At 41.1% G+C, this 96,026-nt stretch carries 80 protein-coding genes and 5 pseudogenes; 62 read left to right on the top strand and 23 right to left on the bottom strand.

From position 1 onward, the window contains the following. Positions 1–211: 211 nt before the first annotated feature. From OXPF_RS09505 to OXPF_RS09530, 6 genes are all read left to right on the top strand, one after another. A complete protein-coding gene (locus OXPF_RS09505) occupies positions 212–715 on the top strand; it encodes a GNAT family N-acetyltransferase (protein WP_054874979.1) in 504 nt (167 codons plus the stop codon). 96 nt (positions 716–811) lie between these two features. Continuing rightward, on the top strand, positions 812–1,222 hold the full coding sequence (locus OXPF_RS09510; protein WP_054874980.1) for an iron chaperone: 411 nt from the start codon (positions 812–814) through the stop codon (positions 1,220–1,222). A gap of 62 nt (positions 1,223–1,284) precedes the next feature. Then, entirely contained in the window at positions 1,285–2,514 is a 1,230-nt protein-coding gene (locus OXPF_RS09515) for an MFS transporter (RefSeq protein WP_054874981.1), read from the top strand. A 213-nt stretch (positions 2,515–2,727) separates the two neighbouring features. Next, positions 2,728–3,201 carry an Lrp/AsnC family transcriptional regulator gene (locus OXPF_RS09520; protein ID WP_054875048.1) on the top strand — a complete coding sequence of 158 codons (474 nt, stop codon included), beginning with the start codon at positions 2,728–2,730 and terminating at the stop codon, positions 3,199–3,201. Between the two features lie 13 nt (positions 3,202–3,214). Beyond that, positions 3,215–3,931, top strand: coding sequence for an AzlC family ABC transporter permease (locus OXPF_RS09525; RefSeq protein ID WP_152967738.1), 717 nt, complete (start codon positions 3,215–3,217; stop codon positions 3,929–3,931). Further along, entirely contained in the window at positions 3,928–4,263 is a 336-nt protein-coding gene (locus OXPF_RS09530; protein WP_054874983.1) for a branched-chain amino acid transporter permease, read from the top strand. The genes OXPF_RS09525 and OXPF_RS09530 overlap by 4 nt, the downstream gene beginning before the upstream one ends. Positions 4,264–4,343: 80 nt before the next feature. Here OXPF_RS09530 and OXPF_RS09535 read toward each other — a convergent pair whose 3' ends face one another. Next, positions 4,344–4,931, bottom strand: coding sequence for a hypothetical protein (locus OXPF_RS09535; RefSeq protein WP_160317192.1), 588 nt, complete (start codon positions 4,929–4,931; stop codon positions 4,344–4,346). 335 nt (positions 4,932–5,266) lie between these two features. Here OXPF_RS09535 and OXPF_RS09540 point away from each other — a divergent pair, with 335 nt between their 5' ends. Then, positions 5,267–5,788 (top strand): GNAT family N-acetyltransferase, encoded by a 522-nt coding sequence (locus OXPF_RS09540; protein WP_054874985.1) that lies wholly within the window; start codon positions 5,267–5,269, stop codon positions 5,786–5,788. Between the two features lie 37 nt (positions 5,789–5,825). On the opposite strand, the gene OXPF_RS09545 is transcribed toward OXPF_RS09540, so the two are convergent. Genes OXPF_RS09545 through OXPF_RS09560 form a run of 4 tightly spaced genes read right to left on the bottom strand, consistent with a single transcriptional unit; the run spans position 5,826 to position 8,674 of the window. Further along, positions 5,826–6,536 (bottom strand): ABC transporter permease, encoded by a 711-nt coding sequence (locus OXPF_RS09545; RefSeq protein ID WP_054874986.1) that lies wholly within the window; start codon positions 6,534–6,536, stop codon positions 5,826–5,828. Beyond that, the gene (locus tag OXPF_RS09550) at positions 6,533–7,234 is read right to left on the bottom strand and encodes a fluoroquinolone export ABC transporter permease subunit (RefSeq protein WP_054874987.1); all 702 of its coding nucleotides are present in this window, start codon (positions 7,232–7,234) and stop codon (positions 6,533–6,535) included. The genes OXPF_RS09545 and OXPF_RS09550 overlap by 4 nt, the downstream gene beginning before the upstream one ends. Next, positions 7,231–8,085, bottom strand: a complete 855-nt coding sequence (locus OXPF_RS09555) for an ABC transporter ATP-binding protein (protein WP_054875049.1) — start codon at positions 8,083–8,085, stop codon at positions 7,231–7,233. Before OXPF_RS09555 ends, OXPF_RS09550 begins: the two co-directional genes overlap by 4 nt. Beyond that, positions 8,078–8,674: a TetR/AcrR family transcriptional regulator gene (locus OXPF_RS09560; protein ID WP_054874988.1), complete on the bottom strand. Its 597-nt coding sequence runs from the start codon at positions 8,672–8,674 to the stop codon at positions 8,078–8,080. Before OXPF_RS09560 ends, OXPF_RS09555 begins: the two co-directional genes overlap by 8 nt. A gap of 151 nt (positions 8,675–8,825) precedes the next feature. Here OXPF_RS09560 and OXPF_RS21725 point away from each other — a divergent pair. From OXPF_RS21725 to OXPF_RS09575, 4 genes and pseudogenes are all read left to right on the top strand, one after another. Next, positions 8,826–9,245 (top strand): annotated as a pseudogene (locus OXPF_RS21725) (YoaP domain-containing protein); the annotation flags it as partial. Between the two features lie 78 nt (positions 9,246–9,323). Further along, positions 9,324–9,920, top strand: a complete 597-nt coding sequence (locus tag OXPF_RS09565; protein WP_054874989.1) for a MarR family winged helix-turn-helix transcriptional regulator — start codon at positions 9,324–9,326, stop codon at positions 9,918–9,920. Between the two features lie 80 nt (positions 9,921–10,000). Further along, positions 10,001–11,242 (top strand): MFS transporter, encoded by a 1,242-nt coding sequence (locus OXPF_RS09570; protein WP_054874990.1) that lies wholly within the window; start codon positions 10,001–10,003, stop codon positions 11,240–11,242. 498 nt (positions 11,243–11,740) lie between these two features. Continuing rightward, complete coding sequence (locus tag OXPF_RS09575; protein ID WP_054874991.1) at positions 11,741–12,169, top strand: EamA family transporter; 429 nt, start codon at positions 11,741–11,743, stop codon at positions 12,167–12,169. A gap of 89 nt (positions 12,170–12,258) precedes the next feature. Here the strand turns inward: OXPF_RS09575 and OXPF_RS09580 are convergent, their stop codons facing one another. Next, positions 12,259–12,495: a hypothetical protein gene (locus tag OXPF_RS09580; RefSeq protein ID WP_242854377.1), complete on the bottom strand. Its 237-nt coding sequence runs from the start codon at positions 12,493–12,495 to the stop codon at positions 12,259–12,261. Between the two features lie 151 nt (positions 12,496–12,646). Here OXPF_RS09580 and OXPF_RS09585 point away from each other — a divergent pair, with 151 nt between their 5' ends. Then, positions 12,647–13,093, top strand: a complete 447-nt coding sequence (locus OXPF_RS09585; protein ID WP_054874992.1) for a uroporphyrinogen decarboxylase/cobalamine-independent methonine synthase family protein — start codon at positions 12,647–12,649, stop codon at positions 13,091–13,093. 198 nt (positions 13,094–13,291) lie between these two features. After that, complete coding sequence (locus OXPF_RS09590; RefSeq protein ID WP_054874993.1) at positions 13,292–13,936, top strand: GNAT family N-acetyltransferase; 645 nt, start codon at positions 13,292–13,294, stop codon at positions 13,934–13,936. Positions 13,937–14,092: 156 nt separating this feature from the next. Here the strand turns inward: OXPF_RS09590 and ytaF are convergent, their stop codons facing one another. Beyond that, positions 14,093–14,722 (bottom strand): sporulation membrane protein YtaF, encoded by a 630-nt coding sequence (gene ytaF, locus OXPF_RS09595; protein ID WP_054874994.1) that lies wholly within the window; start codon positions 14,720–14,722, stop codon positions 14,093–14,095. A gap of 394 nt (positions 14,723–15,116) precedes the next feature. Here ytaF and OXPF_RS09600 point away from each other — a divergent pair, with 394 nt between their 5' ends. The 8 genes from OXPF_RS09600 (at position 15,117) to OXPF_RS09635 (ending at position 25,126) form a co-directional block, all read left to right on the top strand. Next, positions 15,117–16,229: an MFS transporter gene (locus OXPF_RS09600; RefSeq protein ID WP_242854383.1), complete on the top strand. Its 1,113-nt coding sequence runs from the start codon at positions 15,117–15,119 to the stop codon at positions 16,227–16,229. A 422-nt stretch (positions 16,230–16,651) separates the two neighbouring features. Next, a complete protein-coding gene (locus tag OXPF_RS09605; protein WP_054874996.1) occupies positions 16,652–18,688 on the top strand; it encodes a HelD family protein in 2,037 nt (678 codons plus the stop codon). Between the two features lie 454 nt (positions 18,689–19,142). Further along, positions 19,143–20,000 (top strand): helix-turn-helix domain-containing protein, encoded by an 858-nt coding sequence (locus tag OXPF_RS09610; RefSeq protein ID WP_242854378.1) that lies wholly within the window; start codon positions 19,143–19,145, stop codon positions 19,998–20,000. Positions 20,001–20,181: 181 nt separating this feature from the next. Further along, positions 20,182–21,132: an ABC transporter permease gene (locus OXPF_RS09615; protein ID WP_201779701.1), complete on the top strand. Its 951-nt coding sequence runs from the start codon at positions 20,182–20,184 to the stop codon at positions 21,130–21,132. Next, a complete protein-coding gene (locus tag OXPF_RS09620) occupies positions 21,129–21,947 on the top strand; it encodes an ABC transporter permease (RefSeq protein WP_054874998.1) in 819 nt (272 codons plus the stop codon). Before OXPF_RS09615 ends, OXPF_RS09620 begins: the two co-directional genes overlap by 4 nt. Beyond that, on the top strand, positions 21,937–22,716 hold the full coding sequence (locus tag OXPF_RS09625) for an ATP-binding cassette domain-containing protein (protein ID WP_054874999.1): 780 nt from the start codon (positions 21,937–21,939) through the stop codon (positions 22,714–22,716). Before OXPF_RS09620 ends, OXPF_RS09625 begins: the two co-directional genes overlap by 11 nt. Continuing rightward, a complete protein-coding gene (locus OXPF_RS09630; RefSeq protein ID WP_054875000.1) occupies positions 22,713–23,465 on the top strand; it encodes an ABC transporter ATP-binding protein in 753 nt (250 codons plus the stop codon). Before OXPF_RS09625 ends, OXPF_RS09630 begins: the two co-directional genes overlap by 4 nt. Positions 23,466–23,494: 29 nt before the next feature. Further along, the gene (locus tag OXPF_RS09635) at positions 23,495–25,126 is read left to right on the top strand and encodes a nickel ABC transporter substrate-binding protein (protein ID WP_479724482.1); all 1,632 of its coding nucleotides are present in this window, start codon (positions 23,495–23,497) and stop codon (positions 25,124–25,126) included. A 292-nt stretch (positions 25,127–25,418) separates the two neighbouring features. Here the strand turns inward: OXPF_RS09635 and OXPF_RS09640 are convergent, their stop codons facing one another. Together OXPF_RS09640 and OXPF_RS09645 are read right to left on the bottom strand one after the other, a co-directional pair. After that, complete coding sequence (locus tag OXPF_RS09640) at positions 25,419–26,057, bottom strand: alpha/beta fold hydrolase (protein WP_054875002.1); 639 nt, start codon at positions 26,055–26,057, stop codon at positions 25,419–25,421. 443 nt (positions 26,058–26,500) lie between these two features. Beyond that, positions 26,501–28,951, bottom strand: coding sequence for an ATP-binding cassette domain-containing protein (locus OXPF_RS09645; protein ID WP_054875003.1), 2,451 nt, complete (start codon positions 28,949–28,951; stop codon positions 26,501–26,503). Between the two features lie 155 nt (positions 28,952–29,106). Between OXPF_RS09645 and OXPF_RS09650 the strand changes: the two genes are divergently transcribed. Beyond that, positions 29,107–29,832: a MerR family DNA-binding transcriptional regulator gene (locus OXPF_RS09650; RefSeq protein ID WP_054875004.1), complete on the top strand. Its 726-nt coding sequence runs from the start codon at positions 29,107–29,109 to the stop codon at positions 29,830–29,832. 47 nt (positions 29,833–29,879) lie between these two features. On the opposite strand, the gene OXPF_RS09655 is transcribed toward OXPF_RS09650, so the two are convergent. Continuing rightward, complete coding sequence (locus OXPF_RS09655; protein WP_054875005.1) at positions 29,880–30,818, bottom strand: helix-turn-helix transcriptional regulator; 939 nt, start codon at positions 30,816–30,818, stop codon at positions 29,880–29,882. A gap of 89 nt (positions 30,819–30,907) precedes the next feature. Between OXPF_RS09655 and OXPF_RS09660 the strand changes: the two genes are divergently transcribed. The 3 genes and pseudogenes from OXPF_RS09660 to OXPF_RS23630 form a co-directional block, all read left to right on the top strand. After that, entirely contained in the window at positions 30,908–33,175 is a 2,268-nt protein-coding gene (locus tag OXPF_RS09660) for an ATP-binding cassette domain-containing protein (protein ID WP_423230578.1), read from the top strand. Positions 33,176–33,414: 239 nt separating this feature from the next. After that, positions 33,415–33,612, top strand: a pseudogene (locus OXPF_RS21730) (integrase core domain-containing protein); the annotation flags it as partial. A gap of 55 nt (positions 33,613–33,667) precedes the next feature. After that, positions 33,668–33,751 (top strand): annotated as a pseudogene (locus OXPF_RS23630) (hypothetical protein); the annotation flags it as partial. A 14-nt stretch (positions 33,752–33,765) separates the two neighbouring features. Here OXPF_RS23630 and OXPF_RS23635 read toward each other — a convergent pair. Next, positions 33,766–33,915, bottom strand: a complete 150-nt coding sequence (locus OXPF_RS23635; protein ID WP_423230579.1) for a hypothetical protein — start codon at positions 33,913–33,915, stop codon at positions 33,766–33,768. Between the two features lie 151 nt (positions 33,916–34,066). Continuing rightward, positions 34,067–34,321, bottom strand: a complete 255-nt coding sequence (locus tag OXPF_RS09665; protein WP_054875007.1) for a hypothetical protein — start codon at positions 34,319–34,321, stop codon at positions 34,067–34,069. Positions 34,322–34,817: 496 nt separating this feature from the next. On the opposite strand from OXPF_RS09665, the gene OXPF_RS09670 reads away from it, so the two are divergent. The 4 genes from OXPF_RS09670 (at position 34,818) to OXPF_RS09685 (ending at position 45,913) form a co-directional block, all read left to right on the top strand. Further along, positions 34,818–37,961: a cell wall-binding repeat-containing protein gene (locus OXPF_RS09670; RefSeq protein ID WP_054875008.1), complete on the top strand. Its 3,144-nt coding sequence runs from the start codon at positions 34,818–34,820 to the stop codon at positions 37,959–37,961. 21 nt (positions 37,962–37,982) lie between these two features. Beyond that, a complete protein-coding gene (locus OXPF_RS09675) occupies positions 37,983–43,211 on the top strand; it encodes an RCC1 domain-containing protein (protein ID WP_054875009.1) in 5,229 nt (1,742 codons plus the stop codon). 520 nt (positions 43,212–43,731) lie between these two features. Then, the gene (locus OXPF_RS22870; RefSeq protein ID WP_054875010.1) at positions 43,732–44,859 is read left to right on the top strand and encodes an SEC-C metal-binding domain-containing protein; all 1,128 of its coding nucleotides are present in this window, start codon (positions 43,732–43,734) and stop codon (positions 44,857–44,859) included. Between the two features lie 367 nt (positions 44,860–45,226). Further along, on the top strand, positions 45,227–45,913 hold the full coding sequence (locus OXPF_RS09685) for a DUF1847 domain-containing protein (RefSeq protein ID WP_054875011.1): 687 nt from the start codon (positions 45,227–45,229) through the stop codon (positions 45,911–45,913). Positions 45,914–46,038: 125 nt separating this feature from the next. On the opposite strand, the gene OXPF_RS23075 is transcribed toward OXPF_RS09685, so the two are convergent. Next, positions 46,039–46,503, bottom strand: a complete 465-nt coding sequence (locus OXPF_RS23075) for a glycine zipper domain-containing protein (RefSeq protein WP_054875012.1) — start codon at positions 46,501–46,503, stop codon at positions 46,039–46,041. Positions 46,504–47,450: 947 nt separating this feature from the next. Here OXPF_RS23075 and OXPF_RS09695 point away from each other — a divergent pair. From OXPF_RS09695 to OXPF_RS09715, 5 genes are all read left to right on the top strand, one after another. Beyond that, complete coding sequence (locus tag OXPF_RS09695) at positions 47,451–48,824, top strand: uroporphyrinogen decarboxylase/cobalamine-independent methonine synthase family protein (RefSeq protein WP_054875013.1); 1,374 nt, start codon at positions 47,451–47,453, stop codon at positions 48,822–48,824. A 635-nt stretch (positions 48,825–49,459) separates the two neighbouring features. Then, positions 49,460–50,233 carry an EFR1 family ferrodoxin gene (locus tag OXPF_RS09700; protein WP_054875014.1) on the top strand — a complete coding sequence of 258 codons (774 nt, stop codon included), beginning with the start codon at positions 49,460–49,462 and terminating at the stop codon, positions 50,231–50,233. A 229-nt stretch (positions 50,234–50,462) separates the two neighbouring features. Beyond that, positions 50,463–50,675 (top strand): hypothetical protein, encoded by a 213-nt coding sequence (locus OXPF_RS09705; RefSeq protein WP_054875015.1) that lies wholly within the window; start codon positions 50,463–50,465, stop codon positions 50,673–50,675. Beyond that, positions 50,668–52,662: a site-specific DNA-methyltransferase gene (locus OXPF_RS09710; RefSeq protein WP_054875016.1), complete on the top strand. Its 1,995-nt coding sequence runs from the start codon at positions 50,668–50,670 to the stop codon at positions 52,660–52,662. The genes OXPF_RS09705 and OXPF_RS09710 overlap by 8 nt, the downstream gene beginning before the upstream one ends. Further along, positions 52,662–55,232, top strand: coding sequence for a DEAD/DEAH box helicase (locus OXPF_RS09715; RefSeq protein WP_054875017.1), 2,571 nt, complete (start codon positions 52,662–52,664; stop codon positions 55,230–55,232). Before OXPF_RS09710 ends, OXPF_RS09715 begins: the two co-directional genes overlap by 1 nt. 96 nt (positions 55,233–55,328) lie before the next feature. On the opposite strand, the gene OXPF_RS23375 is transcribed toward OXPF_RS09715, so the two are convergent. Further along, positions 55,329–55,451, bottom strand: coding sequence for a hypothetical protein (locus OXPF_RS23375; RefSeq protein WP_278308377.1), 123 nt, complete (start codon positions 55,449–55,451; stop codon positions 55,329–55,331). A 734-nt stretch (positions 55,452–56,185) separates the two neighbouring features. Between OXPF_RS23375 and OXPF_RS09725 the strand changes: the two genes are divergently transcribed. The 4 genes from OXPF_RS09725 (at position 56,186) to OXPF_RS09740 (ending at position 58,303) form a co-directional block, all read left to right on the top strand. Further along, entirely contained in the window at positions 56,186–56,701 is a 516-nt protein-coding gene (locus OXPF_RS09725; protein WP_054875019.1) for a YkgJ family cysteine cluster protein, read from the top strand. Between the two features lie 17 nt (positions 56,702–56,718). Beyond that, complete coding sequence (locus OXPF_RS09730) at positions 56,719–57,087, top strand: IS1096 element passenger TnpR family protein (protein WP_054875020.1); 369 nt, start codon at positions 56,719–56,721, stop codon at positions 57,085–57,087. Between the two features lie 4 nt (positions 57,088–57,091). Beyond that, positions 57,092–57,292, top strand: coding sequence for a plasmid pRiA4b ORF-3 family protein (locus OXPF_RS09735; protein WP_242854379.1), 201 nt, complete (start codon positions 57,092–57,094; stop codon positions 57,290–57,292). 576 nt (positions 57,293–57,868) lie between these two features. Then, complete coding sequence (locus OXPF_RS09740) at positions 57,869–58,303, top strand: hypothetical protein (RefSeq protein WP_054875022.1); 435 nt, start codon at positions 57,869–57,871, stop codon at positions 58,301–58,303. A gap of 36 nt (positions 58,304–58,339) precedes the next feature. On the opposite strand, the gene OXPF_RS09745 is transcribed toward OXPF_RS09740, so the two are convergent. The 3 genes from OXPF_RS09745 to OXPF_RS09755 are packed head-to-tail and all read right to left on the bottom strand — an operon-like array spanning position 58,340 to position 61,475. Beyond that, the gene (locus OXPF_RS09745) at positions 58,340–58,936 is read right to left on the bottom strand and encodes a helix-turn-helix domain-containing protein (RefSeq protein ID WP_054875023.1); all 597 of its coding nucleotides are present in this window, start codon (positions 58,934–58,936) and stop codon (positions 58,340–58,342) included. Between the two features lie 30 nt (positions 58,937–58,966). Then, positions 58,967–61,009, bottom strand: coding sequence for an AAA family ATPase (locus OXPF_RS09750; protein ID WP_054875024.1), 2,043 nt, complete (start codon positions 61,007–61,009; stop codon positions 58,967–58,969). 1 nt (position 61,010) lies between these two features. Then, complete coding sequence (locus tag OXPF_RS09755; protein ID WP_054875025.1) at positions 61,011–61,475, bottom strand: DUF6530 family protein; 465 nt, start codon at positions 61,473–61,475, stop codon at positions 61,011–61,013. A 238-nt stretch (positions 61,476–61,713) separates the two neighbouring features. Between OXPF_RS09755 and OXPF_RS23080 the strand changes: the two genes are divergently transcribed. The 4 genes from OXPF_RS23080 to OXPF_RS09770 all read left to right on the top strand — a co-directional run bounded on the left by OXPF_RS23080 (position 61,714) and on the right by OXPF_RS09770 (position 63,260). Then, a complete protein-coding gene (locus OXPF_RS23080; RefSeq protein WP_242854380.1) occupies positions 61,714–61,878 on the top strand; it encodes a recombinase zinc ribbon domain-containing protein in 165 nt (54 codons plus the stop codon). A gap of 286 nt (positions 61,879–62,164) precedes the next feature. Then, a complete protein-coding gene (locus OXPF_RS23520; protein WP_341442303.1) occupies positions 62,165–62,629 on the top strand; it encodes an alpha/beta fold hydrolase in 465 nt (154 codons plus the stop codon). Beyond that, positions 62,623–62,940: an alpha/beta fold hydrolase gene (locus OXPF_RS23525; protein ID WP_341442304.1), complete on the top strand. Its 318-nt coding sequence runs from the start codon at positions 62,623–62,625 to the stop codon at positions 62,938–62,940. Before OXPF_RS23520 ends, OXPF_RS23525 begins: the two co-directional genes overlap by 7 nt. A gap of 68 nt (positions 62,941–63,008) precedes the next feature. Then, positions 63,009–63,260: an alpha/beta fold hydrolase gene (locus OXPF_RS09770; protein WP_054875027.1), complete on the top strand. Its 252-nt coding sequence runs from the start codon at positions 63,009–63,011 to the stop codon at positions 63,258–63,260. Positions 63,261–64,098: 838 nt separating this feature from the next. Here the strand turns inward: OXPF_RS09770 and OXPF_RS09775 are convergent. Together OXPF_RS09775 and OXPF_RS09780 are read right to left on the bottom strand one after the other, a co-directional pair. Next, a complete protein-coding gene (locus tag OXPF_RS09775) occupies positions 64,099–64,665 on the bottom strand; it encodes a CBO0543 family protein (protein ID WP_242854381.1) in 567 nt (188 codons plus the stop codon). A gap of 4 nt (positions 64,666–64,669) precedes the next feature. Further along, positions 64,670–65,239 carry a CBO0543 family protein gene (locus tag OXPF_RS09780; RefSeq protein ID WP_054875028.1) on the bottom strand — a complete coding sequence of 190 codons (570 nt, stop codon included), beginning with the start codon at positions 65,237–65,239 and terminating at the stop codon, positions 64,670–64,672. 400 nt (positions 65,240–65,639) lie between these two features. Here OXPF_RS09780 and OXPF_RS09785 point away from each other — a divergent pair, with 400 nt between their 5' ends. The 9 genes and pseudogenes from OXPF_RS09785 (at position 65,640) to OXPF_RS09825 (ending at position 73,380) form a co-directional block, all read left to right on the top strand. Continuing rightward, on the top strand, positions 65,640–66,047 hold the full coding sequence (locus tag OXPF_RS09785; RefSeq protein ID WP_160317193.1) for a GbsR/MarR family transcriptional regulator: 408 nt from the start codon (positions 65,640–65,642) through the stop codon (positions 66,045–66,047). 5 nt (positions 66,048–66,052) lie between these two features. Then, a complete protein-coding gene (locus OXPF_RS09790; RefSeq protein WP_054875030.1) occupies positions 66,053–66,853 on the top strand; it encodes an alpha/beta fold hydrolase in 801 nt (266 codons plus the stop codon). Between the two features lie 141 nt (positions 66,854–66,994). After that, positions 66,995–67,270 (top strand): hypothetical protein, encoded by a 276-nt coding sequence (locus tag OXPF_RS09795; RefSeq protein WP_054875031.1) that lies wholly within the window; start codon positions 66,995–66,997, stop codon positions 67,268–67,270. A gap of 389 nt (positions 67,271–67,659) precedes the next feature. After that, positions 67,660–68,787, top strand: coding sequence for a betaine/proline/choline family ABC transporter ATP-binding protein (locus OXPF_RS09800; protein ID WP_054875032.1), 1,128 nt, complete (start codon positions 67,660–67,662; stop codon positions 68,785–68,787). Further along, entirely contained in the window at positions 68,787–70,370 is a 1,584-nt protein-coding gene (locus OXPF_RS09805) for an ABC transporter permease/substrate-binding protein (protein WP_054875033.1), read from the top strand. Before OXPF_RS09800 ends, OXPF_RS09805 begins: the two co-directional genes overlap by 1 nt. 22 nt (positions 70,371–70,392) lie before the next feature. Continuing rightward, a pseudogene (locus OXPF_RS09810) lies at positions 70,393–70,587 on the top strand (hypothetical protein); the annotation flags it as partial. Between the two features lie 317 nt (positions 70,588–70,904). Further along, positions 70,905–71,099: pseudogene (locus OXPF_RS09815) on the top strand (sensor histidine kinase); the annotation flags it as partial. A gap of 173 nt (positions 71,100–71,272) precedes the next feature. Then, on the top strand, positions 71,273–72,733 hold the full coding sequence (locus OXPF_RS09820) for an AlkA N-terminal domain-containing protein (protein ID WP_054875035.1): 1,461 nt from the start codon (positions 71,273–71,275) through the stop codon (positions 72,731–72,733). 26 nt (positions 72,734–72,759) lie between these two features. Further along, the gene (locus tag OXPF_RS09825) at positions 72,760–73,380 is read left to right on the top strand and encodes a methylated-DNA--[protein]-cysteine S-methyltransferase (RefSeq protein WP_083479813.1); all 621 of its coding nucleotides are present in this window, start codon (positions 72,760–72,762) and stop codon (positions 73,378–73,380) included. Positions 73,381–73,522: 142 nt separating this feature from the next. Here OXPF_RS09825 and OXPF_RS09830 read toward each other — a convergent pair whose 3' ends face one another. Genes OXPF_RS09830 through OXPF_RS09840 form a run of 3 tightly spaced genes read right to left on the bottom strand, consistent with a single transcriptional unit; the run spans position 73,523 to position 76,794 of the window. Then, on the bottom strand, positions 73,523–75,355 hold the full coding sequence (locus tag OXPF_RS09830; protein ID WP_083479815.1) for a DUF2326 domain-containing protein: 1,833 nt from the start codon (positions 75,353–75,355) through the stop codon (positions 73,523–73,525). Beyond that, positions 75,333–75,572 carry an ABC-three component system middle component 7 gene (locus OXPF_RS09835; protein ID WP_054875036.1) on the bottom strand — a complete coding sequence of 80 codons (240 nt, stop codon included), beginning with the start codon at positions 75,570–75,572 and terminating at the stop codon, positions 75,333–75,335. Before OXPF_RS09835 ends, OXPF_RS09830 begins: the two co-directional genes overlap by 23 nt. Further along, positions 75,556–76,794 (bottom strand): ABC-three component system protein, encoded by a 1,239-nt coding sequence (locus OXPF_RS09840; protein ID WP_054875037.1) that lies wholly within the window; start codon positions 76,792–76,794, stop codon positions 75,556–75,558. Before OXPF_RS09840 ends, OXPF_RS09835 begins: the two co-directional genes overlap by 17 nt. Before the next feature lie 500 nt (positions 76,795–77,294). On the opposite strand from OXPF_RS09840, the gene OXPF_RS09845 reads away from it, so the two are divergent. From OXPF_RS09845 to OXPF_RS09875, 8 genes are all read left to right on the top strand, one after another. Next, entirely contained in the window at positions 77,295–77,504 is a 210-nt protein-coding gene (locus tag OXPF_RS09845; RefSeq protein ID WP_054875038.1) for a hypothetical protein, read from the top strand. A 161-nt stretch (positions 77,505–77,665) separates the two neighbouring features. Continuing rightward, complete coding sequence (locus OXPF_RS09850) at positions 77,666–78,160, top strand: sigma-70 family RNA polymerase sigma factor (RefSeq protein ID WP_054875039.1); 495 nt, start codon at positions 77,666–77,668, stop codon at positions 78,158–78,160. Positions 78,161–78,243: 83 nt separating this feature from the next. Then, the gene (locus OXPF_RS09855) at positions 78,244–79,080 is read left to right on the top strand and encodes a phage antirepressor (RefSeq protein WP_054875040.1); all 837 of its coding nucleotides are present in this window, start codon (positions 78,244–78,246) and stop codon (positions 79,078–79,080) included. 395 nt (positions 79,081–79,475) lie between these two features. Next, complete coding sequence (locus OXPF_RS09860) at positions 79,476–80,249, top strand: IclR family transcriptional regulator (RefSeq protein WP_054875041.1); 774 nt, start codon at positions 79,476–79,478, stop codon at positions 80,247–80,249. A 694-nt stretch (positions 80,250–80,943) separates the two neighbouring features. Then, positions 80,944–82,119: a uroporphyrinogen decarboxylase/cobalamine-independent methonine synthase family protein gene (locus tag OXPF_RS09865; protein ID WP_054875042.1), complete on the top strand. Its 1,176-nt coding sequence runs from the start codon at positions 80,944–80,946 to the stop codon at positions 82,117–82,119. Between the two features lie 18 nt (positions 82,120–82,137). After that, entirely contained in the window at positions 82,138–82,266 is a 129-nt protein-coding gene (locus OXPF_RS23380; protein WP_278308378.1) for a hypothetical protein, read from the top strand. A gap of 73 nt (positions 82,267–82,339) precedes the next feature. Next, positions 82,340–83,725, top strand: coding sequence for an MFS transporter (locus OXPF_RS09870; protein WP_054875043.1), 1,386 nt, complete (start codon positions 82,340–82,342; stop codon positions 83,723–83,725). 187 nt (positions 83,726–83,912) lie between these two features. Then, positions 83,913–85,295, top strand: coding sequence for a uroporphyrinogen decarboxylase/cobalamine-independent methonine synthase family protein (locus OXPF_RS09875; RefSeq protein WP_054875044.1), 1,383 nt, complete (start codon positions 83,913–83,915; stop codon positions 85,293–85,295). Between the two features lie 304 nt (positions 85,296–85,599). Here OXPF_RS09875 and OXPF_RS09880 read toward each other — a convergent pair whose 3' ends face one another. Then, positions 85,600–86,280: a DUF6198 family protein gene (locus tag OXPF_RS09880; protein WP_054875045.1), complete on the bottom strand. Its 681-nt coding sequence runs from the start codon at positions 86,278–86,280 to the stop codon at positions 85,600–85,602. A gap of 373 nt (positions 86,281–86,653) precedes the next feature. Between OXPF_RS09880 and OXPF_RS09885 the strand changes: the two genes are divergently transcribed. The 3 genes from OXPF_RS09885 to OXPF_RS23085 all read left to right on the top strand — a co-directional run. Continuing rightward, positions 86,654–89,761, top strand: a complete 3,108-nt coding sequence (locus OXPF_RS09885) for an ATP-binding protein (protein WP_242854382.1) — start codon at positions 86,654–86,656, stop codon at positions 89,759–89,761. Continuing rightward, on the top strand, positions 89,758–90,624 hold the full coding sequence (locus OXPF_RS09890) for a response regulator (RefSeq protein ID WP_054875046.1): 867 nt from the start codon (positions 89,758–89,760) through the stop codon (positions 90,622–90,624). The genes OXPF_RS09885 and OXPF_RS09890 overlap by 4 nt, the downstream gene beginning before the upstream one ends. Before the next feature lie 198 nt (positions 90,625–90,822). Then, positions 90,823–96,026, top strand: a 5,204-nt coding sequence (locus OXPF_RS23085; protein WP_242854384.1) for an InlB B-repeat-containing protein, incomplete at its 3' end; no start/stop codon positions are given.

Here is a 96,026-nt window from a genome sequence, read left to right on the forward strand (position 1 = left end):
CAAGTTTATCTTCGGGCGTGTTGTCCCAATAGGAAATTACGTCAGCCAATCAAACTCATCATAACAAAAAATAGAGAGTAAAGATTATTGAAAATCTCTACTCTTATATAGTACGAATTGGAATTTGAAGGTCAGATAAAGCACAATGTAATTTATCTTAGATAAGACCCATTATAGAGTTGACAAAATCCCCTTGAAGAGGTGAATTAATATGGATTTAAGATTGGCTAAGAAGAATGATTTGCCGCGGCTTAAAACGATGTATGAAAAAATAATCGACAATATGAATAAAAACAACATGCGGATTTGGGATGAAATTTATCCCTGTGAATTTTTTCAAGATGATATCGATAATAAAAGCCTTTATATATTAACTGAGGATAATGACATAGCAGCCGCATTTGCTTTATGCGAATCAAATGCCGGCGAAGATCATTTAAAATGGAAAAATGTCAAAGAAAAGGCATTATATATAGATCGTTTTGGGGTTAATGTGGATTATTTAAGACAAGGAATAGGCGGGTTAATGCTCAAAAATGCTTTGAAACTAGCAAAACAGAAGGGTGCTAAATATTTGAGATTATTTGTTGTAGATATAAATAAACCGGCAATAAATTTATATTTAAAAAATGGATTTAAGCGTGTTGATGGAATCTATGAAGAAAGAATTGATGATTTTGTATTGCGTGAATATGGATTTGAAATAGAAATATAGAACAATTATAATCTGTGATATTTATGAATTACAATTTATTGGGTGGACACTAACATCAAAAGCACCTATTATTATTGAAAGCGGGGTAAATACACTATGTGGCAATGTCCTGAATGCGGACGGGAGTTCAAGAACACAAATCAAGACCATTACTGCGGCGAGCCGCCGAAAACGGTTGATGCCTATATTGCCGCGCAGCCGGAGGATGTCCGGCCGCTGTTAAGTCAGGTGCGGGATACGCTCCATGCCGCACTCCCTGATGCAGAAGAGCGTATCTCGTGGAGTATGCCAACTTACTGGCATAAACAGAATATAATCCACTTTGCGGCATTCAAAAAGCATATCGGGCTGTATCCAGGCGATAAGGCTGTTGATCATTTCAGCGAGAAGCTCGCGGAATATAAAACAAGCAAAGGCGCGGTTCAGTTTCCGTACAGCAAGCCGTTACCGCTACTACTTATCGCCGAAATAGCGAAATGGTGTTACCATACCGGAAATCATCACTAATGTATTATCGCATAAAGTTTAAATTCTAAAAATACTATAACCTTAAACCTGGAGAAAATGCTATGAAGAAAAACAAAAATCAACAGAATAAGTGGAAGCGTGATTTCCTCACCATAGCCGGCGGCCAGACGGTATCCCTCATAGGCAGCGCCGCCGTGCAGTTTTCCCTGATCTGGTGGCTGGCCAGTGAAACGGCATCGCCTATCATGATGTCAATTGCGGGCGTATTCGCCTTTTTGCCACAGCTGGTTCTCGGCCCCTTTGCAGGCGTGTGGGTCGACCGCATCAACCGAAAAACCGTCATTATAGCAGCAGACCTTTTCATTGGACTGGTGGCCCTTGTTTTCGCCTTTTTCTTCCTGTTCGGCAATCCGCCCTACTGGTCGGTCTGCATGGTGCTGGGCATCAGGGCGGTGGGAACTGTGTTTCACACTCCGGCTATTCAAGCAGCGGTACCAATGCTGGTGCCGCAGCAGGAATTGGTGCGTGCCAACGGGTGGAGCCAGTTCATGCAATCGGGCGCCTTTTTGCTGGGGCCGGTATTGGGTGCGGCCATGTATACAGCATTGCCCCTTTGGATCATATTGCTGTCCGATTTGGTAGGCGCGCTCATAGCCAGCGCCACGGTGGCAGTTGTCAAAATACCCGACCCGGAGCGGCAGGTAAAACAAAGGCCGCAGCTTTTCCATGAAATGAAGGAGGGAGCGGCAGCTATCTGCCAGGACAGAAAGCTGTTTATCGTAACGGCGGCCACGCTTGTTGGCATGGTATTTTACGCGCCTCTGTCCACTTTTTATCCTCTCATGACCAGCGGCTATTTCCGGGCCGACGCCTGGCATGCCAGCATGGTCAACCTTGGATATGCAACGGGTATGATGCTCTGTGCTCTAATCCTGGGAAAGTTCGGCACCATCAAAAACAAGTTTCCGGTTATCCATCTGGGGCTTTTGGGCATGGGAGCATCCTCATTGCTATGCGGCCTGCTGCCTGCAAAGATGGTCTGGTTCTGGGTGTTCGCAGCGTTGTGCGCGCTGCTCGGAGCCAGCAGCAACCTGTACAACATCCCTTATATCGCCTATATGCAGGAAACCATCGATCCGGATAAGATGGGACGTGCTTTTTCTCTTATCGGAAGCCTCAGTTCAGCTACTATGCCTTTGGGGTTGCTCATAGCAGGCCCGGTTGCCGAAAGCAGGGGAGTATCGTTGTGGTTTTTCGTTTCCGGGATTGCACTCCTGCTGCTCACATCGGTCAGCGCCCTGCTCGTCCTTCCGCAAAGCCGCAGGGTATAAGGAGCTTATCAGCATGAAAAAGGAGGGGATGACTTAAATTTTAATACTCTAAGTGAATTATTGCGGAATGGTGAATGTATAAATTATATTCTCCATTCCTTTTATATTGCTGCATTAAATACGTATTTTTTATTTACATACAAAATTAAATATGGTAATATATCTTATATGCAAAACATAATTAGAGAATTCATAAGAAAGGAAGAATATAATATGGCAATTGTTCTTGATGATAGTGATAAAGCAATTTTAAGAGAATTACAGAAAGACGCTTCAATATCAAACCTAAACTTATCAAAAAAAATTGGACTTTCACCATCGGCTTGCCTTGCAAGAACAAAGAACTTAGTAGAAGCTGGTATTATAAAAAAATTTGCTACTATTGTTGACGAGAAGAAGCTGGGAATGGAAGTCCTTGCATTTGTTCTTGTGAACTTATCCCCTCTAAATAGGGAAACAATACATTCATTTTTAGAGGATGTAAATAGACTTCCGCAGATTCAAGAGTGCTACACACTTACAGGAAGCCACGATTATCTGCTTAAGATTGTAGCAAAAGATATGGAGAGTTATAGGGACTTTATAATTGATTCATTGATGCAGAATACTACAATCAGCAGTGTTGAAACAAGCATGGTTATGGGGATAGAGAAAAGAACTGTCTATGTACCCGTTGATGAAGTTTAGTGGGGTGAAAAATTTGAAAGAAAAAATTAAAGCATTAAAAGCGGCCTTTTCCCATACTATTCCTGTGTTTACCGGGTTTACTTTCTTAGGCATTGCGTATGGTATCCTAATGAACAGCAAGGGTTATGGTGTTGGTTGGACAGTTTTGTTTAGCTTTATGGCATTTGCAGGCTCAGCACAATATGTGGCAATTACTTTTCTCACATCAATTTTTAATCCTGTTTATGCATTGCTAATGACATTAATGGTAAATGCTCGGCATTTATTTTATGGCATTTCAATGCTGGATAAATACAAGGATACTGGTAAATTAAAACCATATCTTATCTTTGGCCTGTGTGATGAAACATTTTCTATTGCCTGTTCAACAGAGCCGCCGGAAGGAGTAAACCGGAACTGGTTTATGTTTTTCATTACTCTGCTTGACCATAGCTATTGGGTATTCGGTTCAACCCTTGGCGGACTGCTGGGTTCTATGATTTCATTTAATACAAAAGGTCTTGATTTTGTGTTAACTGCACTTTTTGTTGTAATATTCGCAGGACAATGGAAAACTCAGAAAGACCACAAACCAGCAGTAATCGGTGTTTTATGTTCTATTATTTGTTTGGTTGTTTTCGGACAAAGTAATTTCATTATTCCTTCCATGATTGCTATATTGGCAGTATTGACAATATCCCGAAAAGAATATGCAGAAAAGCAAGAGCTGGCGGAGGGGAGAGTACAATGACTTTAACACCTATTCAAACTTTTATTATTATTTGCATGGTAACTATTGGTACAATTATAACAAGGTTTTTGCCCTTTATAATATTTCAAGGTACTAAGTCAAATAATTCATATATCAGTTATCTTGGACAAGTTTTGCCTTATTCTGCTATCGGTTTGTTGGTTGTATATTGTCTTAAAAGCGTTAATTTTAAAAGCCATGCATATGGGATTCCAGAGGCAGTAGCTATCATTTTCATTATTTTGCTTCATTATTGGAAGGAAAATACTCTTCTGAGCATTGGGGTAGGTACAGTTATCTACATGGTACTTGTTCAAGCTGTTTTTATTTAAGAATTGATTAAAAAACTGTCTAAATTAAGACACATATTTCTCAAAATACGGATTTGTGTTATTGAGGGTCGAGTATTTACTTAATTAAGGATTAAATAGTCTAATTCATAACCATCAGGTGTTGCAAGCTGTAATAATTTTTTATTTTTAGGCAGATTTACTGTATTGAAATCTACCACAGTTAAGCCTTTTCTCAATGGCTCTCCGGAAACAGTATATTGGTTCTTGTAATACTTAATAGACTTAACATCAAAATTAAAAACAATAAGCCTCACAACATGAGGATACTTAATTGTAAAAGCAAATTCATGTATAGGAGAGGGACCGCCTGCTTCCCCAGGCAGGGCTAAATGACCTGAAAGGTCATACCACCAGGACCCTCCTCCCTCGTAATCAAAAACTCTGTGCTGCTGGTAAGACATGTTAGTTGGGACATTACTCCAGCGCCAGTTGGAGCTATGCCATAATGAATCATAAGCAGGCCTCTGCCAGTTCAGGTTTTTATAGACTGTTACAAAGGGAATATTGCTTCCTTCTCTTTGAACTAATGGAATAGGCAAAACTTTCTCTTTAAATTTACTGATATCCCTGTCCGGAAGTATTTCGTAGTCGTAAATAGTTTTTGGTTCTGACGGTTCCAGTATTTTTAATTTTTCCTCGCATGCCATAGGTTGATGTCTATTATTTGCAGGTACTGTTGCTGCAGATTGACAGAATATGAAGAGGGTTAATAGAAATATATAAAAATGACTCATTTACAATATATCACCTTTCCTTCAACTTTAGTATTTCCTAAATTTGAGATGCAAAGCAGTATATTTATGGGAATTTGATTTAAAAACTGCCGAAACCGGGAAACAAGAGGTTTTCTTTGATATAATGGAAATGAGTGTTTCATTTATTTTATTAGACGTGGATTTTAATATAATTCACATTGTTTCTATGTTCCGGCAGAACAGTATAGTTTATGTGCAGTAAAAATATATATAACGTGAGGTATTATATGAAAATTGAAACTGACAGATTATTGCTGAGAAAGCACAGAATCGAAGATTATGAGCGGTTCTGGGGGATGATAACTGATCCAATCGCCAAACGCTTTACGGGTGGTGTTACTTCGCTTACCTATGAGCAGCGCTTTAAGCTTTTTTGCGAGGATTGCAGTACACCATATTCAGAAGATAGAATCGAATTTGCGGTAGTAGAAAAGTCATCCATGATGTACATTGGTTACTGTGGATGCAGAGCCTCAAAAGAACTTGGAGGATACGAGCTGTTCTATGGCTACTGCCGGGATAGCTGGGGAAAAGGCTATGGCTTCGAAGCTGCTGATTCTGCTGTCGCATTTTTCTTCGAACAAATGGGCATTGACCGTTTGGTTGCTGCCAGTGATAAGGAAAACATTGCGACCGTCAGAATTCTGAACCGGCTAGGTTTCAAATTTATCGAACAGGTAAATATTGACCGTTTGGGAGTGGTAGATAAATGTGAACTGCATAAGCAAGAATACAGGCGGAGCAGATGAGTATTCCATAACAACACCTATTAAGCTTTTTATACAATTACTCTATTCGACTTAAAAATTTCCTTGTGAAAAAAGCAATCCAAAGAAAGCATAATACAATCCCAAATATGAACGTAAAAAGATTTACTCCGTCCATTAAAAGCTTTCCAACCCAAAACGACGGCAAAAACGCTGCGAAAAAATGATATGGCGCGGGTATAAACCATACAGCTGCCAACCCTAATAAGCTCACTCCCATTAATTTTGAGAGGGCAAGCCCCTCAACCCTGTTTTCAGCTATCGACACAACCAGCATTACCATAAATAGCCCTGTCAGAGTGCCTATAAACGAACTTAAAAAAATGACATCAAAGGATAAAGCTGAAATATTAAAAAGCAGCATAGAAATAATTGTTACTATAAACGCCCATATCATCGGGATACCGATACGGGCTGCTAAATAAGAATAACCCTCTATCGGCGTTATTTTATAAAATGCGCTTATACCCTCGTCACGTTCTTCAAGGAGCAGGAAAGCGGACACCATCGCTGTAATCATTGGCATTAAGCAGACAAGCATACCGTCCACAAGGCCATACCAAGGCAAAAGCGAAAAAGGCATATAATCTTCCATAATGCTGTTTACAAACGGGACAGCAAGCTTAAAAATCGAACCAACGAAAAAGGGAGCAGGCAAAAGTATGAGCAGCATACCGTCTTTTGTAATTTGCCTTAATCCAATTTGGAATAGTTTAATTGTCTGTTTCATACTCTTTCGCCCCCTTCTACCCGCATGGCGGCCGGAATACGCTTGTTTGCGAGATAAAGAATCATCCCCAGCCATAATGCAAGCACAATCCATAACCATATGGAAGGCTTATCACTTATATCCAGCGAGCAGGCAATCATGCGCCATAGGGCTGTACCGGGCAGCACATCAAAAAAGGGATAGGATATTCCAAAGGCCGTGAGTATGGACGGTATTGTTAAAAGTATGGCCGGGGGTGTGACTATCAGCATATATTGATTAACCGAGTTGGCATAACTCGTCATTATCAATCCAATGATTGTAAAAATCATGGAGCCTATAAATACGCTGACCGACAGCAGCATGTAGTTCTTCGTTTCTTGAAAACCGAGAATATGAATAAGGGTTGCCGATAAAGTTGAAATGATTGACAGCGATACTGCTTTTGACAATATATATTCCAGAGGGCGAAGCGGAGAAATCCCCCAAAACTCATGAAGCCCCTCCCTTTTTTCAAGAAGCCATATACCGCCAATGAAGAACATCCCCAACATTGAGGGATCAGTCAGGATAATAATAGACGCTGCAATTCTTTTATATTTATCCGGGCATACAAACAACACCGCTATATAGACTGCGCTGATGAAAGCGTAGAGAAAGTAAAAACCGTATCTGATTTGATAACGTATGTCATTTATAAGCGCGGAGAGAAACCTCATTGTAAACACCTGCCTGTTATTGTGATAAAAACATCTTCAAGGGTCTGTTCTTTTGAATGTATGCTTGTGAGCGTTCCGTATTTTAATGCAAATTGAAAATCCGCCGACGCTCCAAGTTCCGCCAGCAAGCAAGTATTTTTAGCTTCCCGCCCATCAGAGGTAAAACTATATTCTACTTTTACGTCCCCTCCGCTTTTTCGCAGTGAATGGGGGGTGTCCATCGCTTTAATTTTCCCGTCTGCAATAAAGGCCACGCGGTCACAAAGCTCTTCGGCATCGTGCATATTGTGAGTGGTTAAAATAACGGTTTTTCCCATTTTTTTCTGTTCCAGTATCATATTTTTAAGTATTCTTGCGTTTGCGGGGTCAAGGCCGCTTGTCGGTTCGTCAAGAAAAAGAAGCTTCGGATTGTGTATAAGGCAGCGTACAAAGCCAAGCCGCATTTTCATTCCCTTTGAAAAGTTCCCCACCTTTTTATCCGCGTCGTCCAGAAGACCGACTCTATCCAATAACATCATAGGGTCAGCCGTCTTTGCGGAGTACAAGGAAGCAAAATATTTCAAGTTTTCAAGCGCGGTAAACTTGCCATAGAAATTAGGAAACTCAAAGTCAACGCCTATATTTTCATAAAAGGCATTTGTCCTGTTTTTGACTTCAATATCAATAACACGGACGCTGCCGCGGTACTTCCGCAATACGCCTGTCAGTATTTTCTGCAAAGTGCTCTTTCCCGCGCCGGAGGGGCCGAGAAAACCGAATATTTCACCTTGCTTTACATCAAAGCTGATGCCCCGCATGGTATCAGCTTTTGAGGCAGGATATTTCAAAAAAACGTTTTGTACGCTAATCATTTTTATCACCTACTATCTCTTTCAGTACGCCGTTAAGAACTGTATTCATTACCTCAATCCGAACAGCCTCATTCTCCTGATTAAGATTAATAAATCCCAAGGCTAGTATTTGTAAAATTTTTGCCGCTATTTCAATACCGCAGGTAAAACTTACGCCATAATTTTCAAAATTCTTTATTTGTATTAAATCATCAAGGGTATGGGCTTCCACTACTTCTTTCGGTAATTTTCTGAAAAGATACTCCGTCGTATCTCTATCTATTTTTCGGATTAACGGATAACAGTCAAGCTGTTCAAACATCCAAATAAAAGCCTGCTTCACCAACTCTCTTGAAGGTAAATCAGAGTGAGCCTTTAAAAACTTATCCGTTTCACACCACATCTTTTTTTGCATGTTAAAAACAATTTCAATAAAAAGCTGCTCTTTACTGGAATAAAACGAATAGAAAGAACCTTTTGCAATACCTGTGGCCTGCACTAATTCGTCAATAGACACTTTTTTGATCCCATAAACCGTAAATAATCGCTCGGCTTCACTTAACAATTTTTGTTTAATAATCTCTTTTTCAGCTTCACTAAAACGCGGCATTTGCGCCCTCCTGTCTGTATGACTTATATTACTATTTTAGTCATATAGATTGTATCATGTCCTTCCATTTTTGTAAATAACAATAAGGCAGTATGGTATATTAAGCAACCGCAGCCGTAATAGGGGAAAGTGTACCCCTTTTTAAAGAAATGGGTTAAAAAAGCAAAAATCTTGGCTTTCTGACCAATCATTTGCGAAGAAGTTCGGCTTTCAGGCTGTTGATACTACCGATAATGGATATGAATTGCTTGCACTTTCTTTTGAAGGAACAACGCCAAAGTTTGCACAAAATGTTAAAAACCAATAAATTGAAAGCAAAGAGCTAACAATTTATTATGATATGCAATGCACATATGTCTGTCCAAACATTGAGATGATAAAACAGCATTGTGAAATGAATGGCGTTCCTCTATCTTTAATTCAAGTGGATACGCTGCAAAAAGCAAAGGAATTGCCTTGTGTTTTCAATAACTGGTGTGTATTTTATAAAGGGGATTTTGAGACAGTGAATTTGTTAGGTATCACCTGCTTAAAAACATTTAAGCCAGTTAAAATTAGGTACCTAAAATAATGTTTGACATCCCAAATATGAGTGTGATATTCTCAATTATATTAGGTGCCTGATATGAAGTTTTATGGAGGAGTACAAATGGATAAAAATGATTTTACCAATGAAGCTCCGAACCTTGTGACAGAAGAACTATTCTCGCTATTTTTGCGCTGTTCCCACGCATTAAGCCGCGGGCATCATCAAAACGCAAAAATTCATCCCAGCCAGCAGCGCGTTCTTTCACTCCTTGCATCAAAGGATAAAATTACACAGCGTGATTTGTTGGACATTATGCAGATTCGCGCTGCTTCCTTAAGCGAATTGCTGACCAAAATGGAAGGCAAGGGGCTTATCAGCCGGACAAGAACTGATGGTACCAAACGCAGCGTTGATGTTGAAATTACCGATCTGGGTGAAGCGGTTATGGCTGAATATACGTGCAATCAACAAGAGACAGCAAAGGAATTGTTCTCCGGCTTAACGGAGGACGAACAGCGGCAGATGGTTCAGCTGTTGAGTAAACTTATCGAGGATTGGCACAACCGACACCACGGCTCAGAGGGCAGCAGCGGTGTGCCTGAACACAGCGGCAATGGCCATCATGCGCATCATCATGGCTCCAAGCATTATAACGAACCTGAGTGCCATGATAATCACGGAAGCAGTGGACACTGCCGAAACGGCCATGGGCAATAGGAGAACAAAGGGCTCATGAAAAAACATAAGCTGTGTATGGGCAATATAGTGAAGTGAATTTTGTGAAAAGGGGAGACTCTATGAAAAAACAGACAACAAATACGAATAGAAGCGTTTTTATTTATTTATGTATTATAGCTTTAATTGCGTTAGCCAACGGATTAAGCGCAAGTGTGCTGTCCAACTATTTTAAGGATGCATATTCCGTAACAACTTATCAAAGGGGATTTATTGAAATTCCCAGAGAATTTCCGGGGATACTGTCCTTGTTTATTGTGACGGGGCTGTCTTTTTTATCGGATATTCGTATCGCCATGATCGCACAGGTGTTAAGCATTATCGGGATTACGGTACTGGGGCTTTTAACACCGCCCTATGGGGTTATGCTTTTTTTTATTTTTATCAACTCTATGGGGGAGCATCTGACCTTGCCGCTGCAGGATAGTATCGGCATGTCCCTTATAAAAGACGGAAATGTCGGGAAGCGAATGGGACAATATAAAGGCATTTCAACAGGCTTTGCAATGCTTTCAAGCGTCTTGGTTTTCATGGGTTTCAGAATGGGCTTTTTCAGCTTTACTGCCAAGATCAAATGGATTTTTATCATAGCGGCTGTTTGTTTTTCGCTGGTGATGGTTTTACTGTCTGTTCTGGAACGGGTGAATAAAGATCCCATTAAACAGAGCAGAAAGATCGAGTTTATATTTAGAAAGGAATATCGTTATTACTACATCCTGGTAATAATGTTTGGGCTGCAAAAACAGATGATGCTGGTCTACGGGCCCTGGGTGTTAATTGAGCTTTTAAGCAAAAAAGCAGATACTTTAGCAATTCTCGGTATTATCGGTTCCTTTGCCGGAATCTTCTTTATACCTGCTGTGGGCAGGTGGCTGGATCGTTTTGGGATCAAAAAGCTTTTATATATAGATGCCTTGTCTTATATCGGCGTCTATTTAATATACGGTCTTTTGTGCGCAGGGTTTATTTCCAACACCTTCGGACGGGCAGGCCTTCCGGTTCTGTTTGTATATCTGTTGTTTATATTAGATAAAATGTCCATACAGATGGGGCTGGTGAGAACTGTTTATTTGAAATCCATTCTTGTGAAAGAATCTGACTTAAGGCCTTCCTTAACCCTGGGGCAAAGTATGGATCATTTTGTTTCCATTACCTGTGCTTTCTTAGGAGGAATTGTTTGGAGCATGGTAGGTGCACAGTATCTGTTTTTCATTGTTGCAGCCCTATCCTGCATTAACTTGTATGTGGCAATAAAGGTTAAGGATGACGCACCGGCTGCTTCTCTTCAGGCAGTAGTTAAGTAGGCAAAAGAAGACATATAAGTTTAAAACCTTTGCTTGTATGAGAATACGGACAAAGGTTTTTTGCACGTATACGGGTAAGGAGCATTGCTTCTCTCTTTGAACTAATCAAATAGGAAAAACTTCCTCCTTAAATTTACTGATATCACTGTCCGGAAGCATTTCATAGTTTTAAATAGTTTTCGATATCAATATAGAAGCAGTATTAATTTAAATATTGATTTTTTAAACAGTTCCTGTTACGATAATAACCAACAACAACTAAATCATTTCAAGTTTTCTAAAGTTTCGTAGTTATTAATTTAACTATACGGTAGAAGCTAAAAGAGAACACTCAGCTAAACTGTGTTCACGGAAGGATAAGCCCGGGAAGTCATCTATATGATTTCTCGTTTTTTTATTCTGGGCTTAGATTAGGTTTTTGACAAAAGGATAATCAAGTAGGGCTGAGTTTTTTAAAATTAGTTCATCAAAGATTAAATTTATTTAAGAGGTTAAATTATGTTAATGTACGTGTTTTCTATTATAATTATTGTGGCATCAAATATATTCTATAATATATGTTCAAAATCAATGCCGGAAAAAGCTAACCCTTTTTCATCATTGTTTGTCACATATTTGACTGGGGCAGTTATAACCATTATTGCATTTAAATTTTATAAAACTGATAAAGGGTTTTTTCAATCATTTGAAGACTTAAATTGGACGAGTATAGTGCTTGGCTTTGCTATTGTTGGACTTGAGTTTGGATATATAATGGCATATAGGGCAGGATGGAATATAAGCACAGGGTCCTTGGTAGCAAATATTCTTCTTGCGCTTATTCTTATTCCGGTAGGCATACTATTTTATAAAGAAGGATTTGATATAAATAAAATATTTGGCATATCACTCTGCATAATAGGATTAATATTTATAAATAAAAGATAATATTTGGGATGATCACTGATTTAATCGCAAATGCTTTACGGGTGGTGTTACTTCGCTGACTTATGTAATTAATGCGTAGCAAACAGAGCTTACAGATTAAACTGACCTATACCAAATACCTTACCGAAAAGAATTGCTGCAATAATCATTAATCTGAATGCTTCCCAAAAAGTTATTTCTCTAATATTAAAAATTCTTGTAACAGTAATATTCCAAAGCCACATCAATAATGCACTTAACAAAAACAGAAGAATTATCTGAAAAAATATTATACCAATGCCTGCACTAATAAAACCTGCCGGGTAAAAAGGCATTTTTGCATCCATTAAAAGACCTCCTTGCCATATATTTATGTTTGCTACGCATTTTAAAAGGACCTTCTTTAATTATAATAACATACTGGGAATTTTGAACAATAATATTTTAACCTCTCATACAAAATTATAGGTATATATTGGGATTGTGATATAATTATCAATGACTAAGGTCAAATTTGCAGGATATTATGCGGCAACCAAAAAAGAAAAGCGCCTTGTTGATTTTGTAAACACAACATCCATGAAATTCATAAGTCATTGCTGCGGCATGGAAGAAATTCTGTTGGATAGCTTTTATAAAATTGGCATACGGCGTTTTGACCCATGCCAGCCGTGCAATAACCTGAAAAAAATGAAAGAACGTTATCCGGATATAGCTTTAATAGGCGGTCTTGATCTCCAGGGCTGCGTGGATCTTTCTGACGTTACCGAGGATGAATTGCGGCAAGAAGTACGCCGGTGCATTGATGAATATGGCCCGCTGGGAGGCTACACTATATATGGATGCTCCGTCTCAATGTATGATCCTTCAGCGTTTGCCCCCGGCAAGAAGATGGGGATCATATGCGGCGAGGCAATCAGTTATGCAAAAAGTAAAATCAAATAACTAAATTTCCCAGTCAGAGCCCAATTGTGCAAACATGTTGGGTTCTCTTTTTATAATAAGCTTATGGGCTTAATGAATTAAGACGGCATAGCTTTATATCAAAATAAAATTTATAGTCTTCTGGATATGCAGATTCATAACCAATGGGTTATAATAAAATCTAAAAGAAGGTCTTGGTAAATTATGGGAGGTTTATAAATGAATAAAATGATTAAGATTAGGAATGAAGAAGAAACAGATTATGAGAGAGTAGAAGAAATCACAAGGAAAGCTTTTTGGAATTTATATATTCCGGGGTGCATTGAACACTATTTAGTTCATGTTATGCGATCCCACAAAGACTTTCTGCCGGAGTTGGATTTGGTGATTGAAGTTGATAATCAGATCGTCGGGAATATCATGTATACTAAAACAAAACTAATTGATGAGTCCGGGGAAGAAAAAGACATCCTTACTTTTGGTCCGGTTTGCATTTTGCCAGAATACCAGAGGAATGGATATGGGAAAAAACTAATGGAGTATTCCTTTCAACAGGCGGCCGCACTTGGTTATGATGTGATTGTAATATTTGGAAATCCGAATAATTATGTAAGCCGCGGTTTTAAGAGTTGCAAAAAGTACAATGTCTGTCTTGAAAATGGGACATATCCGGCGGCAATGATGGTAAAAGAGCTCAAACCAGATGTCTTGGACGGAAGAAAATGGGTTTACTATCAAAGTCCTGTATTTGAGATAGATGAACAAGAAGCTGGGCGCTTTGACGAGGGTTTGGAAAGCCTGGAGAAAAAGTACCAGCCAAGCCAGGAAGAATTTTATATTCACAGCCATTCTATTATACAGTGAGTTTCAGGCTATACTTATTAGTCCAAAAGCGTTGAATGGGGAGTTTTGGGTGTCTTACGTTTTTATTATACCTTTCCGGCTGGATTACCGGCCAATGGCTGCCACCTGTTGAAGCCCTTTATTCAAGAACTGGTTTATAAGGTGAATCTGGCTTTTTTAAATAAATAGCTCGTAAATTCCAAGAATTACAATAATACATATTGAAATTATTTCTGAATATCCTGATAATTTATCAGGAATTACTTTTTCGCCAATGTAATACCCTATTGGAATAAATACCAGACTAAAAAGCAATGAGGATATAGGTGTCATGTAAATATTCAGACCGGTAATACCTGCACCTATACCTAAGCCAATATTATTTAAGCAGAGAATTATTCCCAAAATAATAGCTTCTTTAAATTCTATGGTTTTTGAGTCATTTGCATCTATTACGTCCGGACTTCTAAGTGTATTTTCATAGCGCTGAAACTCTGATATATTCTCATTAACTTCCCCGGCACCTTTCATGCTGTCAATATTTTTTCTCAAGAAATTTCCCAAAAGATACATGCCTAACAAAATCAGCATGCCGCTTCCTATGATGTTTGCCCACTGTAATGGAATTATTTGCAAAAGCACTTTTCCAAATAACATTGCTAAAAAGGTACCCAGGCCAGAAATTAAAGATGCAATAAAGTTATTAAAAAAATCAATTCTAACTTTTTTAGTTCCGTAACTCAGTCCTATGATAAGACTGTCAACGCTTGAAGAAATTGCAAAAAGGAAAATTGATAAAATGTGCATATAAACCCTCTAAAGTAAAGATAACATAAGATTATATTATGATATACTCTTTAAAAGTTTACTGAAATATATTAATGACTTAAATCAGAAACTGAAGGCTAATGCACATTTTTTTCCCTGTCATATATTTATGTTTGCTACGCATTTTAAAAGGACCTGCTTTAATTATGATAATATACTATGGATTTTGAATAATAATATTTAACCTCTCATAGAAAACTATAGGTATATATTGGGATTATGCTAAATTACAATAACTAAGGTCAAATTGGTATTATATGTGAAACAGTGAAATATTTATCATAAGCAGGCACTTTAATATTTTATTTTCATAAACTAACTAATGTAATATCATTTAAAGGTGATGAACGTGCGTTTTAACCTAAAAGAAACCATGTATCTTCTTACAGGATGGATTACCTTATTTATTATTGGCACTGATTTGTTTGTTATATCTCCTTTGTTACCGTTTATTGCTAAAGAATATGAAATAACTCCTTCTGTTGCAGGGTGGATAGTTGCCGTGTTTTCGCTTATGTATGCTATTAGTGCGCCAATTTTTGGGTGGCTTTCAGACCGCAAAGGCCGCCGCCTTTTTATTGTCTTCGGTTTATTATCATTTTGCTTATCCAATTTTTTGACAGCCATTTCTTCTTCATTTGTAATGCTGATAATCAGCCGTATTTTTGCTGGTTTATCTGTTGCGTCTATAACACCTTTAGTCTACGCAATTATTGGCGATACGGCATTGCCTGAACGTAGAGGGGCATGGCTTTCTGTAGTAGTATCCGGACATCTTATGGCTTTATGGGCAGGAGCACCTATCGGAACTCTGATAGAACAATTTCTTGGGTGGCGTTCTGTTTTTATATATTTAGCTGCAATTGCTTTTTTGATATCAATCTTAAACTTTAGGGTTTGGGCATCAATAAATAAAGTACATTCAGCAGAAGAACTGACAAAGGGCAGCCCCACAAAAATTATATTTGCAGTTAGCGCAACTACTTTTTGGGCAATTGCAATGTATGCTCTATATGTATTTCTTGGAACAGGATTGGTTTTATATAACCATTTTTCTTCAGGCGAACTTACAACTTCAATTGCTGCCTATGGTATAGGGGCTGTAATCGGCAGTTTATCCAGTGGGAGAGTTACTGATAAAATTGGTGCAAGAATGGTATCAATATTCAGTACATCCCTGCTTACCGGCATACTTGTACTATTAGGTATTTTCTTTTCATCAGGAACTTTGGTTTATTTTTTGTTGTTTTTGTGGGCACTTGTTGGATATACCTCCTTTACTTCATATCAAGCCCGTTTAGCCGCAGAATTTCCAGAAACCCGCGGGATGGTGCTTGCCTTAAACAACACAGCATTATATATTGGAATTACACTTGGTTCTATATTGGGGAGTCTTGTAATTGCAAGGTTGGGATTTTATATCCTTCCATTTATCTGCGGTGGAATAGCATTAATAGGCAGTTTAATATGCTCCATAAGGAAATAACATCGCAGTATGAAATAGTATCCAAAAATTTAAAACTGAACAATTTTTAAAATACCGTATTATTCAAAAAAGAATTTTGCGGTATTTTTAATTTCATTTCAAGGATATCGAGAAGGAGGCTATTTGGGGGTGGATTCTGCTTTGGCCGGTGGTTAGCCTATGGAAAGGAAAAAGAGGCTGTTTGTACTCTTGCTCTCTTTCATTTGGATGGTATCAGAAGGCCGGATAAAAATTGCTTGCCATTATTTGGTTAGTGCACATATCATTCTGTAAAAATATGGAATAAAATTGCCCCTGAAAAGGGGCAATACTTAAGCTATAGGATACCAAATAACAAAGAAAAAGTCTATTCTTTTTTTACTTTTTTCTTATACTTAAATTGAGAATACTAAATTGACAGACAAAGAAGAGGAGAGCAACTTATGTTTAACCCAAAGGAAACTGACGAAAGAAAATATCTTGATAAGGTATTGGAAAAGCTTGCAGCTGCACTTGAAAAGATAGAGCAAAAAATAACTGATTATTCCGGAGAAATATTAGAAATCAAGCGGTATATGTACGAAAATTTATCGCAGCTAGACTCTGCAGAAAAAGCAGCCAATAGGATAGCTGTTAATGAAAATATTAACTCCGGTGAACGGGCTGTTACTGAGCGGACAAAGCTTCAAAAGCTAATCCAGTCACCCTATTTTGGGAGAATTGATTTTGCCGATGGAAATGACCTAAAAGAGCAATCATTTTATATTGGCGTCCACGGTTTTTCCGATTCACATGCTGCCGACAATATTATCTTTGATTGGCGCTCACCTGTATCAAGCATGTTTTACGATTTTGAAACAGGTCCGGCATTTTATGAAGCCCCCATAGGAAAAATTGAAGGAACATTAGTCTTAAAGCGGCAGTACCGGATCAGGCAAAGTGAAATGGAATATATGATTGAAAGCTCCCTTAATATCGGCGATGAAATTTTGCAAAAAGAATTAAGCCAAAATTCCGATGACAAAATGAAGAACATCGTAGCAACCATTCAAAGGGAACAAAACGCCATTATCAGAAACGAAGCTGCAAAAGTATTGATTATACAAGGGGCGGCAGGCTCCGGAAAAACATCCATTGCATTGCACCGGGTGGCCTTTCTGTTGTACCGTTATAAAGAAACCCTGACATCCAATAACATTCTGATTATTTCTCCCAATAAAGTATTTGGGAGCTACATTTCAAATGTATTGCCTGAATTAGGGGAAGAAAATATTTTGGAAATGAGCTTTGAAGATATTACGGCAAGCATGATTGGGAAAAAGTATAAATACCAGACATTTTTTCAGCAGGTAGAAAGCTTATTGGATGATGAGAGCCCTGAAGCCATTGCCAGAATTAAATTTAAATCGACGAATAACTTTGTTGAACAACTCCAATCCTATCTGGAATATGCCGGGGATAAATATTTTGAGCCGGTAAACCTTGATTTTGGCGTTCTTTCTGTTTCAAAAGAAGACTTGCTTTTGCGTTATTATGCTTACAAAAGGCTGCCCATTAAAAAGCGGCTGGAGAAAATCGCCGATGATTTAATTGCAAAATGCAGAAGAGATGCTAAGCTTGCCCGTCAAATAAAAGGCAGCATTTTGAAGTTGTTTAAATTTTCCGATGCCGTATTACTGTATAAAAACTTTTACCGCCATATAAAACGGGAGGATTTATTTCAGTTTATCAGTAAAAATACATTTGAATTCTGTGATGTCTTCCCATTTGTATATACAAAAATGTATTTTGACGGGACAGGGCAGGACTATAAGGAAATACAGCACTTGCTGGTAGATGAAATGCAGGATTATACCCCTGTTCAATATGCGGTACTGGCAAAATTATTTTCCTGTAAAATGACGATTTTAGGAGACAGCAATCAAAGCGTCAATCCATATAGCTCATCAGCAGTTGAAAAAATACAGCCATACTTTGCCGGCTGTGATTTTATGGAATTGCACAAAAGCTATCGTTCAACAATTGAAATTACCGACTTTGCACAAAAAATTCAGGAAAATAAGAAGCTGATACCTATTGAACGGCATGGTGATAAACCAAGCATAACTGTATGCAATACGGAAAATGAACAATTTAATAAAATACAGAATGTAATTAATCAGTTCAAACAATCCGGCTATACCTCTTTGGGCATTATATGCAAGTCACAAAAACAAGCGGACCAATTATATAAAAAAGCCGGTGCTGTTTATGATGATATATCTCTGTTGGATTTTAACAGCAATGAATTTAAAGAAGGCATTATAATTTCATCTGTGCATATGTCCAAAGGGCTTGAATTTGATCAGGTAATTATACCTGATGCTTCAGATGATTGCTATAAAACACAGCTGGACAGAAGCCTCTTGTATATCGCCTGTACAAGGGCAATGCATAAACTGGATTTAACCTGTTACGGGAAGAAAACAAAATTTATATAATCCTTGCCGGTGAGCCTGCAGGCGTAATGGCGATGGAGTTTACCTCAAATGCTGTATGCTTTTTAATTTGCCAAATTTTAAGCTAGGGAATTACCCTGACCGATATGCCGGAGCGTCTGCTCGACAGGGTTTGGGGAACGCACCAACAAGCAGGCCGGAGCGGGTTTCCCGGCAGAAAAAACCAGCGGATGGCGGGTGCGTATATGTCATCCGCTGCTTGCCAGCTGATAATTGTTGATGTACGGACAGCTTTACTGTATGATTTGGTTAGTAAGATATGAGTATCATCACCAATCTCTTATTGTACAACTATAAAGAATTTCACATGGAGCGAGGGGCAGCCATGAACAACAATATAACCAACTCCGATTTTCAAGGTATATATTTCCCACGCCTAAAGAACGGGCAGGGTGGCATGATCCGCCGTATAGATAGTTCGTCCGGCGCTGGAGAGATGAATTGCTTTGATGTCGCTCCTGGCATTCAAATTTCATACAACGACCTCAATATGGATTCCTGCTTTCAGCCCATTAAGCCCCAGCAGGATTTTTTGCAGATTGATCATTGCCTGGAGGGGTGCTATGAATTTGAACTGGAGGGCGGCTCTGTCAGCTTTTTAGGAGAAGGCGACTTGTGCGTTACAAACCTGTGCCGGGACAAGCAGGTGTTTGTAAATTCCAGAATACCTCTGAAAAGATACCGGGGAATAACGGTCTTGCTTGAAATGGAAACGGCTCAAAACACCTTGAGGGCCGATTTCAGTCAAGCAGAAATAAATCTTGAAAACATCAGAGCCTCTCTATGCGGTGATGGCCGAACACTTCTCATTAAGTCCAAGCATGAAGTTGACCATATATTCAGCGAGCTTTATCGTGTGGATGAACGTATTCAACGACCATATTTCTGGCTTAAAATTGTTGAACTGTTACTGTTCCTGACTTTGTTGGATAGCCGTTCAATGCATCGGCCTCAACAGTTCTCGGAGGAAACTTCACAAAAAACCCAGGAGGTCTATCAATATATCATTGATAATCCCTTTGATAAAATGACGATTGCCGATTTTGCCAAACAATTTCATGTTGCGGAGTCCAGTATGAAGCGGTGCTTCAAATCCATCGCTGGTATTTCCATTGGAACCTTTATGAAAGTGAAGAAGATGGAAGCAGCGGCAGGGCTTCTCCTTTCGGAACAGAGACTTAGTATTGGTGAAGTAGCCGAAGCCGCAGGATATGAGAATCAAGGAAAGTTTACCGCTGCCTTTAAGTCTGTGCATGGTGTGACTCCACTGGCGTTTCGATACAAACATTGGTGAACTGATTGGATTAAAAATAGACCTGATTGGTCGTAGAACAAGCCCGAATCGTGTGTTAGTATTATTGGTGTGCCGGGGGCCAACATTAAGGAACCGCAAGCTGCGGCTCCTTTTTTTAACATAAGGTTAGCCATGTCTAACTTAATTTCGAGTGAGACGGGAAAGAAAGCGGTGAATTGCATTGGATACAGCCAGTATTGGTAAACGCCTAGTTAAGCGCTTACTGAACTTTATTATTGTGATATTTGGGGTTGTGACATTAAGTTTTTGTCTGCAGCTTTTTACTGGAACCGACCCCGCGGAAATGATTGTGCGAAAACAAAATGTATTTGCATCGGAGGAGCAAATCCAGGCAGTTAGAGAGCGGTTGGGATTAGACGCGCCTTTTCATGAAAGGTATTTGGATTACCTGTCCGGTGTGGTGCGGGGAGACTTGGGAACAGCAATTACAAACCGCAAACCGGTGATAGACAATATTATGGAGGTACTGCCCATTACCTTTTTCTTGATTGCAATGTCGATGCTTTGGGTTATGGTATTCTCCGTTTTGGTTGCCGCACTCTCCGTTATATTCAGAGGGGGGATATTCGATCATACCATTCGCATCGTCTGCATTATCGGTATATGTGTCCCCAGCTTTTGGCTTGCACTAATTTTGTTGACAGCCTTTGCCGTGGAAATTCCCATATTCAAAGTGATTTCAGACGGCAGTTTTAAGTCTCTCATACTGCCGTCAGTTGCCATGTCCTTTCCTATCACCTGTATTTCCATAAGGGTGCTGAGGGCTTCGGTGCTGAACGAACTAAAAAGTGATTATGTTCTTTATGCCAGGGCCAGGGGCTTCACAAACTACCAAATCATCTATGGAGAAGTTTTGAGAAATGCACTGCCGGCAGCAATCACCTTGTTTGCCCAATATTGCGCTGCCCTGTTTGGCACATCGGCATTGGTCGAAAGTGTTTTTTCCATACAAGGCCTGGGCATCTACTTGATGGAATCCTGCGAAAGCATGGACATTTACGGAATATCCGGCTCAATCTTAGTGAGTGCGGTGTTGTTCGTGTTGTTCAACACAGCGGCAGATATTCTTTCCGGGCTGATCTGCCCTGCATACAGGAGGCGGCGGGTATGAGAAAAAATAGACAAGTCATTGCAGGGCTTTTACTTATTGCTCTGTTTGTTGTCATTGGCCTGTCTGCGCCGGTTTTGGCCCCCAATGACCCGAATATCACAGACCTCACCTTAAAAAACGCCTCACCTTCTGCTGAATATCCTCTCGGCTGCGACAACATGGGGCGGTGTGAGCTTTCAAGGCTCATTTATGGCGCACGGTATTCCCTGGGACTTACCATTCCTGTGCTTATTGTGCTGGCAGCGGTGTCCTTGTTTATCGGTTCGTATTCCAGCTATAAAGGCGGGATAATTGATGAAATTATCAGGCTTTTGTGCGATATTCTCATGGCCTTCCCATTAATTGTAATTGCCATGGCCCTTACATCCTCCATTGATAATTCTGTGGCCAGCATCATCGCTGCGATAGGAATATCCATGACTGCGTGGTTCATGCGCATGGTTCGCTCCTATGCCAAAACGGAATGCGGAAAAGAATATGTGGAGTCTGCCCGTATTGCCGGAGCTTCCAGCCTGCGCATTGTGGTACGGCATATTATCCCTAATGTGCTGCCCCAGTTTATCGTATATTTTACAACAGGAATCGCATCGGCAATCCTGTCGGTTTCAAGCTTCTCCTTCTTAGGGGTGGGGCTGATAGCAGGAACACCGGAATGGGGCGCTATGCTCAACAGCGCAAGGAACAGCATTTACACCAACCCCGGCTTGATTGTTTATCCCGGCATCTGCCTGATTGTATGCTGCGCAGGCTTTAACCTTCTTGGTGAGGGGCTGCGGGACTCAATCGGAAAGGGGGAACGGTCCAATGCCGCTTGATGTTCGTAATCTGACCATTTCCTTAACCTCCGGCGAAAAGATGGTTGACAACATTTCTTTTAGCATTGCCAAGGGGGAGATGCTCTCCATCGTCGGCAGTTCCGGCGCAGGCAAAACGACAGTCTGCCGGACCGTTATGGGATTGCTGGATACAAACTATATCATCCAGGGCAGGGTTGATTACAGCGGTGAGAATTTGCTGGCTCTTGCCAAAGGCCGATTGCAGAAGATTTATGGGAAAGAAGTCTGTTACATACTGCAAAACCCTATGACAGCCTTTAATCCGTCTGTTCGGATTGGAAAGCAGCTTGAAAAGACGTACCTTAAGCATAATGATGATATTTCAAAAACTGAGATTTTTACCCAAGTGGAGCCTATCCTGAGGCGCTTGGGAATGGAGGATACCAAACGGATTTGGAAAAGCTACCCCTTTGCCCTCTCGGGCGGGATGCTTCAACGAGTTATGATTGCAGCCGCCCTTATGAATAGCCCACGCCTCTTAATCGCCGATGAAGTGACAACGGCCATTGACGCCTGCAACAGAATGGGGCTGATGAAGGAATTGCGCAAGCTCTGCGACGAGGGTATGTCGGTTCTGTTCGTAACCCACGATTTGCGTTCAGCGGCTAACTCAAATCAAATTCTGATTATGAACCATGGAAAAATGGTGGAATACGGCAGTACACAGAAGATTATGGAAAGCCCCAAAGAGGACTATACAAAATATCTGCTTGGAGCCTGCCGCCTGGAAAGGAGGGAACGGGCATGATTGAAGTAAAAAATTTGAGCTGTACATTTTCTTATGGCATGGCGTCAACACAACTGACTGCCGTATCTCCAATTACAGTTAGCTTTCAAAGCGGCAAGCGGTATGCCATTGTAGGAGAATCCGGCTCCGGCAAAACCACCTTGGCCAGGATGATTGCAGGGCTGCAAAAACCGAGCTGCGGGAATGTTTATGTGGATGGAAATCCGGTCTATACCAAGGCCGGAAATGATCATTTTAGAAAAGTGCAGCTGGTACAGCAAAATTCAGCCTCAGCCCTTGACCCTAAAATGACAATAGGAAAATCTATTGAAGAACCCCTTGTCTGCTTTTTGCGGTTGGACAGATTGGAGCGCAGAAAACGGTGCGGAAAGCTTTTAGAGCTTTGCAACCTCCCGCCGGGTTATTATAACAGGCTCCCTTCCGAGCTGTCGGGCGGAGAACAAAAAAGAGTGGCGATTGCCAGGGCGCTGGCGGTGGAGCCTGATTGCATGATTTTTGATGAAGCAACCAATGGGTTTGACTTGCCGCTGCGGAAGAAAATCATAGAAGAAATTCTGGACTTACAGGAAAGCCTTGATTTTACTTTGATATTTATTACCCATGACATGGAATTAGCCGTTGCAGTGGCCGACGAAATCATGGTAATGCAAAACTCTGTTTTAGTGGAGCATACGCCTTTTTCGGGAGACACTTCGGTTTTTCATCATGAGTACAGTAAGATATTGCTTTTCGCAAGCGGTCTTACATAAATCAAATTTATTATGGAGGAATGTTGAACATGAAGAAGTTACTTGTAATGCTGCTATCAGCCGTTATGATAGTTTCCTTAGCAGCCTGCTCAAATGGGGAGAAGCCATCCTCCTCCGGTACAGGCGAGCCGCAAAAAATACACTTGAATTTGCCTGAAAGCTGGGGCTTTGAATCCTTCTATCCCATCATCACCCCGGAAAACTCGTCCAGCGGATACGGTATTACCTATTATCTCACCAGCTTTTATGACACGCTGGTAGATTACGACCAGAATGGCAAAATGGTGGGTTCTTTGGCCGAGGAATGGTCAATGAATGAAGATGGCACGGTTTACACATTCAAACTCCGGCAAGGGGTGAAGTTCTCTGACGGAACAGGCCTGACCTCGGAGGATGTGGTAAAATCCCTGCTGGCTGTTCCGGTTAACCTGGGCCAATACAACGGCGGTTATGGAAAGCTCTCTACAATTATTGCCGGTGTGACGGCCACTGATGAATATACGGTAGAGCTGCATTTGACCCAGCCCTATTACAGCACCTTGCGGGATTTGTGCCTTCCCAATCCCTTCGCCATTGTTTCCGGTGATCAGTTGAATGACGATTTGACGGTGAAGGAAGGATTTGCGGCCTCTACTTATGGAACGGGACCGTATGTGTATCAGGGAGATGGGGATGGTAAAACCTACTCCTTTGCCCGTAACCCTCACTATTGGGGAGATGCTCCGGATGTGGACAGCTTCTCTATCAAGGTCATTCCAGATAATGATGCGAAGGTGCTGGCGCTTCAAAATGGAGAGCTGGACTTTATTTCAGGTATCACTAAAATATCTTCCGAAAGCTATGCGCAGATGAATGACAGAAATGGGTTTGGAGCTAAGGCAGACGCTAAAGCTACACAGACCTATTATATGGGCTACAATCTGAGCAGCCCCATTTTCGGAGATCAGGCGGTGCGGGAGGCAGTCACAACCGCCATTGATAGAGAAAGCGCCGTCAATCAGATTTTTGGCGGACTTTATGAGAAGGCTGACACCTTCTTTGCCAAATCCCTGCCCTACTGCGGTGCAGAGCAGAAGGTCTATAGGTTTGATCTGGACAAGGCCGCTGCATTGCTGGATAGTGCCGGATATACCGATAGGGACGGCGACGGAATCCGTGAAATAAATGGAATCAGGATGTCTGCGGATTTTGCATATCAGACTGATTCTGTTGCCAACGATGACATGGTGGTCTATATCTGCGATCAGCTTAGAAAGATTGGAATTGAACTTACTCCCAAACCGGCGCCTATGATGGATTGGTTCGCTATGGTAACCGGCGGGAATTATGGAGTTACGCTTTTCAAAACACAGGGCGGATATTACGATCCCGCAAATGTAATCAGCAATATGGACCCCAGTATGTCGATGGACCCGATTGTAATGCAGATTGGGGCATATCTCCCGGGAGGTGCAAAGTTAATCCATGAGATCAACTCGTCTCCGGATGAAGGCCGAATCCGGGAGATTTACAATACCATTTTAACCACCATGGCGGATAATTGTCTGACCACACCTATTTATTACACACACCAAGTTGTGTTGTACAATGACAAAGTGGCTGATTATACTTTCCCTGGCGACGCCAACTTTACATCCGTACAAAATATTACCCTCAAATAGCAAAAGGAGAAAGGGCGGGTGTCATGCCCGCCATTTCTATATTTTCGCAGGAAGCCTCCGGTTTCAATTAAGATGACTGCTTCGTATTATTATACAATTTTGAATTAATCTTACTATACAATATTATCACTTGATTCCATACCTTCTAATAAAAATTTTCTATCAAAAGTTTCTCATTGTTTATATATCAACAACGTTGGAGTTACCAATTTAGGCTATATTTATGCATCGAAGTATAGATAACAAGGATAATATGATATAAAATTAATAAAGATAATATTTGCAACCTTTATCATTCTGCTAAAATACTCTCTATGATACTTTCTAATGCCTCATGATTTTCAATCATTGGCATATGACAGGAATCTTCGACAAATCTGAAGTCTATTTTTGCAACAATATCATCATCAATACATAAATCACTAATCCTATTGGTATAACATCTTTGGCCCCTATCTCCATATATTCCATAAATTTTAGAATTTATTTTCCTAATATAATCAGTATAATCGAACTCCTCCTGCAGTACCTTTTTTAAATTCTCATTATAGTATCTTGCTTCTTCCTTTATCATAGAAATAATTTTTTTACCATATTGCTCCATATTGGAAGGCAGCATCAAGTTTCGGTAAAAGTTCTTAGCAGGTTTCAAATTGGACTCTACAAGAACTACTTTGTCACATCTTAACCCGAAATCTGCAACCAATTCTAATCCTATAATTCCCCCCATACTATGTCCGAGAATAAAATCAAACTTCTCACTTCCATGAATAGTGTATATCCACTTAGTAATATCTGAAACACAGTTTGCTTTTTCTGTAATATTGTGCGGATATTCTACAAATGTAACATTATGTACTGTTAACTTATTCTTTAGCGTATCCCACACATCAAGAGTGCAGTTTGCACCATACAAAACCAATCCTCGCATAAGAAAAACTCCTTATTCCATTTTTTTAACCGTTACTATGCAAAATAATACAATTTTGAATTAACCTTACTATACGATATTATCACTTGATTCCATACCTTGGAATAAAAATTTTCTATCAAAAGCTTCTCATTGTTTATATATCAACAAAGTTGGAGTTACCGATTTAGGCTATATTTATGCATCGAAGTATAGATAACAGGGATATTGAAATCCGAGCAATTTTAAAATACCGTATTATTCAAAAATGAATCTTGCGGTATTTTTAATTTGCTTTACAAGTGCATTGATGAGGAATTGGTACTGTCTGAACCGGCTGCAAAATTATCACAGCTAACCGCAGAAAGGGATTTTTTTTATACAGTTTTCTGCTTTTTATTCCGCATAATGTATTTCATGGCAGCCACCGGCGGCATGTCTAACCTAATCTCCGTTAATGAGATTTACAGGTATTTTGCTGTTACACTGCTGCTTGTTTCAGCTAATTCTTTGGGAGTTCCCGTAAAAATAACCTCCCCGCCCTTTTCGCCCCCTTCCGGGCCAAGGTCAATAATCCAATCGCTGCTTTTGATAACTTGCTGATTATGCTCTACTACCACCACGGTATTGCCGGCTTCCACCAGACTATTGATAAGCACAAGAAAATGTTCGATATCTTTTGGGTGCAAGCCGGTCGTCGGCTCGTCTAACAAATACAAATTTGTTTTCTCCGTGCGGGCTCCGATTAACTCCTTAGCAAGTTTAAGCCGCTGCCCCTCGCCACCGGACAAGGTAGTCAGCGCCTGCCCAAGCTCCAGATATCCAAGTCCCACATCTTCAAGCAGCTTCAAAATTCTTATTGCTTTTTTATGATTTTTGAAAAATTCAGCTGCTTCTTCGACGGACATTTTCAAAACATCTTTTATTGAAAGACCCTCATATTTAACAGAGAGGATACCGCTGTTAAACTGGCTTCCGTTGCATACGGGGCATGTCACTTCAATATTGGAAAAGAACAGCATATTGCTGTCAACATAGCCCAGCCCTTCACAGTTTTCACATCTGCCGCCGGGGGTATTAAAAGAAAAGTGCTTTGCAGTTAACCCGGCTTTTTTTGCATCATCTGTTTTGGCAAATATGTTTCTTATTTCAGAATACACCTCCGAGTATGTCGCAACATTGGACCGCTTCATTTTCGTGATTGCCGACTGCTCAATTTCAACCACCTTTGAAAATTGTTCAAGTCCAAATACACTATTGTTCTGTGAATTTAAATTCCCTTTTGCCAGCACTTCAAAGGCCAGGGTTGACTTGCCGGAGCCGGATGGCCCGGTAATGGCCGTCAGGCAGCCGACAGGAATATCAACGCTTATATCCCTTAAATTAAACCTGCCGGCATTTTTTATATGAATTGCCCCGCCGGATCCCTTTCTGAAAATTGATTTACCTGGGGGCGGATTTCGAAGATATTCGCCGGTTGCAGAAAGGGGGTGCCGCTTTATTTCTGCCAGTGTTCCGGCAGCCACAACTTCACCGCCATATTTTCCCGAACCGGGTCCCATGTCCACAATATAGTCGGCGGCAGTCATTACATCAACGTCATGTTCGATAACAAGCACGGTGTTTTCCAGGTCCCGCAGCTTTTGAAGAATTGTTACCAACCCTGCCGTATCTTTTGGATGAAGCCCAACTGTCGGTTCATCCAAAATGTAGATTATGCCGGACAAATCCGAATCCAGAACTGCCGCAAGGCGCAGGCGCTGCAGCTCGCCTCCCGACAAAGTGACCGTTTGCCGGTCAAGGGAAAGATAACCAAGCCCCACGTTTATAAATCTTTTGAGTTTTGTTTCTATATCAAGCAGATAAGCCCTTACAAGCTCAAACTGCTTTTCTGATAACGAAGCACCCAGTTCTTCAATCCAGCTGCATACTTTTTCCAGCGAATAAATTGAAACTTCCGGCAAACGCATTCCCTTTACGGTAACATTGCGGCTCAATTCGCACAGGCGTTCACCATTGCAGCTTGGGCAAACTACGGTGTCAAAATATTTGCCTAGTTGGCTTGTATCTCCATCTTTCTCTGACAGCCGCCGCCGCAATATGGGAAACACGCCTTCAAACCTGCCCGAAGCAGCTGTTTTAGGGGGAGTTATATTGGGGAAAGCGCTTTTTACATTCCCGCATTCAATGCCTTCATACAAAATAGCTTTCTGTAGCTCACTGTATTGCTCCACAGGCGTATCCGGCACGGCGGGAATTCCATAATGCTTCAAGGCAGCATAAAATACAGAGATTTGATAGTTACCGTATTTCTGATCCCAATACTGTATGGCGCCATCTTCCAAAGACAGCTTTTCATTTACAACCTGATTTTTATTTATCCCGTGGATTTTCCCCAATCCCTCACAGTCCGGGCAAGCCCCTTCTCTTGTGTTGAAAGAAAAATCCGTGCGGGTAATTTTATCCATTCTTTTGCCGCATTCACTGCAATACATGTAAACATGAAAATCGTCGCCTGTCTTTTCCGTTTCTTCCTTGCAGTCTGCGGAAGAAATGCTTTTGCCGCAATGGGGGCATGTCCGAACCCCCAGCTTTTCATATACCATACGTAAATCGGTATAGATATCTGTCATTGTTCCCACAGTTGAGCGGGGATTTCTGTTTGCATCTGTTTGTGAAATTACAATGGCAGGTGAAAGGCCCCGGATACGTTCCACCTTTGGTTTGTGGATTCCCTGAAAAGACATGGCCTCCAGATACTGCCTCTGGCATTCGTTGAAAAGAACATCGACGAGTAATGTTGATTTACCGGAGCCGGAAAGCCCGGTAAATACCACCAGTTTATTCTTGGGTATTTCCAATGAAATATTCTTTAAATTGCCTTCGCCGGCTTTCAAGATTTTTATGACTGACATATAATACCTCCTTGTAAAATCCCCTTCTATATATATTGTATAACATTATTGCAACTATTAAGGTTTCCGGCCTGATACAAATTATACTTAAGGTATTATTGAAAATAACCTTACATATATAGTATAATGTTTTCATTTGTATAGGGGTGATAACTATGGCAATCCGTCCGGTGGATATAGCCCGCAGATTAAATGTCAGTACGACGACATTGCGGGTATATGAAGATATGGGGCTGGCGCCTAAACCAAACCGTACTTCGGCAGGATACAGGGAATATACGGAGGAACATGCCGCTTATTTTGTATGCGTAAGAGAAATGCTCCCGGCCTTTGATTTGACTTTCATCAAGTCAGTTTTGAAGAAGGTTCAGAATAAGGATATTGATACTGCCTTTCAGCTCTTAAATGGCGCCCAGGCAGATTTGTGGAATGACAGGCAAATTGCAAAGAAATTTTCCGGTATGTTAACTGATAGACGCTCCGTCCCTGCTTCAAAAAATAACATGATGATAAAGGAAGTAAGTAAAGAAACGGGTATTCCGGTTACTACCATCAGGTTTTGGGAGAAAGCCGGCTTAATTTTGCCATTGCGCAATCCGGCAAACGGGTATAGGTTTTATAACGGTATGCACATAAAGCAATTGCTGACCTTATACGCAATAAAGCTGTCTGTAAAGACACACCGGGGAAAGCATTTTATAAGCGCAATGGAAGAAGCTTATAGGAATTTTGACATCTCCAGCCTTGAACAAATCCATATAGTTATCGAAAATATTAACGCGCGGATAAACAAAATAAACCGCCTGCAAATGAAGGCTGCTGCGGCCCTTTATTCTCTCTGCCAGCAGGTTGAAAGCGGACGGTTTCAGGCTTTCTGTTAAACCCGCCACGGCCAGCGAAACGGGATACGGTATAGTATAATGCAGGTTTATTTATATTGTTCCTGTATATCCTGCGCCATCCTGCGTATATTTTCCCGCATTTCCAAAGGCTGTATAACTTCAGCTTCCACGCCCAGCCCCATAAAAAAGCGGCTGGCATAATCAAAGTCTGAACGGTCTATTGTTTGATTGATAAACCCGCCCGCACCATCAGTATTACTACAAATGCTTGTTTCAAAATATGGATTATCTTTGCAGGAAAGCATCCCTTGGTCTGATAACTTCACATATAAATGAACAGGTTCCTTTACTTCATAGGAATGGAGTATATCATATAGTGTTGTATCAGGATGAGAGTACTCCTTTTCTGAATCGCTGATCTCTAAAACTCTGTCTACCCTAAACATGCGCATTTCTCTACTTTGCCAGTCATGAGCGGGCATATACCATACTCCATGATTTGCGTACACACCGATGGGCGCGATTGTCCTGGATGTAACTTCTCTTTTTGATTTATATTTTATATCAATTATCTTTTTCTGCGCCGCTTTTTGTATGGCTGTTTTCAGAAGCGGTGTATCTGTATCCCGCTTATGATTCCAAAACAGCAAAGTGGATTCTAAATTTCCCACATGCTTTTTCACATCATCCGGCAGCCGCACCAGCAGTTTCCTGGATACCGATTCAATATCCACTTCAAAGGGCAGGGACTTAAAATATTTCAAAGATTGAAATGAGAAAAAGATAGCAAGGGCTTCATCTTCATTAAAAATGATGGGGGGCAGCACCCGGCTGGATAAAATACGATAGCCGCCGTTTCTGCCCGGCTCTGTATATAACGGCACGCCCATTTCTTCTAATTCCAGCAAATATCTGTGTGCCGTCCGAACGGAAATATCAAACTCCCGGGCAATTTCGTTTGCCGTAAAGCTTCGCTTTGTGTTTACATAAAGCAGCAAGTCAAACAGTTTTGTGGTTTTACTCATTTTTTCCCGCCTCCTCAATAAACCATGACATGTATTGGCATGGTTTTATTGTACAATCAGCGTGAGAACAAATCAAGATTGGAGGTAATATCATTATTACGAATGAAATTATTATCACAGGGGCAAAAGAAAAAAGCTTAAAAAATGTAAGCATATCCATTCCCAAAAGTAAAATTACATCCGTTGTCGGCGTTTCCGGCTCCGGAAAATCGGCATTGGTGTTTGATACCATTGCGGCAGAATCACAAAGACAACTAAACGAAACCTACTCCAGTTTTATCAGGAGCCGCCTGCCCCGTTATGGAAAGCCTGATGTGGAATCCATACAAAACTTGTCTGTTTCCATCATTATCAACCAAAAAAGACTTGGTGACAACAACCGTTCCACAGTTGGCACGGTCACAGACATTTATAGCTTGCTGCGGCTTTTGTTTTCAAGAATAGGTACTCCTTTTGTAGGATACTCCGATGTTTTTTCCTTTAATAATCCGCAAGGGATGTGCAAGGAATGTCAAGGCCTTGGCGTTGTACAGGATTTTGACATCGGCCGATTATTGGATAAGGAGAAATCCCTCAATGAAGGGGCTATCCGTTTTCCTACATTTTATCCCGGCGGTGTCCGGTGGAAACGCTATATACACACTGGACTTTTTGACAATGATAAGAAACTGAAAGACTACACACCGGACGAACTTGATACTCTGCTTTACAAGTCCGGGTTCAAGCCTGCAAATGCAACGGGTGAATGGCCGCCCACCTCGAAATATGAGGGAGTAATACCGCGTATCAAAAGAACATACCTGTCAAGAAACTGCCGTGACGCAAAACGGTATCAAGCAGATATAAACCGGATTGTGATAGAAAAAGTTTGTCCTGCCTGTTCCGGCAGCCGGCTGAACCCTAAAGTATCCGGTTGTAAAATCCATGGGAAAAATATTACGGATTGCGCCAATATGACGATTACGGAGCTAATTGCTTTTATAGAGTCTATCCATGTCAGCCAGGTTGATACCGTAATACAGGCTATTTTACAGCAGCTTGCCTTTGCGGAAAATGTAGGCCTTGGATATTTAACGCTAAACCGGGCCACTTCGACTTTATCTGGGGGTGAATCACAGCGTATCAAAATGATACGGCAGCTGGGAAGCAGTTTGAACGGGTTGATTTACATTTTTGACGAACCAAGCATAGGGCTTCATCCGGCTGATATTCACAAAATCAACCGCTTGTTTGTCAAGCTTAGAGATAAGGGCAATACAATTCTGATTGTAGAACACGACCCGGATGTTATTCAGATTGCAGACAAAATAATTGAAATGGGGTCCCATTCGGGGAAAAACGGAGGGGAAATTATATTTCAAGGGGATATAGACACTTTTTATACAGCATACACCTTGACCTCAAAATATATACTGCAAAAACACAGTATTAAGAGCAGCAACAGAAAGCCAAGGGGCTGGCTGGAAATTAACAATGCTTCCATGTTCAACCTTCACAATATAGATGTACGGATACCTAAAGGAGTATTAACTGTGGTAACCGGTGTTGCCGGTTCCGGAAAAAGCACTTTGTTTGATAGAATACTGACGCAGCGCTATCCCGAATGTGTTGTTATCGACCAAAAACCGGTTACAACAAACCGGCGCTCGAATATCGCTACCTTCACAGGCATCTTTGATAATATCCGGGATTTGTTTGCACAGGAGAATAGTGTGGGCAATTCGTGTTTCAGCTTCAACTCAAAAGGAGCCTGCCCGAATTGTAAGGGTCTTGGTTTAGTTGAACTTGATCTGGCTTTTATGGAAAGCGTAACGGATATATGTGAGGTTTGCGGCGGAAAGCGCTTTACTCAACGGGTGCTGAAATATCTGTATCATGGAAAAAACATTAATGAAGTGCTTAATTTAGATGTGGATGAAGCGGCAGGCTTTTTTACGGAACCGGCTATTATTGACAAGCTAAAACAGCTGAAAAAGGTTGGTCTGGGATATTTAAGCCTGGGACAGTCTCTTACCACACTGTCCGGAGGCGAATTGCAGCGGCTTAAATTAGCCGCGGAATTAGAACGGCAAGGGAAAATATATGTATTTGATGAACCGACGACGGGACTTCATTTTTCCGATATAGAAACCTTGCTGGCTGTGTTCGCGGAATTACTGTACAAAGGCAGCACCCTTATCGTCATTGAACACAATTTAGAGATGATTTGTCACGGGGATTGGGTGATTGATTTAGGCCCGGGAGCAGGGGAACAGGGCGGCAAGATTATATTTGAAGGCATACCGCAGGAGCTGCTTAATTGTAAACAATCCGTTACAAGTATTCACCTGAAACAGTATTTAGGCAGTCAAACATAAATATTTGGACAGCAAATGCAGTGTGTCAAATGCGACAGCCCCTTGTCTTTTTAGACATCTTACTTGGCAGTGCCCATAAACAGTTTAGTTTTATACTGCTCTTTAGATGCTGCAAATCAGCAGGAGCAGCTTCTACCGGCGGCTGAAAGCAAAAAAAGACCACCTGTAAATTGATGGCGTTTTGTTTACTTCGGTACCAAAAGGTACACCTTTTGATACCTGAGTAAATCAAAGGACCTGGATGCCCCTATGATAATGCACCAATGAAAAGATATTTTAATACTTTAAAAAATGAATTAATATATCATCACTATTATCATAATGATGAAGAACTCAATGAATCAGTAAATTATTTTTCATATGTGTGGTATAACTATGTAAGGCCTCATTCATTTAATGAAGGATTAACACCATTTGAAGCAAGATATAAAAATTAAAAATATTAGGTCAAGGTGTTACAAAAAAGCTTGACCACTGCACTCAGAACTTAGAGTGAGCGGAAGCCGTAAGCGGATAGCTCTAAGCAGTAGAAGCGAAAAGTTGGAGCTAGTGGTACACAGGCTTAGATGCTCCAAATGCAACCGGATACATCATGAACTGCCTGATATACTTGTGCCATACAAATGGTATTTCTCTTTTAGCCATGGAAGCGCATCATCTACTAACATTCCGTCAATGCCAGGCGCTCCGTTGTTGTTCTTAACCTGTTTGTATGCCCTGTTAAAGGGTGTAGTTTCCACATTTACATGTGAATACTACACCCTTTCAATTTTCTAAGCCCTGAGGGAGACATTTTCAGTGACCTCCAAATTGCCTCTCTTTTCGTGGTAATGTATATAATTTTTCTGTTTTCTGTTTTTCCAGGTTAATGTAAAATATCAAATTATGCTTCTATTTTATCTTTTTTATAAATCCTAACATATTAAGAAGAAGACCTGTAAAAAAGAATAAATATCCTATTCCAATAACTACAGGGGCATCTTTTGCATTTACAGTATTCATATGAACCCATATAGAAATGAATCCCCCTATAAATGTAAGTTCAAATCCTAAAAGCATAATCTGAATTGGAGTTTGGCTTTGAGACAATTTATATATAGCAATACTTAGAACAATGCTTATTATCATAAAAATTGATAAGTTCATATTTACCACTCCTAAATTTAAAAAATTGTAATATTATTATATTTCATAATAAAAGTATATCTTATATTTAATTGCGCCTCAATTATCCTTGAGATTGGAGCCATACCTGTTGCTATGTTAAGGCAAAGTGAAGTTTCTCCATACAATTTTAATACTGTATATACACCTTTAATGCGGCCTGTTTTTGGTGCAACCGTCGAGCCGCGTTTGACGGCAGCTTCATAAAGAGAAGTGCATTCAGAAATGTGTTCTTCGATTAATTTTATATACTGTTTTATTTTAACATGTCACTTCGTTTTTTTAAATCGTGTCTTGTTTTACAGGTACATTATAGAATGTCAGGAAGATTGTACTACTTGGACCAATATATTTGCATATAAACATAGAGGTTTCAATACTAAAATAGAATTATGCATTTCTATACGTGTGCGAATCAGGTTGTGGTTTACTATGTCCCAAATTTATAAACTTTATAAAATAAAGAGGCGGTTCGAATATGAAAAGTTGCAGATGGTTTTTAAATGGTTTCATACTATTTACATTTATGATTTTAACATCTTTAATTTTTACTCAACAAGAGGCTTATGCATTTTCCGATGCCACAAGGCTTGCAGGTGATAACAGATACAGCACAGCTGCAAGCATATCAAATTCAGGGTGGGAACAGTCGGACATAGTCGTCGTTGCAACGGGAGAGGATTTTCCTGATGCCCTTAGTTCAGCTCCCCTTGCAGCATATTATAATGCTCCTATATTTCTTACACAAAAGTCAAGGCTTGCTCCTGAAACAGAACAGGAACTTAAAAGGCTTAAGGTGAAAAAGGTATATATAATAGGCGGTACCGGAGCAGTATCGGGTGCTGTGGAGTCGGACATATCAAAGCTCACTTATCCGGGACAGCAAAATGCCATAGAAGTTGAGAGAATTTATGGCCCGGACAGGGCGGCAACATCGGTGGAAGTAGCAAAAAAACTGAATAATTTCGATTCGGTTGTGGTGGCGACGGGCGACGATTATCCCGATGCTTTGTCAATTGCGCCTATCGCTGCAAAAAAGCAAATTCCCATACTTTTAGTATCAAGGGATAATATTTCCTCTGCGGTAACGGATTTTATCAATGATAAATCCATATCCAAATCTTATGTAGTCGGAGGTACGGGTGTTATAAGCGATGCTGTTGCCGGCCAGTTTTCCTCCAGTGAAAGAGTATGGGGAAAAGACCGTTATGAAACCAATGTCAATATAATAAACCGTTTCAAAGAGGACATTGACTTTAACAGCATGCTAATAGCAACAGGGGAAGATTTCCCTGACGCCCTTGCAGGTTCGCCCTTTGCGTCAAGGCATTCTTCATCCATCCTGCTGACTTCAAAAACCCCGGATGATGTCACCGTAGGCTTTGTATCCAGTCTGCAGGAGACTACGCCGGAAAATAGCTGTTACGTCATAGGCGGTGAAGGGGTAATCCCTCAGGACACCCTGCAGGTACTGCAAAGCAGGGAGCCCATTGTAAGCGGCAAAGTGACATTGGGGTCAACTCTGGATGAAGTGCTGGATATAATGGGCCAGCCTATAGGAGAGGGACGGGGCCAATTATATGAGCTAACCTACTATGATGCCAGGATTTATTTTACCATGAATACCAATCCTTATAAGGTAATAGGCTGGGATAATTATAGGAGTCCCAAAATTGCCATGGGTGTTAAAGATATTAACGCTTCTCCCTTTACTATCGGCTCTTCATATGTGGATGTAGTTAAAGTAATGGGCACACCTACCAGACTGATGACTGAAAACGGAGACATGGCCAGCCTTAGAGAATGGTGGTATGGAGAATCAACTGTGCGTTTTAAGGATGGGAAAGTTACAGGTTATAATAATCTTGGCAATTTGAAGGTATTTGTAAGCGAGGCAGATCCTTCCGCTCCCGGCATTGATTTTGAGTCTTTGGAAGGTGATGTATTAAAGGTCATGGGGACTCCGGATGAAGGTCCGATAACCACTACAGGCAATGATTTTGACCATGCCTTCAGGTATGGTAAGTCTACTGTTTATTTTGATGCAGACGGGAATATAATCAAGTGGGAAAATAAAGGAGACCTTAAAATGGACACTTCGGTAATAGATCCTTCAGCGCCGCTTCTTTCTGTCGGGTCTTCGAAGGAAGATGTATTGAAAAAACTGGGGTATCCCAACGAATTTGAAGGCTTAACATGGAGATACGATATATCGCTTATAAATTTCAATGCAGAATGGAAGATAGTGCGTATGAGCAATAACACAAGTGTATTGAAATTTGTGCCCTGGGATAAGGACCCCAAAGCTCCTCCTATAATTATCGGCTCAGACAGGGAAGATGTGGCTAAAGCCATGGGACAGCCCCATGTGATAAGTGAAAAGATTGACTATGCCGGCCTTCCGGGAGAGATATGGGAATATAACTATTCGAAAATATCATTTGACCATGATGGCAGAGTATACAATCTGGATGACTACTTTAGCACGGATATGAAGGCAGACCTAAATCATCCTGACCCGTCATATGCAGCAATCACTATTGGCTCATCTGAAGAAGAGGTAAGAGCAGCCATGGGCGAGCCCGACTATATTAATACTCCGGAAAGCGGGTATTACAGGCCCGGCTGGACCTGGAGGTATGGGTTTTCCGAGATTTATTTCGATGAACAGAAAAAGGTATACGGATGGCAAAACCGCGGACAGCTTAGAGTTTCACTTGGGGCAGTTGAAGAGGCTGCACCTCCTTTTACCATAGGTTCAACACTGGAAGATATAGGGAAGGTCATGGGGACACCTGAATCTATTATCAGGGAATTATCAAATACCAGTTATTATCAGGTAAGCTATGGGAATTCCACAATCGGGCTGGATGAAAATATGAGGGTATACTCCTGGGATAACAACGGCAGGAATTTAAAAATAACATTGGGAAACGGAAGCAGTATCCCGTTTACTATAGGGTCGTCATATGAAGATGTGGCAAATGCCCTGGGTGCTCCCGATAAAATGACAAGCGACTATGCACGTCTAAAAAAATATGCTACATGGGAATACGGCAATTCAGTCGTGTATTTTAATGAGCAAAAAAAAGTGGAATTTTATAAAAACGCAGGGGAGCTCAGGGTACATCTAGGCAATGCCGAGCCTTCGGCCGGGGCCATAGATATAGGTTCAACCAGGGATGATGTGATAAAAGCCATGGGGACTCCCGGCACAATATCAGGAGGCAGTTATTACGGACTTAATGACAGGCTGGGCATCTACTATGACATTGATAAATGGGAAGAAATTTATTATGATACCGTCTGGTATTACGGGACTTCATGGGTAGGTATGGATAAAAATGGGATTGTAAAGGGATGGTATGACGGCGGGAATTTAAAGTTAAACCTCGCAGACCCCGCTCCTTCCGAGCCTCCATTTTCTGTGGGTTCAACCAAAGATGAGGTTTTGAAAGCTATGGGCACACCCTATGGAGTGGATGATTTCGGGACCGGTACGGTTTTCTGGGTATACACTGAACCCGGACAGTTTGTATACAGCTGGGATGTAGTTTATTTTAATGCCGACGGCAAAGTTGAAAGCTATAAAAATCCACACGGACATCTTAATGTCCGGTAATTGGCCTGAGGAGGATTACACTTGAAGAATAAAAGAATTTTATCATTGATAATCACTGCCGCAATTTTATTTTCATTGCTGCCCGGCGGCGCTTACTATGCTGTGGCAGCTGATACTACAGGTGCCGGCCATGTCATGCAGGTGTACCAAAAGGTTGAAATGAGCGGGGGTTACGCACTGGCCTTAAAGACTGACGGCACAGTCTGGTTTTGGGGATATGAAATCCGTCCGGACCAGGGGGGATGGGCCAGGAGCAGGCCCGGAAAAATAGAAGGATTGAATGAAATAGTCTCAATTTCCGCCGGGGACTCTCATGCCGCAGCATTAAAAGAAGATGGGACGGTATGGTCCTGGGGGAATAATGGCAGCGGGCAGCTGGGAGACGGGACGAGAGGAGACAAAGCTACACCTGTGATGGCTGTGGGGCTGGATGATGTAATAAGTATCAGTTCCGGAGGGATGCATACCCTGGCGCTAAAAAAGGATGGTACTGTATGGGCATGGGGAGACAACAGCAAGGGCCAGCTGGGAGACGGGACACAGGTGAATGGAAGGACTCCTGTGAAGGTCGCAGGCCTTGCGGACGTTGCCGCCATATATTCGGGATATGCTCACAGCATGGCAGTAAAGAAGGATGGAACGGTATGGGCCTTTGGGGACAACAGCAAAGGACAGCTGGGAGATGGTACAACTGAAGATAGATTGCTGCCTGTTAAGATAAATATTTCGGGGGATGTCCTTGCATTAAGCCTGGGAAGGGAACATTCCGCGGCATTAAAAAAAGACAGAACGGTATGGGCATGGGGAGACAACAGCAAGGGTCAGCTGGGAGACGGCACAAACATACAAAAAAGCTCTCCTGTCATGGTAAAGGGGTTAAGCAATATAAAAATGCTAAGCAGCGGATGGTACCATTCAATGGCATTAAAAGAAGACGGCAGTGTGTGGACATGGGGTGCCAATAATTCCGGCCAGCTTGGGACAGGGTCCATGGAGGACAAAAATATACCTGTGAAGGTCCAGGGATTATGGGATATCAGGGCTGTTGACGCGGGTTATGATACCTCCCTTGTCATAAAAACGGATTCCACAGTATGGTCCTGGGGCAATAACGAAAGCGGCCAGCTTGCCGACGGGACTATTTACAACAGTAAGTATAGTCCCATACAGGCTAATGTGGACGTAGATTTCCCGAAGATAGTTTCAAGCAGCCCCAATAACGAGGATAAAGATATAGCGGTTTTCAAGTCTATAACGGTAAAATTCAGCGAAAATGTAGAGCCGGGTATAAGCTATAATAATATAACGGTAAAGGATTATTCCGGAAGTGTCGTTGAGATGAATAAGGAACTTTCCAAAGACATATTGACTATCACACCCAGGGAGAGCTTGAAAAACGATGCAGCCTACACCGTCTCTATACCTGAAGGCGCTGTTATAGATAAAGAAGAGAACAGATTATTGGAAGAATATAAGTTCGGCTTTACCACCGGAAATGCTCTTTCAACAGCAGCCAATATAGATGAAGTGTCTCCCGGGAATAACGAGAGGCATGTGGTGTTAGACAGCAAATTTACATTAAAGTTCAACAAGAGCATTATTGCCGGGGAGAATTTTGAAGGCATCGGTATCAAGGATGAAAAGAATAATAATATAGAAATATCAAAGGGCATTTCAGATAATACCATTATTCTGACTCCCAAGAGTCCTCTTGTTTTAAATACAAGGTACACAGTTACAATACCTTCCGGCGCCGTAAAATATAATGAAGGGGGAGCTCTTACGGGGGATTATGTATCAAGCTTTACTACCCTTGAGCCTTCCGACATTGTAGCGGTATCCGCCGGGAAGGAGCATTCGCTGGCATTAAGGGCAGACGGGAAATTGTATGTATGGGGCAGCAATGAATATGGTCAGTTGGGGAATGGAATGATTTTTTCAAGCATACCTCATAGTTTTAATACACCTTTTCCTGTACCTGATTTGACGGATGTGGCTGCGGTTTCTGCCGGAGAAAATCATTCCCTCGCACTTAAGAAAGACGGTACCGTCTACAGCTGGGGTTTTAACATGTATGGAACCGGTGAAATAGATCCGACCTATGTGGATTTATACGGGTCTCCGTACAAGGTACCGGGACTTCAAAATATAATTGCTGTCTCTGCAGGCAAAGATTACTCCATGGCTTTGCAAAATGACGGAACGGTTTGGACATGGTATTCCAATATGTATGATGACAATGGGGGCAGTTTGCCCGAAAAAGTTCCGGGCTTGACTGATGTAACTGCCATAGCGGCAGGAAATGACCGCTTTTTGGCTTTAAAAGAGGATGGTACGGTATGGGCCTGGGGAAATAACCTCAATGAGGCGCTTGGCGTAAAGGGCAATGGTGAAATCCCTTCCAAAGTTATAGGGCTTGCGGACGTTGCTTCAATAGATACGGGAGAAGAGTATAATGTGGCATTGAAGAAGGACGGGACAATGTATGTATGGGGGAAAGACGCGGCATATATTGCAAGCGGAGCCAGGGGAATAAAAGACGCAGCTGCAGTTTCAGCAGGTTACAGCCATATTACCGTATTGAAGAAGGATGGGACCGGGTGGTTTTGGGGAGAGAGCATAATGGGCAATGCTCAATATGCCATCAGTGAGGCAAGAAAGATAGATTTTCCTGACGGCGCAAGGGCTTTCTCATCAGGGCGGTACTTTGACATTGCCATTGGGAAAGACAGTTCGGTATGGGCTTTTGGAGTCAATCGGTCGGGACAGTTAGGCGACGGTACCAATAATAATACTGAATACCTGGTAAAGGCTCTGCCCAGCAATATACCCTTTAAGATAAACTATATACAGCCATACAATAACAGCACTTATGCTCAAGCTTTTGAGCCGGTTATTATTGCATTCAATAAAAATATCATTGAGGGAGACAACTACGGCAGTATTGCGATTAAGGATGGTACCGGTTCTGTACCGGTGAAAAAGGAAATCGACAAAAATATACTCACCATAACTCCTTTGGAAGATCTTGAGTATAGTAAAGGCTATACTGTGGAACTCCCGCAGGATGCAGTAAAGGATGATGGCGGCAGTATATTGAAGGATGATCTTAAATTTTCTTTTACAACTGTAAGGCCTAAAAATGCTGAAAATCCTCCTCTTCTTGTAAGGGGCACCTACCCGGAGGATGGTATGGAGATTACCGGGGCAGATGATGCTATAACCGTTAATTTCAATATGGAGATAGCAGGCGGCACAAACTACAGTTCCATTAATGTGAGGGATTCCGGAGGAAACACGGTGCCTTCTTCAGTTAGTTTTAAGAACAGCAGGCTGACAATAAAGCCTGATACTATCTTGAATGCTGGAGAGACATACACAGTTACACTGCCTGCAGGAAGTGTCAAGGATAGCTACAAGGGTATGGTTCTTGAAGAAGACAATTCATTTGAATTTTCGGTGAAGGCTGTGCCGGAAGGAAAAATCAGCCGGTATGCAGGTAATAACAGGTATGAGACATCCATAAAGATATCTCAGGCCGGCTGGACATCTTCACAGAATGTTGTATTGGCCACAGGAGAGGATTTCCCTGATGCCCTGTCCGCAGCGCCGCTGGCTGAAAAATTGGATGCCCCTATACTTCTCACGGATAAAACTGCATTACGAAGCAGCCTTGGAGAGGAACTTGAAAGGCTGGGCGCAAGGAATATATTTATAATAGGCGGAGAAGGCGCAGTATCAAAAAGTGTTAAAGATGAATTGGAGAGAAAAGGTATGTCGGTTATCCGTCTTTCAGGAAACGACAGGTATGATACATCCCTAAAAGTTGCAGACTATATGAACACAAATTTTGGCATAAGCAGAGAGATTGTTGTTGCAACAGGCAATGACTTCCCTGATGCCCTTTCAATAGCCCCTGTTGCGGCAAAAAAGGGTATGCCTATAATATTGACACCAAGATCAGAACTTCCAGAAAATATAAAGGAGTATATAGATATCAATGGTATAACTAAAGCATTTGTAGTAGGCGGAACAGGTGTCATCAGTGATGCGGTAGCAAATAAACTTCCTGATGGAGAGAGAATAAATGGAAACGACAGGTATGAGACCAATATAGCGGTGCTGGAAAGATTTAAAGATGATCTGGATTTTGGCTCCATATATGTGTCAACAGGAAACGATTTTCCTGATGCCCTTGCAGGCTCAGTACTTGCCACTAAGACTTTGTCGCCTATAGTGCTTACAGGCAAACAGCTTGAGCAGAAGACAAAGGATTTCATAGAGGATAATATGCCTCAGTTAAAGGAGGTAAAGGCACTGGGTGGTGAAGGAGTTGTCCCATCTTCCGCGCTGCTGCCAATTGCACCTGTATCGGATAATATAGGGGGAGAAACAGGGGATATGGCTGTATACGGCACTGAGGCGGTGTTCTCAGGCGGCTTTATATATTATAATGATAATGTAGAAAATGGCTTCCTTTATAAAATTAAGGATGATTTAACAGGCCGAGTTAAGCTGAGTAATGATTCTCCCCGTTATATAAATGTAATGGAAGGCTGGATATACTATGTAAATCAGTCCGACGATGATAAACTATACAAAATTAAAGCAGACGGCAATCAGAGAACAAAGCTTACGGACTACAGCGTATGGAATATACGCGTATCAGGGGACTGGATTTACTATGTGCGCGACGATTCCCCAAACATGCAGTCTCCAAGGCTTTACAGGATAAAGACTGACGGCGCCGGGAATACAAAGGTAAGCGATGATTGGATAATGGGATTTGCCATTTCCGAGGGCTTCATATACTATTCGGGAAGCAGTGACTATGACAGGACATATAGAATGAAGCTTGACGGTACCGGTAAGCAATCAGTAATCAATAATAGTGTATACTCCCTGGATGTTGTGGGCGAGTGGATATTTTACTCCAGAGAAACAGATACCGGCGATACTGCTATATATAAGTCTAAATCAGATGGTACAGGAGATGAGATATTGATTGCCCCAAGGGCATATAAAGCCGCAGTACTGGGAGACTTTGTATACTATTGCAACGGCCTGGATGGATATAAACTTTACAGAATCAGGACTGATGGCTCAGAAAATATCAGGCTTGATGATGACAACAGGTCATATGGATTTAACCTGGCCGGTGATTGGCTCTACTATATGAACAGTTCAAAGGGCAGCATATTCTACAACACAAAGACTGGTGAAGAGGTAATCAACAGGCCGATAGATTAGTTATTAATTATAAATGAGCCATAAAGTTTTAGTCGAGCTTTATGGCTCATTTATTACAGTATGAGATGTCCCTGAGGAGATCGACCAGGCTAAGTTGCATTGGTTTTCACTGCAGCCGATGCGATTTTATTTTTTAAAGGGTAGTAATAACGAGTATATGATATGTTTGATGTACAATAGTATTATTATACAGCTTGAAGTCTTATAGTTTATGCAAAAATTTGTATGAAGTCTATTTCCTATTCTTGTTAAGTATGACAGCGTTATCGGAGGACAGCACCCTTGGTAAAATTACGCCGGAACGGTTCCAGAAGCTCCTCGACAATTACGAAAGGAGCAGAAGGAGCTGACGGTCAAACACGACGGCATGGCATTTAGATCAAAGATTTGGTAAAATGCTCTTGATAATCTGCATTTGATCCGGAGCAAGAAAAGAAAAACTTTAAGAAAGCATTACAGAATAGAAACCAAGCAGTGCAGAAGTTAAAAATACTTTAGGAGGGGAGGAATAAGAATTAATATGACTGAAGAAAAGGCAAAGAAAATTTTTGAACAATATAACTGCAAATCAGACGTTGTCCGTTGCCCTAACGGGAAGGCAATGATCCGCAAGCTGCTTGATTCTTATGCAAGGGCGGCGGTGAACCTATATGGCATTATCAGCCGTCATGATTTTGTTGATATTTTCAATAAACAAAATGCCGAAGAGACGAATGAAGAGGAGATTTATGTTCTCCTCCTGCCGCTTGTGTTAAAAGACGGCAGGTATGGTTTTTATAAGGAATACATCGTGCATTATTGGTTTTTCGATGACTTTGACCAAGCCGATTATTTATTGAAACACCAAGGGGACAAACCCCGCTATATACCCGAAAAAAACGAATTCCTTAAATATACAATTGAGGATTACGTTGATAACGACCACTTATGGAATGTACGCAGTTTCATGTGGGACGTTTTCGGCTACAGCAAGGATACCTCTGAAGGCTATGAGGAAGTAAGAGATTATATAATATATGGCGATGGGATAAAAGAATTGGGACCCATTCTGGACAGGCATGATCTTGTGTTCCGTGACGAAAAACAGTTACAGGAGTTTATAAACCGAATTATGCTTGCAAAAAATAACACGCGCATCTGGGAAAACAACGGATATACGCCATCGGAGCTTCGTGAGATTTTTAGCAAGGGCAATCAAAATATCATTAAGTTTCCAACATTGCAAAGACCTAAAATAGGACGTAACGACCCCTGCCCGTGCGGAAGCGGCAAGAAATACAAGAAGTGCTGCGCTATATTTGACGATGAAAAAACATCACAGTTAAGTTCTGAAGAGTGCAGACTTTTTTATGAGACATGGTATGGCTTAATGGGCTTTGTCAATGATCGGAAGAATGTAATCAAAGCAAAAATTAAGCCGGAATACCCCAACGCTGTCAGTGATATGATGGTGTACAAAGTCAGAGAAGTACTGTGGGAAAATCCGGAACTTATAGACGAATATATCAATGTATCAGAACTTCCGCAAGAGAAAACCGATATTTTGAAGCTGTGGAAAACAAAGCATAAAAAAGGGATGTTTTTTATCTTGGAGTATCAGCCGGAATACGCTGTTGCAATCGCTCCTGACGCACAGGGCGAGAAATGAGGCACTGTGAAACTGAACTGCCACCTGTCAGGTAAAAAAAGAAAAGCTTTTTTCCGGACTCTGCGAAAGTAGGGTCCGGTTTTCTTATGTATCGCTTTGAACGAACTGCCGGTATGTAAATGGAGGCATGGCACTTAACTTGGCGGTGAAAGCCGTGCTATGGGGTACATATCAACCATTAGGGAAGCGCAAGCTAAAGTTCAAAAGATATGCGTATCCTTATGCAGCAGATTAGGCGAGTAAAAGAGGAAAGTTTGTCTTACCCTGGGAGGTCTTTATTCCTTTGAACTATTGACAACCGGCGGAAGCGGTGCTATACTTCTGTAAATAAAGCATATATGAATGATATGAAATGGAGGAACGGGGTATGCCTGAAGAAAAACAATGCCGCTCGTGTGCGGATTGCGGGTTAATCGGCTGTACAATGGGCGACAAACGATATCCCGAATTCTGCCTGACCGCGGGGCTGGACGAAAGAGAGCTTGCCGAAACAGTAGCTCTCTATATCAACAACCGCGTTAACAAGAAAATTGCGCTGGCGGCGGCAGAGGTGGAAGGTGGTTTTTACGGCCGCTTGACGCGCGTTGAGGAGATAATGGAATTTGCCCGGCGCATCGGCGCAAAAAAGATTGGTATCGCAACGTGTGTGGGGCTCATGGCGGAAAGCCGGACCTTTGCTAAGATGTTACGGGCACATGGTTTTGAGGTGTATGGCGCGGCGTGTAAGGTTGGCGCGGTCAAGAAACCTGAGATTGGCATCGGTGAGGCGTACATCATGCGCGAAGGTGAGAGCATGTGTAATCCTATTATGCAGGCGAAGCTTTTGAACAAGGCCAAGACCGACCTGAATGTTGTAGTGGGGCTTTGTGTGGGGCACGACAGTTTGTTCTACAAATATTCCAAGGCAGCGACGACGACGCTTATTACCAAGGACCGTCTGACCTGCCACAACCCTGCCGCTCCGTTGTACTTGACGGATAGCTATTATAAAAAGCTCCTGCAGGGCGACTGGCCGCAGGAGACATCGAAAAAGCTCCCGGACAGGGAGCCATAAAAAGAAATAAAAAAGAATATGATAATTAAAGCTTACTGCATCTAAATTAAATTTCATTGAGCAAAGAAGGTCCAGGGTATTGATATTTAGTATATATAACTTCTATACAGTATAAACTAAGTAAATTATATTACCAGACCTTTCTTTTTAGCATCTGCGTCCATGCCTGAACCCATAGCTAAACCGATACACATTCCGATTGGCATACCTAAGCTTAAATTATCAAAAAGTGTCTGCCCAAACACCAAGCCGAAACACAATCCAAGAGCAATACCTATGCTTAAATAATGCCCTTCGGTAACCAGTTTATGTGCTTTTGTCAAGTGGGTAACAATATCATTTACCCTGCGTTGGTACTCTTTTTGGTCCTGCTTTTCTAAGAAATCGGATTTGGTGCTTAAATATTCAACGAAAATTGCCAGCTCTTCCATATGTTTTTCGCAGGTTTCACAGGTATTTGAAAATGAGTTCATCCTGACAGCAGCACGTTTCAAAAATTCGAGATTAAATTTTTTAACTTCCTTGTCTCCCAGTTGTTTTTTAAGTACCGTAAAATCATGAAGAAATTTATCGTATATATTTTGATTCATATTAAAACCTCTTATTAACTGTATACTTATTTTTAATAATATCATACCCGAAATGCTAAAAATATCTCAAAGGAAATTTTTGTATTTATATATAATTCCTCTTTTTGATACCCAATAAAGAAACTCAAATCTCAAAATACTCCTTAGCATAAAACGCCATAAGAAAATAAAAAACAATAAAAAAATTGCATGCGTAAAAAGAATACCTTTGCTTATATGAAAATATGAGTAAAGGTATTTTACTGAATAAATATAGCAAAATAGCAAAATTTGGAGGGAACGTTAATGCAGAATAAAATATTTATCAAAGCTCTTAACCAGTAACACACGGAGGAAGATGATACAATAGTGCTGTTTATAGACCATGTTCTATTGCAAAAAGAAGCTGAAAATATAAATAGTTCATCTAATCAAATTTTGCATATTGTATATAGTCAACCGGTAACAATTGTTCAGCAATTTATGTTGACAACTGGGATTGAGAAATTTACAATTAACTCAACCGGTTAAAATTTAAAATTGCAGGTAGATTACAAATTCACGGCAGCTAATACAAAGAAAAGCTTAGTGAATTACCACCGCCTAAAGAGGTGGATGGTTCCACGACTTCGTAACCTCAGTCTCCCCAAGCGTGACTTCGGACAGTCCCTGTCCCAGATGCCGATGATGTCGGTTTCCTTTAGTGCTTTGGATATCTTACGCATGGAAGGAATGACCTACAGCTTGGTTATCGCATTTTCAGCCAATCGATTTCTCTATTCAAACTAATATATCCAGCAATCAATGAACTATAATAGTTGTATCATATCGATAATTAAGGTGTTTTATTCCTCCAGGAGCATCAATTCATCCCCCGGCCTATGCTCTCATTTAATGAGCAAGGAAGACTAAGAGACCGGAGACTTTTTGTGTATCAGGTTAAAATTTTAAATTATAAGGAGGTTGCCATGTCAATTAAAGAACTTCAACAGGAAAGGAATCAGTTATTCTCAGATATTTTCAATAATATCATACCTAAAAGAATGCCTGTTTCCTTTTCTATTTCTCCGCGTATTATAGCAGAATATGCAAAATTAGACATCTTGGAAGTTCAATTCAACTACGGATTGCTTGATTCCGTAGCAGACGAAGTTTCACAGCTGATTTATTCCGACACCTGCCCGATTATGCCCGTTAGTCTTGCTTCAAGAATTGCAGGGGGATATCAGGCCATTGATTCACAGTCCTTCCAGATGGGCAGCAACGGATTCATGCAGCATCCGGAAGTAGTCGGTATGGAAGAAAGTGAATATCCGGAGTTAATAGCGGATCCCTATGCGTGCATATTGGAAAAGGTACTGCCGAGACAGCACAAAGCGCTGAGTTTAGAGGATCCTATAAAAAGGTCCCTGAGTATAAGCGCTGTACAGGCGGAGAATAACAGGCAGTTAGGGAATACGGTTCCCATCATGAATAGACTTATTGAGAAATACGGTTACTATAAAGGAGCTCCTCCCGGCTCCGGAGGATTTACTGCCGCACCCTATGACTTTCTTTCCGATCAGCTTAGAAGTTTTTCCGGAATAAGCATGGATATCAGAAGGCGCAGAAGTGAAATCATCGAGGCTTGCGAAGCATTGTTACCTCTTATGTACCAATTAGGCCTCCCAGCTAAACCTTCTCCCGAAGGCGCTGTAGGCATGCCTTTGCATATGCCGACCTTTATGCGGGAAAAGGATTTTGTCGAGGTTTGGTGGCCAACCTATCTGAAATTAGTACAGCAGTACGCAGCACGGGGAATCAGAACTTCGCCTTTCCTTGAAGATAACTGGATGAGATACCTTGATATTATACGGGAACTGCCTGCAGGAACCGTAATGATGTTTGAATACGGAGATCCGAAGCTGATAAAAGAAAAACTTGGTGACAAGTTCATCATAAAAGGTTTATTCCCCCTTGACCTTTTAAAAAGGGGAACAAAACAACAGGTACTCGATAAGGCAAAAGAGATTTGTGACATCATGCTGCCAGGCGGAGGCTACATATTCAGCTTTGACAAAGGCCCATTGATGTTAAGCGATATTAATCTTGAGAACTATCGGGCCCTTACCGAATTCCTAAGAGATTATGCTGTTTATGACAATGCCGGCGAAAGCTACGGTAAAAAACTTAACAGTGAAAATTATGAAATAGATCCGAACTTCGGAAAATTCGAATCTAAATACCTTACTAACTGGAACGAATATAAAGCAAAATATCCTATGACTCCTGACAGTATGAAGGATCACCTTTATAAATATGACATGGATAGCTTGCGATTCTATCTGAATTTACTTGTCTAACTTATAATAAGAGCCGCCGGACTGATTTTCTTTTCACACGATACCTGCATATTTAACCAATGCCGAGTAACTGTCAAAGGCATTATGATGCCTGTTTCAGCAAGTATACCGGAAGAAGAATATCCTAATCTTAAGCACTAACTGAAACCTGCGCAGCATTTTGTTTGCCGGCTGCACGTTTTCTGACTCATCGGCCGGGGCAGAGCAGGAGGCGGCAACCTTTGAGATAAGCGCCTGCCCCTTCGTATGAATTTAAGCAAAAAAAGACTCATTAAAGAGGCACTGTGAAACCGCAGTGCCTTTTTAATGAGTCTAAAAATAAAAGCGTAAATTTTATAAAATAGTCTGAATTGATGCAATGTTTTTCAAATACATTGAGCTGTATTACAATACCAAGACGTTATCATTTGCATTTTTGCACCACATCCAGGATCTGTCCTACCCCATTGATTTATTTGGTGGTTTAAATTCATATTCAGATAAAAGGATAGCTGTGAAAATAATAGCGCCGCCGAGGATATTCGGAACCCGGAAAAAAATGAATTGGATTATGACATGATTGTTGCCCAATTAGATGATTTTTTTAATGAACTCAAAAAAATATTTTATAAATGAAAGTTATGGAGAGGGTTGATATGGGATTTACAATTTTTTATTTCTCTGCAACAGGTAATTCGCTGGAAATTGCCCGCAAAATTGCAAAAGAATTGGGAGATTGCGTAATCAAGCCAATGGTTACACAGGCGCCGGGTGAACCTGTCGGCGGGCCCGGGGAATCTGTCGGTTTCGTATTTCCTGTTTACTATAATGGGCTGCCCAGATTGGTAAAACGATTTATCGAAGACCTTCCTATTTATCCAGGAAGCTATTGCTTTGCAATCGCCAATTCCGGAGGAACCAGGGCAAATCCTTTGGGCATGCTGGAAGACGTTCTGTCCCAAAAACAGGTTCGTTTATCTTTTGCGGAAGAGGTTAAGATGCCGGGAAACTACATTGTAAGTCATCAGGTTCCTTCATCTGAAAAAGTTAAGGAAATATTAAAATCTGCCGCCGGCAAGGTGGAAAAAGCCGCCGGAGCGATTGCCGCCGGCGAAGGGAAACCGGTGATAAGGAAAGCTGAACTGTGGAGTAAAATTATAAATCACAGTTATCTGTATAAAAACATCAATAAATGGGATGAGGAGTTTTTAACGACCGACAAATGCATCGGATGCGGTCTTTGCGCGGAAGTATGCAGCGTATGCAATATAAAAATGGAAGAACGGCGTCCGGTTTGGCAGCATAATTGTGAACGATGCCTTGCCTGCATTCATTGGTGTCCTTGTGAAGCAATAGAATATGGCAAAAAAACAGTCGGGCGCAGGAGGTATCACAACCCCAATATCAAGATGGAGGATATTAAAAGATGATAGTCAGAGTATTGCCGGCAACTATATTATTATGAAATACGCTGACCATGCTTACGCCGCATTCGCCATTTAACCCGTCCCGGTGGGATGGACGCCCGGTAATGAATTGTTGGTTTCAATTCTTAATTAAACAATAAAAAGGTCGTAAAATTAGAAAAACCTCTTGATATTTTCGCGTATACGAAATATAATAGATTGGTTAGATTTGAACGAACTGGAGGTCACCGATTTGAACGGATTTATAAATGTACATCAGGCGGCTGCGAAGTGGGATGTAACGCCAAGACAGATACAATTATGGTGTAAAGCCGGGAAATTCGAAGGCGCACTTAAATGGAATAATCGGGATTGGGTCATACCCGAAAATGCCGAAAGGCCGCCGATTGTACGGCACAAGCACAAATTGAATAAAAAAATCGGAGGAGACTCAAACAATGGATAGACTTATCGAGGAAGCAATCGCTTTGCTTCAAAAAGGACAAATGTTGCCGGAAGAATATCAATCCGTTTTATTCCCAGTTAATCATGCGGAATATGAACTGACATATAAGGCTAAACAGCCAAAAGAAAGAATACTTGCCATTGGGGAAGAGCCGCAGAGCACTCCTTTTCAGGTTTCAAAGGTTTTCGGTGAAGTCAAGGATGAAGGTGATTGGAAGAATCTCCTAATTTTCGGTGATAACTTTCAGGTGTTAAAAACACTGTACGAAAACAAAGACGAACTTATAAAAAATAAAATAAAGGGTAAAGTTAAACTTATTTACATTGACCCGCCTTTTGCAACACAAGACGAATTTCAAAATAAAGATGGTGCAAAAGCTTATAGCGATAAAATTAAAGGTGCAGAATTTTTAGAGTTTTTACGACAACGCCTTATTTTAGCAAGAGAACTACTATCCGAAGACGGCAGTATTTTTGTTCACTTAGACAGTAAAATGTGCCATTATGTTAAAATTGTTTTAGATGAAGTTTTCGATAAAAATAATTTTCAAAATGAAATAGTATGGCAGAAATTGAAAGCTGCTAAAAAACAGGCTAAAACATTTGGCAATGTACATGATACGATTTTCTATTATTCAAAAAACGCCACCTTTCTTTCGCACAATAAACAATATCGTGGTTATTCAGATGAATTAATAAATTCACATTACTCTAAGGTGGATGAGAATGGTAGAAGATACACTGATGATAGTTTTACTCAAACTGGCAATGGATGCGCTCGAAGATTTGGAGAACGAGGATTAATTGCACCTCCACCAGGTAAGCATTGGATATGGGGGCAAAAAAAAATAGATGAGGGCATGAAAAATGGACGAATCATATTCACATCTAATGGAACGCCAAGAGTAAAACGTTATTTAGATGAACGTGAAGGAATCGCAGTTGGCGATATATGGACTGATATACATCCAATAAATTCACAAGCGATTGAATCAATTGATTATCCTACACAGAAACCCGAGGCACTTTTAGAAAGGATTATTAAATCTGCCAGTAATGAAAATGATTTGATAATGGACTTCTTTGCAGGGAGCGGAACAACCCTTGCCGTTGCTGAAAAACTCGGTCGACGTTGGATTGGCTGTGACATTGGCAAACTCTCAATTTATACAATTCAAAAGCGTTTTCTCACAATGCAAGAAAAAGCAAAACCGTTTGCCGTTGTTAACGCAGGTTGCTACGATTTAGATAAAGTATTCAAGCTTACAGAAGAAAAGTACAATGATTTTGTCTGCGAGTTATTCCATATAGAAAAAAGCAAAAAGAAAACAAAAATAAATGGAATCGAAGTTGACGGTAAGCGTCGCGGCGATTGGTGCATTATATATCCTTATCAAAAGTTTAAGAGTAATAACACAGCCGTTGACGAAGCGTTTATTGAGAATTTAGATAAAAAAATAAAGGGCAAAATCGGTGATAGATTTTATATTGTCGCTCCTGAAATGAATGTCGATATTATTGGCGATTACTATATCCCGCAAGGTTCAACGACACGCTATTATATTTTGAAGATACCGTACAGGTTTATTCAGGATTTGCATAAGCTGAATTTCAAAAAATTACAACAACCTACTAAGAAAGAAAATATCAATAATATTGAAAACTCCGTAGGTTTCTATTTCAACGAACAGCCAGATGTGAAAAGTCATCTCGAAGTGAAAGATAAAGAAGTCGTTTTACATATAGATGAATGCTCTTCGCCCTTCATTCTTACTGACATTAAAGATATTTTGGCGATGGTGTTTATAGATACGACAAACCATGAAGAGTTCATTATGCAGGAGACCTACTTTGCTGATGAAATAAAAGATGGTGATAAATGGAGAATATCTATTAAAAAGTCCAATATCAAGAACGATAAAATAAAAGTCGTATATGTCGACATCTTTGGTAATGAGTTCATGGAAGTGCTGGAGGTGAGCCAATAATGAAACAGACTATTAAAATTGATATAAAAAACCTTGTGCTTAAAGTAGACAATAATTATGACAGAAGCAAATTTGATATGGACGATTGGCAAGAATATTTAGATATTTTGTGCCAAGATCGAGAGTTTCAAAAGAAGGCAATTAGAACAGCAATAATCTATTTGGCTTCGGGAAAATACAGTTCAATCAACAATTTGTTGAAAGAAAATTTCGATGTTAACGAAGATATAAAGGACAATTATAAATCACTTGAAACATTGATAAAATCTGTTCAACTTCCAAATATGCTTTCCGGCGTTATTGATATGGCAACAGGTGCTGGAAAAAGTTATGTTATATTTGGTATTGCTCATATTGCGATGACACTTGGACTTGTCAAACGCTGTCTCGTTTTATGCCCATCGCCTACTATTGCTGATGGCTTAACTGAAAAGTTTCAGGAACTTATCACTAAACAAAGTTTGCTTAACGCCATTCCAAAACAATATGTACAAAAAGCGATAAGCATTATAGATGCAAACTCTACGGTACAAGAAGGCAACATTTGTGTTGAAAATATTCACGCTGTTTATGAAAATACAGGTTCGTCAATTAAAGACAGTTTCACAAAGACTGGTGCAGACACATTAGTTTTAAGCGACGAAGTCCACCATGCATATAATTCGAGTAGGGACAAGTCAATCAAGAAATGGAAAGAATTTATAACAGACGATGCTTATGGCTTCTTATATCATTTAGGGTTTACAGGAACAGCATATAGGGATAACGACTATTTTGCAGATGTAATTTATAGATATTCGCTTAAAGAAGCAATGGCGGAACGAATTGTTAAGAACATATCTTACGTTGCCGAAGATACAAATGATGGAAATTTTGAGAAATTCCAAAAAATTTATCAAAATCATATCGCAAATAAAATAAAATATACAAACATAACTCCTATTTCAATTATTGTCACGGCGGATATTTCAAAAGCAAAAGGGTTGAAAGAGGATTTTGTGGATTTCCTTGTTAACACAATTAAAGAAGATAGAAAAGTCGCCGAAGGCAAAGTGTTAATTGTAACAAGTGATAAAGAGCACAAGAAAAATGTCGCAATACTTAAAAATGTCGATGAAAAGACTTGCGGTGTTGAATGGATAATTTCGGTTTCAATGCTTACAGAAGGTTGGGATGTAAAAAATGTGTTTCAAATTGTGCCGTGGGAAGATAGAGCGTTTAATTCAAAACTCTTAATCTCTCAAGTTTTAGGACGTGGCTTGCGTATCCCTCTCTGGGCAACAAGCCAACCTACCGTGACGGTTTTCAACCACTCGTCTTGGAGCAAAAATATAAAAGGGATAGTGGATGAAATCTTAGAAAATGAAATTTCGTTTTCAAGCGAAATTTTATCATATGGCGAAAGAGCAAAATACAACTTTACAGTTCATAATATTGATTATACCCAAGAACAACGTGAGAAGTTTAATGATGAGTATGAAAAAGCGGAAACTTTTGATTGGAACAAGCCGTTAGACTTAGTTACACAAGGAACGACTATATCAAAAAACACTGACTACATCGATGCTATCAATAGTCAAATAGATACTCGTTATTATGAAATCAAAAGAGAAACTGTTACCGTAGATGAAATTGCAACAAAATTGGTAAATCAACTAATAAGCCGCGAAAGAGAAGCAAAACTGCGTGATATAAAGACGGACATTACTTTTGGCGATGGGAAAACGGAATTAGAAAAACTGCCTTCGCTTGACGAAATTAAGGATTATATACGTCGTTGTATGCAAAATGCCAACATTACAGGCGATGAGCTTACGCCAATAAATGTTGAAAAAATTAACGGCAAATTTAATGCTTTATTAAGAAAGAAGCGAACAAGTGCTGGCTATGAGCGTAAAGCTAATAGTTTAGTTGAAGTTTCAACACAAAACATGGCAAGCTCTTCAATGGTATTTTCAAAAATAAAAAGTGGTGTAACAATCTTCTATTCAAGCGATTTTAGCAAAGAAATATCAGGCGATGACTTGGCTGTTTTTACTGTTTTGCATGACGAATTGCCGGGCAAGCAATTAAAACAAATTAACATCTATGATTTCAAAACCCCTTTAAGTGTTATTTTGGCAGACCAAGAACCCGAAAGAAAATTTGTTGAACTTTTGCTAAAAAAACAAATGGCACAAAAAATAACTGCATGGGTAAAGGCACGCAATGTTGGGTTCTATTCTTTCCAATACATCTTGAAACGTGGGAGCGATCCAAAAGAATTTAACCCGGATTTCTTTATTAAAATAGGGGATAACATCATTGTCATTGAAACAAAATCAGATAATGATATCGTTAGAGAAAATTATTCTAAGATGGTTGACGCTCAAAAGCATTTCAAGTTAGTCAATGAGATGCTTGAAACTGAGAATAGCCCGATTAGATATTACTTCAATATACTTTCACCTAATTCTTATGAAGATTTTTCAAAGAAGGTGATTGACGGCACTTATTTTAATGGCTTTAACAGTGGCATCGAAGTTGCTCTGCGCAAACAATTTCCCAACAAAAATGATGGAGACGGTTGATTTCCATTTAAACCCGTATTATATTGAAAGGTCGGCATTGGATAGTATATTCCAGTTCTTTTTGAAGTTCAGAGCTATTTCAGTCGGGCTGACCGCTTAGCCGCATTCGGCGCACATCAGAAAACCGGCAAAATATTTATCATCGTTCGGCGGTCTTCTGACAACTAATTCTTTAGTCTTTTCTTCATGCTCTGTCCTCCTTGTATAATTTCGTTTCATGTGGTTCCAAGGGCTTTTGCCTGTTCTTTCAGCCGCCCATTAAAATGCAAAAAGGCATATCCTGTCCACGGAAAGCCCATGGGCAAGATATGCCTGTATCTCTCATATAAAATTGTTTCAGCCCAGCAAAAAGGACAGACTTATTCTGTCTGCCTGCTGCCATAAGTATATTGTGTAAACATAGCTTGTCAACCCCCATTTGCTTGGAAAACGGGATATTAAAATCTCTCCGTCCTGTATCAGTATGGCACAGCCCCATCATGCGTTTATACATAGTCAATTATACAAGAAAAACCTCGGTTTTTCAACAACTGTTTTCCTCTGCTTTCCAGCTCCGCTTAGACCCTGTGGCGAAAAAATCAGGACGTTTTTGCTTCTGACATTCACACTTCAGCTTGAATCATGTTTCAAGGTTGATATTGCATTTTGTTATAGGTAACGCTTAAATTAGATACATAAGGTATAAAAAATAAAGGGGGGTATTATGCTGGCAGAGAAAATAATAAAATGATAGACGAATGCAAGTGAAAGAGGAGCCGGACAATAAAGAATACCTCTGCTTATATGAAAATATGAGTAAAGGTATTTTACTGAATAAATATAGCAAAATCTGGAGGAAATAAAGGGTTAATGTAGAAAAAATATCTATCAAAGCCCTTAACTAGTAACGCGCAAGGAAGCCTATGCTACACATTATATTGTCAATACTAATAATGTGAGGTGAAACAGAAGACATGCTGAAACCGAGTGAAGTTAAAAAAGCAGCAAAGGCTATAGAGGCTGACAATATCAGATTTCGTTCCTTCCTGAAGAATCATGCCGATGAAGAGGAACTGGATAAGCAGTTTCTGGCATTACATAATGAACTGTTTGCTGATTATGACTGCAGAAAATGCAGAAACTGCTGCAAAATGTATAAAGGAACATTTCAAGAAGATGAACTGGAAAAAGCGGCGGGATACATGAATATAACAACCGACCAGTTTAAAGATTTCTTTCTGGAATTGGACGAAATAGGATACAGCTATAAAACCAGACACAGGCCATGTGATTTTTTGGATGAAGACGGAGATTGTAAACTGGGTGATATGAAACCTGAAAGCTGTAAGACTTATCCGTATACAAATCAGCCGGAAAGGTTATGGAGTCTTTACAGTATGTTGAATGTGGTTGAAGTATGCCCGGCAGCCTTTGAGATATTTGAAAGATTAAAAAAAGTTTATGGATTTAAAAGCAGACAGAGATATTGATTTGAAGGGAGAACAAGATGAAAAACATAATAAGAGTCAATAAAGATGGAATCACACCGGTTTATCTTCATCTGGAACTGAAAGATGAGTACCTGACGGAAGATCAGGAAAGAATGCTCAAAAGATATGGGGAATCTTTAGGCGGAGAGACTATATGCAGGGATATTCTTATACCATCCGATATGCCGCTTCATAACCTGCACTATGCGATACAAAAACTTTATGGCTGGCAAAATTCACACTTGCGCTGTTTTCGCCTGCCGGAAGAAGTGTATCAAAAATTGACCGGAGGCACCGTAAAAGGCTGGGCGGATTTAGTAGGGATTTTGCCAAGATCTGCTGGAAAGCGGGTTTGTTTCACAGGAAGAGATTGCTTATGCAAGTGAAATTGTGCTGAATGAGCACAGGCCGGTTTGCATCCATAAAGACGGAGCATTTTTGCTTGATGATGTGGGCGGATTAAGCGGCTTTGCTGATTTTTTAGAGACTGTTTATGAAAGTGAAGACAAAAGAGAAAGGGATGAGGCTCGGACATGGGCCAAGAGCCTTGGCTGGAGTGAAAAAAAGATTGCGGCTAAAAGGATATTGTAGTGGGATCGAAATACAGGGGGTCAAATGAATCAGAAAGAATTTATTCAGAAATCAAATGAAATGTTGGACAGGATGAGCATGGCGGAATTAAGAAGATAAATTAGAATGTAATTTGAAATTACGCGGCGAAATTGCTATGAAAGCTGCCCATGCGTCATATTGTGTGAATGATAGTGAGTTCATGAAAAAATGTTGGTATGAAGCCTTTTACTCCAATTCAACCGTACCAAATATTTAAGACTTTTTGCAGATGGAGAAGCGGCAAGAAAATATAAAAATCTGGCAGAAAAAAGAATAGAGGAGCTGCGTATATCTGATAATCATTATAATCACATAGCTGAAACAGCTAAAAATGATATTACCGAAATAGAGTATAGATATCTATACTTTTCTCAGGACATTTTGATAAGATAAAAAATTGGTGCAGCACTGCTGACGCTGCAAACCCTTGGCTGTTAATGTCAATCGAAAATCAAACCAGCAAGTGGCTCAATTTTCGATTGACATTTTAGATGTAGAGATTTCAAATTTGTTGGAAGGATTAAACAGAGATTACCGTAGTATATGGAGGTTAATATGAAATACATGACCAAAGGATGGTACGAAACCGTGCAGAATACAGGCTTTCATTTGCTGCTGAGAGTATCAAAAAAGGCTGAGGCATTTTCCGAAGATTATTTTAAGAAACTTTATAAAAGTCAGGAAAAAGCCTGGCTGCGGCTGCAGGAAGAGGTTTCTAAGGTACAGCTTGAAAGCGTTGTTTACCCAGACGAATTTCAAGCTGAATATGCTGACGGCCGTCCATTAGAACCGTCTGAATTTGAAGAAGCTAAGAGAGAATATTTTGAAATGCGTGAGAAGGCGCGTTTGAATTTTGTAAAAGCATCTGCATTTGATCCGGAGCAAGAAAAGAAAAACTTTAAGAAAGCCCTAAAAAACCGGGACAAAAAATGCATTTCTTGTCCCGGTTTTTTAGGGCTTTTTATAGATGACATACGGTATTTTGTATAAACACAAGACAGCTTTATAATTCCCATTATACTGATATTAGTTAAAAAGATCGGTATATTTCAGCAAACCGTGCTTTGTGCAATACAAATATAAGTCGCCGCCTTTTTTCATCACTGGGATACGGGCTTCCGCACTTTGCTCCGGATACAAGCGGATTAGAAGCACTCTGTCGTAAAGCACATACGCCGCAAACGCGATATAGTGGTCTTTCATCATATCATGACGGATGGAAATATAGTAGTCTAAGTCCATTTCTTGCACTGTAATTTCATGTTCTGCAGTGTAGGGCACCGGCTTCAACGGCCGCAGCTTTCGCCCGCAGCAGGAAATGGAGGCGCTTCCTGTACTCGTCAGAATGTTGCCGCAGGCAGGGCATACATAGAATTGAGTTTTATCAATCTTTCCCACATCAGGCAGGTTGGGATCAAGTTTACCCTCCAGCATTTTTTGAATGTCTGCCCCCAGCACTGCCGCAAGCTCAGACCATAGCGTAACATCGGGGCAGCCCAAACCGCACTCCCATTTGGATACGGTCTTATTGCTGATATTCAGCAAATCCGCAACCTGCTGCTGTGTCAGCCCCTTTTCTTTGCGCAGCTGAAAAATTAAACGCCCGACCTTGGCGCAGTCCACATTAATCACCTCCAGGATGTTCTGAGTTTATCATTGATATAGATATTTAGCAATGACTTGAACCAACCGGGCCGGAAGCTGCCGTAAATCAGTGATGTCCAAAAAGCGTTCCTGCCCGTAAATATCACAAATGGTTTCTTTATCCTGACCAATGGCAGCAGCCAGAAACAATACGCCTTTGCGGCTATATTCCTGTATCACGCCTTTCATATCAGCTATGGCAGTCTCACCGGTATAGTCCGGCATAGCCTTTGGCTGACCGTCGCTGATGCTGATTAATAGCTTCGTCTTTTGCGGCGTTTTCATAAGCTTTTCCGCCAGGATACGCAGTGCCATGCCATCCCGGTTGTTGCTGTGTCCTTGTATCGCCATAAGACAATACTTGTCGTTCAGAGCTTGATTCTCGCAGTCGATATAGGAGTAAAGCGACATCCGCTCCAAAGATGAGCGGTCTGCCGTATCCCCGTAAATAAGCATTGGTATTTTGCAGCTTTCACAAAATTCATAAACTGCGACAGCCGCCTGCTTTGCGGCATCCAACCGCCCAAAGGCGCTCATAGAGGCCGATTCGTCAATTCGCAGTGCAACCGCAAGAGAAGGCTCCTCATCCGGCGGACATTTTTGAGAATAGTAGCGAAAATCAGGAGAAGCCAGCTTTTCCGCATGGAATTTCATCCCATAAACACGGGATTTCGAAAACTCTGTGGATACTTCGTGTTCCAACAGCGGAACAGTTTTTCGCACCAGCTCCCGGATTACCGGCATCAGCGCAGATGCAATCTGATGATATTCACGATGATGGGCAAAGGTTGCTTCCGGTCTGTGAACAATCAGATTTACTTTCTCATGGGAAGAGCCCTTTACCATTTCCCGCGCTTGCCGGTTCAGATGCTTGCGAAACTCCCGCCTTTGCTGCTCCAATTCCTCATCGGTTGTTTGCTGCAGCTCGTGATATATGGGGTCTCCGTCCTCTCCGTTATCGTAGCTTTGCGTATCTGCGGCGTTTTCCGCATCATAATTGGACTGACCTTTACTGTCGGCTGATTTTCGCAGAGCAACCGCCGGGATGTCATCCGGCACAGCGTCAGACAACTCTGTCTCTATAGTTCCCTCTGTATGGATTTCCATAACCTCGCCGTTGGTTTTGATTGGCCGTTCCGATATCTCCTCCAGTTCCGGCAACACCCCATGCTTTGATAAGGCTTGTTCCAGAATAACTATTTCGTCGGGGTCGGTAGTGATTTTATAAATAACCTTGTGATATAGTGCGTCCACCGCCTCTGCACCCTGAAGGACAGCGTCCACCCAGAAAAAATAGGAGCGCATACCTGCCACACCTTTTATGGCGTTTGCCTTTGCGGTTTGATCCAATAAAACAATGACGCGGGCAAAAGCCATCAGCAATCCTTCATCAGTACAGCCGGTTTTGGCCGCCGCTCGTTTTGTCATAACTTCGACAGAGGGCAAATCCATCTTTTCGCTGTGCTGCACACGGTCACGCAGGGACTCGTTCAGCGGGCGGCAGCCATTATAGCCCCGATTTGCGGTAATAACCGCGATAAAATCAGGATGACGATGGACAATCCGGGTAGGCAGATTGATGCTGCCGTCCGGCTCCAGCGCCGAGTTAAGTGACATTAAAACCGCTGCGTCACGAATTACCGTAGGCTCCTGAATTTCCAGCAGCCAGCCGTTTTCATAAGCACGCACAATTTCTGACGGATAATATTTGTATGTTATACCTTCAGTATTGTTTTCATCCTCCGGCAGCACCGGCAGGATAGAACCTAATACGTCGGATTTGTCCATATCCGCAAAACAGGTCACCTTGGTATAGGGCAGTCCAAAGCCGGCGGAGAGAGCCTTTGCAAGCTGTGTCTTGCCGGAGCCGGCATCCCCCTCTAAAAGGATGTTTGTAATTTTCATTTCGCCCCGTGTCCAATTCCGATAGACCTCTTCACAGATGCGGCGCTCAGCGTCACTCTCGATGTGGGTGACAGGCTTTTGCCAGACAAGGGATTTTTCTTCTTCCGTCAACTGTCTGGCAGGCGACAGAAGCCATTGATTGTCCATTTTAACAATACTCCATTTCTTCAAGTATTCGGGACAGCACACGCAGCCGTTCCCCGGTCAGCTCCCCCAAATCACCTAAAGCCTGGGAAAACTTCTGAATGTCTTCGTTGATATCCGGATTTTCGGTACAGACAGCGACCGGCATAACGCCGCCCTGAACGCCAATCCGTTCTACAGCCGGTTTGTTGGGGTCGTATAACAGCGGCATCCGGTAGGCTTCACGAAAATACAGCAGGGTGCGGCTTAGAAAAATCATCAGATCAAGCACCTGGTGAATGGGCAGTTCAGTGCTGATTTCTAATTTACCGTTTACTGTTTCCTTCCAGATTTGCGCTGCAATTTTCATATTCTTGTTGGTTTCCAAAGCCGGCGTACCCAGCGTCAGCCGTTTGATGTCAGACTTATAGGCGTTTTTTCCATCTATACGGTCATACTGACCGGCAATCATTACGATATCCTTGTTCATCTCCAAATCCTCCTTGCTTGTTTATCTTGGGCCAGGCATTGCTCACGCAACGCCATATTGTTTACCCCGGCTTTATTGTATATGCTGTATATAAAGAGTACAATCCACGCTCCGTAGAGTCTACGCTCAAAGAAGCAAGGATTTCTCTAAAAAGCATTTCTGTGTGCCATGCAAGAGAATTAATATACTACGATTGAATTGAAAGAAATTATTAAAACTTATAAGTAAGTTGTGAAAAATGATTAAATACCTTCTGGGGAATTTGCTTGTATGCGGTGATTGCGGAGTGCCTTATCGGAGAAGGACTGAACGCGGTAAGGTGGTCTGGCGCTGCGCGACAAGGAGCGAAAAAGGTAAAGATGCATGTCATAACTCCCCTACTGCGGATGAGGGATGGATATAAGATATCCTGGGCGAAGCTGTTTGTCAGAACGGAATCTATGATGAAGTCATTATAAGGAATGAAGTTGGCAAAATCCAGGTTTTTGATACCTTTATTTTGATTTTTTGCAATAATGGCTCACAGGAGAAAAGGTTATTCCTGGAATGATTGAACCTGTGCTATACTAATAATTGTCAATAAGAATGGAGGATAAAGTCTCCGGAGGGATACGACGTCTTTTTTGTACATTCAAGGCATACAGAATGTGTTTGCCTTTTGACAAAACAAAGGACGAGGAGATTGTTAAATGAAAGAATATTTAATTTATAAAACTGGTTATATAATGCGTTATCATGATTTCCCCGGTGAGGATATACCAATCCTTTTTATCCATGGACTTGGTTGTGCAGGTTCATTTGATTATCCGGAAGTTGCAGCACAGGATTCTTTAAAGAATCATCGCCGTATTCTCGTGGATCTTTTAGGTGCCGGTTACAGTGGCAAGCCCAATGATTTTACCTATACCGTCGAAGATCATGCAAGATATCTGCAGGAATTTATCAGTTCTTTAAATCTTGGGCCTTTTATTTTGTTTGGGCATAGTTTAGGCGGAGCTGTTGCTCTTGCTTTGGCTGATAAATGTCGAGATAGACTTCATCAAATTATTTTAAGTGAATCAAACTGGATAAAAGCTCCGAGGGTTCCACAAGTAAGTACATTGCTGATTTTGAAATGCAAGACTTTGTCAATCGAAAATTTGACAAGTTGGTAAAGGACAGCTGTGAAGATGGAAATGGAATATGGGCGGCATCTCTGTCTGTGTGGTTTCCAAAGGCCGCTTATTTGATATCAAAATCGGCTGCAGTGGGAGGAAATCCGTCATGGAGAAGGATATTATATTCTCTGGAATGTCCCAGAACATTTATCTTTGGCGAGAAATCTTTACCTGATCCGGATATACAGGTTCTTACAGAACATGGTATTCAAATAGAAATCGTTAAGGATGCTGGTCATTCCATGGCTTGGGAAAACCCAGAAGGTTTAGCTTCAGCTATCAGTAGCGGAATCCTGTCAGCCAAATAATCAAAGTTTGAAATACATCTTATCTCACACCAAGGCCAGAATGTTTTTTTAAGGTTGGAAAGGAAGCTTTGATTGATATACTAATTGAGGTTACAAAATGCTTACACGAGGATGCTGCATATAAAATTAAAGCTCCATTTCTGCTGCTGTGCGGTGATAAAGACGCATCAGGAAATATACGTAAGATAGCAAAACCATGGGCAGATTCAGAGCCAAACTGTACATTTTATATGATATCAAATGCAGGCCATAATTCGAATCAAGACAATCCGGGTGAAGTAAATGCACATATAGATAACTATCTAAAACAAATTTACTAATTAAGTATTTACCTAAGCTACGCCGTGCGCCTCTCAGCCTAATTGAGCAAAAATTGAGGCAAAAAAACTGCGATTTTTGACCAAGCGAATTTTAAATACTCATTTTCCTGTAGGAGAAAATTGTATCGAATAAAGCCTTCAAGGTCAGATTGATTTTGAAGGTTTTATTGCTTACAATTTAAATTAGATTGTAAGAAACAGGAGATAATACGGTCTAATAAAAGCACTGCCACATGGAGTTTTAGAGAAAAATACCCTTCCGCCAAGGTCCCACCAGGTTCTAGCGGCATCTTTTTTGCCCACTCAAGGCATGTGGAGGCCATAATCCTGTTGCAACGTTAGAAGCCTTGATAAATTCTTGCTGTCTATTTTGACTTGGACGAAGAATACGCTGCCTTCCAGCAAAAACAACTGATGAAGATTGAGATGTAGCTCCGTTTTGTTAGCCTTCGCACCAGTAGACTGCAGAAAAGCTTCGGGCCAAGTTGGGTCTGTTTACAAAGTTCCATATTTTTATTGCGGAGCAGATCTGAGGCATAAAAAAACGCCTAGGGTCTTAACCAGGGCACCGGAGCATCCGTTTTAAGTTCATCGCGGCCGCCGAGAGGAGGCGGTGATCTTACGCTGCCTCTATACCTCGTTGAAAGACGCGTGTTAAGAGGGAATTATAAAAGAACATGAGCAAAAAGAGAAAGCAATGCTGAATTATTTTTTCGTAACTTTCCTTTATAACGAAGTTGGAGATCTCTCCGGCTTCGGATTTGTCCTTTTACTTGAGCGCCCGGGGTGTGACGGCAGTGCTTAATTCGTTGGTAATATGTTGGGTTTAACGGCACTGTCAATCCGAAACTCCGGCTTTCTGCATGATGATACTGATTCTCCGCATCATAAATCTTGATGCCACACCGATGAAAAAATAAATGGGCAGACCATACCAGCTTTTCCATATCAGCATTTTGTATACACCGCTGCAGACGAATATCGGCTCGAATACAAAGCAGAACACGATTGACATCACTGCGCTTGCGATTAGAAAGATTTTCCATGTTTTTGTGTATTGATAGATCAGCATATAGAGCAGAGGCAGGCAAGATATGTTGATGGCGGTAAGTGGCGGAAATAATGGAATGATATCCGCTGTGTAATACCACAGACTCAACTCTAGGCCTACTTCGTCCAGAACGATCACCCATATTATGACCAGCGCAGAATGTAATACAAGCTCGCTCATCCGGTTCTTGTTAGCCAGCTTCCACCATAAAAACAGATTGATAAGGAAGAGAGCAAGTAATATCCACCAGTTAAGCTTGAATAGCTGAGCGTTCAGCCATTCGTTGATACGTGCTATCGTCAGACGCCACTGGTCCTGAACATCGGGCCCGAAGCCCGCCGGGGAAATAATCACGCAATCACCACCCCTTTGCTTCGCGGCTTTTTACTGTGATTTTTAATACCTTGACCGTAAGCATTTTCACCAGAAGAGCCATTATGGCATAGACAGGAATACTCAGCCAATACTTCCAGTTGAGCAGCTCAAAAAAGCCGCCCCAAGCGAGAAGGGGTTCCAGAGCAACGCAAAACAGGACTGTGACGGCTGACTCTGCCACAAAGTATGATCTTGATGAGGAGAAATGCTGATAAATAAGTGAATATATGGTGGGCAGAAGCAACAAATTAACTGAACTAAACGGGGGGAATACCGGTAATACATCGGTCGGGTAACCCCAGAGTATCAATTCCTGACCATATTCGTTTATGGCTAATACTGCAATGTATGCCAGCGCGGTAAATACTAAAATTTCTTTAAGACGCCGTTTATCCAGCAGCTTCCACCAGACCACGGCGCAAACAATATACAAAACAATCAGTACCCACCAACGAAGCTTTAAAAAGCCTTCCGCAAGCCATATTTCGATGTGGTCTGCTGTGAGTTGTCTTTGCAGATCTACGCTCTGCGGCACACCTGATGCTTCCGGCATTGATTGAGCCTCCTCCGCTTGACTTTTTGTCATCAGATAAAAGCTTGTTAGTACAGCTTACAGCTGCCCTAAAATATTATATCCAAAACCTGACTGCTTATACATTGCTTTTGTGTTAACGGCTTTCTTAGCAAAAACTACTTTTGAAGGTTTTACATGCTTGCAATTTAATTGAATTATAACGCAAAAGCAGGCGTCAAATCACTAAAAAATGACCTATCCGGGCGACTGTTTCTGAAACATGTCTTTACACAAAGGGAATACCAGAGGTGTACGACATTTTTTTGCTCACTCAAGGCACGTTGAAACGATAATTCTGATGACGAATAGTGGTCCAAAGGATAAATAAGGTAAGACAACCACTATATGCAGTGGTTGTAAAGTGAAAAGTAGGCGAAAATTGGGCAAACTAGGTTTTTATTACGAAAGTTATGGGATACCCAGAATCGGAGGACGGATACTGGGCTATATTCTTTTATGTGATAGTCCGATATCTGCCGAACGTATTTCTTCTGCCTTAAGTATAAGCAGAGCAAGTGTTTCTACAAATCTAAGGCTTTTGATGAACTATGGCTTTATAGAGAAGAAAATGGTACAGCAAGGAAGAAATGACTTCTATGTCATGGCGAAATCAGCATGGGAAAACGCATTGACAACAAGAATAAATGGATTCCGTTCGTTAATGAATATTCTGGAAACTGACTTTCTAAGTACGAACAATTCTTCTATGAATGAAATGCGGGAATGGTGCCAGTTGATGTATTCTATTCATGAAAAAGCCCGCAATGAATGGAAAAAAAGGAGATAAGCATAATGTTTGAAATTAAGACGCTAGAATATTTGGGTTGTTCTATTTTCTATCTTATAGAAATAAAAGAAAATGCGGATAAATGGGTCGTTTTCTTGCATGGTGCGGGAGTTGACCACAGAATGTTTGATGAACAAGTAAAAATAGTGCCTAAAGAGTATAATATACTCATGTGGGATGCCCGTTCACACGGAAAATCTCTTCCTAATACAGGTATGTTTTCAATGAAGCAGCTGATGGATGATTTGCTTAAAATAATGCAAACAGAAAAAATCCCCAAAGCAGTGTTCATCGGGCAATCCATGGGTGGTAATCTTGCTCAGGGTATTGCATACTATTATCCGGAGAAAGTTTTAGGCCTTGTATTGATAGATTGTACGAACAATACGGCAAAATTGAGCCGAACAGAAAACCTAATGCTCTCTTTTACTAAACCAATGTTTACGCTTTATCCATGGAAGACACTGGTAAAACAGAGTGCAGATGCATGCGGTCTAAGACAGGAAGTAAAAGAATACGTTGCAGAATGTTTTTTTAAGGTTGGAAAGGAAGCTTTGATTGATATACTAATTGAGGTTACAAAATGCTTACACGAGGATGCTGCATATAAAATTAAAGCTCCATTTCTGCTGCTGTGCGGTGATAAAGACGCATCAGGAAATATACGTAAGATAGCAAAACCATGGGCAGATTCAGAGCCAAACTGTACATTTTATATGATATCAAATGCAGGCCATAATTCGAATCAAGACAATCCGGATGAAGTAAATGCACATATAGATAACTATCTAAAACAAATTTACTAATTAAGTATTTACCTAAGCTACGCCGTGCGCCTCTCAGCCTAATTGAGCAAAAATTGAGGCAAAAAAACTGCGATTTTTGACCCTGTTTTTTGGGGCGTTTCATAGATGATATTCGGTATTTCAGAAGGAGGTGTCTTTAAAATGAATATGGATTTGGTAATTTACCCTGCTATTGGAGGGATAATTATAACCTTTTTATTAAGTAATGTAAAAAAAGCAGGTCAAATATTGGAGAAAATTTTCATTTTAATCCTATTTGTAGGTGCTGTAACAGGGATTATTCTCTTTAATACTTCTACAGGTTGGGACCGATTAGGTTATGGCTTGTTAAGCTATATATCTACATCTGGTTTTATAGCCTCTCTTTTAACTGCTTTGACAATTAAATTTATAAAGAAAAATAAAATGAATAAATAAATTTATTAAAACCCCGTTGAATTTTTACACCAGCGGGGTTTCTTTATGCTCGGTAATATGTGGTGTATAATTTATCTAATGAATAACCGCAGAAAAATACACACCAGTAGAAAAACACATAATTGTGCCACCAGAATTGAATATACGCTTAAAGTACTTAAAAATGCTGAAGATATAATGACCGGTGAAAATGATAGGAGAGGAAAGCTCCTATGAAAGAGTAAAGCCCTTTTGAATAAATAATTGAGATTATAGATCGTTGCGAAGGCGGTATTAATAAAGTCTGAAAATGAATAGAAACCAGATATAAACAGAAAATAATTCTGTTTATATCTGGTTTCTTTATTTGGATAGTTTTAGGCTAATTTTATTTCAAAGGAAGGGATTTTATGATTGAATTCAGAAATGTTACCAAATCTTTTAAAAACAAACCAGTAATACGGAATATAAGCTTTAAAATAAATAAAAGTGAACTGATAGTCTTAATAGGACCAAGCGGCTGCGGCAAGACCACAACATTAAAGATGATCAATAAACTGATTTCATATACTTCAGGGAATATATACCTGGACGGTAAAGATATATCAAAAAGAGATACCATTGAGCTTAGAAGAAATATGGGATATGTAATACAGCAAACAGGACTGTTCCCTCATATGACTGTAGCTGAGAATATAGGCCTTATTCCGAAGCTGAAAAAATGGCCGGAAGATAAAATATCAAAGAGAATATTTGAACTGTTGAATCTAGTTGGTATGGAACCGGAACAGTATATGGACAGGTATCCATTTGAGCTTAGCGGCGGCCAGCAGCAGAGAATAGGTGTGGCTAGAGCATTTGCCACAAATCCGGAAATAATCTTGATGGATGAACCTTTCAGCGCATTAGACCCAATTACCAGAAACCAGCTTCAGGATGAGCTTTTCAACCTTCAGCAGGAATTAAAAAAGACAATAGTTTTTGTAACTCATGACATGGATGAGGCGCTTAAACTGGCAGATAAAATTTGCATAATGAAGGAGGGCCAGATTATACAATTTGATACTCCTGAAAATATTTTAAAGAATCCTGCAAACGCATTTGTTGAGGATTTTATAGGCAAAAACAGAATATGGCAGCAGCCTGATTTAATAAAAGCAAGGGATATTATGATTTCTGAACCGGTTAAATCTACCGGAAGCAGGACGGTGGTTCAAGCGCTGGAAATTATGAGGTCAAATAAGGTTGATAGTCTGCTGATTGTTGACAAGGAAAACAAGCTTGAAGGAATTGTCACTTTGAAGGATATAAGGACGAATGACATTACACCGCTGAAACTGGAAAATATTATGAAAAGAAAAGTTGAGGCTGTCGGTCAAAATGAATCGTTAATCAGTATTTTGAAGAAGATGAATGAAACCGGTATTGGTTATGTACCTGTTGTAAATGACGATTCCAGATTAGTTGGATTAATAACCAGAAGCAGTTTGTTAAATGTATTGAGCACTCAGTATATAAGTCAGGAGGAGAAAAGCTGATGAGTATGGTAAATTCGTTTGTAGATTTTGTATTTTCGAGAAGCAGTCAGATTTTGGATTTGATTGTAGAGCATATAGGATTGACCTCAATTGCGGTGATTATAGCAATAATTATCGGAATTCCGTTAGGTATACTGATAACCAGAGTAAATAAATTATCGGTCCCAATTCTGGGCTTTGCAAATCTAATACAGGCAGTTCCCAGCCTGGCTTTATTAGGATTTTTGATTCCTGTTTTCGGTATAGGAAGCAAGCCTGCCATTACTATGGTTTTTCTGTATTCGCTGCTTCCAATAGTAAAGAACACTTATACCGGGCTTATAAATATTAATCCTGATATAATAGAAGCTTCAAGAGGTATGGGAATGACGAAGGGACAAATACTCAGGATGGTTCAGATTCCTCTTGCGCTTCCGATAATTATGACCGGCATAAGGATATCAGCAGTCACTGCCGTGGGGCTTATGACCATAGCAGCCTTTATCGGCGCAGGGGGACTTGGATATATGGTGTTCTCGGGAGTACAGACGGTTAATAATAATATGGTTTTAGCCGGTGCTATTCCTGCATGTTTATTAGCTCTGACAATTGACTTTATTGTGGGGAAGATTGAAAAAGGTGTGACACCTCCGGGAATAAGGAAGGCAGACGGCACAATTAAACTTCAAAAGAGGAAAAAGAAAAGCTTTGGTTTAGTGAAAAAGGCTATAGCTTTATGTTTGGCGGCTGTTTTAGTTGCTACGGGTGTTCTATTTTTCACAAGGGAAAATGATAAAATTGTAATTGGCTCTAAAAATTTTAATGAGCAGCTTATACTTGGTAATATGCTTGCTACGTTAATAGAGAAGAATACAGATATCAAGGTTGATAGAAAATTAAATCTGGGCGGCACAAGTATAGCCTTTAATGCCTTAAAGGCAGGAGAATTGGATATATATGTAGAATACACCGGAACGGCTCTGGTTGATATAATGGGGCAGCCTCCAATTAATGACTCGGATAAAGTATATGATATGGCAAGCGACTATTTTAATAAAAATTATAATATAACATGGCTTATGCCCCTTGGATTTAACAATACTTATACTCTGGCGGTAAGAAAAGATACTGCTCAGAAGTATAATCTGAAATCGTTTTCAGACCTGGCTAAAATATCTGACCAGCTTGTATTAGGTTGTACGATTGAGTTCAGTAATAGAGAAGACGGATATTTAGGATTAAAGAAGAATTATAATATGAATTTTAAAGATATCAGTACTGTCGACGGAGGTTTACGATACACATCGTTAAATAGTAATAATACAGATGTGATTGATGCATTTTCAACCGATGGCCTGATAAAGGCTTTTGATCTTAAAGTCTTAAAAGATGACAAGAATTTCTTTCCTCCGTACCATGCGGCACCTATTATAAGCAATAAGACACTGGAGAAGAACCCAGAGCTTAAGGATTTAATAAATAAGCTTGCCGGAAAGCTTGATGATGAGAAAATGAGGGAGTTAAATTACAAGGTAGATAAGTTAAATGAGGATCCTGCTAAAGTAGCGGAAGACTATCTGCGGGAAAATGGACTTATCAACTAAAAGTATGAAATAATATTATCCGGAGGATGAGCGGGAGGACATCCCGCCTAGGGAGGCGGTGGTGTATGAGGATCAAATCCTTGCCGCCATAGCAAAGGAGAACCGGCACTTTGAAAATGACCTAGGTCTTGCCGAGTACATTCACGACGAAGCTCTCAAAGAAAAGGTGTACAGTTTGTACACGACAGCAGAGGCTGTAGATGGCGAGTTGTGGGGGCCTAATATACCTTCTCATTGTCAGGAGACTTTCGCGGCATAAACGCTACATGGTTTTTCTGACCGGACAGGTGGCTCACGCACACCGGAACTGCGGCTCCGCCGCTCAAGAATAATTAAAGACGCCATAAGAGTGATTTCAGGCAAGGATAAGAGGCAGGAAGCGCTTTTAGAAGCTGTGAAGGCAAGGCTCAAGAAAGTGAACTTCTGGTGCCGGACACTTATCTTGAAAAATGGGAATAATAATTAAAGAATCAAGATTGCTGTGATAGGGGTGATTGTATGGATATTCAAATATTAGTTGTTGAAGATGAATATGTTCCCTCTCCGGTCCCGCGGCGTGATGAGATCGGGCAGCTTGCAGGAGATGTTTATAAAATGTATAAAAAACTGAAGCTGACGATAGGGCAGCTTGAAAAGGAAATAGAATACGAAAAGGAAATGGAAGAAAATCAGAGGTACTCCTTCTCAGCAGCCTCTCATGAACTGAAAACACCCATTGCAGCAACTTCCCGTGGCCGAGCGGCCATGCGGTTCATTTAAAAGCTGTTCATATGCCAAACTTTTAATAACACATTGGTAATTGTTTAAAAATCGACTAAACAAAAAACCATGTCCGAAAATAGCCAGCTATTTTCGAAAAACATGATATGATTAAGTTGAGAACAAATAAGGAGGTAAAGGCAATGCTGGAAAACAAAAGCGGACTATATGCGGCATTTATGGCGAAAGATACGCGCTTTGACGGACGTTTCTTCGTAGGTATATCGTCTACGGGAATATATTGTCGTCCAGTGTGCCGGGCAAAGCAGCCCAAAGCTGAAAACTGTACTTTTTATCATACGGCAGCAGAAGCCGAACAAGCCGGATACCGCCCATGCCTTTTGTGCAGACCGGAACTTGCCCCTGGTTCTTCTATAGCTGATGCTACCGCTAATTTGGTTTACCGGGCAGCAAGAATGTTGGAAGAAAACTGCGGGAGTGGACAAAGTTTAGGCGAGATTTCCGAAAGGCTTGGTTGCACTGACAGACATTTACGGCGTGTTTTTACAGCGGAATACAATGTATCGCCGGTGCAATACCTGCAAACATGCAGATTGCTTCTTGCTAAGAATTTGCTTACAGATACTGACTTGCCGGTACTTGAAGTTGCAATGGCTGCTGGTTTTGGAAGTCTGCGTCGATTTAACGATCTTTTCAAAAAGCATTATTATCTTTCTCCCACAGCTTTGCGGAAACGTACTTTGGAGGAAAAAAAGCATAATAGTGATGTGACTTTGGCGTTAGGCTATCGCCCGCCTTATCCTTGGGAAGAAATGCTCCGCTTCCTTGCCGGACGTGTAATTCCAGGGATTGATATAGTAAAAGATAACACATATATGCGAACTGTACATTCAGTAACCGCAGAGGGAAAGCATGTGTATGGATGGGTGCGGGTAGGCCACAGACCGCAAAAGAATGCTTTGACCGTAACAGTGAGCGAAACCTTGCTGCCTGTATTGCCACAAGTATTAGCACGGGTAAGACACCTGTTTGACTTGTATTGTGACCCGGATGCAGTGTATGAAACGCTCCGGGTAATGAACGACATACGTCCCGGCCTTTGTGTTTTGGGTACTCGTTTGCCGGGTTGCTTTAACGCTTTTGAGATGGCGGTGCGAGCAGTGCTTGGGCAGCAAATCACCGTTAAGGCGGCAAGCACATTGGCCGCAAGAATTGTTGATACTTACGGTATGCCGATTCAAACAGGGATTGAGGGCTTAACCCGTGTTTTCCCTTCACCCGAAGATATATTGGCTTTAGACGGCCCTATTGAAAATCATTTTGGCCCGTTAGGTGTTATTGCAGCACGTTCAAGAACGATTTATGAACTGGCAAGGGCAATTGTGCAAGGGGAAATTAATTTTGATCTCCCGGTCCAACCGGAAGAAGAAATAAAAAAGCTGATGACAATTCGAGGCATTGGTAGTTGGACGGCACAGTACGTCGCCATGCGGGCTATGGAATGGCCGGATGCTTTTCTTGAAACGGACGTTGGTGTAAAAAAGGCACTCCAGCCTTTCACATCAAAAGAGCTGCTGGAAATGTCGGAAGCGTGGCGGCCGTGGCGCAGTTACGCTACAACCAATCTTTGGAATACGCTATAAACAGAAAGAGCGTAAGGAGGGTTCAAATGTATTATTCAACAACTTATACGTCACCCGTAGGTACAATTACGCTTGCGTGTGAAGGCGGTAACCTTGTCGGCCTGTGGATGGAGGGACAAAAATACCACGGTGATACCATCCCCGAAGAAATGGTAGAGAAAATCGATATGCCGGTATTCGATGCTGCGAAAAAATGGCTGGGCAGGTATTTTGCAGGTGAGACACCCGATGTTTTTGAATTACCGCTCCGTCCCATCGGCAGTAAGTTTCGTCAGGAAGTATGGAGTATTCTATGCGAGATACCATACGGCGAGGTTATAACCTATGGCGGCATTGCAAAAAAGATGGCTGTGAAGATGGGCAAGGAAAGCATGTCCAGTCAAGCGGTGGGCGGTGCCGTTGGGCATAACCCTATATCTATTATTATTCCTTGCCATCGGGTTGTAGGGGCAAATGGCAGCTTGACGGGTTATGCCGGGGGCGTTAGCACAAAAGTGAGATTGCTTGAAATGGAAGGTGCCGATATGTCCCGGTTATTTGTACCTACAAAGGGTACGCTCTTTGATGCTAAAAATAAGAATGATATTGATTTTGGGTGTGGAACTGGTCTTGACCTCGTCCATCCACACCTTTTTTTAGACGGATAAGCTGAATCCTGCCAAATTTATCCCAATGCTTCTCTGCAAGTTTCGCCAAGCCTACTGCCTTGGGGTAATTATCCTTGAGATTGAAGTCATACCTGTTGCTTTATTGAGGCAAAGAGTTTCTCCATCTAATTTTAATGCTGTATTAATGTAGACTGTTTTTAGTGCAACCGCCGAGTGATGAAAGAGGAGTACATTCAGGAATGTGCTCTCCGGATACAAGTCCAGATTTCTTATTTTTTGATATGCGGGCAAATTCCTGTTCCAATTGATTACGCAAGGAAGTGTCAGGAATCTGACGCAGTAAATCATTGATTGCAGCCATATTTTTTGCTCCATCTATGGTTCTGTCATTCGATTGGTATTTACTCCAGGAACGGCCAAATAGTTCATTTCCGTCAGACAAGCGCAGGATTGCTGTTTCTTCTAAAATTTTATGTGCTTTCTCAGTTGCAGAATCAGCTTTATCAAAGGCTATAAAAACCTGGCGGCCGCCGGACTGGTAAAGTTCCAGTATACGCTCAAGATGTATATCCTCAATACGTTTAAGAATATTGGAATCATGAATAAGCGCAGGAACCGGGCATAATTCCAGTACACACAAGTCGTACACGACAAGGCTCTTGAATGCCGCTCCTTCACTTGTGTTGCCGGGTGTTTCAAAGAAAACTTCCTTTTGGGGAGTAATATACAAAAGAGGGGCAGTTTCCTGCTGCCCGGTTAGCGTGCCGTTGATTATCCTCATGCGCATATTGATGTCATCTTGTATTTCATCTGACTTTTCGGCTTGCTGCCGCAACAGTTTTTCCAGCTTTTGCGCCGCTTCAGCCCGGGCTTCCATGAGTTCTTTTTGATGAATCAGCAGAGATGTTTCTTCCTCAAGCCTATCAATGCTTTTAGACACATTAACACACTGAGAGAGTAGTCTCTCGGACATCTCTTTTACCAGGCCGGACTCTTCAATTTTCCGGTTAAGGCGCATAATTTCTTTGTCACACTGAATGATGAGAGGTTGTAACCGCCCGGTTTCCAGAACCATTTCCTCACCCAGAATTGCCCTGATTTTCATATGAAAATGTTCAATCTCTTCGAAAGCCTTTATATTGGCATCTGGGAAAAAACGTACCAGGGAATTAAATTCGCTTACGGTTTCGGCCTTGCTGTCAGCGATATTGCTCTTTATAGCATTAAGCTGCGATTGCAGCCGGTTGCGCCTGCGAACAAAACTGTTCAATTCTTTTTGAACTGCTGTTATCCGTTCAAATGTCTGGGCATCGAACCCAAACAATGCTAATTGAGCCTCTTCATTGTTTTTCATCAGCGCTTGGAGTCTTTTCCTCAGCGACTCCATTGTCTTTTGGTTACTTTCGATTTTTTCTATGTTCACCTTTGGGCGGGATTTGAAATGAGAATATTTAACTCCAAGTTCTTCCTCCATGCTCTTTATATCGGCAAGAACTTTGTGGTGCCCGAATAGCTTTAATAGAAAGTTTACGGCCTTTTCATCCTGTTCACGGGGCTTTACAAGCAATGGATGCTTTTCCAGTGTGTTTTCACGCCCATAAATACGGAAAAAACGCCCGGTTATTTCTGAAAACTCAAGTGCCGGAAGTCCAACCTTATATTCCTGAAATAGAAAGCTCTGATATTCGTCAAGTGTCAATTTTGTAATAACATGGCACTCTTTATCACTGCGGTATACATTTTTAGGTTCATCAGTTCTTCTATGGAAATAGTATAACTGTTCGTCAAACTCAAAAGTGAAATAGATGACATGCGGGCCTATTTCCTTTCTTATATCATCCGTCAGGGAGTAGTAGCTTTCACCTCCGAATGCATAATCTACAATCCATAGAAATGTTGATTTTCCGATGGCATTACTGCCGCCCGCACTGCCCAGAACTGTATTCAGGCCTGAGTTAAACCGGATAATTTGATGATTCGGAGCAAATTTTTTACATTGAATCTCTTTCAACATAGCGCAGTACCCTCGCTTCATCGATAAGCTCAATCCTGCCTAATGCAAACAAGCAGTCCAGGGCACTTAGAAAATCAGCCATCTCAATTTTGCGCGATGCGGTTAGTTCAAACAGCTCTCTAAGGGACATATCCTGTTGTGCCAATGCATCCAAGATACCCGGGAAAAGAGCAATAATGCTGTTTGCATAGGATGTTACTTTATTTGGCAATCTCATCGAACACCTCACACCTTTGCACGAAGTAGGAGATTATTATCCTACAAGCTTCTCTGTATTTGCGGCCTGTCTTTTCAAACAATGTCTCAACAATCAGGGTGTAAATATCACTTTGTGATATATGTGATTCACTTGCATCTTCATACATCCTTTTAATATTTTTAGCAAACTTATCCGTATTTAATTTGTTTTCGCCGGCAAGCCGGTCCAATGCATCATTGACTCCTTCATATAACAGACGTACATCAAAAAGCACTTGTTCCTTCAAGCGTTTTTCAGTGATTTTATTCTCAACCTTAACGGGTTTTATTTTAAGCTGCGTATCAGCCGTAACATCCATTAAATCGACTTCCCGAAGTACCTGTTCAATTTGATTTTCTATCGTATGCCTTGAGGCTGCATCTCTTGCCGCCATAAGAATTTCCAATTCACGCTTTTCAGACAGTAAAGCTATTTTTTCTTCCTCGGAGGCATTTTGTATTTCACGTTCACAGTCAACACATAGAACAACGTCATCAGTTTTAGAAAGGTGAACGACCTTAGCGTAGTTAACGCCGCTGCCTTCTTTTTTTATGCCTAAAACCCTGCCGCACTTTTGACATTTACCGCCCGTTTCAGTTAGTAATATCAAAGAGTGGGTGTCAATCGCAATATCACTAGCGGTCTCCATAGAAAAATCACTATAGGCCGTAATAAAGTTTATATTCAATTTTTGATATTCAAAAGACTGTATGTACTTGCCGGTTATCTCTTTTACACTGTCTTCACAATTTCGGTTTTGGACATTGAGCACCGTATAAAGAAAGATTCCGGCCAGCAGGTCTTCCAAAATAAAGGCATTGCGCTTTAATACAGCTTCCTTTGTCATACCATTTACTTTTTCTACAATTGTATCAGGCTCGATAGTGCCATCAGACGCAATAATGTCTTTCAGGGCAAGAACGATGAGACTTCTTTTGTTGCCATCCAGCATGGAAATGATACTCTGCTTAAAATAATTTGAGATAGTATGAGGATCTGCCTGCGGAGCAGAATCAGTCACGATGGGAGACAGGTTTTTTTTGCCGAGTATTAAATCTGAAACGGTGCCATCCTCGCCGCGAATATCATAAGCAGGCGCGACAGAAAGCAGCATTGTACCGCATAACCGCTTTTGTGTAACTCTTTTTACCATACAAATCTTTAAAATTGTTGAAAATGTACCGAAGCACAGTTTTTTCATATACTTCGCCGCCTTTCAATAATTTTAGTTTTTTAGGTTATTTTAGCCGGCGCAGTCAACAATACCTCCTGTGTTTACATCAAGAGCTTTAATATTCCCGCCGTCACATCCATGCTTACCGTCAAATCTTTTTACTCATCTTTGCTATTGTTGCTGATGCCAAATTCGCCTTCCACATTAAATCTTTTTCCATAAATTAAAAGTTTCCACGCTTGTTATAACCAAATGACATTTTTAACGCTCTTCAAGCACTATTTGTATGGTACCTTATGGTGTATTTGTAATATTATAGCAATTTGCCAAGCAGGTTTCAATTAATAATCTAAAAGCGCGGAGGCTGACTTTGCAAATGCTTAATTCAATTGCCGGGATAAGAACGAAATTTGCGGAGTCCCGGCAGAGTGCCGGCAAAGCTGCGGCTGAGGATTTCAGGAGCTCGAATTATTAAAATTTAAACAGATGGTAAGACAAGCCGTACTTTGTGTAAAAGGAGGTTATCCATGGAAGACATCCGTGATTGCAAAGGCCGCATAGCCTGTAAGGTCAATGCAGCCACCGGTTTAGTGGAAGTTGTATATAAACGGTGTAAAACCAGTACACAAATCCCTGCCGGAGGAACGCTTAGGATTGAACGTGATGGTGTCGTTACAATAGTAACCCGATCAAGCGATTCTGCTTTTCATGTGGAAAGTCATGTTAACGCAGCATAAGAAGTTAATTAACTAAATAGAAAATCCGCGGAGCTGCATGACGGCCAGGATTAGTTCTCACATCAGAGGACTATCCCGGCCGTTTTTTTTTTTGCCCTGCGTATGTTTCGGCTTCCGCGAATTTTCAAAGTCAAATTTTGAAAGTCAAAGGAGTCAAAAACATGTCAAGAAGGTATAAAACAAGTAAAAAGAACAGAACCAACTACATTTATTACACCGCTGAAGGAGCAAAGAGTGTTATTGCTCCGGATGAAGACGGAGTCACAGAAGCTGACATCGATCTTTTACATTCTATGGATGATATTGAAGTGAATGAGCAGCGCCGCTGTGATTACCGGGCGGCGGTACACCTTGACGCATACTGCGGCGGCGAAGGTGAAGCCGCAGATGATCGCAATAAATACCTTTCAGATTATAGCGCCAACCCGGAACAGCTTTACATAGAAGCCGAAGAGGAAGACGAACACATGTATGCGCTGGATAGGTTAACCAAAGCCATGGAGTGCCTTTCATCACAACAAAAAGAGCTTTTTAAAAAAGTATATATTGAGAAACGCACCAATACGAATATTGCCGCTGAAGAGGGGGTGACAGAAGCAGCTATCCGCAGCCGTCTTAAAAAGATGTATGAAAAATTAAGACAATATTTTTCCTGATGGGAAGTTCGAATTCCCCCCTTTTTTGGCTTATATCTAAGGGCAAGTTCTTATTGCCTTATAACTATATTCGGGAGGTTGCTATGAACGAATTAACTACTTTCAACTACGAAGGCAAGGAAGTACGTACCGTTCAAAGAAATGGAGAAACTTGGTGGGTGGCAAAAGATGTGTGCGATGTATTTGGAGAAACCAATAGAAATCGTGCCATGAAGTCTCTCGATGAAGATGAAAAGGGGTATACGCAAATGAATACCCCCGGCGGGATCCAGCAAACGGCGGTTGTGAATGAACCGGGATTGTATTCTTTATTGCTGGCTATGCGGCCGGCAAAAGCAAGGGGTATTAGCAATGAGTACATTTTTCAGAGAGAGCAAAAACTGAAGGAATTCAAGCGATGGGTAACCCACGAGGCTCTTCCTTCTATTCGCAAGCACGGATTGTATGCTACGGATGAATTGCTGGCCAATCCTGATCTGTGGATTAGGACACTTCAAGAGCTGAAAGCCGAGCGCAGCAAGAATGCGGCTTTAGAAGCAACTATCAGCCTTCAGGAACAACAAATCGCTGAGATGAAGCCTAAAGCGAGTTATTACGATGTGGTTCTTAACTGCAAGGATGCCGTAGCCATCACAACAATTGCCAAGGATTACGGAAGGTCCGGCCGCTGGCTTAATGAGTACCTGCATGATGCAGGCGTTCAGTTCCGCCAGGGAAAAATCTGGCTGCTATATCAAAAACACGCAAGGCATGGATATGCGGTAACCAGGACACATATCTATCCTGAAATTGATGGAATGATACATTCGAAAGTCCATACCTACTGGACCCAGAAAGGCCGCTTGTTCATTTACGAGCTTTTGAAATCTCATGGCGTGCTGCCGCTGATAGAGCAGGAACCGGGCTTTGAGTTTAAGTAGCCACAGACAATACAAATTAAAAGAGGTGGTGCGATGCCACTTGCTATGCTAATTTACAAAAGAAATAAAAGAAAAAAAGCCTGTACGATTAAGTAGTACAGGCTTTTGTATGAATTCCAAAAAATGTTTTACGCTAAACAATTCCCGAAGTTCCTTAAAAGCACTGCATTTACAAATATAATTTTATTTTTAAAATTGAATATTTTTTGTAAACACCAGATTTAAAATTTACCATATTTAAAAATTGTAACAGTGCTTGTCTTCATAAATATTGTAGCTGCCTGTTTTCAGTAAAGGTCAATGACACAAATGATAAATACATTTACATTCAATACTTACTCCAGATATAATAATAATGTATTGATGAGCATGTGTGGGAAAGGGGAACTTTTATAATGGTTACTGAAGATAAATATAATGTTAAAGTCATAGAAAAAGCAGCAAGTATTCTTAAATGCTTTACTTTAGAAAACCCGGAATGGAATTTGGCTGAATTATCTAAAGAAGTGCAATTAAATAGAAGTACCGTTAAAAGGATCTTAAAAACCCTGATTTATGTCGGCTTTTTAGAATATGTTGAGAAGGAGAGAAAATACAGGCTGGGACCTGCTTGTATTATGCTGGGTTCTACGGTACTTAACCAGCTGGATTTAAGAAAAGTTGCCAGCCGCCATCTTCAGAAATTGACTGAAATAACACAGGAAACGTCTAATATAGCTATTTTTAATAATAATACTGCATTAGTTATTGATAGATATAACAGTCCGCAGGAAGTCAGGGCAATCTCCAGGATTGGCAGTATAGCATATCTTCATGCGACTGCCGGAGGAAAAATTTTTTTAGCCGATCTTTCTGATGAAGAACTGGAAAAGTATATTGATAAGGGCGTAATACGTTATACTGAAAACACCCATATTACTAGAGGGGAAATTTTTGATGATGTTGCTAAAATCAGAGCAGAAAGGTTAGCCTTGGATTTAAGAGAGGCCTATGATGACCGTTCAGCTGCAGCATCACCTATCTATAATTTTGAAAATAAGATTATCGCATCAATATCCGTTGTAGCGCCATGTCCCAGGTTTGAACAAAAATTTGATAAAATAACGTCCGAAGTAAAAAATACGGCTTATAATATTTCTAAAGAAATGGGATATATGGGGAGTTTTTGATAATTCATATATGCAAACTGTTGAAAGAACTGTTTACAGGCAGAAAACTTGTAAGCAGTTTTTTTTATTAATTTTTTTCAGCTGAAAATTTCAAGATATGTTTACCTAATATTGATTTTCTTAACATATTGTAATATTTTACACAATTATAAAAAAATATTGACATTTTTATGAATTAATGGCTATAATGTTGTCATATAATCCGCAATATGACCATTATGACCACGATGTGACCACTTGATAATGGGTTGAGCATAAACTGTTAATTCAGCCTTATATATACTAATAATTCACCTCTAAGATTCAGCAAGATATATCTTCTGAATTAATCCCAGAAGGACTCTAACGACAAATTGCCTGCTAAATGCAACTGCATACTTTCTTAAGTGAACATATCATAAGTATCGCTGCAAACTTCCCAACGCACAATGAATTTCATAATAAGTTTTTTAATATTTACTAGCAGATTATAGATAAGAAATCTAATAAATAGGAATGCATATTGAGTAATGTTTTTAAATTTTTTGATGCGTCTCTATATAAAGTGCTGCTTAACAAGTAAAATTTCTCATAATTAAAATAAAACATATATGGGAGGTGTTTGCAGGGTAGGTGCTTTGGTAGTCCCTTTGCATGGGACTGTAAAATTTAATGCAGGGAAGGTCCAAATAAAATAAAAGAGGAGGAATTGTTGATGGAAAATGAAAAAATTTATAATGATCGGGTCAAAAACTTTGTAGATGCAACAAGTTTTAAAGAACCCGATAAAGTACCGGTTGGAATGGAATTTCTTATGTGGCCATTTGCATATGCAGGCACAACATACAAAGCGGTTATGGATGATCCGGTATTAACAGCCCAGACATATACGAAATTCCTGGATGAAGTAAACCTCGATTTTTATTGGGGAGGAACGATATCAAGGCCGTTAAAAACCAATGAAATACTTGGATGTTATGACTATGCTCTTGCAAAAGATGATACTTGTATAGAACATATACAGGTAAATGAAGAGTATATGACAGCCGATGAATATGAAGATTTAATTAAGGATCCTAATACATTCAGGTATGAAACTATGTTGAAAAGACATTATACCGCTTTTAATTTACCTAAGGAACAAGCTTATGAAAAGCTTAAGGAAGCAGCAATTGAATACAAAAAGTATCAAACTGCAAACAGACTTATAACTAAAAATATCCACGAGGACAGAAAAGTATTGGCAATAACAAATTCCCCATTATCCTTTTATTCACCCTTTAATGTACTTTTTGATATTTTGCGGGGAATAACGAATTCCCTCACAGATTTAAGGCGCCGTCCAGATACAGTCCGCAAAGCCTGTGATGTTATTTGGGAACAATTCTTAAAGGATTTCAAATATAAACCTGAAGATTTTAAAGATAAACCATTTCCCCTCGGCAGGACAGTCTATCACAGTGAATGTTTCCTTTCACCTTCATTATTTGATGAATTGTTTTTTAACAAATTCCGCGAACAATTTTTACCATTTATGGAAGTAGGCGTTAAGTTTTTTCTGAAAGGTGAAGGCCATTTTATCAATACGCTGGATAGATACAGACAGCTGCCCAACGGTGCGATGGTAATGATGCTCGATGAAGATGATCCATTCGAGGTACATAAAGTAATTGGCGACTGGGCTACACTTGCAACAGGCATTAGAGCCGATTTGCTTCAATTTGGCACAAAACAGCAGTGCATTGATTATGTTAAGAAATGCTTTGATACTTTTGCTCCCGGCGGAGGTTTTGTGTTTATGCAGAACAAACCTCTTTTATGTGCCAATGACGCTAAAATAGAAAACTTAATTGCTGTTTATGAATTTGCCAACGAGTACGGTAAAAAATAATACAGGAGGTAAAAAATAATGGAAGAGAATAATTATACGATAGTTGAATTGTTCGAAATGCTTAAAAGTGATGAATCATGGGAAAGTGATCCGGAAATGCGAAAAAGTATAGCTGATGAATTATATTCCTACATACACGGCAGATAGAATAAAGAAATAAGATAAAGAAGGGATATCAGGGATAACTTCACTAATAATTAAAATAGGGAGGAAAATAACTATGTCAACGGAAAACGCTTTACCGCAAAAGCAAAAGTCAAATTTAGGCACTTTGGAAATGGTGCTGTATTGTGCAGGCTATGCCGGTTCAGGTATGGTAAATTTAGGAGTCGGCACGTATTTAACTTTTTTCTGGACAGATATATTTAAAATACCCCTTGCTGCAGTTGGAACCATATTTTTAGCTTCCAGGATTTTGGATGGTGTAACAGATATTTTCCAAGGCTTTCTTATAGACAATACAAAGACAAAATACGGAAAAGCACGTCCATGGCTGCTTTGGATGGTTGCGCCGGCTACTATTTCGTATATATTGTTGTTCTATACTCCCAATTTTGGGGAAACGGCAAGGATAGTATGGGCATTTATTATGTATAATCTTGTCGCTTACTTCTTTCTCACAGCTATTAACCTTCCTTTACAATCAATGGTTGCACTCATTACCAGTGATCCCAAACAGCGTTTGACAACAAATATGCTTGCCCAGGCATTCTCCATGGCGGCTGCCACATTAGGAAATTTATTTGTTGTTAAAGCAATTGCTGCTTTGGGCGGCGGTACAGGCGGATATTTTAAATTTTATACCATAATGGGTATAGGTGCAGCTGCATTGATTCTGACCGCATTTTCGTCAACCACTGAAAGGGTTACGTTGCAAAGGCCGCCGGCACAAAAAGTATCCGTACGTGATGCTTTTAAGGCATTTATTGCTAACAAGTGGTGGATGATTGCAACATTATTGATGTTGACTACAACAATGTACGGCCCGCTGATGTCAGTAGGTGTATATTACTTCACATGGAACATGAAGAATCCGGTTTTAATGGGATCCTTTATGTCTATGATATACGCTGCTAATTTTGGCGCTTTACTTATAGCAACTCCGATTATCTCCCGCCTGGGAAAAATCAATGCCAGCTTTTCGGGGATGTTTATACAGGTTATAGGCGGACTGCTGCCTCTGGTTGCATTGGAAAGTATACCTGTTTTAATGATCGCAGCAGCTTTAAGAGGTATTGGTTCGGCTATGCTGTTAGGCACCAGATTTGCATTTATGTGTGACGTTGTAGATTATGGTGAATGGAAAACCGGTACTCGAATTGAGGGATTAGTTTTCAGCGGGGTCAGCTTCGGGCAAAAGGTAGGAACCGGCTTAGGCGGAGCACTTGTGGCAGCGCTTCTTGCCTGGGGAGGTTATGTCGGCGGTGCCGCTGCACAATCAGAAGCAACCCTTAGTGCCATACGCTTTGCTTTTACCTGGGTTCATGCTTTTTGCTCCATGGCAATCATTATTTGCCTGTTTTTCCTGAGAAGTCTGGATAAGCAAATGCCCAAAATTCTGGAAGAGCTTAAATCAAGAAGAGAACAGCAAAATACAACCGCTTAAAAGATATCATCTATACTGAAATGTGAGCCGCTTGTGAACAAGCATGGTATGTTTGCTTTGCACGACAAAGCGGCTCTTATTTTTCTGCTTCAGTTTTATTAAAAATATCAGGAATTTTATTATCGGATTTTAACGATTATATAAGAGAAATGTCAATCAAAAATATTTAAAAAGGAAGTACATTACAATGAGAGAAGAGATTAAAGCATTACAAAATGAAAGAAATCAAATTCATAAAGATATCTATAACAACATAATACCCAAACGCATGCCTGTTTCTTTGGCGATATCCCGAAGAATGCTGGCAGAATATGCGGGGCAGGATGTTGTTGATGTACAGTATAAATTTGATACATTAACGGATGTTGCTTTGGAAGTGGGAAAAAGGCTGTATTCCGATACATTAATAACAGGCGGTGTTGCCAGTATAGGCAGACCGCCGGCGTATTATTCGCTGCTGGGTTCAAAATCATTTGTAATGGGACAAAGCGGTTTTGTACAGCATCCGGAAGTTTCCGGTATGAATGAAGATGAGTATCCCGAATTGATAAAAGACCCTTATGCATTCCTCCTTGAGAAGGTGTTTCCAAGGCTATACAAGAGCATCAATCTGCAGGAACCGCTCAAAATGCTGCTTGATTTTCAACGTGCCAAGTTGTCGCTGGAAGACGAAGGTAAAAGAGGCATGTCATTACCCATGTCCCTTATGGAAGAGTTCGGTTATTATAACGGCGCGCCTGCAGGTTGTACAACTATGAGTATAGCTCCTTGCGACTTTCTTGCCGATCAGCTAAGAAGCTTCAGCGGTTTGAGTTTGGATATCAGACGTCACAGGGAAGAAGTAAAGGAGGCTTGTGAAGCTGTTTTACCGCTCCTGTTTTATTGGTCCCTTCCCAAAAATCCGGATCCTCAGGGCTTCGTGAACACGCCACTGCATATGCCGACATATATGCGCGAAAAAGACTTTGCCGAAGTATGGTTTCCAAGCTATCTTAAAATGTATCGGATGTATGCGGCCCTTGGCATCAGGGGCGCCTGCTTCTGTGAGCATGACTGGATGCGTTATCTTGACTATCTGCAAGAATTGCCTGCAGGTTTTGTTCTTACCTTTGAATATGGCGATCCAAAGACGATAAAAGATAAGGTTGGCAAAAAGCATATAATAAAAGGTTTGTATCCCATTAACTTAGTAAAAACCGGAACAAAGCAGCAGGTTATAGATAAAGCAAAAGAACTTTTGGATATAATGCTGCCGGGAGGCGGATATATATTTGCATTTGACAAATCACCTCTATCACTGAGAGACATAAACTTTGAAAATTTGTGTGCTCTATCGGAATTTTTAAGGGATTACGCAGTGTATCCTGATGCAGGCGAACCTTATGGCGGAAAGATTAACGAAGAAGGATATGTATTCAATGTAAATGAAATTCCTCCGATTCAATCAAAATATTTACTGAATTGGGATTTGTTTAAGAAGCAATATCCATATACACCGGATTATCAAAAAGCTGTATTTGAAAGCTACGACAAGCAAATGTTCGACCACATAATGTGGCTTATGGTATAACAAAATTATAAAATGGAGCTAAAGCTACAGGTTGATAAACTGCATCTTAATACCATTGGAGAAAGGTAAAACATATAAATTACTTCCTTATACCCCTCTTTAATTTGCAGAGGGGTTATTCTTATTTTCAGGGTGGAATTATTACATTGAACTAAATAGCCTAAAAGATAGATATAAATGAACAAAGTAAAAGCCAGCGCCTTTAAACGCTGACCGATATTAAGGGCTTATAGCCCTGAGCAAACCGCACGTTTTACGGGTCATGATTATACTCATAATGTATAGCCGGAAACATTTATTCTCACTAAAAAAATTTTCTTAAAGGAAGGCCATCAATGAAATTCAGATGTTTTTCCATCAAATGGCTGATTGCCCCAATAATCCTTCCATTGACCAAGGCACAGATTATCGTACCAAGCTTCACACCTTCAAAATGGAAAAGTCCAAAAAAAAGAAACGACAATATAATTCCAAGCAGGCAGCTGAAGCAGTCATATCCAATCTTAAAATGATTGATATTACTATGCGTCTTAATAGATACCTCTTTTACAAACAGCTCATACACTTCCGGTGCAATATAAGTATGAAAAATGAATGCAACGCCAATAGCACACAGAACTAAACCGATAATATAAAATGCAATACCCATGGCAAAAGATGAAGTGTTTATATTAGCAACCAGCGCCATACAGCCGTCAAGTGTAAAACCGTAAATAATTGCTGTGACAAATGAAAATAAATAGGATACTTTAAACTTTCTTAAGATTATAACCATGATAACAAGAAGAGCTACCTGTAATGAATACTCTGCCATTCCGAAAGTCACGAAAGTCCAAACCTTTGAGAATTTCAAATAAATCAGATATGCCGGAGCAACCACCATGGAAATACCCATGCCGGCCTTTTCCATAAAAGCGGTTCCAAGCGCCAAACCGGCAATGCCGAAAAGGTATGCTAACTCTGTATAAAACGTAGCTTTTTTCATATTTCCCCCAAAAAGAAAATACACCTTTACCTGTTTGATATAGAAACAGGCAAAGGTGTTTAATTTCAGTATTATACCTTATTTTTTGCCAAATTGCAATGTAGAAAAGTTATGCTGCATTTTCCGAGGATTGTATAAGCAACCGCTCATCTACTAGAAAAACTTTCTACCGAGTCTCTCATACAAAAGGTTCTTTGCAGAAAGCCATCTCAATGCGCATCAACAGGCAGCCCTCCAAACGAGAGGCTGTTTTTTTATTACCCGGAGCCAAGCTTTACAATTTACACTCAATATCTTTTATGGCATAATAAAATGGATATTTAAGTCATATTTTTCCGAAAAAACAGGTATAATGTAAAAAAACGGGACGGTCATGGACCTTTCCGTAAGGGTAGGATATGGAGTTGATCACCGGATGAGAAAAATGCTGATGGCTCTTATTGCAGTGAGCCTCGGATGCTTTTTTTTACTGTTTGGCTTATTGAAAGTTACGGATAATAAAGGCCGTGAACTGGAGCTGTCCCAGCATGGTTTGCTGGATTTGACGGATTGGGATTTTACATCGGATCAGGTTGTTCCCCTGGACGGACAATGGGAATTTTACTGGAACCGGCTGCTGGAGCCGGGAATAGAGCCGGGTTCGGAACCAACATTTATTCAAGTCCCGGGTTTTTGGCAGCAAAATATTGAAACAGAAAATACAAAAGCCAGGGGTGGAGCTACCTACCGCCTGCAGGTAAAGCTGAAACCTTCGTCCATGATCTATGGATTAAGAATCTCCAATATCAGGATGGCAAGTACCATTTATGTGAATGGCAACAAGGTTGGGGAAAGCGGTATACCGGCTTTATCCCAAGGCGAATATCAATATGAGAATAAACCGTATAATGTTTTTTTCCCTGTGCAGGGAGAAACTGCAGAAATTTTGATTCATGCGGCCAACTATGAAAATAACCAGGGAGGAATTCCTTACCGCCTTTATTTAGGCAGTGCTCAGGGGATTCATACCTTAAACACCAATACAACACTACTCAATATGAGCCTGATTGTGTCCCTGCTGTTGCTTGGGTCGTATCAGTTAAGTGTATTTATTATTCGCAGAGAGGAAAAAGGGCTGCTCTATTTTGGCTTGAGCTGCATCGTGATAGCCTGGTCTTATGCCAGTACCGGGGACCGGCTCCTTATTGAGTATTTCAACTTGCCCACGGAAGTATTTTATAAAATCCAGGCCATCTCCTTATACTCCTCACTGATTCCCATGGCCATGTTCATCAAAACCATATGTAAAGACCTGATTCCCCGCTGGCTTATCAGAAGCATTATATATCCCATGGGGCTGTATAGCAGCTTTGTCCTGATTGCGCCTTTTAAATGGTATTCCCCTTTTAACTTAACGGCCAGCCTTGTTCAGGCTGCGGCTTACATAATCATTATGGGGCTGTTGTTATATTCATATTGGAAGGGAAAATACGGCGAATTCAACCGGAAAGGCCTGGGGCTCTTTATCCTGGCATTAGGGTGCTACCTTATTGGTTTAATGGATTATGCCCTCTATCTGTGCAGTGTGGTCCTGGATTATAAAGTCGGATATTACGCCATTTTGAGCTTTTGCTTTTTGGCCTCGTTTATTATGTCCTACCGCTTTTCGGAAGCCTATAATACCATTGAAAGCATGGCGGCAAAGCTTCAGAAAGCCGACAAGCAGAAGGACGAGTTTTTGCTGCATACCTCCCATGAGTTTCAAACACCCCTCCATGCCATCATCAATTTGTCCCAATCCATGCTGGAGACAGGAGAAGAACTTAAGGAGGATCATATGCAGAATCTGTCCGTGATCAGGGACACCTCCAGAAGGCTGTCCGCCCTGGTCCGCGATATTCTGGACCTGGATAAAATTAAGCGGAATGAGCTGAGCGTTAATCTTGCTGAGGTTGACGTCCGGGTGACTGTTTCTCTTGTGTTCGATTTACTCCAGCATTTGATCGTGGCGAAAAAAATCAGACTGGTCAATGCCGTTCCCGCTGATTTACCCCTCATCTATGCCGATGAGAACCGGTTGAAGCAGATCATACAGAACCTCGTCGGCAATGGGATGAAGTTTACCGGCCAGGGAACGATTACGGTTTCCGCCCAGGCTATGGGGAAGCAAGTGAAAATCCTGGTGGAGGACACCGGAGCAGGTATTGACCCAGATAGCTGGGATGCTGTTTTTGAACCCTTTGAACAGGCCCACTCTCCCAACGAGTATGGTGGGACAGGCTTGGGGCTTTTTATTTGCAGGAGATTGCTGCAGCTGATGAACGGGGAGATTTATATTGATTGGTCGGAGCCGGGGAAGGGAACCCGGATTGCTTTTATACTGCCCATGGCGGATGAAGGCTCAAATCAGGCTCAGGAGGCCGTTCAAGCCTATGAAAAATATGAAATGAAGGAACAACGGAGCTTGGCGGAGCTGCCCCAGCGGAGCACGGGCAAATTTACGCTGCTGGCTGTCGACGACCAACCGGCCAATCTTCAAGTTCTGGCCCGCTTATTTGCCAATGAGCCGTATAATTTACTTTGGGCGATGAATGGAGCAGAAGCATTGGAAATACTGAAAAGCCGCCCCAATATTGATTTAATCCTGTTGGATGTAATGATGCCCAGAATGTCGGGCTATGATGTTTGCAGGGAGATCCGGAAGCAGTTTTCACTGTTTGAACTGCCGGTAATACTATTGACAGTGCGCTATTCTCCAAACGACATCGCAGCAGGCTTTAAGGCCGGGGCTAATGACTTTATTATCAAGCCCTTTGACGCCTTGGAGATACGATCGAGGACCGAAACCCTCCTTCAGCTCAAGCAGTCCGTTGAGGCTGCAATGAAGGCCGAACTGGATTTTCTCCAATCGCAAATCAAGCCCCACTTTCTGTTCAATTCTTTAAATGCCATTATCACCTTATGCCGGACAGATGGGTTGCGTGCGGAGAAGCTGATTTCGCATTTGAGTTATTACTTAAGAAGATGCTTTGATCCCCGGCCGGATAGCTTTATGCTTTTAGAAGACGAGCTCCGGTTGGTCGAAGCCTATGTTGAAATTGAGAAGGCAAGATTTGAGGACCGCCTTACGGTTTTGTATGATGTTCACCCGGATGCTTTGAAGAAGAAGATTCTGCCCCTTACCATCCAGCCTTTGGTGGAGAATGCCATCCGGCATGGGGTGATGAAGAATGAAGAGGGAGGAACTGTCCGCCTTACTATTAAATCAGAAGGGGATATGGTTCATGTTGAAGTATGGGACAATGGGAGCGGAATAAGCCGGGATCAATTAAATAATTTGTGGCATAGGGAAAACCCGGCTTCCCATAGGAGGGGAGTAGGTCTGGCTAATATCCGGCGCAGGTTGATGCACTTCTGCGCGGAAGAATTGAAAGTAACAAGCAGAGTTGGAGAATGGACAAGGGTTCAGTTTACGGTTAAAGAAATGAGGAAACAAGCATGATAAGGATTGCGGCAGTAGATGATGAGAGGCATGTGCTGGAAAGATTTGCGGGACTGGTGTCTGAAGTCAAGGAGCTTGAATTGTGCGGACTGTTTAGAACAGGAAGACAGTTATTATCCTATGTGAAAGAGCATCCCCTGGATGCCGTTTTTCTGGATATTGAAATGCCGGGTGTTAATGGCCTTCAGCTAGCCGGGCAGATATTAGACCTGAATGAAAACATTGACATCGTTTTTGTGACGGCCTTTAACCAATATGCGGTAGAGGCTTTTGAAGTACAGGCCATAGATTATATTATGAAACCTTTGACGGAAGAAAGACTGGAAAAGACAGTAAAACGGTTGCTAAAAACCAAAAGTAAGGTGAATAGACCCGGGAAACCGTTTATTCAATGCTTCGGCGGCTTTGAAGTTTTCCAGGGAGGGAAAGCGTTAACCTGGAAAAACTCCAAGGCCAAGGAAGTATTGGCTTTTTTGGTACACAAAGAGGGCATACCGGTAAACTGGGAAAAAATAAGCGATGCAGTCTGGCCTGACTATAATTCCGAAAAAGCTCAGACAAATTTTCATGCCACGACCTATTTGCTTCGTAAAAGGCTGGCAGAAGCAGGCCTGGCTCAGATTCTTGAAAACGGCCGGGGAAATTATAGGATCAAGAAAGACCAGGTGGATTGTGACCTCTACCAATTGGAAGAGTTGTTCAGGACCGGCCAGATTAATAGCAAAGAAAATTTTCGATTGTTTGAGCAGCTGGAGAAGAAAGGATATATGGATGGGAGCGGGTATGCCTGGGCCTATTCTAAAGCTGCTGAGCTTGATGAAATGTGCAAAAGAACAATTGAGAAATTAAAAAATATTAAATAAGGTTTTTTTGATTTTAACCAGAATTTTTTAGCTAAAAATATCGGAAACATTGATATATAAGAATTTATGGTAAGTGCCCCATAGGACTGATTAGTTCCATGGGGCACTTCTCATTTAGGGTTTATTTAGGGTTTGTAGCTTATGATAAAAGCTATGGAATATTTATTAAAGATAAAAGGAGGATATAATAGCGTGAGAATGTTCAAAAAGTCAATTAGTCTATTGATAATATTCGTATTTGTATTTACTCTTCTGCCCTTAGGTATTAAACCTGTGTTGGCCGCAACGAAAGATTTTCGGCCCATCATTCCCGGCCAGCAATGGTTTTTTGACTACAACACTGCAGTAGCAACGGACGGCAGTGGGAATTTTTACGTGGCTGATACTAATACTCACCGGATTTTGAAATATGACCCTACAGGCATCCTCCTGGAAAGCTGGGGACCGTATGGCACCAGCGCGGGCAAGTTTTATTCTCCGGGGGGTGTTGCGGTGGACAGTGCCGGTAACGTTTATGTCTCCGATACTAATAACAACAGGATTCAAAAGCGCAATGTGACAACCGGTGTATGGACAACTTGGGGGAGCAGCGGTACTGGCAATAGGCAGTTTAACTATCCGGGAGGATTGGCAGTCGATGCCGGTGGCAATGTCTATGTGGCAGATGCTCACAACCACCGGATTCAAAAGTTTGACTCTAATGGCAACTATCTAACCCAGTGGGGTAGTAACGGCAGCGGTGCAGGACAGTTTTTATATCCTTATGATATCGCTGTGAGCAGCAATGGCACGGTATACGTGGCTGATCAGAATAACCACCGGATTCAAATGTTCAGTTCTACAGGCACGCCTCAGGGGATGTGGGGAGGAAAAGGCAGCGGTGAGGGCCAGTTTAACGTTCCTGCCAGCATAGATGTTGACAGCAATGGAAATGTCTATGTGCTTGATAGTTCTAATAATCGAATCCAAAAATTTGAATCCGACGGCAGTTTTCTGCAACAATGGGGAAGCGGGGGTCTTAACGACGGTCAGTTTTCTTCTCCCCGAGGTATCGCAGTAGACATTAATGACAACGTCTATGTGGCTGATACTCAAAATAAAAGGATTCAAAAATTTACTTCCACAGGCACTTTTCAGGCGAAATGGGGAAGCTTAGGCAACAACGACGGTGAACTGTACGGGCCGGTTGGTTTAGCGGTGGATGGTGATGGAAACATCTATGTTGGTGATTCAAATTCACGGATTTCAAAATTCAATTCTGCGGGTGCATTTGATATAAAAATGGGGAGTGGCGGTGGCTTTGGCGATGAACAGTTTTCCGTCATATGCGGCGTGGCCGTTGATAGCGATGACAACATTTATATTTCGGATTCAGGCACGAATTCCATTAAAAAATATGATCCTGCGGGCAGATACCTGGGAACACCCATAAGAGGCGGTACAAATAATGTCGCTCAGCTTTGGAACCCCATGGGTATAGCCTTTGACCGTGACGGCAATATGTATGTTTGCAGCAGCAGCAGGTATTTGGTTTTAAAATTTGATTCTGATTATAACTTGATAAGATCTTGGGGGAGCAGCGGCAGCGGAAATGGCCAGTTTAATAATATGAACGGCATAGCAGTGGACAGCAGTGGCAATGTCTATGTAGCTGATACCAATAATTCCAGGATTCAAAAGTTTACTTCTGAAGGCACTTATTTAACACAGTGGGGAGGCGGCGGCAGCACCGATGGTAAGTTTTATAGTCCACGGGGCATAGCAGTGGACAGCAACGACAATATTTATGTCGGGGACGGCAGCCGAGTTCAAAAGTTTAGTTCTACGGGAGATTTCCTGATGAAATGGGGGAGTAGCGGCAGCGGTGCAGGCCAGTTTAACAATATATATGGTTTAGCAGTGGACAGCAACGACAATATCTATGTTGCAGATACACGAAACCACCGGATTCAAAAGCTGGTTGATATTTATACCGTAACCTTTGACAGCAACGGCGGAGATACCGTTGCACCGATTACCAATGCGGTCGCTAATACCACAGTCACACTACCGGTAGCCCCGGAGAAAGAAGGGTTCACCTTTGCCGGCTGGTACACCGACGATGGAACCTTTGAGGATGAATTTACTTCATCGACTCCAGTGACCGGAGATATGACAGTGTATGCCAAATGGGCACCTGTTCCTCCAACGACTTATACAGTGAGCTTTGACAGTAACGGAGGAAGTGAAGTAACTGCGAACAGCAATGTAGCAGCAAATGCGACGGTAACATTACCGGCAGCTCCAACGAAAGCCGGATATACCTTTGCGGGCTGGTATACGGATAATGGAGTATTCGCAAATGGGTTTACAGCAACCACTCCGGTAACCGGAAATATAACGGTTTATGCGAAATGGGTGGTAGTTGGGGCAGCAAGCGGCTTTGTACCTATCATTCCAGATGAGCAATGGTTTTTTGGTCAACCCTATTCGGTAGCAGCAGACAGCAGCGGGAACTTCTATGTCGCTGATACGGGTAACCACCGGATTCTTAAATATGATTCTTTCGGAATCCTCTTGGAGACTTGGGGAGTTAGAGGCACAAGTGCGGGCCAGTTTACCTCTCCATATGGCATTGCAGTGGACAGTTGGGGTAACGTCTATGTAACCGATATGTTGAATCACCGGGTACAAAAGCGTGACTCTGGCACCGGCGTTTGGACGGCTTGGGGGAGCAATGGAGGCAACGATGGTGAGTTTAAAACCCCAACGGGTATTGCAGTCGATACCGGTGGAAATATCTATGTGGTGGATACGAATAACAGCCGGGTGCAAAAGTTTGATTCTGACGGCAACTATATAACAAAGTGGGGGAGCAGCGGCAACGGCCAAAATCAGTTTAGCATGCCGTACGGTATAGCTGTGAGCAGCAGCGGCAGCGTTTATGTTGCCGATTCTAATAACCATAGAATTCAAGTCTTTAGTTCCACAGGTACCCATGAGGCGACGTGGGGGGGAACCAGCGGCAGCGGCGAGGGGCAGTTTAAAAGTCCCAGTGGGGTAGCTGTTGACAGCAGTGGGAATGTTTATGTTGCAGACAATTTTAATCACAGGATTCAAAAGTTTAACTCTATAGGTGAGCATCAGGGGATGTGGGGAGAAAAAGGGGTGAACAGTGGTCAGTTTACCAATCCATCTGGGATCGCGGCAGACAGTATGGGAAACATCTATGTCGCTGATAATCAAAATAATAGAGTTCAAAAATTCGATTCGACAGGTGCCTTCCTGGCAAAGTGGGGGAGCAAAGGTTCGGAGGATGGCGAGCTTAATCTTCCCTATGCAATGGCTGTAGATGAAAATAGCAATATTTATGTTGCTGATACTTTGAATAACCGGATTCAGAAATTCAATTATACAGGTGAATTTGTAACAGCGTGGGGAACAAAAGGCAGCGCTGAGGGTCAGTTTAACAGTCCTCAGGGAATCGCCGTGGATCGTGATGGCAATGTTTATGTCACTGATACGCTTAACAACAGGGTGCAAAAATTCAATGCTACGGGCAGCCACCAGTTGACGTTTGGAAACATTGACAACGAGGACGATTTAGAGGGGCCAACCGGCATAGCGGTGGATAGTACCGGCAATATCTATGTGGCTGATGCGCAGAATTTTAGGATCCAAAAATTTGATTCATCAGGTACTTCCCTGTTGAAGTGGGGAAGTGAAGGTGAAGGAAACGGCAATTTTAGAAATCCAAAGGGTATAGCCTTGGATAGCAGTGGTAACGTTTATGTTATTGATGCAAATAATAACTCTATTCAAAAATTTCAATCAACAGGTGACTTTATATCCCGGTGGGGTGAGGAAGGAGAGAGCAATGGCCAGTTTATGTACCCATATGGTATAGCGGTGGACAGCAGTGGAAACATCTATGTAGCTGATACCGAGAACTACCGGGTCCAAAAGTTCAGCTCTGCAGGGGAATTTGTGACTAAGTGGGGAAGCTATGGGAATGGTTCCGGTCTGTTCAGTTCTCCATATGGTATAGCGGTGGATGCTTATAACAATGTGTATGTAGCTGATACGTATAACCACCGGATTCAAAAGCTGAGCGCAGGCGTTCCAAGTATGTATACAGTCACCTTTAACAGCAATGGAGGAAGTGAGATAACTGCAATCGGCAATGTAGCAGCGAATACCACGGTGACCTTGCCGACACCGATAAATCCGGGATTCACCTTTGCAGGTTGGTATACCGACGATGGAACCTTTGAGAATGAATTTACTTCATCGACTCCAGTTACAGGAAATCTGACGGTGCATGCCAAATGGACACCGGTTCCGCCAACGACATATACGGTGAGCTTTAACAGCAATGGAGGAAGCCCGGTAGCTCCGATTGTCAATGTGACGACAAACACCACGGTGACGTTACCCGCGGCACCAACAAAAGCAGGGTACAATTTTGCCGGCTGGTACACTGATAATGAAGACTTTGAAAATGAATTTACTGAATCGACCCCGGTGACAAATGATCTGACGGTTTATGCGAAGTGGACGGTAGTTCTGCCAGACACATATACTGTGACCTTTGACAGCAATGGAGGAAGCCCGGTAGCTCCAGTTGTCAATGTGACGACAAACACCACGGTGACGTTACCCGCGGCACCAACAAAAGCAGGGTACAATTTTGCCGGCTGGTACACCGATAATGAAGACTTTGAGAATGAATTTACCGAAACGACTCCGGTGACAAGCAATCTGATAGTCTACGCTAAGTGGACGGTGGTTACACCAGACACATATACAGTCACCTTTAATAGCAATGGCGGAAGCCCGGTAGCTCCGATTGTCAATGTGACGACAAACACCACGGTGACGCTGCCCGCGGCACCGACAAAAGCAGGGTACAATTTTGCCGGCTGGTACACCGATAATGAAGACTTTGAGAATGAATTTACCGAAACGACCCCGGTGACAAGCAATCTGATAGTCTACGCCAAGTGGACGGCCGTTCCGCCAACGACTTATATAGTGAGCTTTGACACTAACGGAGGAAACGCGGTTACACCGATTTCTAATGTAGCAGTCAATGCTACCGTAGATTTACCGGCACCACCGACGAAGACAGGATATACTTTTGCCGGCTGGTACACAGACAATGTAATCTTTGAGAATGAATTTACTTCATCTACTCCAGTTACAGATAATATAACAGTCTACGCCAAGTGGACGGTAGTTACAACGGACATATATACGGTGACATTTAATAGCAATGGAGGTAGCCTGGTTGCCTCGATTGCCAATGTAGCAGAAAATACCACTGTAACGTTACCCGCAGCGCCAACGAAAACCGGATACAGATTTGATGGCTGGTATACCGACGATGGAACCTTTGCCAATGAATTTACTGAATCGACTCC

Origin of the sequence: Oxobacter pfennigii (genome assembly GCF_001317355.1) — a bacterium.
Lineage (GTDB): Bacteria > Bacillota > Clostridia > Clostridiales > Oxobacteraceae > Oxobacter > Oxobacter pfennigii.

What these genes read in the sequence shown, in the direction of transcription:
- OXPF_RS09560 (WP_054874988.1), bottom strand. Translation starts at nt 8,674, where the DNA reads ATGCCGCGTTTTAGTGAAGCTGAAAAAGAGATTATTAAACAAAAATTG.
- OXPF_RS09730 (WP_054875020.1), top strand. Translation starts at nt 56,719, where the DNA reads ATGAAAAACATAATAAGAGTCAATAAAGATGGAATCACACCGGTTTAT.
- OXPF_RS09580 (WP_242854377.1), bottom strand. Translation starts at nt 12,495, where the DNA reads ATGGATGCAAAAATGCCTTTTTACCCGGCAGGTTTTATTAGTGCAGGC.
- OXPF_RS09840 (WP_054875037.1), bottom strand. Translation starts at nt 76,794, where the DNA reads ATGAAAAAACTGTGCTTCGGTACATTTTCAACAATTTTAAAGATTTGT.
- OXPF_RS23075 (WP_054875012.1), bottom strand. Translation starts at nt 46,503, where the DNA reads ATGAATCAAAATATATACGATAAATTTCTTCATGATTTTACGGTACTT.
- OXPF_RS09610 (WP_242854378.1), top strand. Translation starts at nt 19,143, where the DNA reads ATGAATTGCTTTGATGTCGCTCCTGGCATTCAAATTTCATACAACGAC.
- OXPF_RS23080 (WP_242854380.1), top strand. Translation starts at nt 61,714, where the DNA reads ATGATTAAATACCTTCTGGGGAATTTGCTTGTATGCGGTGATTGCGGA.
- OXPF_RS09520 (WP_054875048.1), top strand. Translation starts at nt 2,728, where the DNA reads ATGGCAATTGTTCTTGATGATAGTGATAAAGCAATTTTAAGAGAATTA.
- OXPF_RS09850 (WP_054875039.1), top strand. Translation starts at nt 77,666, where the DNA reads ATGTCAAGAAGGTATAAAACAAGTAAAAAGAACAGAACCAACTACATT.
- OXPF_RS09860 (WP_054875041.1), top strand. Translation starts at nt 79,476, where the DNA reads ATGGTTACTGAAGATAAATATAATGTTAAAGTCATAGAAAAAGCAGCA.
- OXPF_RS09870 (WP_054875043.1), top strand. Translation starts at nt 82,340, where the DNA reads ATGTCAACGGAAAACGCTTTACCGCAAAAGCAAAAGTCAAATTTAGGC.
- OXPF_RS09550 (WP_054874987.1), bottom strand. Translation starts at nt 7,234, where the DNA reads ATGAGGTTTCTCTCCGCGCTTATAAATGACATACGTTATCAAATCAGA.
- OXPF_RS09780 (WP_054875028.1), bottom strand. Translation starts at nt 65,239, where the DNA reads ATGCCGGAAGCATCAGGTGTGCCGCAGAGCGTAGATCTGCAAAGACAA.
- OXPF_RS23520 (WP_341442303.1), top strand. Translation starts at nt 62,165, where the DNA reads ATGAAAGAATATTTAATTTATAAAACTGGTTATATAATGCGTTATCAT.
- OXPF_RS09825 (WP_083479813.1), top strand. Translation starts at nt 72,760, where the DNA reads ATGTATTATTCAACAACTTATACGTCACCCGTAGGTACAATTACGCTT.
- ytaF (WP_054874994.1), bottom strand. Translation starts at nt 14,722, where the DNA reads ATGCACATTTTATCAATTTTCCTTTTTGCAATTTCTTCAAGCGTTGAC.
- OXPF_RS09635 (WP_479724482.1), top strand. Translation starts at nt 23,495, where the DNA reads ATGAAGAAGTTACTTGTAATGCTGCTATCAGCCGTTATGATAGTTTCC.
- OXPF_RS09645 (WP_054875003.1), bottom strand. Translation starts at nt 28,951, where the DNA reads ATGTCAGTCATAAAAATCTTGAAAGCCGGCGAAGGCAATTTAAAGAAT.
- OXPF_RS09510 (WP_054874980.1), top strand. Translation starts at nt 812, where the DNA reads ATGTGGCAATGTCCTGAATGCGGACGGGAGTTCAAGAACACAAATCAA.
- OXPF_RS09805 (WP_054875033.1), top strand. Translation starts at nt 68,787, where the DNA reads ATGAGTATGGTAAATTCGTTTGTAGATTTTGTATTTTCGAGAAGCAGT.
- OXPF_RS09880 (WP_054875045.1), bottom strand. Translation starts at nt 86,280, where the DNA reads ATGAAAAAAGCTACGTTTTATACAGAGTTAGCATACCTTTTCGGCATT.
- OXPF_RS09790 (WP_054875030.1), top strand. Translation starts at nt 66,053, where the DNA reads ATGTTTGAAATTAAGACGCTAGAATATTTGGGTTGTTCTATTTTCTAT.
- OXPF_RS09585 (WP_054874992.1), top strand. Translation starts at nt 12,647, where the DNA reads ATGACTAAGGTCAAATTTGCAGGATATTATGCGGCAACCAAAAAAGAA.
- OXPF_RS09725 (WP_054875019.1), top strand. Translation starts at nt 56,186, where the DNA reads ATGCTGAAACCGAGTGAAGTTAAAAAAGCAGCAAAGGCTATAGAGGCT.
- OXPF_RS09630 (WP_054875000.1), top strand. Translation starts at nt 22,713, where the DNA reads ATGATTGAAGTAAAAAATTTGAGCTGTACATTTTCTTATGGCATGGCG.
- OXPF_RS23375 (WP_278308377.1), bottom strand. Translation starts at nt 55,451, where the DNA reads ATGAAACGAAATTATACAAGGAGGACAGAGCATGAAGAAAAGACTAAA.
- OXPF_RS09540 (WP_054874985.1), top strand. Translation starts at nt 5,267, where the DNA reads ATGAAAATTGAAACTGACAGATTATTGCTGAGAAAGCACAGAATCGAA.
- OXPF_RS09600 (WP_242854383.1), top strand. Translation starts at nt 15,117, where the DNA reads ATGTATCTTCTTACAGGATGGATTACCTTATTTATTATTGGCACTGAT.
- OXPF_RS09665 (WP_054875007.1), bottom strand. Translation starts at nt 34,321, where the DNA reads ATGAACTTATCAATTTTTATGATAATAAGCATTGTTCTAAGTATTGCT.
- OXPF_RS09545 (WP_054874986.1), bottom strand. Translation starts at nt 6,536, where the DNA reads ATGAAACAGACAATTAAACTATTCCAAATTGGATTAAGGCAAATTACA.
- OXPF_RS09695 (WP_054875013.1), top strand. Translation starts at nt 47,451, where the DNA reads ATGTCAATTAAAGAACTTCAACAGGAAAGGAATCAGTTATTCTCAGAT.
- OXPF_RS09565 (WP_054874989.1), top strand. Translation starts at nt 9,324, where the DNA reads ATGGATAAAAATGATTTTACCAATGAAGCTCCGAACCTTGTGACAGAA.
- OXPF_RS09685 (WP_054875011.1), top strand. Translation starts at nt 45,227, where the DNA reads ATGCCTGAAGAAAAACAATGCCGCTCGTGTGCGGATTGCGGGTTAATC.
- OXPF_RS09755 (WP_054875025.1), bottom strand. Translation starts at nt 61,475, where the DNA reads ATGAACAAGGATATCGTAATGATTGCCGGTCAGTATGACCGTATAGAT.
- OXPF_RS09715 (WP_054875017.1), top strand. Translation starts at nt 52,662, where the DNA reads ATGAAACAGACTATTAAAATTGATATAAAAAACCTTGTGCTTAAAGTA.
- OXPF_RS09830 (WP_083479815.1), bottom strand. Translation starts at nt 75,355, where the DNA reads ATGTTGAAAGAGATTCAATGTAAAAAATTTGCTCCGAATCATCAAATT.
- OXPF_RS09530 (WP_054874983.1), top strand. Translation starts at nt 3,928, where the DNA reads ATGACTTTAACACCTATTCAAACTTTTATTATTATTTGCATGGTAACT.
- OXPF_RS09655 (WP_054875005.1), bottom strand. Translation starts at nt 30,818, where the DNA reads ATGAGTAAAACCACAAAACTGTTTGACTTGCTGCTTTATGTAAACACA.
- OXPF_RS09710 (WP_054875016.1), top strand. Translation starts at nt 50,668, where the DNA reads ATGGATAGACTTATCGAGGAAGCAATCGCTTTGCTTCAAAAAGGACAA.
- OXPF_RS09740 (WP_054875022.1), top strand. Translation starts at nt 57,869, where the DNA reads ATGAAATACATGACCAAAGGATGGTACGAAACCGTGCAGAATACAGGC.
- OXPF_RS09845 (WP_054875038.1), top strand. Translation starts at nt 77,295, where the DNA reads ATGGAAGACATCCGTGATTGCAAAGGCCGCATAGCCTGTAAGGTCAAT.
- OXPF_RS09875 (WP_054875044.1), top strand. Translation starts at nt 83,913, where the DNA reads ATGAGAGAAGAGATTAAAGCATTACAAAATGAAAGAAATCAAATTCAT.
- OXPF_RS09640 (WP_054875002.1), bottom strand. Translation starts at nt 26,057, where the DNA reads ATGCGAGGATTGGTTTTGTATGGTGCAAACTGCACTCTTGATGTGTGG.
- OXPF_RS09650 (WP_054875004.1), top strand. Translation starts at nt 29,107, where the DNA reads ATGGCAATCCGTCCGGTGGATATAGCCCGCAGATTAAATGTCAGTACG.
- OXPF_RS23380 (WP_278308378.1), top strand. Translation starts at nt 82,138, where the DNA reads ATGGAAGAGAATAATTATACGATAGTTGAATTGTTCGAAATGCTTAAA.
- OXPF_RS09865 (WP_054875042.1), top strand. Translation starts at nt 80,944, where the DNA reads ATGGAAAATGAAAAAATTTATAATGATCGGGTCAAAAACTTTGTAGAT.
- OXPF_RS09515 (WP_054874981.1), top strand. Translation starts at nt 1,285, where the DNA reads ATGAAGAAAAACAAAAATCAACAGAATAAGTGGAAGCGTGATTTCCTC.
- OXPF_RS09885 (WP_242854382.1), top strand. Translation starts at nt 86,654, where the DNA reads ATGGACCTTTCCGTAAGGGTAGGATATGGAGTTGATCACCGGATGAGA.
- OXPF_RS09575 (WP_054874991.1), top strand. Translation starts at nt 11,741, where the DNA reads ATGTTAATGTACGTGTTTTCTATTATAATTATTGTGGCATCAAATATA.
- OXPF_RS09535 (WP_160317192.1), bottom strand. Translation starts at nt 4,931, where the DNA reads ATGGCATGCGAGGAAAAATTAAAAATACTGGAACCGTCAGAACCAAAA.
- OXPF_RS09505 (WP_054874979.1), top strand. Translation starts at nt 212, where the DNA reads ATGGATTTAAGATTGGCTAAGAAGAATGATTTGCCGCGGCTTAAAACG.
- OXPF_RS09555 (WP_054875049.1), bottom strand. Translation starts at nt 8,085, where the DNA reads ATGATTAGCGTACAAAACGTTTTTTTGAAATATCCTGCCTCAAAAGCT.
- OXPF_RS09795 (WP_054875031.1), top strand. Translation starts at nt 66,995, where the DNA reads ATGAATATGGATTTGGTAATTTACCCTGCTATTGGAGGGATAATTATA.
- OXPF_RS22870 (WP_054875010.1), top strand. Translation starts at nt 43,732, where the DNA reads ATGACTGAAGAAAAGGCAAAGAAAATTTTTGAACAATATAACTGCAAA.
- OXPF_RS09625 (WP_054874999.1), top strand. Translation starts at nt 21,937, where the DNA reads ATGCCGCTTGATGTTCGTAATCTGACCATTTCCTTAACCTCCGGCGAA.
- OXPF_RS09890 (WP_054875046.1), top strand. Translation starts at nt 89,758, where the DNA reads ATGATAAGGATTGCGGCAGTAGATGATGAGAGGCATGTGCTGGAAAGA.
- OXPF_RS09835 (WP_054875036.1), bottom strand. Translation starts at nt 75,572, where the DNA reads ATGAGATTGCCAAATAAAGTAACATCCTATGCAAACAGCATTATTGCT.
- OXPF_RS09800 (WP_054875032.1), top strand. Translation starts at nt 67,660, where the DNA reads ATGATTGAATTCAGAAATGTTACCAAATCTTTTAAAAACAAACCAGTA.
- OXPF_RS09570 (WP_054874990.1), top strand. Translation starts at nt 10,001, where the DNA reads ATGAAAAAACAGACAACAAATACGAATAGAAGCGTTTTTATTTATTTA.
- OXPF_RS09620 (WP_054874998.1), top strand. Translation starts at nt 21,129, where the DNA reads ATGAGAAAAAATAGACAAGTCATTGCAGGGCTTTTACTTATTGCTCTG.
- OXPF_RS09820 (WP_054875035.1), top strand. Translation starts at nt 71,273, where the DNA reads ATGCTGGAAAACAAAAGCGGACTATATGCGGCATTTATGGCGAAAGAT.
- OXPF_RS09750 (WP_054875024.1), bottom strand. Translation starts at nt 61,009, where the DNA reads ATGGACAATCAATGGCTTCTGTCGCCTGCCAGACAGTTGACGGAAGAA.
- OXPF_RS09855 (WP_054875040.1), top strand. Translation starts at nt 78,244, where the DNA reads ATGAACGAATTAACTACTTTCAACTACGAAGGCAAGGAAGTACGTACC.
- OXPF_RS09700 (WP_054875014.1), top strand. Translation starts at nt 49,460, where the DNA reads ATGGGATTTACAATTTTTTATTTCTCTGCAACAGGTAATTCGCTGGAA.
- OXPF_RS09590 (WP_054874993.1), top strand. Translation starts at nt 13,292, where the DNA reads ATGAATAAAATGATTAAGATTAGGAATGAAGAAGAAACAGATTATGAG.
- OXPF_RS09670 (WP_054875008.1), top strand. Translation starts at nt 34,818, where the DNA reads ATGAAAAGTTGCAGATGGTTTTTAAATGGTTTCATACTATTTACATTT.
- OXPF_RS09605 (WP_054874996.1), top strand. Translation starts at nt 16,652, where the DNA reads ATGTTTAACCCAAAGGAAACTGACGAAAGAAAATATCTTGATAAGGTA.